This is a genomic window from Amycolatopsis sp. CA-161197, from assembly GCF_050942255.1.
Classification (GTDB): Bacteria; Actinomycetota; Actinomycetes; order Mycobacteriales; family Pseudonocardiaceae; genus Amycolatopsis.
In genome coordinates this window covers 1011844-1125878 of the sequence record NZ_CP192059.1, presented here as the reverse complement: position 1 = coordinate 1125878, position 114035 = coordinate 1011844, and the positions used below count along the sequence as shown (strand labels likewise).

The window sequence follows — 114035 nt, the reverse complement described above, 5'->3', positions numbered from 1 at the left end:
CATTCTCGCGCACGTCGACGCCGGTAAAACCAGCCTGACCGAGCGCCTGCTCTTCGAGACCGGCGTGATCGGCCGGCTCGGCAGCGTCGACTCCGGCGACACCCAGACCGATTCCCTGGAGCTCGAACGCCGCCGCGGCATCACCATCAAGTCGGCCGTGGTCGCCGTGACCACGGGCGAGCACCGGCTCACGCTCGTCGACACCCCCGGTCACTCCGACTTCATCGCGGAGGTGGAACGTGCCCTCGGCGTGCTCGACGCCGCCGTGCTCGTCGTGTCCGCAGTGGAGGGTGTGCAGGCGCAGACCCGCGTGCTCATGCGGACTCTCACCCGCCTCGGCATTCCCGTGCTCGTGTTCGTAAACAAGATCGACCGGTTGGGCGCGCAGGAATCCACTCTGCTCGACGCGCTGCGCACCCGCCTTTCCCCGCGTTGCGTCGCCCTCGACACGGTGACCGGGCTCGGGACGCCGCAGGCGAAACCCGTGCCGCTGCCGCCCGGCGAGCACCTGGCCGAAGCCCTGGCGGACGACGACGAGTTCCTCGCGTCCTATGTAGCGGGACGGGAACCGGACTACCACGCGGCCCTCGTCCGCCAGGTCGCACGCGGTGCCGTGCACCCGGTGGTCTTCGGCTCGGCGATCACCGGCGCGGGCGTGGCCGCGCTCTTCTCGCGCGTCCGGGACCTGTTTCCGGCACGGGAACGCACCGACGCCGGAGAGCTGGCCGCCACCGTGTTCAAGATCGAACGTGGGCGCGCCGGCGAGAAGATCGTGTACGTCCGAGTGCGGTCGGGCTCGCTGAGCCCACGCACGCCGTTTCCCTTCCACCGCCGCGAAACCGACGGCACGTTCACCGAGCTGACCGGCCGCGCGTCCGCCGTGCGCGTCTACGAACACGGCGCCACCCCGGTCGACGACTCGGCGTGCGCCGGCGACGTCGCCCGCGTCTGGGGACTTAAGGACATGCGGATCGGCGACCACCTGGGTCTCGCCGGCCCCCTGGCCGAGCGCGGATTCTTCGCCCCGCCCAGCCTGGAGACGGTGGTGCGGCCCGTCGACCCGGACGACGCCGTGGCCCTGTACTCGGTGCTGGAACGAATGTCCGAACAGGACCCGCTGATCAGCGTCCGCCGCCACGAACACGAAGTCTCCGTACGGCTCTACGGCGAAGTCCAGAAGGAGGTGATCCGCTCGACGCTGGCCGAGGACTTCGGCCTGGCCGCCGAGTTCGAGGAGTCCCGCATCCTGCTCGTCGAACGCCTCTGCCGTGCGGGCCACGCCGTGGGCCACCGCGCACCTGACGAACGCGTGTACTTCTTCGCCACCGTCGGCCTGCGCGTGGAACCCGGCCCGCCGGCCTCCGGCGTCGCGTACCGGCTGGGCGTGGAGCTCGGCTCGCTGCCGCTGGCGTTCCACAAGGCCATCGAGGAGACCGTGCGCGCTCAGCTGAGCCACCGCCCGCGCCCGGTGATCGACTGCGTGGTGACCCTGACCGACGCCGCGTTCTTCCCGCCGCTCACCACAGCCGGCGACTTCCGCGGCATGACCGCGCTCGTGGTCGCCGACGCCTTGCGCGCCGCCGGCACCCGCGTGCACGAACCCGTGCACAGCTTCGAAGTCGAGGCCCCGGCGAACGCGGTGAGCGGCGTGCTCCGCAAGCTCGTGGAGCTGCGCGCCGTGCCCGACGAGCCCGCGGTCACGGCCACCGGCTGCACCGTCAACGGAACGATCCCGGCCGCGTCCGTGCACGAGTTCGAACAGGCGTTGCCCGCACTCACACAGGGCGAGGGGGTGTTCTTCAGTGAGTTCGCCGAATACCGGCCGCGCTGAGCGTCACCGCTTGTGCGCCCACGCCGCCCCGAAACAGTACGCACCGAAAGCCGCGAGTCCTAACGCGACAATCGTGAGCAGCACCGCGCCGAACGGCTGCCCGGCCAACGTCCGCAGCGCCGCGTCGAGACCGCCGGCCTCCCGAGCGTCGGACTGCAGACCGGCATACCCGAGCAGCACGGCCACCAGGGCGAGCACCACGCCTTTCGCCACGTACCCACCCGTGCCGAGGCGGGCCACCCAGCGCCGCGTGCCCCGCGGCAGCTCTGAGGTGTCGAGGTCCTCCAGGAACGACTGCCGCACACCCTTCACGCCACATGCGACGGCGACCGCGGCCACGCAGCACGCCGCGACCACCACGAGGGCAGGCCCGGCAGGCAACGCGAGCACCTTCCCTGTGGCCTCCTGCTGGCGCTGGTTGCCCGCGGACGAACCGGCACCGACCGCGATCCGGATCGCGCTGTACCCCAGCGCGAACACCACGATCGCGCGGCCGCCCGAGCCGAGGCGCTTGCGCACCCGTTTGCCGCCGGACACCCACTCGTACCCGGTCGCGGCCATGAGCACCTGCCACAAGCCGAACGCGATCAGCCCGACCGCGAGCACCCACAGCACCGCGGAGCCGAACGCGTTGGAGCCGATCTCTTGCAGCGCACCGTTCTGGTCCGCAGCTTGACCGGTGCCACCGCCGAAGGCGATGCGCAGCGCGAGGTAGGCGATGATCAGGTGTACCAAGCCGTAACACGCCATTCCTGCGCGGCCGAGCGTTTGCGCGACCTTGCTGCGGCGCGGGTTTTCGACGTGCGATCTCGCCGCGACTGCGGCGGACTGGGGAGCGGTCATCGGGCACCTCCGTTCCCGGAGGCTTACCCGCCGATGACCGCCGCTACCCGCCTGGACAGGATTAGCCCGGCGATTGGGCCGTTCGGCTCAATCGACTGTCGCGTGTGGACTCAGGCCGGGCCGCGGCGGACGGAGTCGAGGGCGGCCCAGCCGCCGTGGGTGGCCAGGAGCGTCAGGACCTGTTCGGCGTGCGCGGCGAAGCGCTGCAGGTCTTCGTGGAGCTTGGGCGCGCGGTCGGAGTCCAGGGGCGCGAAGTCGTCCCACCACAGGCCGATCACGGCGCTCGCGCAAAGGGCCAGGGCCTGGATCACGTGCACGAACTCCTCCGACGGGTCGGCGGAAGACTCGCGGTACACGGTCTCGATGTCGTCCAAGGCGTCGAGCAGTTCGCGCAGCTGTTTGACCGCGTCGGCGGGGGTGCCGTCCCACGCGGCCGTGGGCCAGGCGCGGTCGCTCAGCTCGAGCCACAAGCGCCAGCCGGCGACCAGCTCGGCATCGTCGCTCGGCTTCCAGGTGTCAGGGACCGGCCAGAACATGTCGACGACTGTGACACTCTGCCGCGGGCCTGCACAACCGGAATGGCACAACGGGACGAAAAGAGTTCGCGTTTGTACCTACTTCTGGAATCCTCGTTACGTGCTCATCCGCGACGCGACGGGCGAAGACTGGCCCGCCATCTGGCCGTTCCTGCACACCATCGTCGCCGCCGGTGAGACCTACGCGCTGCCCCGTGACCTGGGAGAACAGGCCGCCCGCGACTACTGGCTGGCATCCCCGCCATCGCGCACAGCCGTGATTGTGAACAATTTCGGTGACATTCTCGGCTCCGCGAAGATGGGGCCGAACCGCGAAGGACCGGGCTCGCACATCGCGACCGCAAGCTTTATGGTGGCGCCCGCTTCCGCCGGGCGAGGCGCCGGCCGCGCCCTCGGCGAGAACATGCTGGAGTGGGCGCGCGCCGAGGGCTACCGCGGGGTGCAGTTCAACGCCGTCGTCGAGACCAACACCCGAGCGGTCGCCCTGTGGAAATCATTCGGCTTCACCGTGATCGGCACGGTGCCCGGGGCCTTCCACCACCCGACGCACGGGTACGTCGGGCTGCACGTGATGTACCAGTCGCTCAGCTGATCACCGGAGGCACGAACACGCATTTCGGGGTCTGCGCGTGCGCCGGGTCGAGCGCGTTGAGCACCTCGCGCTCGGCGATCGGGTCGTACGGGATGCCGAGGTGGTCGGTGAAGTCCGCCGAGCAGACGTCCTGCAGCACGATGTTCTCGACGTTCGGCGCCGGCTTGAGGAACGCGTTGGTGTAGGGCGTGACCACGTCGTCGTACTTCGTCTGGATCACGGTGTAGTCGATGCCGGGCACGGTGTCGCCGCCGGCGTTGAGGTCGGTCAGGAAGGCCGAGCCGGTGGACTGCTCGTTGCACGACGCGCACGCGAGGCCCACGAGGTCACGCACCGGCGGGATGGCCTGCAGCGTGCTGAGCAGGCCGAACAGGCTCGTGCCGTAGTTCGACGGCGAGAGGCCGATGAGCTTGCCGATCTTCGAGGCACCGCCGAGGTACTTGATCCAGTAGCGCGGGTTCATGCCGCCCTGCGAGTGCCCGACGATGTCCAGTTTCGCCGCGCCCGTGGCCGCGAGGACCTTGTCGCCGAACTGCGCGAGCTGCGCGGCCGTGCCCGCGACCGGGCCGACGGTCTGCAGGAAGCTGCCCGGCGAGCCGCCGAAGTTGCCGGCGAACACGCAGTAGCCGTGGTCGGCGAGCACCTTCGAGAGATTGGCCCAGTTCTCGTACGCGTTGGCCGTGGTGCCGTTGGACAGCAGGACCGGGTTGGGGTGCTCGGCGGAAGGCTTGCAGTTCCAGTCGTTGGCGCCCGGTGGCGCGATGGTCGGCTGCACCACGGAGTACAGCGCCGCCGAGATGATGTTCGGCTGGACCGGGCCGGTCGGCTCCTTCACCGCCGCGTCCGCGGTGCCGGTACTCAGGGCGACCGCTCCCAGTGCCGCCACGAGAACCACTACCCGACGCCCGAACGCGCGCACGCCCATCCGCTCCACCTCTCTGTGAACCGATGGTGACCCCAGTCACCTGATCAGTTAACGCGTTGAGAGAGGAACGGAAACTCCTCCAAGTGGGTTACTTGCCCGCAGCGTGGGCTTCGAGGAACTTCTTCAGGTGGGGCTGCACGTCCGACGCGTGGGTGAGGCTGAGGAAGTGCGCGCCGCTCACGACCGTGACCAGCGGTTCGGCGTTGGGGAGCGCCGCCACGAGCGACTCGGCGCGGGCCATCGGGTACTCGTTGTCGCCGCTGCCGTGCAGCACGAGCGCCGGCGCCTGGATCTCGCCCACGCGTTCGAGCACGCTGTCGCGGCTGACGAGGGTCTCCATGATCCGCTGGAACTTCTCCCCGGGGACCTTGAGCCACTTCGTCTTCCAGTCGGACGCTTCGAAGTCGCCCAGGCAGAACGTGGCGATGCCGTCGACCAGCGGCTCCGGCCCGGCTTCGAGCCAAGCGGCAATCAGGTGCCGGTAGACCGTGGCGGTGCCTTCGGCCTCCCTCTCCGCGGACGTGCCGAGCACGGCCAGCGCGGTCACGCGCTCAGGCTGGAGCAACGCCATGCGCAGGGCGATGAACCCGCCCTGGCTGGTGCCGATCACGGCGGCGCGCTCGATGCCGAGGTGGTCCAGCACGCCGAACGCGTCGCGGGCGACGTCCCAGTAGTCGAAGTCCGCGTCGGCCGGGGTGGCGCCGTGGCCGCGTTCGTCGATCGCGATGAGCCGGTAGTCCGTGCCGAAGGACTCGACCTGTGGCTGCCACATGTCGATGTCCATCAGGAAGCTGTGCAGCAGCAGGACAGCGGGGCCGTCACCGCCGTAGTCGACGAAGTGGACCTGCTGCCCACCGTTGACGGTCACCGTGGCCATCCGACACCTCCGCGTTCGGGATCAGCATGGCACATGTCTCACCTGCGCCCGGGTCGGGCAAGAGGCTGGGAAATCCTCACCCGAATGCCTGGTCTCCGCCGCGGTTTTCGCCGGTGCGGCGCGGGTCAGCGCGCGGCGGCGTGCGCGGCGAGGAAACCCTTGAGGTGCGGGTTGACCTCGGCGGCGTGGGTGAGGCTGAGGAAGTGCGCGCCGTCCGCGATCGTGACCAGCGGTTTCGCGTTCGGCAGACCGTTGACGAGCTCTTCGGCCTTCTCGAGGGGGTAGGCGCGGTCGGCCGTGCCGTGCAGGACCAGCACCGGGGTCTGGACCTCACCGAGGCGGTCGAGGAGGCTGTCGCGGCCGGCGAGGGCGCCGATCAGCAGGCGGGCTTGCTCACCCTGGTAGTGCTCGCGCCACTTGGCCTTCCACGCCGTGGCGTCGAAGCTGTCGCCGAAGCAGATGGCGGCGACGCCGTCGATCACGCCGTCGGGGCCGTCCTGCGCCCACACGTCGCCGAGCTGCCGGTAGACGGCCGCGACCTCGGCGGGCTCGGCGTCGGCCGACGTGCCGAGCACGGCCAGCGCGGTCACGCGCTCGGGGGCGAGCAGCGCCATGCGCAGGCCGACGAACCCGCCCTGGCTGGTGCCGATCACGGCGGCGCGGTCGAAGCCGAGGTGGTCGAGCACCGCGAGCGCGTCGCGGGCGATGTCCCAGTAGTCGAACGGTCCGTCCGCGGAGGTCTCGCCGTGGCCGCGCTCGTCGATCGCGATCAGGCGGTGGTCACCGCGGAACGCCTCGGCCTGCGGGAGCCACATGTCGACGTCCATCAGGAAGCTGTGCAGCAGGACGACGGCCGGGCCGTCGCCACCGTGGTCGACGTAGTGGACCTGTTGCCCACCGTTCACGGTCACCGTGGCCACACCGCACCTCCGCATTGAGACAGACAGACGTTTTGTCTCACGTTCGAGGTGTTTTGGCAAGCGGACTCGGCCATACTGCGCGGATGGCCGGCCCACCCTCCACCGACGACGTCGTCCGCGCGGCGACCGAGGCGTACCTGCGCGGCCGGCCGATCGACATGTCGGCACTGGCGGCCGAACTCGGCCTGAGCCGCGCGACGCTGTACCGCCGCGTCGGCAACCACGAGCAGCTGCTCGGGCGCGTGCTCGCCGACAGCACCGAACGGACCTACCTCGCGATCGAGTCCGGCGTGACCGGTCCCCCGGGCCTCACGCGGACGCTCGTGGTGGTCGAGCGGTTCATGCGCACCGTCGTCACGCTCGCGCCCCTGAAGGACCTCGCCCGCCGCGACCCCGTGCTGTTCGCGAAGGTGATCATGTCACCCGGCGAGGTCGAGTCCCGCGCGGCGCGCCTGTTCACCGAACTGCTCGACCGCAACGGCCTCCACTTCGACGCCCCGACCGAGGCCGTCGCCCAGGCCGTGATCCGCATCGGCGACTCGTTCATGTACTCCCAGCTCCTCGGCGGCGAACCCCGGCTCGACGACGCCGTTCAGGTCATCGGCCTGCTGCTCGCCACCGCGAAGTAGCCCGCGGCCGGGTGGTTCAGCGCCGGCCGCAAGCGCTTCGCGAAGTGACCGCCGCGGCCGGTGGTTCAGCGCCGGCGCAAGCGCTTGTCGAGGATCGCCGGTGTGGGGTTGATGTAGAAGTCGCCCGAGTGCACGTCGACGCCCGGCGGCACGATCTCGTCGATGCGGTCGAGCACGTCGTCGCTCAGCTCCACGTCGGCGCCGGCCAGCAGGTCGGCGAGGTGCTCTGGCCGGCGCGGGCCGATCAGCACCGACGTGACCGCCGGGTGCGCGCGCACGAACGCGATCGCCAGGTGCGGCACGGAGATCCCCGCGTCGGCGGCGAGCTTGGTCAGCTCGGCCACGGCGTCGGCCTTCGCCTGCACGCCCGGCCGCGAGAGGTCGAACATCTGCGCGCCACGGCCGGCGTTGCGATGCCCGGCGGTCGGGTCCGCGCGGCCGGACAGCCAGCCCGAGTTGAGCGGGCCGAACGTGAGGACGCCCATGCCGTAGCGCTGCGCGGTCGGCAGCACGCGCTGCTCGACGCCGCGCGTGAGGATCGAGTACGGCGGCTGCTCGGTGCGGAAGCGGTGGTGGCCGCGGCGTTCGGCCGTCCACTGCGCTTCCACGGTCTCCTCCGGCGAGAAGAACGAGCTGCCGATCGCCCGCACCTTGCCCTCGCGCACGAGGTCCGACAGCGCGCCGAGCGTCTCGTCGATGTCGGTGTCCGGGTCGGGACGGTGCAGTTGGTACAGGTCCACGTAGTCGGTGTCGAGCCGGCGCAGGCTGTTCTCCAGCGCCCGCTTGACCCAGCGCGGTGAGCCGCCGCGCTGGTTCGGATCCTCGCCCATGGGGAGGCCGAACTTGGTCGCCAGCACCACCGCGTCGCGCCGCCCCGCGAGCGCCTTGCCGACGATCTCCTCCGACTCCCCGGCCGAGTACACGTCGGCCGTGTCGAGGAAGTTGATGCCGGCGTCGATCGCCGCGTGGATCATGCGGACCGACTCGTCGTGGTCGGTGTTGCCCATGGCGCCGAACATCATCGTGCCGAGCGCGTATTCGCTCACGGAGATGCCGGTGCCGCCGAGAATGCGTCGTTTCATGGTTCCCACGCAACCACCGTTCGCTCCCGAGGTGAGAGGACTCCCTCCACCGGGGGTCCAGCAGACCCCCTCTCGCGGCGGCGATCGGCCCTACGCTGGATCGCATGAGCGAGCAACTCCGGGACTTCCTGCGCTCGCGCCGAGCGAAGATCACCCCCGCCGACGCGGGCCTCACCCCGCACCCCGGCCCCCGGCGCGTGCCCGGCCTCCGCCGTGAGGAGGTCGCGCAGCTCGCGGGCGTGAGCGTGGACTACTACGTCCGCCTCGAACGCGGCCGCAACCTCAACGTCTCCGAGTCCGTCCTCGACGCCATCTCCCGAGCCCTGCAGCTCAACGACCTCGAGCGCACCCACCTCTTCACCCTCGCCAAGCCCACGCGCTCACGGCCGCGGCCCCTGCCGCCCCAGCGCGTGCGCCCGGGCCTGCAGCTCGTGCTCGACAGCCTCCACCACGTGCCGGCCATCGTGCTCGGCCGCCGCATGGACGTGCTCGCCGCCAACCGCCTCGCCTGCGCCCTCTACGCCGACTTCGACGCCCTCCCTCCTCGCTCCCGCAACATGGCCCGGCTCATCTTCCTCGACGACACCGTCCGCGGCCTCTACACCGACTGGGAGGGCGCCGCCCGCGGCGTCGTCGCCACCCTCCAGCTGTACGCCGGCCGCTACCCACACGACCCCGCCCTCGCGGAGCTCATCGGCGAACTCTCCGTGCGCGACCAGGACTTCCGCCACTGGTGGGCCGACCACGACGTCTTCCAACGCACCCACGGCGTCAAGCACTACCACCACCCGCTCGTCGGCGAGCTGACCCTCGGCTACGAAGCCATGACCCCCGTCGACGACCCCGAGCAGACCCTCGGCATCACGACCGTCGAGCCGGGCTCCCCTTCCGAGGAACGCCTGCGCCTCCTGGCGAGCTGGACGTCACCGGCCAAAGTGGACGGTTAGCTTTCCTTCGAACACCCCTCCTCTCCCAGTGTCGTGACCAGCCGCGCTCGCAACGCCTCCCGCACCTCGGCGTCGTCAGGATCGAGCACCTGGCCCCGCTCCCGCAACGCCCGGTCCACTTCCGCCAGCAACCGCACGGCCTCAGCGGCGTCGCCATCCCTCTCCGCCAGCACGGCACTCGCGAGTTCGCCGTACGGCACCAGGTCGCCGACGTCGTGTTCCCTCGCGTACCGCCGAACTCCCTCGAACAACTCCCGCGCCCGCCCGACATCGCCGGACTCCAGCTCGACGTACCCGAGGTTCAGCTGCTCCCAGACCACGAGATCAGCCAGCCCGGCCTCCTCCCGCAACGCGATGCTCCGCGCGAACAACTCCCTCGCTTCCTCCAGCTCTCCCGTCATCCGCGCCACCGCCGCCAGCACATGCACCGGCCCCCGCTCCAACGCCGAGTCACCACTGCGGCGTGCGACCTCGAGCGCCGCCACGGCCAGCTCCCGGCACCCGGCCAATTCCCCACCCCGCACGGCAACCCGGGCCAACATGCACAACGCAACGACCTCGCCGGCCGCGTCGCCCGCGGCCTTCGCCCGCGCGAGCTCCGTGCGACTCATCCGCTCGACAGCGTCGGTCTCCCCTCGCCTGAACGCGGCGAACGCCTCTTCCGCAAACGCCATCCCACTCCCTTCCTGTCGAGCGCCCGGCCCAGCGATCGACCCACCGGAAGCCACCCGGCGGCCGCAGCTCGGCCCTCATTTCTCCACCCCTCACCTCGATTCTTCTGCCTCCGCCGGGAATCGCGCGAAGGACCGCCGAGTCCTCTTCGTCACGCCACTCCCCGCAACGGCACCTCGATCCCCCTCGACGGCACCTCGATCAACTCCGCCGCGGCAACCAGCTGCACGGCAAGCTCGCGCGCCCCGGCGCCGTCGACCTCGACGTCGGCCCAGCAGTCCCGGTTTGACGTGCACCAGCACCGTCTGCCGCTCGGTGGACCACGTCTTCGCCATCAACACTCCTCATCCACTGCTCCTCGTGCAGCGCAGTGCTCCATCAGCACCACTGTCACCCAGCGTGCCTTAGGCGACGCTGCGCGTCAAGCACTACACTGCTCCTCGTGCAGGATCTCCCGGAACCACCGCGCGAAGCGCCCGGCGACGCCATCGGCGCCCAAGCCGAGCGCACCTTCGCCCTCAACATGCGTGCGCTGCGAGAAGAGCTGGGCGTGTCCCAGGCTGGGCTCGCGAAGAAGCTGGAACGAGTGGGAATCCAACTCGACAGCACGGCCATCACCCGCATCGAGAAACACGCCGACGGCACCACCGGCCGGACAATTCGCCTCAGTGAAGCGGTCGCCATCGCGAAGGTCCTCGACACTTCGCTCGCGAACATGGTCCTGCCCGCGCGGTCAAGCCTGTTCGAACAACTGTCCCAAGCGACGGAAGAATTGGAATCCGCGACCGACGCCGCCGACACCGCCAACCGCCACCGCGACGACGCCGAGGAAAAAGTCCGCACGCTGCAAAGCCGTTTCGTCGAACGCGAAGTGCCCAGCCTGCAAGAGATCCTGCGCTACACCGCCCGAGACCTGCACCGTCTGGCCGGCACCTGGAGCGAGCAGCGGGAATCGTTCAAACAACAGCGCATCAATCTGGCGAAGAACGCCGACGCGACCGACCCCGAAACCGAGTCAAGGCTGCTGCAACTGGAAGAAAAAGAACTGATCTGCCTCGACGTCCTCTACCGGATCGAAGACGCCGCCAAGATCCGCGCCGGCTGGCGGAGGCAATGAAAAAGCCCGCGCACCCGGAAACGGTGCGCGGGCCGAAAAGCCGAGAACCTCAGCCCTTGAGCAGAGCCCGGGCCATCACCATGCGCTGGATCTGGTTCGTGCCTTCGTAGATCTGCGTGATCTTCGCGTCGCGCATCATGCGCTCGACCGGGAAGTCGCGGGTGTAGCCGGCGCCGCCGAAGAGCTGCACGGCGTCGGTGGTCACGGACATCGCGATGTCGGACGCGTAGGCCTTCGCGGCGGAGGCCATGAAGCCCGCGCGCTTGTCGCCGCGCTCGGAGGCGGCGGCGGAGGCGTAGACGAGGTGGCGGGCCGCCTCGATCTTCGTGCCCATGTCGGCGAGCATGAACTGCACGCCCTGGAACTCGGAGATCGACTTGCCGAACTGCTTGCGGTCCTTGACGTACGCGATCGCGGCGTCCAGCGCACCCTGCGCGATGCCCAGCGCCTGCGCGCCGATGGTCGGGCGGGTGTGGTCGAGCGTCTTCAGCGCCGTCTTCAGCCCCGTGCCCGGCTCGCCGATGATGCGCTCGGCCGGGATCGTGCAGTTCTCGAAGTAGATCTCGCGCGTCGGAGAGCCCTTGATGCCGAGCTTCTTCTCCTTCGGCCCCACCGAGAAGCCCGGGTCGTCCTTGTGCACGACGAACGCGGAAATGCCGTTGGACTTCTTCTCCGCGTCCGGATCGCTCACGGCCATCACCGTGTACCACGAAGATTCACCCGCGTTGGTGATCCACGCCTTGGTGCCGTTGAGCACCCAGTGATCACCGTCGAGCTTCGCCCGCGCACGCATCGAGGCGGTGTCCGAGCCGGCTTCGCGCTCCGACAGCGCGTACGACGCCATCGCCTCGCCCCGCGCGATCGACGGCAGCACGATCTTCTTCAGCTCTTCCGAGGCCGACAGAATGATCGGCTGCGTGCCGAGCTTGTTCACCGCCGGGATCAGCGACGCCGACGCGTCGACCCGCGCGACCTCCTCGATCACGATGCAGGCGCCCACGGCGTCGGCACCCTGGCCGTCGTACTCCTCGCCGATGTGCACGGCGTTGAAGCCCGACTTGTTCAGCGCCTCCAGCGCCTCGGTCGGGAACCGCTCGTTCTCGTCGACGTCGGCCGCGTAGGGCGCGATCTCCTTCTCGGCCAGAGCCCGGACCGCGGCCCGCAGCTCCTCGTGCTCCTCGGCAAGCTGGTACAGGCCCTCGGCCACTTCCGTCACCTTCTCTGCAGCAATGGGGAGAGTTTTGTCGATGTTAGCGCTCGTTCACGCCGGGCGCGCCGCTCGATCTTGTGTCCTTGGCCGCACTCTTCGTAAGGTCGGGTGATGGCCATCACCGCGTCGACGCCGCCGCCCGGATTGCCCGCTTCCCTCACCTACCCCGAGGTTCCGGTGGGTTCGATACTCGCCGGCGCCGCCGCCCGCTTCGGTGATCGCACCGCGTTCGCCATGGGCGACGACAGCCTCTCCTTCACCGAAACCTACGCAGGTGCGTGCAAGTTCGCCAACTCCCTGCTCGCCCGCGGCATCGGCCACGGCGACGTGGTCGCGATCCACCTGCCCAACTGCCTCGCCTACCCCATCGCCTACTACGGCACCCTGCTCGCCGGCGCGACCTTCAGCCCCACGAACCCGCTGCTTCCGCCCGACGACCTGGCCTTCCAGCTCACCGACTGCGAAGCCGCCGCCGTGGTCACGTTCGGGCCGGTCGCGGGCACCGTCGCGGCGGTCGCGGACCGGATCCCGGCCCGGCTGACGATCGTCGTCGCGCCGAGCGCGCCCGCCTGGTCCGACGACGTCGTGGAGTTCAAACAATTCTTCACCGAAGCGCCCGCCACCCGGCCCGACGTGGCCATCGACGTCCACCGCGACCTCGCCCACCTCGCCTACACCGGCGGCACGACCGGCCGGTCGAAAGGCGTGGAGCTCACGCACCGCAACATCGTGGCCAACACGCTCCAGAGCGCGTGCTGGAGCAGCGGGTCCGTCCCGACGCTGGACACGCACGGTGACGTCATTCTCGACCAGATCGGCAGCGAGGACGAGTGGCCCGGGCGCCTCGGCACCGGCGTCGCGATCAACCTGACACCGTGGTTCCACGCGATGGGCGTGATCGCCGGCCTCAACGCCCTGCTGCTCAGCGGCACCCAGACCGTGCTGCACGCGCGCTTCGATCCGGCCGCGTACGTCGCCGACGCCGAACGCCTGCGCGTCACCTCACTCGGCGGCGCGCCCGCGCTGTTCGCCGCGCTGCTGGCGACGCCCGCGTTCCACACGGCCGACCTGTCGTCCGTGCGCAGCATCGGCTCCGGCGCGGCGCCGATGAACCACGAGATGATCCGCGCACTCCACGAGCGCTTCCCCGGCGTCGTGATCGCCGAGGGCTACGGGCTGACCGAGATGACGATGGGCGCGGTGATCTCGCCGTCGTACCGCTCAGGTGTGCGCAAGGTGGGCTCCGTCGGCGGGCCGATCTTCGACACGGAGGTGAAGATCGTCGGCCTCGACGAGACCCCGCTGCCCGCCGGCGCCGAGGGCGAGGTGTGCCTGCGCGGGCCGCAGATGATGCGCGGCTACCGCAACCGGCCGGACGAAACGGCCGCCGCGCTCGTCGACGGCTGGCTGCACACGGGCGACATCGGCGTGCTCGACGACGACGGTTACCTGTCCATTGTGGACCGCAAGAAGGACATGCTGCTGTACAAGGGGTACAACGTCTTCCCACGCGAGCTGGAGGAGCTGCTCATCGCGTTGCCGGGCGTCGCGACGGCCGCGGTGGTCGGCCGCCCGCAGGCCGACGTCGGCGAGCTGCCCGTCGCGTTCGTGGTGCGGCAGCCGGATGCCGACCTCGATGCCGCCGGGCTGATCGCCGCCGTGAACGAGAAGGTGGTGCCGTACAAGCGGATCCGGGAGCTGCACTTCGTCGACGAGATCCCGGTGTCGGCGGCGGGGAAGGTGCTGAAGCGGGAACTTCGCAAGCAGCTGCCCTGACCTACTGGCCGGCCTTCTCGCGCAGCGCCGCGTCCTTTTCCAGCACCAGCGTCTCCAGGCTCGACTGGAACTCGGCCAGCTTCGACTGCAGCTGCAGGTCCGAAGCCGCCAGGATGCGCACGGCGAGGAAGCCGGCGTTGCGCGCGCCGCCGACGGAGACCGTGGCGACGGGGATGCCGGCGGGCATCTGGACGATGGACAGCAGCGAGTCGAGGCCGTCGAGGTACTTCAGCGGCACCGGGACGCCGATGACGGGCAGCACGGTGGCGGAGGCGACCATGCCGGGCAGGTGGGCGGCACCGCCGGCGCCGGCGATGATGGCGCGCAGGCCGCGGGAGGCGGCGGACGTGGCGTAGTCCAGCATGCGCTGCGGGGTGCGGTGGGCGGAGTAGACGCCGACCTCGTACTCCACGCCGAACTCCGCCAGGGCCTGGCCGGCGGCCTCCATGACGGGCCAGTCGGAGTCACTGCCCATGATCACGCCCACCTGCGGCGCCATATGTGTTCCCTTCAGTGGATCTCGGTGGATCTCAGTGGATCTCGTAGCCGTCGAGCCAGACTGCGTGGGACAGCCAGTGGGCCGACAGCAGCGCGCGGTTGCGCAGGTCGTCCATGTTGTCGCCGACGAAGTTGACGTGGCCGAGCTTGCGGCCGGGGCGGTCCTGCTTGCCGTAGAGGTGGATCTTCACCTCGGGGTAGCGCGCGAACAGGTGGTGCACGCGCTCGTCCGGGCTCATCTGCGGCGCGACGTCGGCGCCGAGCACGTTGGCCATCACGCACGCGGGCGCGACGAGGTCGGTGCGGCCCAGCGGGTAGTCGAGCACGCCGCGCAGGTGCTGCTCGAACTGCGACGTGCGCGCGCCGTCCATCGTCCAGTGGCCGGAGTTGTGGGGGCGCATGGCCAGCTCGTTGACGAGCAGGCCCCGCTCGGTCTCGAACAGCTCGACCGCCAGCAGCCCCGTGACGTCCAGCATCGACGCGATGCGCAACGCGAGGTCCTGCGCTTCGTGCACGCGCTCCTCGGACAGGCCGGGCGCGGGGGCGAGGACCTCGGTGTTGATGCCGCCGGTCTGCACCGTCTCGACCACGGGGTACGCGGCCCCCTGGCCGAACGGCGAGCGGGCGACCAGCGCCGCCAGCTCGCGCTTCATGTCGACCTTCTCCTCGACCAGCAGCGCCGTGCTCGCGTCGAGCAGCTTCGGCACCACCTCGCGCGCGTGCTGCGCCGTGTCGAGCATCCAGACGCCGCGGCCGTCGTACCCGCCGCGGGCGGCCTTGAGGACCACCGGCCACCGGTGGGCTGCGCCGAAGGCGATCACGTCGTCCACAGTGGACACTTCGGCGAAGTCCGGCCCCGGCACCTCCATCCCGGCCATCATCTCGCGCATCACGAGCTTGTTCTGCGCGAACCCGAGCGCCGACGGCGCCGGCCGCACCACGACGCCCTCCATCACGAGCGTCAGCAGGTGCTCGCCGGGCACGTGCTCGTGGTCGAACGTGAGCACGTCGACACCCTGCGCGAACTTCCGCAGCGCCTCGAGATCCGTGTGGTGCCCGATGACCACGTCGGACGCGACCAGCGCGGCCGAATCGTCGGCGCTCGCCGACAGGACCCTCAGCGACTGACCGAGGGCGATCGCCGCCTGGTGCGTCATGCGGGCCAGCTGCCCACCGCCCACCATGCCCACCACGGGAAGACCGGTTCGTTTGTCCATAGCGCCGCTCAGGTTACTTGGCGAGACCTGGCGGAGCTGCGGGTACCGGCTCAGTGACCGGCGCCACCGGCACCCGCGCCCAGGCGTGTACGGCCGGTTCGGGGCCGGGCCGCCGCGTCGGTGCGCGCGGTCAGGTGCTTCACGACGTACTCGGCGTCGCGGCCGGCGCCGCCGACGAGCATCGACGAGAAGGCCCACTGGAAGGACAGCCCCATGAAGTACAGGCCCGGGGCCGTGGTCGCCACGCCGTGGTCCTCGCGCGGCCAGCCGGAGTCGTCCGTGACGGGTGGGTCGATCCAGGAAAAGTCCTGGCGGAAGCCGGTGCACCACACGACGTTGGCGACGTCGAGCACCCGGCCGTCGGCGAGGACGGGGGCACCGGCGCGGACGCCGGTCGTGCGGTCGGCGACGTGCTCGACACCCTCGCGGGTCAGGTCGGCGCGCTTCACGCGGATCAACGGGCCGCCGTGTGCCCGGATTTCGGACCGCAGCGCGCGGCCCAGCGGCGTCCGCAGCGTCAGCACGTGTTTGGCCGCGAAGAACAGCACCGGGAACAGGACGCGCGCCGGGCGCCGGTTGATGTCGAACGGCAGTTCGCCGCGGATCGGCCCGCTGAGCACCACCGGATGGCCCGCCCGGGCGGCCTCGAAGGCGATGTCGCCGCCCGAGTGCGAAGCGCCGACGACCAGCACCGGCCCCGGCTTCAGCTGCGAAGGGTTGCGGTACTCGCTGGAGTGCAGCTGCCGGATCCCGGGATCGAGCCGGTCGGCGAACTCGGGAACGCGCGTCGCGCGGCCGAACGTGCCCGTCGCGACCACCACGTTGTCGCAGGTGAACGTCGTCGTCTCCGTGGTCACCTCGAAACCGGCCCCGTCGTGCGACACCCGCGCCACGCGCTGCCCACCCCGCACGGGCAGCGCGAACCGGCGCGCGTAGGTCTCCAGGTAGTCGGCCATTTCGTCCTTGGTCGCGTAGTGCATCGGCGGACCCGGGGAACGCCATGCCGGGCAGCCCGGCTGCCAGGGCCGGCGTGAACAACCGCAGCGTGTCCCAGTGGCAGCGCCAGTTGTCCCCGATCCGGTCGTTGCCGTCGAGGATCACGAAGTCGCGGCCGCGCCGCGCGAGGTGGTGCCCCGCCGACAGCCCCGCTTGCCCCGCTCCGATGACCACGGTCTCGGTGTGCTCGTTCATCAGTCCTACCTCCTGACCAGCACGTTAGGAGCCGGTGACGCCTGCGGCATCGAACAGCCGTACCACTTCGCCCGAAGTGGGATGGTCCGTCCGTACCACGGGTCAGATGAGGTGCTGCTGCACCGCGTGGGTGGCCGCGGCGGCGCGCGAAGGCACGCCGAGCTTCGCGAACACGTTCTGCAGGTGGCGCCGCACGGTGTGTTCGCTGATCACCAGCCGCGCCGCGATCTGCCGGTTCGACAGCCCCTCGGCCACCAGTGCCAGCACCTGCAGTTCCCGCTCGGTGAGCGAGGTCTGCGAAGTCGGCGGGGTACTGACCTCCGCGCCGAGTCGCTGCAGGACCTCGCGCGCGGTGGCGAAGTCCACTTCGGCCGCGTCCTCCTCGCCCGTCAGCTGCCGGGCCCGGCCGATGAGCAGGCGTGTGCGCGCTCCCTCGTACGGCGCGTCCAGCTCGGCCCACCCCTCGCACGCGGCGCGCAGCTCACCGAGCGCGGCCGAAGGATCGCCCTCCGCCAGCAGGACCGAGCCTCGCGCGTGCGCGGCCGTCGCCCACAGCAGTGGCATGCCGATCTCGGCGGCGATCGCCGACAGCTCGTCGGCCGCGCCGCGGGCGGCAGCCGGTTCTCCGGCGGCCAGCACGATCTCCACCTGCGCCGCGAGCATCCGGGCGCGCACGAGGTGGTCGTCCACCGCCTCGACCACGGCGTGGCCGATCGCCGAGACCGCCGCGGCTGTCCGGCCCTGGGCCAGGCGCAGCAACGCGCAGCCGGGCTGGGTGGGATGGCCGTACTCGCCGGCTCTCCGGTAGCCGTCGTCGGCCGCGGCGAGCTCGCCGCGCAGCCGGTGCAGCTCGGCTTCCTGGTACAGCGCCATGCCGAGCGCCGGCTGGCGGCGTGGACCGGAAAGCCGCTCACCGGCTCGGCGGGCCTCCACCAGGGCTTCCGGCCACGCGCCGAGCGCCTGCAGCACCTGCGAACGGTGCACCAGGCACTGGCCGCGGAAGAGCACCAGGTCCGGCTGCGCCGCGCACCACGCGCTCAGCGACGCCGTCCACTCCTGTGCGCGAACGACGTCGAAAACCTCGTGGCAGCCTTCGATCGCGCTGCAGTAGACGACTCCCGCGGGGATCGGCGACACCTCGCCCGAGGTCACCGAGACCATCGCCTCGTCGAGCAGAGCCAGTCCTTCGGCGGTGCGGTGCAGCTTGATCAGGGCGCGGCCCTGCGCGTGCCGGCCCAGCGCCAGGAGGTCCGCGTCCCCGAAGCGGGCGGCGATCTCCACCGCGGAGGTGAACGCGTCGTGCGCGCCCCGGGTGTCCCCGCCGTGGATGCGCTGCAGACCGACGGGGACCAGGAGGTAACCCCGTTCGACGCAGTCCAGCCCGTGCTCGTCGAGCAGCCGCCGCGCCCGGGCCAGCCAGCCGTTCGCGCGCGCCGGCTCACCCCGCAACAGCAGGGGCAGGGCCAGGAAGAACGCGCACCGGGCAGCCTCGGCCGGGCAGGCGTCCCGCACGTACTCGAGATACGCGCGCTCCCGCGATTCGAAACTCTCGTCGTCGTGCCCGAGCAGGTAAGCCGCCGTCGAAAGGCGTACGAGATCGTCCGCGGTCAGTGCCGCACGACCTCCGGTGAGCCCCGCGTACACCTCTCGCCACGCCTGTCCGGCGAAGGCCCGCTCGGCCGCCTCGCCGTTCACCACCGCCATGCACCTCCCGGCAGTCGTTCCACTGTACGACGTGGATCCGACGCTGGGGAGCGGTGCTATTTCGCCAGCCTCGCCACCGGAGAGCTCATCCGCACCTCGCGGACCGCCAGGCCGAGGATCGTGCCGGCCGCCACGATGACGTACGCGTTGCCCAGGATCGACCAGCCCAGGCCCCACCTGAGCTCGATGTCGGCGCCGTTCGGGACGAGCATGACGATGTGCGAGGCGAACAACGCGGTGGCGGCGAGGGCCCACCAGCGGCGGCCCGTGGTGACGAGCAGGGCGATGAGCGCCACGGCCCACACCCAGTGGTGCGACCAGGAAACGGGGGAAAGCAGCAGCCCGTAGAACGCCGTCACGAGCAGGGCGGCCACCGGTTCACCGCGGCGGTGCAGGCGGATCACGAGCCACACGGCGGGCACGGCGAGCACCGCGCCGACCGCGACGGCCACCGTGAACGACCACGGGGCGAGGGCAGAGGCGCGGTTGACGAGACCGTTGAGCGACTGGTTGAAGATCCACGTTACCGAGCCGACGCGGCTGGGGTCGGTGGCGGACTTCGTCCAGAAGAACCACGCGTCGTGCGGGATGACGGCGAACATGATCGCCTCGAGGCCGACGAAGGTGCCCAGGGCGCGCAGGCCGTCTTTCCAGCGGCCGGTGAAGAACAGGTGCGGTACGAAGATCAGGGGCGTCAGCTTGATGGCCGCGGCGACGCCGATCAGCACGCCGGCCCAGCGTGAGCCGCGCAGCGAGAGCACCAGGACGTCGACGACGACGAACGCCATCAGGATCAGGTTGATCTGGCCCAGGAACAGCGTTTTCCACACCGGCTCCAGGCCTAAGGCCAGCACCGTGCCGCCGAGCAGCCACCAGCGCGAGGGGTGCGCGACGACCGCGATCACCACCGTCAGTGACACCACCGACAACACCGCCACCACGCCCCACACCAGCCCGGCCGGCACGAGGACGAGCGGCACGAACAGCGCGGCCGCGGCGGGCGTGTAGGTGAACGGCAGCCGGACCCAGTCGGGCAGCGTCGTGAGGTCGCCGGTGGTGTAGAGCGGCTCGCCCTTGAGCAGGGTCAGCGCCCCGGCCCGGTAGACGGCGCTGTCGGCACCGAGGTGCCGATGCGTGAGCCAGACGACGACTCCGAGGACAAGTGCGAGGAACGGCAGCGCCAGCAGGCGCGGGTCAGTGAGCCGGCGTGGCGTCGGCACGGTCCGCGGCCTCCCCCGAACCCGAACCGGAACCCGGCGCGGAACCGGAACCCGGTCCCGTGTCCGGCCCCGCATCCGGCGAGGAACCGCGATTACGCGCCCGCCGCTGCAGCCCCCACCGCAGGATCAAGGCAACCCCCAGCACCACCGGCATCAGGATGTACGCGTCACCGAGGACGTTCTGCCACACCTTCCAGTGCAGCTCCACATTGCGCCCGTTCGGCAGGATCAGCAGCACGCAGCTGACGAACACGAACGCCACGAGCCCCGTACCCAGCCAGCGTTTCCACGCCGTGGCGGGTGTCGTCTTCGGCAGGCGCGACACGAGCAGCACGATCAGCGGCGCGACCCACACCCAGTGGTGCGACCACGAGATCGGCGACATCAGGAGCGTCCAGAACGCCGTCACCAGCAGCGCGGCCAATGCCTGACCCTTGCGGTGGAAGCGGATCAGCAGCCACAGCGCCGGAATCGCCAGCAGCAGGCCGATGCCCATCGCGGCCTTCGACGCCCACGGCGCGAGGTCGGTGGCGCGGTTCATCAGCGCGTTGAGCGATTGGTTGCCGGCCCAGTGCACGGGCCCGATGCGGCCGGTGTCGGGCAGCGTCGCGGTCCAGTAGCGCCACGCGTCGTGCGAGTTGATCAGGAACATCAGGCCCTGCAACACCACGAACGTCGCCAGCCCGCGCAACGCGTCCTTGCGGCGGCCGGTGATGAACAGGTGGCCCAGGAACACCAGTGGCGTCAGCTTGATCGCCGCCGCGACGCCCACCAGCACGCCGCCCCACCGGCTGCCGCGCGCGCCGAGCACGAGCATGTCCAGCAGGATCATGGCCATCAGGATCAGGTTGATCTGGCCCAGGAAGATCGTGCGCCACACGGGTTCCAGACCGAGGAACACGACGAAGAACACGATCGTCGACCGCGCGGGCGAGGCCCACCACCGCGGCCCGTCCTCGTCGGGACGCGGCAACGCACCGATCGAGATCCGCACCGACAACGCGAGGGCACCCAGCGACACGGCTGTCAGGAACCCCCACGCCACCTGCGTCGGCACGAGCGCGAGCGGCACGAAGAACAACGCGGCCGTCGGCGGGTACGTGAACGGCAGCAGCGCCCACCACGGTTCGGTGGACAGCGTGTTGGTGTCGTAGAGCGAGTCCCCGTGCAGCAGGGTGAGCGCGCCGCCGCGGTAGACCGCGCTGTCGACGCCCAGCCCCCACTCGTGCGTCCAGCCCCAGATCCCGACGCCGATCGCGACCAGCGGGATCACCGAGAGGATCAGGATCGACCGCGGCCGCATCGACAGCCTGGCGAGTGACCTGCGCAGGGCCAGGCGAGGCTGGGCAGCGCTCACCGGAACTTCGCCGTCGAAGGCGGAGGGAACGGTCCTGGTCACCACACCAGGAAATCATGAACGCGCCGCAGCAGGCCCGATGGGTCGGGCCGCGAGCCTTCACCGGGCCAAGATCAGAACCACATCCGGCGCACCTCCGGACAACGTCAGCCGCGGGCCAGGTCGGACAGCAAGTCGCACGCGCTGTCGTGCGAACCCGGCAGGCGGACCGCCGAGACGCGCGGCCGGTTGACCTCGCGAAGCTGCGCGTCGACCGACAGCCGGTCGTTCAGGGCCCGGCGCAGGGCCACGCCTCGCGAAGCCAGGCGGCCGTCCCGGCGACACAGCACCGCGACCACCGACGGCCCCAGCGTCGCGTGGCTCTCGCCGGTGTCGAAGACCGCGCGCAACGCGTCGGCCACCAAGATCATCCCCGTGAGCCGGGGCCAGCCGGACACGGTGGTCAAGTCCATCGCGACTACGAGCAGTACGTGTTCGTCCGCGGCGCTCGCCCGGTAGACCTCTGCCAGCCGCGTCCGCAGATACGAGGCGGAAGGCAAGCCGGTCAACGGATCCGTCACCTCGGTGTGCACCAGCTGATCCGTGGCGACGTCCGCCCAAGCCAGTGCGGTCACGCGCAATAACCGGGCGGGGGTGGCGTCGACGTCCGGTGAGACGAAGCCGTCGACCGCGTCCGGGTCCTCGAGCACGGCGTGCAGCGCGGCCAGGTCGGACAGCGTCTCCGCGAGGTTCGCGCCCGCGGCGGCCCGGGCGCGGCCGAGGCCGGCCAGCGCCGTCTCGGCGCCCGTCGCGCCGTGGCGGACCACCGCGGCGCACACGGCGTCCACTTCGGGCAGTGCCCAGTCGCTCGGGAAACGCCACCCCGCGGCGAGACTGGCGGTGCGCCATCTGGCCCGCAGGGCGCGCAGGTTCCGGTCCCGGTCGAACCGGGCACGGGACTCCTGCTCGCCGGCGGGACCGGACAGTGCCCCGGTCGCCGGTACGTCCACTGGCCACCGCTCCTTCCCGGTCGATGTCGATCTTGTCCTGCTCCACTCAGGGGACGTGACACCGCCGTCCGCGTGACGGCGTTCCGGGGTCTTTTCGCAGGACCGCCGCAGCGACACACCCCAGACCCGGGTGAACTTGTTGCGCCGACGGAGTCAACACACCGACCACGAGGTGACGCGTATCGCCGCGTCCGTCACACTTGTGCTCGCGTTGGAGAGGTAGATCGTGGCTGGCCAAGGCCGCGTGTGCCAGATGAAGGAGCCCCGTGTCCACCGTTCCCGCCGATCTGTCCGGTAAGAGCGACGCCGAGCTGATCGCCGAGGTCCGCTCAGGGAACATCGCCAGCTACGGGCCCCTGTACGAGCGCCACAGCGGCGCCGCCCACAACCTCGCCCGCCAGCTCGCGCGCTCGAGCTCCGAGGCCGACGACCTCGTGTCCGAGGCCTTCTCGAAGGTCCTCGAGACGCTGCGCGGCGGCAAAGGTCCGGACACCGCGTTCCGCGCGTACCTCCTCACCGCGCTTCGCCACACCGCGTACGACAAGACCCGACGCGACCGCCGCGTCGACCTCAACGAGGACATGAGCGACGTCGGCGGGGCCGTCGGCGAGGCGCTGACCGTGCCGTTCTCCGACACCGCCGTGGCCGGGCTCGAGCGCACGCTGGCCGCGAAAGCGTTCGCGCGGCTGCCCGAACGCTGGCAGGCCGTGCTCTGGCACACCGAGATCGAGCAGCAGAGCCCGGCGGAGGTCGCGCCGCTGCTGGGCCTGACCGCGAACGGCGTGTCCGCCCTCGCCTACCGCGCCCGCGAGGGCCTGCGCCAGGCGTACTTGCAGGTCCACCTGCAGGAAACCGCCGCCGAACGCTGTCACGCCACCGCGGAGCGGCTCGGCGCGTGGACTCGCGACGGGCTGTCCAAACGCGAGCGAGCCCAGGTCGAGAGCCACCTCGACGAGTGCGAGGACTGCCGCGGTCTGGCCGCCGAGCTCGCCGACGTCAACGGCGGCCTGCGCGCGATCATCGCCCCGATCGTGCTGGGCGGCGCCGCGCTGGGTTACCTCGCGACGATCGGCGCCGCGAAGGCGGGCGCGGCCACGGCGGGTGCCGCCGTGGGTGCGGGCGCCGCCGCGGCGGGTGGCGCCAAGGCCGGTGCCGCGGCCGCCGCTTCCGCGCCCCGTCAGTTCGTGGGTGTCGCGGCTTCGGGCGCCGCCATCGTGGCGACGGTGGCGGTCGCGCTGGCCGCGGCCGGCTCGCCGCAGGAGATCCCCGTGGCCGCGCAGGTTCCGCCGCCGGCCGCCGCGCCCGCGGTGCCGCCGGCCAAGCCCGCGCCTCCCGCGCCGCCGGCCCCGCCCGCACCTCCGCAGGCGCCGCCGCCGGCGGTCCCGGCACCCCCGCCGGTCCAGCCGCCGCCCGCCGCTCCGCCCGCGGCACCGCCTCCCCCGGCGGCACCCGCGGCGGCGAAGATGTCCGCGACCACACCTTCGGGTGATCTCGAACTCCAGCCCGGCGCCGGGCCGGTGAACCTGCCGATCACGGTCCGCAACGACGGCGGCAGCCCGTCCGACCCCGTCCAGGTCGCGTTGAACCTGCCGCCCGGCGTGTCCGCCGTGCCCGCGGGTGGCGGCGGCGGTGCCGTGAGCGGGTTCTCGCGCCAGGCCGACACCCCGGCGACGACCCAGCTCAGCATCGACTGCCCCGGCGGCACCGGCACCGTGACGTGCAAAACGGGCTCCGGCCTGCAGCCCGGTCAGACGGCCGTGCTCACGTTCCGCCTTCAGGCCGACGACTCCGCGCAGGGCGGCACCGTCACGGGTTCGGTCACGGCGGGCGCGACGATCAAGGTCGCCGTGAGCGTGAAGGTCACCGTGAAGTCGCCACCCGACCTGCTCGCGCTGCAGGCCGACACCGACGGGCTCTCGGCGTTCCCGTGGACGCGCAACCCGCTCGTCTACGTCCGCGTCCGCAACACCGGCGACACCACCAAGCCGGTCACCGTCACCTTCGACCACGCGCTGTACCAGTCGTGGAGCCTCAGCGGCTTCCCGTGCCACTCCACCGACACGGGCGCCACGTGCACCACGCGGGGCGCGCTCGCGCCGGGCCAGCACGTGAACCTGTGGGTGCGCCTCAAGGGCCGCCCGGCGCACAACGCGGCCGTGACCGTGAACGCCACACTCGGCAAGGCGGCGCAGCAGGCCAAGGTGTCGTTCGGCTGCTGGCTCGGGATCTGCGACGTGCCGTACCCGACGACCGGAGTCCCGCCGACGCCGACTTCTTCCCCTTCTTCCTCGCCGACGACCTCGGACACCCCCGAGTCGGCCAGCTCGTCGAAGAAGCCGCCGCACCGGAAGCCGACGCCGTCGAGCACCCCGCCGGCGAAGCCCACGGACCCGGTCACCACCACCCCGCCGAGCACGCCGTCGACCACCACGAGCGCGCCCCCGACCCCGGGAAGCGGCAACTCCGGCAAACCCGGCGAGACCCCGCCGTCGATCGAGCCCCGCGGCTTTTTCGACTGGCTGAGGGGGTAGCGTCGCCCGGGTGCGAGGGTTCCTGGCGAAGCACCGCGAGCTGCTGCGGTTCGCCGTGGTCGGCGGGATCAGCTTCCTGATCACCACGGCGATCACCTACGTCCTGAAGTTCACCGTGCTGCGGAGCAATCCCGTCACGGCACTCATCATCGGCGTGCTGATCGCCACGATCTTCTCCTACGTCGCCAACCGCGAGTGGTCCTTCCGCACCCGCGGTGGCCGCGAGCGCACGCACGAGGCCGCGTTGTTCTTCCTCATCAGCGGCATCGCGCTGGGGCTCAACGCGCTGCCGCAGTGGATCTCGCGCTACGTGCTCGACCTGCAGCAGCCGCACCTCACGTTGCTCGGGCAGGAAGTGGCCGACTTCGTGAGCGGCATGATCCTCGGGACGCTGCTGGGCACGCTGTTCCGCTGGTGGGCGTTCAAGAAGTGGGTGTTCCCCACGGAGGGTGCTCGCCTGCGTGCGGTGAGGTCATCGGACGATGCGGACATTTCCGACAGGAAGGCCGCCTGAGACCCGCGGTGACCTCGGGTTCTCTAAACTGGCGGGCGTGACCGTTGTCGAGACCGTGCTGGCCCGCACACCGGACCCATTGCGCTCGGTGCTCATCAAGCACCGGGAGATGCTGAAGTTCGCGATCGTCGGCGGCACGACCTTCGTGGTCGACAACGGCGTCTGGTACCTGCTCAAGCTCAGCGTCCTCGAGTCGAAGCCGACGACCGCGAAGGCCATCGCCATCATCGTGGCCACGATCGTGTCGTACGTGCTCAACCGCGAGTGGTCCTTCCGCACCCGCGGCGGGCGCGAGCGGACCCACGAGGCCGCGCTGTTCTTCGTGATCAGCGGCGTGGCGGTGGTGGTGAACCTGATCCCGCTGTACGTCTCGCGGTACGTGCTGCACCTCGAAGAGCCGTTCGTCTCGAGGTTCGTGCAGGAGTTCGCCGACTTCGCGAGCGGCTCGATCATCGGCATGCTGCTGGCGATGGTGTTCCGGTACTGGGGCTTCAAGAAGTGGGTCTTCCCGGCCGAACTGGGCGAACGCCGGCGTGAACAGGTCACGCGGCTGCCGCGGTAACTCGGTTGTGCGCGGACCTGTGTTTGCCTAGCGTCCTGTTCGTCGTTGTTCCTTCTTGAGACACCGCCCGGGGTCGACCGGGCCGGTGGGACGAATCCGAGGTGGTCGCCGAGCGCGAAGAGGACCGCACCCGATCGCGGGTGACGGTTGGACCCTTTTCCCGTCTCGTGCCCTCGCACGCCCTCGTGCGTTTTCGTTCTGTCTCAAGGAGTTCTTTTCGTGATCCTCGTTCTCGGCGCCACCGGCAAGGTCGGCCGCGCCCTCGTTCCCGCCCTGCTCGACGCCGGCTCCCCCGTCCGCGCCCTCACGCGCGACCCCGCCCGCGCCCGCATCGACCCGCGTGCCGAAGTGGTGCGCGGCGACCTGGACGACGTCGACTCTGTGCCGCTGTCCGGCGTCTCCCGGGTGTTCGTGCTGACCTCCGGCCACGGCGGTGACCTGGCCGCGCGGGAAACCGCGTTGGCCGGCGCTGCCGCGCGGGCCGGCGTCACACACCTCGTGAAGCTGTCCACCGCGGGCGTCCACTTCGGACAGACGGACCCGATCACCCGCGCCCACGCCCGCGCGGAGCGGGCGATCCGCGAAGCCGGTCCGGCGTGGACGATCCTGCGCCCCGGCGCGTTCATGGACAACCGCCGCTTCTGGCTCCATACCGCCCGCACGGACGGCGCCGTGTACGTCCCCGAAGGCGACCCCGCGTCGGCGCTGGTGCACGTCCGCGACATCGCCGCCGTCGCCACGCTCGCACTCACCACCGCCGGCCACGAGCGCGCCACCTACGAACTCACCGGCGGCGAAGCCCTCACGCCCGCCCAGCAGGTCGCCATCCTCGGCGCCGCGCTGGGCCGTCCGGTGCGCTACGTCGAAGAGCCCGAACCCGCCGCCCGCGCGCGCCTGCTCGCCCTGGGCTGGCCCGCGGACGCGGTCGACGGTGCGTTCGAGCTCAAGCGCCAGTCAGCCGGCCGCGAGGACGTCGTGTTCGACACGGTGGAACGGCTGCTGGGCCGCAAACCGCTGACGTTCGCCGAGTGGGCCCGGGAAGCCGCCGGGCCGGGGACCGGTCCCCGCCCGCGGCCTTAACCTCGGCCGCCGGAAGGGGGCGTGAGGTGGACGCGGAACCGGCGGTGCCCGAGGTCGTGCTCGTGATCGGCGCGATCTGGCTGGTGGGCATGACCTGGTACACCATCGCGAAGATCCGCTCGTCCAGGGCGTTTCGGCGACAGCAGGTGCGCCAGATCGCCCGGGTCCGGGAAACCAAGCCGGGTCCCGCCGAGCTGGGTTCGCTGGTGTCGGTCCACCGCACGGCGGGCCGGCACCGGCGACGCCGGGTCGCGTTGTGGGCCACCGTGATCGGCTTCGCCGGGCTCGCGGCCGTGCTCTGGTTCGCCTTCATCGCCCTCGGCGACGACTCGTCCGACCACGTGGTGCCGATCGGGGGTTACGCGGGGCTGGCCGGGCTCGCGTTCGCCGTGCTGGCGAGTGGCGTGAGCGTCGGTGTCAGCGAGGTGCGGCACGGCGACGAGGAGTTCCGGCTGCACGAAGGCGGTTTCGTTCACACCGACCGCCACGGCACGCGCACGGTCAAGTGGGCCGACGTCGCCTACGTGCACCAGCGCACCGGCGGCACGCGCTGGACGGCCAGCGGCAAGGTCGAGCTGCGCGACGGCGCCCGGATCGTCGTCGCGGGTCTGGTGGAGAACGGCTTCTCGCTGCTCGAACGGGCGAAGCAGGCGGTTCACCTCGGCCGCTACCCGCGTCGGACGCGCTAGCGCGGCACCGGCTCCGCCGGCCAGCGGACCTCGCCGACGTCGTCCGGGCGGGGCACTTTGAGGAACAGGCTGAAGATCGCCGGGCGTTTGTTGGACAGCTCCAGGCGGCCGCCGTCGGCTTCGACGAGGGCGCGGGCCAGGGCGAGGCCGACGCCGGTGGAGCCGCCGCCGGAAAAGCCGCGTTCGAAGATGTGCGGGGCGAGCTCGTCGGGCACGCCGGAGCCGGTGTCGCCGACCTCGATGACCACCGTGGCGTCGGACTCGCCGCGGCGGGCGGCCAGCGTCACGGTGCCGGCGCCGTGGCGCAGGGCGTTGTCCAGGAGGACGCCGATGACCTCGCGCAGGCGGCCCGGCGTCGCGCGGGCCATGAGGCCGTCGGCGACCTTCAGGCGCAGGTTGCGGCCCTCGACCCGCAGCAGCTGACGCCACTCCTCCGCGACCTGGGGCAGCGTCGCGTGCAGGTCGACGGGCTCGGCGTCCACCTCGCGGGCCGCGCGCGCGGCGGCGAGCAGCTCGTCGAGGGCCTCGGCCAGGCGGTCGGCCTGCTCCTGCGCGGCGCGCGACTCCTCGACGACGTCGGGATCGCCGTGCACCGTCAGCGGTTCCAGCCGCAGCTGCAACGCGGTGAGCCGGCTGCGCAACTGGTGCGAGACGTCGCCGACGAGCTGCCGTTCCCGCTGCACGAGCTGCGCCAGCGCCGACGCCGACGTGTCCAGCGCCTCCGCGACCATGTCCAGCTCGGCCACGCGGTAGCGCCCCGGGTCGGGCCGGAAGTCGCCGCCGCCGAGGCGCGAGGCACGGTCCGCGACGTGCCGCAGCGGTTTCGCGAGCCGGCGCGCGGTCACAGTCGCCACCACCGCACCGGTGCCGACGGACAGCACCACCAGCAGCACCACGAGCAGCGTCACCTGCGTCTGCTTCGTGCGCACCGGACCCCGCGGGATCGACAGGACCACCTCGCCGTGGCGTGCCGTCGGCACGCGCTCCACCACCGGGTCGGGCCCGGGGTTCACGCCGAGGTGCTTCTCGATCAGCCCGTCGCCGCGGACCTCCAGGAAGCCGCCGTGCGGCACGCCGACGCGAAACTGCTGGATGTCGATCTCGTCGCCGTTGGCGACCTGCGTGTCGACGGTCGCGGCGATCACGCGCGCGCGTTCGGCCAGGCTCTCGCGATTGAGGTTCTCCACCAGCCGCCAGGCCGTGACGCCGAGCGGGATCCCGAGCACCGCCGCGGTCACGAGCACGGCCAGCAGGATCGCCATCAGGATGCGGCGGCGCATGCTCATCGCGCGGCGCTATTCGACGTTGAAGCGGAAGCCGACGCCGCGGACGGTCGCGATGCGCCGTTCGCCGTCGGAGTGAGTGGACTTGGCCGGGCGCCCGGCGGCTTCGTCCGCCGCGACGGCGAGCTTGCGCCGCAGCCAGGACATGTGCATGTCGAGCGTTTTCGACGTCTTCGACTCCAGGTCGTTCCACACCTCGGCGAGGATCTCGTCGCGGCTCACGACCTGGCCGGCGCGGCTCATCAGCACGCGCAGGAGCTCGAACTCCTTGTTCGCCAGCTGCACCTCGTGCATGTCGACGGTGACGAGCCGCGCGCCGAGGTCCATGCGGACGCCCCCGGACTCGAGCACCTCCGGCACCCGGCGGCGCAGCAGCGCGCGGATGCGGGCCAGCAGCTCCGCCAGGCGGAACGGTTTGGCCACGTAGTCGTCGGCTCCCGCGTCGAGCCCCACGACGAAGTCGACCTCGTCGGTACGGGCCGTGAGCATCAGCACCGGCAGCTCGGTGCCACCGGCGCGCAGTCTGCGGCACACCTCGAGCCCGTCCATGCCGGGCAGGCCCAGGTCGAGCACGAGCAGGTCGACGCGGTGGGCGGAGGTGGCGCCGAGCACCGCCGGTCCGTCGGTGACGACCTCGACCTCGTACCCCTCTCGCTGGAGCGCCCGGGACAGGGGCTCGGCGATGGTGGGGTCGTCTTCGGCAAGTAGGACCATGCTCACCTCGCCAACCTTACGGCGAACACCCGTGAAACCATCGTGACCGTGCCTGGCTACGAGGATGATCTGACCCTTGCCACCCGGCTGGCTGACGCCGCCGACGCGATCACCACAGCGCGTTTCCGCGCGCTCGACCTCTCGGTGTCCCGCAAACCCGACCGCACCCCGGTGACCGACGCCGACACCGCGGTCGAGGACGCCATCCGTGCGATCCTCGCCACAGAGCGCCCCGGCGACGCCGTCGCGGGCGAAGAACGCGGCGGGACGGCCGGCGCGACCGGCCGCGCGTGGGTGCTCGACCCGATCGACGGGACCAAGAACTTCCTGCGCGGCGTGCCGGTCTGGGCGACGCTGATCGCGCTGGTCGAGGACGGTTCGCCCGTCGTCGGCATGATCACCGCGCCGCTGCTGGGCCGCCGCTGGTGGGCTTCGCGCGGCGACGGCGCGTACAGCAGCGACACGGCCGGCGTGCGGCGGCTCTCTGTGTCGGCCGTGGCTTCGCTGGAAGACGCGTACCTCTCCACGACGGACCTCAACACGTGGACCGAGTACCACTCCCGCGAGAAGTACCTCGCCCTGACGGAGGCCTGCTGGGAGAGCCGCGCGTTCGGCGACTTCTGGCAGCACTGCCTCGTCGCGGAGGGCGCGCTGGACCTCGCGGCCGAGTGCATCGTGAACCCGTGGGACGTCGCGGCCGCGCAGGTCCTCGTGACGGAAGCCGGCGGGCGGTTCAGCGACCTCACGGGCGCGGCGACCTGCGAGGGCGGCTCGGCGTTGTCGAGCAACGGCGCGCTGCACGACGCCGCGCTCGGCCTCCTCAAGCGCTAGCCCGGCGGGTGCTGCCCGGCCCCGATCGGTTCAATGGCCGGGCAGCACGCCGACGGCGCCGCGCGCGACCTGCGACCACGCGAGGCGGCCGAAGAGGTAGTGGCAGGCGACCTGCTCGGACGTGAAGCGCGCCCAGTCGTAGCGGTTGCCCTGCTCGCGCCAGAAGACTTCCCAGCCCTCGTCGTCGGCCGGCATCAGGCACCACGCGTTGTCGGCCTCGGTGCCGACGGAGACGACCTCCGCGGGCACGCCCAGCCGGTCGAGCCAGCGCCGGATCGACTGCGTGTTCATCGCGCCTCCCGCGTGACGTCGGCCAGGAACCCCAGGGTGACCAGCTCGTCGGCGGCCAGCACGGCACGGTAGCGGATCCCGCCGCCCGGCTGCCCGAACCACTCCGGTGCGGTCGAGCTCCACATCGGCACCGGCTTCACCACGCGGTAGCGCCGGTAGCCGGCGTGGCGCGCGGACCCGGGCAGCGACCGCTGCGCGAACGGCGTGCCGTCGGCGGCGAAGAGGCGGCCGAGTTCGTCGCCGAAGCGGTCGAGCAGGGTGTTTTCCGGGAGCACCACGGCGTTTTCTTCCGGAACCGGTGGCCACGCGAGGTCCTCGGCGCCCGGCTCGTAGCCCTCGAAGAGCGCGGCGGGCGGCCGCGGGTCGGCCGGCGGGGCGGGCGCGCGACGGAGGCCGCGCGAGACGTATTCGAGCGTGGCGGTGTCGTCGAGCAGCGCGGAGTCCGGGTGGTCGAACGGCCCGGAACCGTTGTCCGGCAACGGCAGTTGCAGCGCGGGCCGGTCCGCGGCCACGGGCAGGTGCCCGATCGGGAACATGTGGACCAGGAACAACGCCAGCACGCTCTCGCGCTCGGTGCGCAGCGCGCCCATCGGCGGAGGTGGCGGCGGAGCCGGGTACGGCACGGGCCCGCGGAAGACCTGGTTGTGCGGCCGGCCGGGAAACGGCAGCCGCGGCGCAGGCTGTGCGGGCGGGAGACGGGTGCCGGTCGGGGGTGTCGGGGCGTCGTCGAACCCGCCGTCGAGCAGGCCGCCGTACTGCGCGGGCAGCCGGATAGGCCCGGTGGCCAAGTCGGTGTCGACCGGTTCGGCGTGTTCGGACACGGACACCCTCTTCTCGGTTGCTCCGGCTTCAGGAAAGACGTCCGCCGCGCCAGCCGGTTCCACACAATTCCCCGATAGGGGGAACTTCCGCGCGGCACCGGACAAGGTGGTGATTCCACCTTATCCGGCGCGGGCGATCTTCCGCCGCACCAACGCCCGCGCCGCTCCGCGTCGTTCGACAACCTCGAAATCCGCGCGCGTGAACAGGCCGAGCGTGCCGTGGTAGAGATCCGCCGGCGGCCGGTCGCCGTCGGCCACGGGGTAGCCCTCGACGACGTCGGCGCCGTGCTCCGCCGCGTACGCGACGGCCGCGTGCAGCAGCTCGGCCGCCAGTCCTCGCCGACGGCCGCGGCGGTCGACGTAGAAACACGTCACGGCCCAGACGTTCCCGGGTTCGGCCGAAGCCGCCACGGGCGAGCGCGCCAGCCGCGGATTGTCCGGCTTCGGCGACACGGCGACCCAGCCGAGCGGCTCGCGGTCGATCACGGCCAGCAGGCCCAGCGGCACGCCGGACCCGGCCGCGCCGCGCACATGCGCCTTGCGTCCGTCGCGGCCCGCGGCCTTGAACTCCGGCCCGGTCAGGCGGAAGAACGCGCACCAGCAGCCGCCCTGCACCCCGCCCGGCCCGAAGAGCCGCTCGAACAGCGGCCACGACGCCGCGTCGAGCGGAACAAACTCGCGCACCTCAGCCGGCGAGCGCGTTCACGACCCGCGACGGAGACGGCCGGCCGAGCCGCCCGGCCATCCACACGCTCGTCTCCACGAGCTTGCCGAGGTCCACGCCGTGCTCCACGCCGAGGCCCTCCAGCAGCCACACCAGGTCCTCGGTGGCGAGGTTGCCCGTGGCCGACTCCGCGTACGGGCAGCCGCCGAGGCCACCGGCTGACGAGTCCACAGTGGACACGCCGGCGCGCAACGCGGCCTCGGTGTTGGCCAGGGCCTGGCCGTAGGTGTCGTGGAAGTGCACAGCCAGCGCCGAGACGTCCACTCCGGACTTCTCGAACTCCTGCACCAGCCGCGTGACCTGGCCCGTGGTCGCGACGCCGATGGTGTCGCCCAGCGACAGCTGCGAGCAGCCGAAGTCGAGCAGCCGCTTGCCCGCGCGCACGACCTGCTCGGCCGGCACCACGCCTTCCCACGGGTCGCCGAAGCACATCGACAGGTAGCCGCGCACGTCCAGGCCCTCGGCGCGCGCCCGCGTGACGACCGGCTCGAACATGGCGAACTGCTCGTCGAGCGTCGAGTTCAGGTTCTTCTGCGCGAACGTCTCGGTGGCGCTGGCGAAGATCGCGATGTCGGAGACGCCGGCGTCGAGCGCGCGGTTGAGGCCGCGTTCGTTGGGCACGAGCACCGGGTAGCGCACGCCTTCGCGGCGGTCGAGGCCGGCGAGGAGCTGTTCGGCGTCGGCGAGCTGCGGCACCCACTTCGGGTGCACGAAGCTGGTGGCCTCGAGCGTGGTGAGGCCGGCGGCGGCCAGTCGGTCGAGGAACTCCAGCTTCACCTCGACGGGGACGACGGAGGACTCGTTCTGCAGGCCGTCGCGCGGACCGACCTCCCAGATCGTCACGCGCTGGGGCAGGCCTTCGGCGGGGACCCGTTCGGGCAGGCCGACTTCGCGGGCGCCCACGTCAGCGCCGCCGTCCGCGCGGCGGGTGGTTCGTCGGCGGCAACGGCTCGGTGTCCTGGGGGCCGGCCTGCCCGGGTGCGCCGCGGTAGTCGTCGTACGGGTTGTCGTTGACCTCGCGGTAGATCACCGTGTGCACGCGCTCGACGTGGGGGATGTCGTCGAACCGCAGCGGCTCGTCCGAGGCCGACTCGATGATCAGCGTGCCGCAGCCGAACACCCGGTCCAGCAGGCCGTGCTCGAACTGGACGCTGTTGATGCGCGACATCGGGATGTCGATGCCGGTGCGCTTCACCACGCCTTCGCGCGCGATCAGGCGGTCGGTGGTCACGATGAAGTGCGTGGTCCGCCAGCGCACGAGCGGCGCGAGGAACAGCCACACCACGAGCACGAGCGCCACCACGCCGATGGCGATCATCCCGACGTTGTTCCACGGGGCCGTCGCGTCCTGCACGAGCAGGATGAGCCAGACGGCGGCCGCGATCGTGATCACGAAGGCGACGAACGGGAAGATCAGCATCTTGAAATGCGGGTGGCTGTGCACCACCACTTCCTCGTTCTGACTGAGCAAATCGTCCGGATAGGCCACGACGGACGCTCCCCTGGTGTGTGTCTGCGCTGGTCGACTCACCGTACCGGCGCGAGGGCGCTCGCGGCGCGCGGACGCCGCGGTTCACCGATCCGACCAAAAGCAGGCCGACCCCCGCGCGGCACCTAACTGTTGCCGCGAAGCCATCCGGCCGTGACTGTGGTCGGATTGGTAACGATCAGCACAGCGGGTCACGCCGGGCGAACGTGCACCACGTCGCCGGCGGACACGGTCACGCGGCGGCCGTCGGTGGCGTCGACGAGCAGCTGGCCCATCGCGTCGAGGTCGACGGCGCGGCCGGTGAGGGCGCGGTCGCCGGGCAGCTCGACGCGCACCTCCTGGCCGAGGGTGGCGCAGTGGGCGCGGTAGTCGTCGAGCAGGCCGGCGGCGGTGAGGTCGCCGGCCGCGGCGCGCCAGCGGCGTTCGAGGTCGTCGAGGCGGCTGAGCAGGGCGAGCGCGACCTCGGTGCGGTCCGGGTCGGGGGCGCCCTGCTCGGCGAGCGACGTCGCGGGCAGGCCGCCGGGGCCGGCCGGCACGTCTTCACCGAGCGGCAGCACGTTGAGGCCGATGCCGAGCACGACCGCCGGCTCGCCGCCGGCGACGGCCTCGGCCAGGATCCCCGCGCACTTGGCGCGGTCGGGTCCGGCGAGCACGTCGTTGGGCCATTTGAGAACGGCGTCGACCCCCAGCTGGGCGGCCACCCCGCGCACGGCGAGGCCCGCCACCACGGACAGTGAGCCGAGTGCCGCGAAGGGCACGCCCGCGGGCCGCAGCGCCACGCTCAAGTACAGCCCGGCGCCCTTCGGCGAGCTCCACGAACGCGCCCGCCGGCCGACGCCCGCGGTCTGCTCCTCGGCGAGCAGCACCGTGCGGTCGACACCCCCGTCTTCCAGGGCTTCTCGCAGGTCGGCGTTGGTGGAGCCGGTGGTCTCCACCACGTCCACCCGGGAGTACCGATCGCCGAGTCCATCCCGCAGTCGCGCTGCGTCCATGCCAGACATGTGCCCAGAATATGAGAGTCCCCCTAACGTGCAAGCGACTCGCTCGTTACGCAGAGGTGCGCTCTTCTAGATTGGACGCCGTGACGCCGCCTGACCCCGAGCACAGCGCTGTGTTCGATTCAAACGCTGTGCCGGATACGAAAGCCGTGCCGGACGAAAAAGCCGCGCCCTCGTCTGCCGCTGCCGGCAAGGGGGCAGGCAAGTCCTGGGCGCGCGGTGCGTTCCACCGTGGACTCGTCGCGCTGCCGCTCGTGGCCGGCCTCGTCACCGCGGGCTGGCTCGTGGCCGACCGCGACCAACCCGCGCCGCAGACTCCCGTCGCGACCGCCGCGACGGCGCAGGCCGGACCGTCGGTGCTCGAGGTGAGCGCGCCCGTCGCGGCACAGGAACCCGGGCAGGGCGCAGCCGGCGGTGGCGGCAAGACGCCGTTGCAGCAGTGGGCCGAGTCGCTCGCCGGCCCCCTCGACATCCCCGCCGACGCGCTGATCGGCTACGCCAACGGCGAGCTCGCGCTGCGCTCCGAAGACCCCGGCTGCCACCTGTCGTGGGTGACGCTCGCGGGCGTCGGCGAGGCCGGCTCCGACCACGGCCGCCACGGCGACAACCCCATGGGCCTCTCGCCGGCGGCGTGGAAGAAGTACGGCGCGAAAATCCCGGGAGTCGACAAGCCGGCTCTCACCGACCCGAGTTCGGCGTCGGTCGCCGCGGGCCGCGCCCTGTGCGCCGGCGGGGCCGACCTGTCCGCGGGCACGGGCTGGTGGAAGTCCATCGCCGCGTACGCGAGCAAGGACAGTGAGCTGTTCCGCCAGCGCGTGCTCGGCAACGCGCAGCTCTACGCCACGCTCTCCCTCGACCCCGCGAAGGCGAACAGCCCGGCCGTGCGCGCCACCCGCTTCGCCCTCGGCCAGCTCGGCCTGCCGTACGTCTGGGGCGGCAACGGCCCCGACGCCGGCGCCGCGGGCTTCGACTGCTCCGGCCTGACGAAGGCGTCCTACGACAGCGCCGGCGTCGCCCTGCCCCGCACGGCCGACAGCCAGTTCCGCGCCCTGCCCCCGGTCACCGGCGAACCCCAGCTCGGCGACCTCGTCTTCTACGGCTCCCCCGCCACGCGCATCCACCACGTCGGCCTGTACCTGGGCAACGGCCTGATGATCAACGCGCCCACCGAGGGCCAGGCCATCCAGATCCACACCTACCACTCCCCCGGCGACGACTACGCGGGTGCGGGCCGCCCGGCCTGATCACCGTTACTTCGGCCGTCTTGGCGACGGCGAGCTCGGATAGCCTTTCGCCGTGCACAGCCAGGAATCCGGTGGGGCGCTGGTCGATCTGCTCGCGCGATACGCGCGGGTGAGCGCGGACCGGACCGGCGTCTCCCTGCCGAAGGTCACGGACGCGACGAAGGGCGACGCGGACGTGCTGGCCGCCGCCGGTCGTGCGCACGACGCACTCCGGCGGACCACCCACGACGAGGCGGTCGCCACGCTCCGGGAGCTCGGGGCAGCGTGGGGCCCAACAGATGCGGCAGCGGTGTGGGTCGCCGGGTTGTGGTCGGCGTCGTGGGCTTGGCGACCCGCGTTGACCGGGGCGCTCCTCGCGCGCGGGCTGCCCGAGCACGAGTCCGTTCCGTATCCAGGGTCGGACGTCTGCCGAGTGTGCGGGACGAAGGCGTTGCCGGTGCTCGCGCCGACGGATGCCTGGTACCGGCGGCACACCGAGGGCGCGCCGATCGACGGTGACGTGCCGGGTCACGTTCTGGCGCTGGAAGAGCTGACCGGGCAGCCGCGGCCGGTTCCGTCCGAGCACGACCGCTGGGTGCTGCGCGCGGTGCTGACCGTGCTTCGCACCTTGCCCGCAGGCAAGGGTTACGGGGTTGCCCGCACGGAACTCAAGCGCCACCGGCTGCTGGGCACGACCGCGGTCCACGCATACGGCGGCCTGCTCGAAGAGCTCGCGCTCGTCGGGGTGGTGGCGACGGCGGACCACCCCGGGTTGGCCCGGCGTTGGTCGGACTACGTCGAGCGGGACCAGCGCCCGAACGACCGGGTCGAGGTCCCGGGACCGCTGGCGTGGTGGCGATCGTCGGACGGGCTGCGCGAGGACGTCGTGCGCGAGGTATTCGCGGACTTCGACACCGGCGACGTGGATCTCGACGCGCCGCGGCCGACACCTGGCCCGACGATCGCGGCCGCCGTCAGGAAACGCGTCCGGGAGCTGGCGAAGCAAACCCGCGCCGCAGCGGTTCCGCGATCCGTCGGCACGGAGCCGGCCGCGGCGGGCGACGTGTACGCCATGCGGATCGCCGCCGACCGGTGGGTGACCTTGTACGTCTGGTCGGTCGACCCCAACGGCGCCCGGCCGTACGCGGAGGTCGAGTTCCTGGCCGGGCTGTTCCCGGAGCTCCCGGCTCCCGCGGCGCTGTCGGGCCGGGTCCAGCCCCGCCGCGCCGAGCGGTGGCGATACCGCGCGCACTCTTTGGAGAAGGCGCCGAACACCCGGCGCGTCGCCCAGGGAGTGCCCGGCCCAGCGGCCGAGGGGCCACCGCCCGACCGATCGCCCGCCGGGAACGCGAAGGACCTGCGCCTGCTCGCCGCCGCGTGTTTCCCCGAACTCGGCTGAGCTTTCCGCTCAGCCGAAGACGAGCCGCTTTCCCGGATTGGCGGGTTCGAGCAGCTCGAACTTCAGGTTCAGACCGGCGCGCTTCAAGAGCTCCACTTGCTGGGTGAACGGCTCACTCGTGGCGTAGGCGGTCTTCGAGAACTTCCACTCGTCCCTGAACCACGTGCGCAGCGCCGCGAGAAGGCGTTCGTCCATGCCCTTCTCCATTTCGGGCAGCCGGGCCCAGAAGAAGACGACCGCGTCGACGTCCGCCCAGGAGTCGTCCGCGACAGGAGTCACTGTGGCCTTCGCGAGAAACGTGGCGCTCGTGGGGAAGACGTAGACGCAGCCCACGCACCGGGTGCCGGCCGGGTCGAGCACGGTGTAGTTGAACGCCCGGTGCGCGGCATGGCGTTCTTCCATGTCGAGAACGTCTTTCCGGTTCTCCTCCACCGTGAACTCGTCCTCGGGCCACGTCGACTGCCGCCACAACCGCAGGGGCTCGCGCGTTTCCATCACGGCGGCGTAGTCCTTCTCCGTGTCACCAACGACGATCGGCCGCAGGAAGAACTCGTCGGTCCTCAGCTCCGGGGGAACCGGTTCGGTCGATTCGGTGAATGGCACGGCCGGCTCCTTCGACGAGTTCCCCTGGTACCGATCACCGTACGACGGCGCTCAACCGAGTTACGGCGACCGGAACCGCGTCACCAGTCCGACGGGACCAGCAGCTCCCGCGGTTTGCGGTCGGCGTGCATGGTCCACAACAACTCCGCCAGGTCGGCCGGATCGGCGGCCGGGAAAGCAGCCTCCGGCCGGCCCGAAGCGCGGTAGTGATCGTCGAACGGCGTGCCGGTGATGCGCGCGCCGATGTGGAGCTGGCCGACGGTCACACCCTGGTCGGCGACCTCCGCGGCCAGCGACTGGAGGTAGTTGCGCTGCGCGGCCAAGAGCGGCCCCCAGCCGCTCATGTGGGGCCGGCCCTTGACGGCGGCGGCGCCCTGCGCGGTGAGGATCGCGCCGTCGCCGCGCGCGAGCATGGCGGGCAGGAACTCCGCGACGACGGCGATCAGGGCGTCGAGGGCCAGTGGCAGCAACGCGTGCAGCCGGGCCGAGGTGAGCGCCGCTGCGGAGGTGAAGTCCGGGTCGCCGGGTGAGGGCGCGTAGTAGACGACGTCGGGGTCTCCGACGAGGGCGCGGATCTGCGTGGCGAGAGCGGGGATCGAAGTGGTTTCGGACAGATCAGCGGTGAGCACGTGGGCGGTGGTGCCGTCGGCCGCCAGCACGGCGGCGAACTCCTCCAGCGGAGCCCGGCGGCGGGCGATGAGGACGACGTCGTAACCCGCCTTCCCGTAGCGGCGGGCGATGGCGCGGCCGACTCCCGGGCCGGCTCCGAACACGACTAGCGACTTGGTCATGGTGACCAGCCAACCCCGCCGCAGCCAGACCATCCATGGTCGACAGTCCAGGATTCCTTTGCGATCGTCTACCGTCGAGGTCATGGACGTGCTCACCGACCTCCTGCACCGCGCCCGCGCGAGGACCGCACTGGTGCGCCGGCTGGTCCAGCGCCCGCCGTGGTCGGTCTCGTACGCGGACGCGCCCGCGCTCACCGTGATGGCCACGCTCGGCGGCCGCGCGTCGATCCGGGCCGGCGGCGAGCCCGTGCGCCTCGAAGCCGGGGACATCGCGCTGGTCACCAGCCGCGACTACACGATCGCCGACGACCCGGGCACGGCCGAGCAGGTCACGATCCGCGGCAACCGCAAGTACCTGCCCAGCGGCGAACCCACGACGGAGCACTGGTTCCTCGCCCCGCGCACATACGGAGACGGGCTGCCCGGCGCGCCGGTGATGCTTCGCGCCGCGTACGAGCTCCACGGCGAGGTCAGCGACCGGCTCCTCGCCCTCCTGCCGGAGCTGGCCGTGGTGCGGGCGGGACCCCGCACCGGCGCGACGCTCGATCTACTCGCCGCCGAGGTCTCCCGCGACGAACCGGGCCAGGACGCCGTGCTCAACCGGCTGCTGGATCTGGTGCTGGTCCAGGCGTTGCGGGCCTGGTGCGCCGAGTCGCCGACCCCGCCGTCGTGGTACCGCGCGCTGGCCGACCCGAGCGTCGGCGAAGCGCTGCGCCTGTTGCACGGCGATCCCGCGCGCCGGTGGACGGTCGCCGAGCTGGCCGCCAAGGTCGGCTTGTCGAGGGCCGCGTTCGCCGCCCGGTTCGCGACGCTCGTCGGCGAGCCGCCGCTGACCTACCTCACCGGCTGGCGCATGACGCTGGCCGCGGATCTGTTGCGGGACACGGAAAAACCCATCGCCCACGTTGCCCGAGAGACCGGGTACACCGACGCGTTCGCGTTCAGCGTCGCGTTCAAGCGCGCCCGTGGCGTCAGCCCGTCGGACTGGCGGCGAACCGTTGCGGGCTAGCTTGCTAGCATGCTAGCTTCAGGAGGTGGGCGACGAGGACGTGAAGCAGTTCAACGTGTACCTGCCGGTCAGCCTGATCAAGCAGGTGAAGATCCGCGCCATCGAGACGGGCTCGTCGCTGTCCGCGCTGGTCGCGGAAGCGCTGCGCGAATACCTCGAGGAGGAGAGCGAATGACCACCGAAGGCATCGAGGCCGTGTTCCTCGAAACGCACAACTGGGGCAAGGCCGCGAAGTTCTTCCAGTCGCTGGGGTTCGAGCTGGAGTTCGAGACCGACCACCACTCGGGACAGTTCCACGGCAAGCAGGGGCCGTCCGTGTTCATCGCCGAGGTGCCGGAAACGCAGGAGACCCGCACGCGGCTCGTACTCAAGGCACCCGGCGCCGCCGAACCAGGCCCGGACGTCGAGGTCGTGACCCCGTACGAAACCACCCACTACGGCACGGAAGAGATGACCGTGCGCGACCCCGACGGTCGCTTGTGGACACTGCAGGCATGAGTGTGGACAACACTGCGCTGCGCACCGCGTTGTGGCGCGCCCTGCACCTCGAAGTGGACGCCGCACCACACGTGTTCCAAGACCGCGTCGGCCTGGAGCTCGCGGCGCCCGACGAGGGCTGGCGCCGGCGCCCGGACATGGATCCCATGACCACCCGAGGGTTCCGGGCGAGCATGGTCGCGCGCGCTCGGTTCGTCGAAGAGCTGGTGCTGGAACGAAACGCGAGCCAGTACGTGATCCTCGGCGCCGGCCTCGACTCGTTCGCCCAGCGTCAGCCCGGGAAGACCACCGTCTTCGAGATCGACCAACCCGGCACCCAGGCCTGGAAACGCGAGCGCCTGCTGGCTCTCGGCTACCCGCTGCCGACGTTGGTGCCCGTCGACTTCGAATCCGGCCAGTCGTGGCCCGCCGAGCTGACGGCCGCCGGCTTCGACCCGGCACAACCCGCGGTGTTCGCGTCCACGGGTGTGAGCATGTACCTGTCGAAGGCCACCACCGCGGAAACCCTGCGCGCCGTCGCCGGCCTGGCGAAAGGCACGACGCTGGCCATGACCTTCCTGCTGCCCCAGGACCTGCTCGACACCACCGACCGCCCGGGCCTGCGGGCCAGCCAAGACGGCGCGAAGGCCGCCGGCACCCCGTTCGTCAGCTTCTACCGGCCCGACGAGGTGCTGGCAACGGCCCGCGACGCGGGGTTCGCCGACGTCCGCCACGTCTCCGGAACCGCCCTGGCCGAGCGGTACTTCGCCGGCCGCGCGGACGGCTTGCGGCCGTCCACCGGAGAGGACTTCCTGGTCGCCACCGTCTGAACCGGCCACAGACCGCGCCAAGCGGACGAATGCGCTACTCCACACCCTTGTTGTTCATTTTCCGACCACGCCCCGGACCCCAACCGGGCACGCCCCGGCCCGCTGGCGTCCCCATCATGAGTCGCCCTTCCCCCCGACCCAGGAGGACTCATGATCCGCAAGCGGATCGTGGCCGCGCTCGCCGCGACGACGCTGGCCGCGGCCGGCGTGGTGACGGCAGCCGTCACGAACACCGGCGAACCGGACGTGGCGCCCGCCGCCGCGGCCGTGCCGGCGTTCGACCACATCGTGCTGGTGATGTTCGAGAACAAGAAGGCCTCGTCCATCACCTCGTCGGCCGCCCCGTACTTCACTTCCCTGGCCAGCCAGGGCGCGAAGTTCACCAGCTCCTTCGCGATCACCCACCCGAGCCAGCCCAACTACGTCGCCCTGTTCTCCGGCGCCACCCAGGGCGTCACGAGCGACTCCTGCCCCGCCAACCTCGGCAGCAAGGCCAACCTCGGCCAGCAGCTGATCGGCGCCGGCAAGACGTTCAAGGGCTACTCGGAGTCCATGCCGTCCGACGGCTACACCGGCTGCGTCAGCGGCAACTACCAGCGCAAGCACAACAGCTGGGTGGACTTCTCGAACGTCCCGGCGGCCAGCAACGTCCGCTACTCCAGCTTCCCCACCGACTACACGCAGCTGCCCACGGTCTCCTTCGTGACGCCGAACATGTGCAGCGACATGCACGACTGCTCGATCGGCACCGGTGACACCTGGCTGAAGAGCCACCTCGACTCGTACGCGCAGTGGGCCAAGACGCACAACAGCCTGCTGATCGTCACGTTCGACGAGGACAGCGGCACCTCGGTCAACCAGATCTACACCACGTTCGTCGGCGCCCACGTGAAGCCGGGCAGCTACTCCGAATCCATCAACCACTACACGGTCCTGCGCACCATCGAGGCCTCCTACGGCCTGCCGGGGATCGCGGGCGCGGCGAGCAAGTCGCCGATCCTCGACGTCTGGCAGTGATCCCTCCGCGGGCGCGTCCACTGTAGACACAGTGGGCGCGCCCGCGGCTCCAGAAGGGCGCGTCCGTGTACCTCTCCACCATCGGCCGCAGTGAGCACAAGGTCTCCAAGGGGAAGATCGCCGCGAACGTGCTCGCGCTCGGCACCGTCAGCCTCGTCACGGACATCTCCTCGGAGATGGTCACGGCGGTGCTGCCCATCTACCTCGTCCTCAGCTTGCACCTGAGCCCCGCGATCTACGGCCTCGTCGACGGCCTCTACACCGGCGCGACGGCGCTGCTGCGGCTCGTCGGCGGCTACCTCGCCGACCGCGTGAGCCGGCGCAAGACCATCGCCGGGATCGGCTACGCGATCTCGGCCCTCGCGAAGCTGGGGCTCGTCGCCGCCGGCGCGTCAGCGGGCGCGATCGGCGCGGTGATCACCGCGGACCGCACTGGAAAGGGCCTGCGCACGGCCCCGCGCGACGCGCTGATCACCTTGTCGGCGCCGCAGGACATGCTCGGGCGGGCGTTCGGCGTGCACCGCGCGATGGACAGCGCCGGTGCGTTCGCCGGACCGCTCGTGGCGCTGGGTGTGCTCGCGCTGGTCGGCGCTTCGAGCACCGACGCGTTCGACGCGGTGTTCGTCACCAGCTTCTGCATCGCGGCGATCGGCGTGCTGCTGCTGATCCTCTTCGTGCGGGACCACCGCACGCCGCGCCCGGCCACCGGCACGGTGTCCCCGCGTGCGGCGGCCGCGTTGCTGAAGTCGGCGTCCGTGCGGCGGCTGCTGATCGCCGCGTGCGTGCTCGGCACGGCGACCATCGGCGACGGCTTCGTCTACCTGCTGCTGCAACGCCGTGAGGACATCGGCACGGGCTGGTTCCCGCTGCTGGCCGTGGGCACGAACCTCGCCTACCTCGTGCTGGCCGCGCCGCTGGGCTCGCTGGCCGACCGGTTCGGGCGGCTGCCGGTGGTGCTCTGCGGATACAGCGCGCTGGTCGTGGTCTACCTGCTGCTGGCCGGGCCCGTGTCGGGCTGGCCGCTGGTGGTGCTGTCGCTCGCGCTCTACGGCGCGTTCTACGCGGCCACCGACGGTGTGCTGATGGCGCTGGCGGGACCGGTCCTACCGGAAGCCCTGCGCACCACGGGCATCTCGCTCATCCAGACCGGCCAGGCCGTGGCGTACTTCGTCTCGTCCGCGCTGTTCGGGCTGGCGTGGCAGGTGTGGGGCATCGGGCCGTCGATGGCCGTGGCGGCGGGCGCGGCCGTGCTCGCGATCGTGGTGACGTTCGGACTCCTTCGGAAGGCGCGATGAAAACGCGGATCTTGGTGGCGGTGGCCGGCGTCGTGGTGCTGGTCGCCGCGGCGGCGGTGTACGTCGGGATGGCGGCGGCGCGCAACCGCGACGTCGCGGCCACCGGCACGGTGTCCCTGGCTCCCGGCCCGCGGCTGCTGGTGCGCAGCACGGCCGACGCTTCGCGCGGCCACGTCGTCACGGTGTCGGCGGCGGATCCGGGCGGCCCGCGCGCGGTGTCGCCCGTGACCTGCGCCCGCGTGTACGCCGCCGCAGGCACCGGCCTGTGCCTGCGCCAGGACGGCGACCTGACCACGTACCAGCTGGCCGTGCTCGACTCCGGGCTCACGTCGAAGCGGGAGATCCCGCTGGTCGGCCTGCCCAACCGCGCGCGTGTCTCGCCGAGCGGCAACCTGGTGGCGTGGACGGTGTTCGTCACCGGCGACTCCTACAACGGCGGCGTGTTCTCCACCCGCGCCGGCATCCTCGACACGCGCACGGGCGAGCTGGCGCCGACGCTGGAGGACTTCGCGGTGACGCTGAACGGCAAGCCGTACCAGGCCGTGGACCTCAACTTCTGGGGCGTCACGTTCACCCGCGACGACCACACCTTCTACGCCACGATGTCCACCGCCGGTCACCGCTACCTGGTCCGCGGCGACTTCCGAGCGCACACGATCGTGTCGATCCGGGAGAACGTGGAGTGCCCCTCGCTGTCGCCGGACAGCACGCGCATCGCGTTCAAGTCGGCCATCGACGACGACCCGGCGAAGGGCTGGCGCCTCTCGGTGCTCGATCTCGCCTCGGGCCACGTGACGCCGTTGGCCGAGACCCGCAGCGTCGACGACCAGGCGGCGTGGCTCGACGACCGCTCCGTCGCGTACGCCATCCCGCGTGGCACGCAGCACTCGGACGTCTGGACGGTGCCGGCCGACGGCAGTGGCGTGCCGCGCGTGCTGGTGCCCGACGCGGAGTCGCCGGCCGCGCTGGGCTGACCGTTCCCCGGGCGCCGGCGAGGCCCCGCCGGGTGTCAGACTTGTCCGGAAGAGCGGATCTGACACCCAGGGAGACCGATGAGCGCGGAGCCGGACCCGGCCGACGTGCTCGCCGCGGAGCTGGCCGCGCTGCGCGCGAGCGCCGGCAACCCGTCGTTCCGCAAGATGGCCGAACGTTCCGGCTGCATCTCCCACACCACCTTGCACGAGGCGGTGAAGGGCACGCGGTTCCCGTCGTGGGAGACCACACGGGAGTTCGTGAAGGCGTGTGGCGCGGACGAAGAGCCGTGGCGGGCGCGGTGGGTGGAGCTCAAGGGCGTGCCGCCGGTGCCGGAACCCGTCGCGGTGGCCCAGGTCAACGAGGCCCAGCTCAGCGGGGCCGAGGCAGGTCCTGCTGAATCGGATGCTGCTGAATCGGATGCTGTCGAGCCGGGTGTCGAAGGCGTCCGCCTCGCCCCGCCGCCGCGCAAGCGCTCGACCCGCCGGAACGCGCTGGTCGTCGGCGCTGCCGTGGTCGCCGTGCTGGCGGCCGTGGCCGCGTTCGTCATCCCCGGCAAGCTGGGCACCCCGGCGGGCGACCCGAGCGCCCGCATCCCGGGCGACAACACCAAGTTCATCGCCGACGTGACGGTGCCCGATGGCACGGCGGTGCACGTCGGCGTGACCGTGCAGAAGGTGTGGGAGCTCGAGAACGCGGGTTCGGTGCGCTGGCACGAGCGCTACCTGCAGCGCATGGACCTGCCGCCCGCGCCGGGCACCTGCCGCACGCCCGACCGCGTGCTGATCGGCGACACCGCGCCCGGCGAGCACGTGATGATCAGCGTGCCGGTGACCGCGTCGGACGCACCGGGCCGTTGCTGGATCGGCTGGAAGATGGTCGACGCGGCGGGCACGGAGTTCTTCACGACGAAGCGTCCGGTGTACGTGCTGGTGACCGTCGTCCCCTGACGCTGTCAGATTCTGTAAGACCTGGTCAGGTTGGTACCGAACACTCCCATTCCGCCCGGAAAATGGGTCGCAGCGAAGACGACCCTCCCACCGTCTTCGGCGGATTCTGGGGGTCGGTCCGTGGGGTGGCCCGGGCGAAGGGTGCCCCACGGACCGCCGATTCACGCGGTGCGGCGGAACGTGCTCCGGTAGGCGCTGGGCGACACCCCGAGCGCGCTCTGCAGGTGCTGGCGCAGCGAAGCCGCCGTGCCGAAGCCGCAGTCGGTCGCGATGCGGTCGATCGGCAAGTCCGTCTCCTCCAGCAGCTGCCGTGCGCGTTCCACGCGCTGCTGCGTGAGCCACTGCAACGCCGAGATCCCGACCTCCTCGCGGAAGCGCCGCGTGAACGTCCGCACGCTCATCGCCTCCTTCGCCGCCAGGTCGCGCAGCGTCAGCGGCCGGCCGAGGTGCTCCAGCGCCCACGCCCGCGCGGCGCCCGTCGACGCGGTCTGCGGCTCGGGCACCGGGCGGCGGATGAACTGCGCCTGCCCACCCTCGCGGTGCGGTGAGACGACGGTGCCGCGCGCGACCTCGTTGGCCACCGCCGCGCCGAAGTCGCGCCGGATCAGGTGCAGGCAGAGGTCGATGCCGGACGCGACGCCGGCGGAGGTGAAGACGTTGCCATCTTCGGTGTAGAGGACGTCGGGGTTGAGTTTCACCCGCGGGTACTCCAGCTGGAACTCGCACGCCGAACGCCAGTGCGTCGTCGCGCGGCGGCCGTCGAGCAGGCCCGCGGCGGCGAGCACGAAGGCGCCGGTGCAGATCGACGCGATACGCGCGTCGGGGCGGATGCGGTCGATGGCGGCGGCCAGCGCCGGCGGGTACTCGCGGCCGGTGGGCTCGTACTCGAGCGACGACGCCGGGATCACCACCGTGTCGGCCTCGGCGATCGCCTCCCGCCCCACCGCGACGGGGATGACCACGTCGGAGTCGGTGCGGACGTCGCCGGGCTCGGGCGTGCACGTGACCACCTCGTACAGCGGCTCGCCCTCGGCCGAGCGCGCCTGGCCGAACAGGCGGTGCACGATGCCGAGCTCCATCACGAGCATGCCGTGGCGCACGAGCACCGCCACGTGGTGCCTGTCAGGGTGCCGGAAAACGGACATGGCCCGATTCTTGCACAGGTTGTCCATCGGGCCACTTTTTCCGGTCCGGCCCGCGAGCGACCCTGGCGGCATGAACGTCCTCTGGCTCTTCGCCCACCCCGACCCGCACTCCCTCGGTGGCGCGCTGCGCGACGAGGGCCTGGCGACGCTGCGCGCCCTCGGCCACGACGTGCGCGAGTCGGACCTGTACGCCATGAAGTGGAACCCGGTCGTCGAGGAGATCGCCGCGGTCCCGGCCGACGTCCGGGCCGAACAGGCCAAGCTGACCTGGGCCGATGCCGTGGTCTTCCAGTTCCCGCTCTGGTGGTACGGCACGCCCGCCATGCTGAAAGGCTGGTTCGACCGCGTCTTCGTGAAGGGCTACGCCTACGACGTCCGCAGCGAAGACGGCCGCACCCTCCGCTACGGCGAAGGCGCACTGGCCGGCAAACGCGCGCTGGTCGTCGTCACCACCGGCTCGCCCGCCCCGGCGCTCGGCCCGCGTGGCGTGAACGGTCCATTGCCGGACCTGCTGTTCGGGCTGCAGCACGGCACGCTCTTCTACACCGGCATGTCGGTGCTGCCACCCTTCGCCGTGTACGACGCGGACCGGATGACGCCGTGCGCCTTCGCCGCGGCCGTCTCCGGGCTGCGTTCGCGGTTGCGTGATCTCGCGTGCACGGAGCCTCTCCCGTTCCGCCACCAGAACGGCGGCGACTACGGCCGTGACCTGGTGCTTCGACCCGAGGTGGCACCCGGACGCTCAGGCCTGGATGCGCACCTGGGCTGACGGCTGCTCGATCACCTCGATCACGCTGGCGACGCCGTGCTTGCCGTGCCCCTTCACGACCGCCTGGCCGAACAGCTCACGCACCCGCCGCCGGCACTCGCGCGTCGAGGCCCCGTGAAGTCTCGAGGAGGTGCGCCAGCCCCCGTGCGTTGATGTCCACACAGGACACTTCCGTGCGGTAGTCGCCCGTCGCCGGCGGCGTGAACCACTCCGGGGTCACGCCTTCGCCGTACTGCGAAGCCCACTTCGCCGTGGCACGGGCTTCGCCTGGCGTGCCTGAGGAGCGCGGCCAGGCGCTCAACACCGCGCTCCTCACCCTCGGCGAATGGGGCGAGACGAACATGCACCACATCGCCACCACCCGAGGCGTCCTGGCTGGCGCGGTGAGCTCAGCCCAGCGCGCGGTTGTACGGCGCGAACCGCCGCGCCGCGTCACCCGGCAGCGGCCGGCCACCGTGGACCAGGCGTGGAGCCGGGCCGATCGGCAGCAGACCGGACGCGCGGCACCAGCCGGAGAGACCCGGGTGGGCGAGGTCCACGTCGACGCGGATCCGGCCCCCGGCCGCACGGGCAATGCCGCGGATCAACGCGCGCGCCTGCTCCTCGTCCGGAGCGACCACCGGGCCGATCACCGTCACGCCGTCCAGCACGGTGCCGAACGCGAACCCGTCGTCCGTCACGTGGACGTGCTCGGCCTCGAACAGCAGCCGGTCCAGCAGCGCTTCTCGCGAGAAGCCCTGCGCGTCGGCGTCGAGCGAGTACACCCGGGCCACGTCGGACGGCGTGATCGGCCGCGAAGCCGGGCCGCCGTCGTCGGCGAGCAGTCCGAGGTGGCCTTCGCAGCCGCCGTCGGCCACGAAGCCGAGGCACTCGTACAGCCGCAGCCCGAAGTCGCTCGCGTGCAGGAACACCGTGGCGTCGCCGGCGGCCGCGACGGCCTCGGACGTCACGCGGCCGCCCAGGCCCTGGCGTGCGTAGCGGGCGGCGACCACGACCATCGAGATCGACGCGACCGGCCCCGTCTCGACCAGGATCGAGGTGGCGGCGAGCCCGCCGTCGGGCGCGTCGATGCCGAAACCGCGCCCGACGTCGAGCAGGATCGACCACTTGCGGTGCTCCCGCGGCCAGTCGCGGTCGGCTCCGAGGTCGAGGCAGGCGGACAGGTCGGCGGGCCCGAGCGGGCGGACGGGAAGCACGCCGCCAGCCTATGCCCGGGGAGGCGTACGCCACACGCGAAGCGACCTGGCGGTAGCTAAGCTCCGCTTCATGAGCAGTGCGACGCAGCCGCTCGGGACTCCGCCCGAGGAAGAACCGGACATCCACACCACGGCCGGCAAGCTCGCGGACCTCTACCGCCGCTACGACGAGGCCGTGCACGCCGGATCCGAGCGCGCCATCGAAAAGCAGCACGCCAAGGGCAAGAAGACGGCCCGCGAGCGCATCGACCTGCTGCTCGACGAGGGGTCGTTCGTCGAGCTCGACGAGCTGGCGCGCCACCGCTCCACGAACTTCGGGCTGGAGAAGAACCGCCCGTACGGCGACGGCGTGGTCTCGGGCTACGGCACCGTCAACGGGCGGCCCGTGTGCGTGTTCTCCCAGGACGTCACGGTCTTCGGCGGCGCGCTCGGCGAGGTGTACGGCGAGAAGATCGTGAAGGTCATGGACCTCGCGATCAAGACCGGTTGCCCGATCATCGGCATGAACGAGGGCGGCGGCGCGCGCATCCAGGAAGGCGTGGTCTCCCTCGGCCTCTACGCCGAGATCTTCCGCCGCAACACCCACGCGTCGGGCGTGATCCCGCAGATCTCGCTGATCATGGGCGCCAACGCCGGCGGCCACGTCTACTCCCCCGCGCTCACCGACTTCGTGGTGATGGTCGACGAGACGTCGCAGATGTTCATCACCGGCCCGGACGTCGTGAAGACCGTGACGGGCGAGGACGTGACCTTCGAGGAGCTCGGCGGCGCGCGCACGCACAACACCAAGTCGGGCGTCGCGCACTACCTGGGCTCCGACGACGAGGACGCGATCGCCTACGTCAAGGAACTGCTGTCGTACCTGCCGCAGAACAACCTGTCCGAGCCGCCGGCCTTCGAGCCGGGTGAGCCTGCCGGGTTCTTCGACGACGTGACCGACACCGACCGCGAGCTCGACACGATCATCCCCGACTCGCCGAACACGCCGTACGACATGCACGAGGTCGTCACCCGCGTGCTCGACGACGGCGAATTCCTCGAGGTCCACGAGCTCTTCGCGCCCAACATTCTCGTGGGCTTCGGCCGCGTCGACGGGCAGAGCGTGGGTGTGGTCGCGAACCAGCCGACGCAGTTCGCCGGCTGCCTCGACATCGCGGCGTCGGAGAAGGCCGCGCGGTTCGTGCGCACGTGCGACGCGTTCAACATCCCCGTGCTCACGTTCGTCGACGTGCCCGGCTTCCTGCCCGGCACCGACCAGGAGTGGAACGGCATCATCCGCCGCGGCGCGAAGCTGATCTACGCGTACGCGGAGGCCACGGTCCCGCTGGTCACGGTGATCACGCGCAAGGCCTACGGCGGCGCGTACGACGTGATGGGCTCCAAGCACCTCGGCGCCGACGTCAACCTGGCCTGGCCGACCGCGCAGGTCGCGGTGATGGGCGCGCAGGGCGCGGCGAACATCGTGCACCGCAAGACGCTCGCGGCCGCCGCGGCCGAGGGCCGCGACGTGGACGCGCTGCGCGCCGAGCTGATCCAGGAGTACGAGGACACGCTGCTGAACCCGTACGCCGCCGCCGAACGCGGGTACGTCGACTCGGTGATCGTTCCGGCGCACACGCGCGGCCACATCACGAAGGCGTTGGCGCTGCTGAAGACCAAGCGCGAAACGCTGCCTCCCAAGAAGCACGGCAACATCCCCCTGTGAGGTCTCCCGTGAGCGATCGCCCCCTGCTCCGCGTCGTCCGCGGCAACCCGGACGACGCCGAACTAGCCGCCCTCACCGCCGTCGTCGCGGCGGTGGCGGCGGCTTCGGGTGGCTCACCCGCGCCTCGGCGGCGAACGTCGTGGTGGAACGACCGCGCGACCCGGCTCGGCACTTCGCCCGCACCGGGCGACGGCGCTTGGCGCGCCTCCGCCCTGCCCCGCTGACCCAAGCACGTCAAACACCCCAATGCGGCGTTCGGTGCGCCGAGCGCACCCAATGCGGCGTTCGGTGCGTTGAGCGCAACCGAAGCCGCATTGGGGCGGTGTGTCAGATGCCGGCGCAGGCGTTCACCACGCGGTCGGCCAGCGCGTCGGTGAACTCGCGCGTGACGGGCGCGCCGGTGACCAGCACGCGGTAGTGGACGGGCCCGATGGCCTGCTCCACCAGGCTGTCGAGCTCCGTGTCGGCCGGGAGTTCGCCGCGGGCGACCGCGCGCTCGAACGGCAGCCGGTCGCGTTCGTGCTGCCCGTGGATCTGCTCCGCGCGCAGCCGCGCGGCCAGCTCCGGGTCGTGCTGCGCCTGGCCGATCAGCGCGCGGAACACGGCGCCGGCGTCGGCCGTGGTCAGGAAGGTCGCGACGGCCGCGAGGTGCTCCCGCAGGTCGCGGCGCAGGTCGCCGTGGTCGGGCGGCACGAGCTCTTCGGCGAGGTCGTCGCCCAGCGCGTCCAGCAGGATGTCCACTTTGGACGGCCACCAGCGGTAGATCGTCTGCTTCGCCACGCCCGCGGCGGCCGCGATGCGCTCGATCGTGAGCCCGGCGAAGCCGTGTTCCACCAGCAGGTCGTCGGCGGCCTCCAGTACGGCGCGGCGTGCGTCCTCGCTGCGGCCGTAGCGGTTCCCGTGGTGCCGGCGCGTGTCCGGTGCGGTGGTGTTTCCCACCTCGGCGAGCCTAATCCGCTTCTAGACAAGACGCAACGTCGCGTCTAGCGTAGGCCGCGGCAAAAGGGGGTCACTCGACATGTGTTCCGCGTGTGGCGTGCCGACGCACGTCCTGGAGGAAGGCGACAGCCCGGTCGCGCCCGCACCGCGCAAGTTCGCCGCGCTGTACAACAAGGACTGCCGCCCGTACCTGTTCGGCGCGGCGCTGGCGATGATGGCTGACAACATCGAGCACGTCATCACGTATTGGGTGCTGTGGGAGAAGTTCCACTCGCCCGCGCTCACCGGCTTCGAGGTGATCAGCCACTGGGTGCCGTTCCTGCTGTTCTCGGTGTACTTCGGCGGGCTGGCCGACCGGCACGACTGCCGGCGGATCATCCAGGCCGCGCAGGCGTTGTTCATGCTCGTGTCGGCGCTGTGGGGGGTGCTGATCCTCACCGACACGCTGCAGGTCTGGAGCGCGTGCGTGCTGCTGATCTTGCACGGCGTCGCGGGCGCCGTGTGGGGTCCGGGCGAACAGCTGATGCTGCACGACTTCGTCGGCCCGGCCGAGCTGCCAAGCGCGGTGCGGCTCAACGCGACCTTCCGCAGCCTGGGGATCCTCTTCGGCCCGGTCGTCGGGTCGGCGCTGCTGCTCGGGCTGGGGCCGGTGGCGGGGATCTTCGTGAACGTCGCGTTCTACCTGCCGCTCACGATCTTCTTGTTCCGCACCAAGTTCACCGGCCACACCCGCGACGGCGGCATCGTGGCGCGCCCGCGCGTGGGGCTGTTCGACTCGGTGCGGGTGCTGCGCGAGGTCGGCGCGAACCCGACGATGGTCGGCATGATCATCCTGGCCGGGCTCGGCGCGTTCTTCGTCGGCGCGTCCCTGCAGAGCTCGATGCCGATCTTCGCCCAGGACCTGGGCGCCGGCAGCGCCGGCAGCGCCGGCACGGCCTACGGCGTGCTCCTGTTCGCCAACGGCGCCGGCGGCGTCCTCGGCGGCATCCTGCTCGAGGCGACGGGCCGCATCAAACCGAGCGTGTTCGCGGCCGTGGTCAGCACGGCGATCTACGGGCTGTCGAGCCTCTTCTTCGCCCTGACCGCGAGCTACCCACTCGCCCTGGTGCTGCTGGTGATCGGCGGCGTGGCGAACCTGGCGTCGATGTCGATCGGGCAGACGGTGGTGCAGCTGCTCGCGAAACCGGCCGAACGGGGCCGTGTGATCGGCGTCTACAACGTTTCCGCCAACGGCCTGCGCGCCGGCAGCGGCTTCACCGTCGGCCTCCTCGGCGCCGCGGTGGGCGTGCACTGGTCCCTGGGCCTGAGCGCAGCCGCACTGACGGTGGGGACGGGGATCTCCGGCTGGTACTCCCTGTGGGGGAAGCGAGCGCGGGAGGCCCGGAAGCAGCTGCAGCACGTGGCTGGCTGACGGGTTGCGTCGTTCCGGGTGCCAGGCAGGCCGCCGAGCCGCTGCGGCCGCCGCCTCCGCGCACCGCAGTACTGCGAACCGCGCCGATCCGCGGCCACCCACCTCGACAGCGCGGCAACCGTGGCCACCGCCGCACCCGGTGGCCACGGCCACCCGCCCCGGCACCGCGAGACGCCGATCCTCCGAGACACCCGGCGCCACCTCCCACCGCAGCACCGCAGCCCGCGCCGATCCGCCGCACCACCCGCCCGTCATCCCTTCTCGGGGGCGGCGGGCGGCGTCGTTTCCGCTGGTCACGCACAGCAACCGCCGTTTTTGTCGGTGCCGCGGATTACCGTGTCGGCATCGGGTCCAAGCCTTGCCATCACCGTGCGCGACAGCGCGCTCACCAGCGCAAATCGCACTGGACCCGCCTCTACTCAACACCGTATAGTCCACACGGAATAACCACGCCGGATCACTCGAAAGGATCAACAGCCATGGTTGCGGCGAAGCTGACCGCTCTGGGGGTGGCCGTGCTGGAGCTGCTGCACGAGAAGCCGATGCACCCCTACGAGATGGCTCAGCTCATGCGCGAGCGGTACGTGGACCAGCGCGTGAAGCTGAAGGCCGGGTCGCTCTACCACACCGTGGAACGGTTGCAGCACAACGGTTTCGTCGAGATCGTCGACACGCAGCGCGACGGCCGGCGGCCCGAACGGACCGTGTACGCGATGACGACGGCCGGCCGGGACGTGTTCGAGCAGCGGGCGCGGGAGATGCTGGGCGACGTCGCCCAGGAGTACCCGGAGTTCCTCAGCGGGCTGGCGGTCATCGACGACCTCGGCCGGGACAAGTCGCTGGTCGAGCTGGAGCACCGCCTCACGCTGCTGCGCGCGAGCGTCGCGGCGGACCAGGTCATGTTCGAGAAGGTGCGGAACAAGGCGGTCCCGGAGATCTACTGGCTCGACTTCCGCTACGCCGCCGCCCACCGGGTTTTCGAGCTCGAGTGGTGCGAACGCCTGTACGCCGACCTTTCCTCAGGGCGCATCCGGTTCCAGGACGAGAAGCCCTCCCTCAGCCTCATCACCAAGGAAGACCATGAACGCAAGACAAGCTAACCCGTGGGCCGCGCTGGGCGCGTTGTGCCTGGGGTTCTTCATGATCCTGCTGGACACCACCATCGTGTCCATCGCCGTGCCGAACATGCTGAGCAAGCTCAACACGGGCTTGAACTCCGTGGTGTGGGTGATCAGCGTCTACCTGCTGACCTACGCCGTGCCGATGTTGTTCACCAGTCGCCTGGGTGACCGCTTCGGGCCGAAGCGGGTGTTCCTCGCCGGCCTGATCGTGTTCACGGGCGCGTCACTGTGGTGCGGCCTGTCCGGCAGCGTCGAGATGCTCATCGCGGCCCGCGCCGTGCAGGGCCTCGGTGCCGCGCTGATGACGCCGCAGACGCTGGCGTTCATCACGCACCTGTTCGCGCCCGCCAAGCGCGGCCCGGCGATGGGCGCGTGGGGCGGCGTCGCCGGCCTGGCCACCATTGCGGGCCCGCTGCTGGGCGGCGTGCTGGTCGACCACCTCGGCTGGGAGTGGATCTTCTTCGTCAACGTACCGATCGGCGTGATCGCCATCGTCCTGACGGTGCTGCTCGTGCCCGACTGGCAGCCGAAACACGCGCACGCGTTCGACTTCATCGGCATCTTCCTGTCGGCGGCGGGCCTGTTCTGCCTGGTGTTCGGTGTGCAGAACGGCCAGCAGTACGACTGGGGCACGGTCTTCGCCGGCATCACGGTGTTCGAGTTCATCGGCGCCGGCGTGGTGCTGCTGGTGGCGTTTGTGCTGTGGCAGAAGTACAACCGCCGCGAACCGCTCGTGCCGCTCGCCGTGTTCGGCAACCGCAACTTCTCCGCGGGCACGCTCACGGCCACCACCGTCGGCTTCACGATGACCGGCATGTTCCTGCCGCTGATCATCTACATCCAGACGGTGCTCGGCCTGAGCCCCACGCTTGCCGGTGTGCTGACCGCGCCGATGTCGCTGCTGTCGGGTGTCATCGCGCCGTTCGTGGGCCGCGCGTCGGACCGCATCAACGGCAAGTACCTCGTGATGGGCGGCCTTTCGCTGCTCGCGCTGGGCATCGGCATCATCGCCGTGCAGGCCGGCCCGGACACCAGCCCGTGGGCGCTGATCCCGGCCCTGCTCGTCTGCGGTCTCGGCATCGGCTGCATCTTCTCGCCGATGAGCAACCTGACCATGGCCTCGGTGCAGCCCCAGCTCGCCGGCACCGCGTCGGGCATCTTCAACACCGCCCGCCAGGTCGGCGGCGTCCTCGGCAGCGCGGCCATCGGCGTGCTCCTGCAGGCCCGCATCAGCGCCTCCATCGCCGACGAGGCCACCACCGCCGCGACCCAGCTGCCCGAGCAGTACCGCCAGCCCTTCGCCGACGGCATCGCCCACGCCGCGGCGTCCACCGGCGAATTCGGCGCCTCCGGCGGCCCCGCGCCCATCCCGGGCCTCCCCGCCGACGTCGCCGCCCAAGCGGGCCGCCTCGCCTCCGAAGCCGTCCACAACGGCCTCACCGACGCCGCCCGCGCCACCCTGATCCTGCCCATCGCCGTGCTGCTCCTGGGCGTCGTCTCGGCCGCGTTCCTGCGCCGCGTCACCCCCCGCCCCGCCCCGACACCCACCACCCCGACCACCTCGGAAACCCCAGTCACCGCCTGACCCGACAGGCACGGCGAGCCTCGTGAGCGCCTGAGCTTCAACTCGCGCTCACGAGGCTCGGCTGGGGTACGGCAAAGCAAGCGCGAGGCCACCCGGCGGCGGGGTTGTCCCTGGCGGCACCACCGCGGACGAGCGTTGGCCGGCAGTAGGCCCCAAGGCGGCGTGGACCGGCGACGCCGGCGGCGGCCGACAGCTGCGGGCCACCGCGCCCGTATCCGGCCGAGCGGGCCAGTCAGTCCGAACAATCCTCCGCGGCCTCGACGTGCAAAGACGTGCTGCCCCTCGGCCGCCGGTGCGGGAGTCGGGGCCGAGGGGCGGCACGTTTACCGCGGGAGAAGAAAGTCGAGGGGCGCGGGCCGGCGGCAGGGTCAGCCGCGAAGGGGTGGGGAGCTCTTCAGGACCTCAGTGCCACCAGCGCGAACAGGGTCGCGGTGTTTCGGCGCGCGCAGGCGCGACCACCACGCGGAGCGCAGCCTGGTCGGCGGCGTGGATTCCGTCACCCGGACCGTCATGCGGCACCGTGGTCCCTTCCCGGCATCTGCCTTGATACCGTCGAGGCGAGCTGAGGTCGATATGTTGCGAGCAACAACAAACTAGCTCCACGGTCGGGTGTTGCAGGTCACAATTCGGCAACGCTCGCTACGCGCGGTAGCTTTCACCCGTGCGTCTCGTACTTGCTTCCCAGTCCCCCGCCCGTCTCGCGTTGTTGCGCGCCGCCGGTCTTGAGCCGAGCGTCGTGGTGTCCGGTGTCGATGAGGACGCCGTGGCGGCGGCGCTCACCGATCCGGCGCCCGACGAGCTGGTGATGGCGCTGGCCGCGGCCAAGGGCAACGCCGTGTTCGCCGAAGTGGCCGGCATCCACGCCGACGCGGTGATCGTGGCGTGCGACTCGATGCTGTCGATCGGTGGCGAGATGGTCGGCAAGCCCGGCACGCCCGAGGTCGCGCGGCGGCGGTGGGAGGTGATGGCCGGCAACTCCGGCGAGCTGCTGACCGGCCACGCGATCATCCGCGTCGAAAACGGCCACCGCACCAAGGAAGCCGCCGGCACGCAGCGCACCACCGTCCACTTCGGACGGCCCAGTGCCGAGGAGCTCGACGCCTACATCGCCACCGGCGAGCCGCTGCAGGTGGCGGGCGCGTTCACGCTCGACGGGCTCGGCGGCTGGTTCGTCGAGGGCATCGAGGGCGACCCGTCGAGTGTCATCGGGCTCAGCCTGCCGCTCGTACGCCGTCTGCTGACCGAGGTCGGCGTGAGTGTCGTGGATCTCTGGACCGCTCCCACATCCTGAGAAGACTTTCACTCCACCGAGTGATCGAAGAAAGTTCATGTTCGGCCCGGTTCGGGCCTGAACGGGAACTTTCGACCTCTGGGGTGGCTTCGTGTCCTTCCTCCGCGCGTACACCAAACCTCGAGTCTTCGCGGCCGCCGTGATCGGTTCGCTCGTCGTCGGCGCCCTGCTGGGCGTTCTCGCCAGGACGACGGGCGCCACCACACTCACCGAAGTGCTGCACCAGATCGGCTCGATCTTCACGACGCTGCTGCAGATCGCGGTGATCCCGCTGGTCTTCACGGCGATCGTGGTCGGCATCACGAGCCTGCGCGGCCTCGGCGGCGGGCGCACGGCCGCGCGGCTCGGCGGCCGCACGGTGCTGTGGTTCGCCATCACGTCGTTCATCGCGTCGCTCATCGGCATCGCGATCGGCAAGCTGTTCAACCCGGGCGCCGGCGGCCTCGGCGCGGGCATCGCGGCCACGGCGAAGAACGCCGACAAGGCCGCGAAGAGCGTGAGCGACTGGGGCTCCTGGGACGCCTTCATCAACGGCCTGCTCCCCCAGAACTTCTTCTCCGCCTTCGCGGAAGGCAACACGCTGCAGGTGCTCTTCCTCGCCGTGCTGATCGGCGCCGCGGCCTACAGCCTCGGCGACAAGGCGAAGCCGTTCGTCGATTTCACCACGAGCGTCTTCGAGATCATCCAGCGCTACCTCGGCTGGATCGTGCGCCTGGCCCCGCTCGGCATCGCCGGCCTGATCGGCGCGGCCGTGTCCAACTACGGCGATGCCCTCTTCCGCCCGCTGCTGTCCACCACGGCCGCGGTCTACGTCGGCTGCCTGCTGGTGCTGTTCGTCGTCTACCCGATCCTGCTGAGGTTCGTCGCCAAGATCAGCCCGGCCACGTTCTTCGCCAAGGCCGGCACGGCGATCCAGTTCGCGTTCGCCTCGCAGTCCTCCGCCGCGACGCTGCCGCTCACCCGTCAGGCCGCGGTGAACCTGGGTGTCGCACCGTCCTACGCCGCCTTCGCCACCCCGCTCGCCAGTGCGACCAAAATGGACGGTTGCGCGGCCGTTTTCCCGGCCATCGGCGCCATCTTCATCGCCAACCTGTCGGGTGTGCAGCTGAGCATCGGGCAGTACGTGGGCATCGTCGTGGTCGCCGTGCTCGGCGCGCTCGCCACCGCGGGCACCACGGGCTGGCTCACGGCGCTCACGCTCACCACGGCGTTCATCGGCCTCGACGCCAAGCAGGTGGCGCTGGGCATCGCCCTCATCTACTCCGTGAACCCGATCATGGACATGATGCGCACGGCCACCAACGTCGCCGGCCAGATCGTGGTCCCGACCATCGTCGCGCGCGCCGAAGGCCTGCTCGACGACACGGTGCGCGACGCCCCGGTCGCCAAGGCCAAGGCCGAACCCGTCAGCGCCTAGTACGAACCCGACGGCGGCTGGGCACCGGCGAAAGCAGCAACAGCCGAGCTCAGCCGCCGTCCGCACACGGCCGCAGCTCCGAGGCCCGCACCTCGACCTGCGGCCACCCCCTCAGATCCGACGGCGACACCACCGTCCGAGTACAGCCCAGCTCGGTACCGCTCAGCTGGTAGACCTCGGCGAGCACCGGTGCGGCCTGGCACTTGGGCGTGCCCGGTGTCGCATCCGGACACTCGTGCCGCACGACGATCACGTCGGGCCGGCCGTCGGTGTTGACGTCGAACAGCGAAAGCGTGCCGGCGTCGGCGAAGTAGGGCTTCCCGAAGTCACGCCACACGCCGCCCGAGCCGATCAGCAGCTCGCCGTACGCCCCACCCGCGCCGTCGCCCCCGCCGACGTCGCCGGTCACGAGGCACGCCGACGTCTCCCCCGCGATGCAGCGCAACGACTGCGCGTTGAGCTTCGCCCCCATCGTGGTGATCGCGAGCTCGAACTCCGTGCCCGGCTGCGGCCCCACCTGCACGCGCCCCCAACCGCCGGACGCGTCGGAGAGCAACACGACCGGGGTACCGCCCACGGTCATCGCGGCCAGCTGGCGGCACGCACCGCTGCCGCAGGTCGCCGTGGTGGGCGCCGCCGGCTCCAGGCTCACGGGCGGAACGCCGGGCGCACCGTCGGGTTTCGGCCGCAGCACGACGACGACCACCAGCGCCGCCACCGTCACCACGGCGGCGAGCACCGCCGTGAGCAGCGCGGACCGTGGGGTCCGGGTCGGCGAAGTCCGCATATCCGAGACTGTAGGCGACCTTGCGGACGGTGTCCGTCTATGTTGTTCCCGTGACGAACCCCAACCTCCCCCCGGCCCTGTACCTGCCGACCGGACCGGTCTCCGGCACCACCGACGGCGGCACCGGTGCCAACATCGAGCTGCGCCGCACCCCCGACGGCCGCGTGGCCCTGGTCGCGTTCACCGCGCTCGACCGGCTGATCGACTGCTGCGGCGAGCACCAGCCGTGGATCATGATCAACACCGAGCACCTGCCGAAGATCCACCAGGTCAACCCCTACGACGTGATCGTGCTCGACTCCGAACTCCCGGTCGAGCTGCGCCACACCGCGCGGGTATAACGAAACCACCGGGTGGTCCAGCTCTCATCCCAGCGGGTAGTGCGGTCCGTAGACTCCGGGACACCAGGCAGTGGAGCTCACGGGAGGTACCGGGTGACCGAGCAGGACGTCGCGAGCACGGGTGGTCCGGTGACCAAGATCCTCGTCGCCAACCGCGGTGAGATCGCGGTCCGCGTGATCAGGGCGGCGAAGGACGCGGGTCTCGAAAGTGTGGCCGTGTACGCCGATCCCGACCGCGACGCACCCCACGTGCGCCTGGCCGACGAAGCGTTCGCGCTGGGCGGCACGACCGCCGCCGAGAGCTACCTCTCCATCGACAAACTCCTCGACGTGGCCAAGCGTTCCGGCGCCGACTCCGTCCACCCGGGATACGGGTTCCTGTCGGAGAACGCCGATTTCGCCCAGGCCGTACTGGATGCCGGGCTCACGTGGATCGGCCCCAGCCCACAGTCCATTCGCGACCTCGGCGACAAGGTGACCGCGCGGCACATCGCGACGCGCGCCGGCGCACCGCTGGTGCCCGGCACCAAGGAGCCGGTGAAGAACGCCGACGAGATCATCGCGTTCGCCGACGAGCACGGTCTGCCCGTGGCGATCAAGGCGGCGTTCGGCGGCGGCGGGCGCGGCCTCAAGGTCGCCCGTACGCGCGAGGAAATCCCCGAGCTGTTCGAATCCGCGACGCGCGAGGCGGTGGCCGCGTTCGGCCGCGGCGAGTGCTTCGTGGAGCGCTATCTCGACAAGCCGCGCCACGTCGAGGCGCAGGTGCTGGCCGACCAGCACGGCACCGCGATCGTGGTCGGCACGCGCGACTGCTCGCTGCAGCGCCGCCACCAGAAGCTCGTCGAGGAGGCGCCCGCGCCGTTCCTCACCGACGACCAGCGCGCCCGGATCCACTCCTCGGCCAAGGCGATCTGCAAGGAGGCCGGTTACTACGGCGCCGGCACCGTCGAGTACCTCGTGGCCACCGACGGCACCATCTCCTTCCTCGAGGTGAACACCCGCCTGCAGGTGGAACACCCCGTTTCCGAGGAGACGACCGGCCTCGACCTCGTGCGCGAGATGTTCCGCATCGCGCGCGGTGAGAAGCTGCGCATCACCGAAGACCCCGAGCCGCGCGGGCACTCGATCGAGTTCCGCATCAACGGCGAGGACGCCGGCCGAGGCTTCCTCCCGGCGCCGGGCACGGTCACGAAGTTCATCTCGCCCAACGGCCCCGGCGTGCGCGTCGACTCCGGCGTGGAGTCCGGCAGCGTGATCGGCGGCCAGTTCGACTCGATGCTCGCGAAGCTGATCGTCACCGGTTCCGACCGCAACAACGCCCTCGAGCGCAGCCGGCGCGCGCTGGCCGAGTTCGTGGTGGAGGGCATGGCGACCGTGCTGCCCTTCGACCGCGTGATCGTGGACGACCCGGCGTTCATCGGCGACGAAAACGGCTTCTCCGTGCACACGCGCTGGATCGAGACCGAGTTCGACAACAAGATCGAGCCGTTCACCGCACCCGACACCGAGGCCGAGGAAGAAGCGCCGCGGCAGAACGTGGTGGTCGAGGTCGGCGGCCGGCGGCTCGAGGTGTCGCTGCCGGGCGGCTTCGCGCTCGAAGGCGCGGGCGGCGGGGCGACGGCCACGAAGGCCAAGCCGCGCAAGCGCTCGGGCGGTGCGAAGGCAGCGGTGAGTGGCGACGCCGTCACGGCGCCGATGCAGGGCACGATCGTTAAGATCGCCGTGGAGGAAGGCCAGCACGTCGAAGCGGGCGAGCTGATCGTGGTCCTCGAGGCGATGAAGATGGAAAACCCGGTCACGGCGCACAAAGCGGGCACCGTCACGGGGCTTTCCGTCGAGGTCGGCGCCGCCGTGACTCAGGGAACGCAACTTCTGGAGCTCAAGGACTGAAGTTGTGCTGAATGTCGTGGGTCCGCAGGCCCGGGGCGGCATACCATCATCGGTGTGACAGAGGTGCCGTCTCCGCAACTGCGGATCAGCGACCAGGAACGGGAATCCGCGCTGAATGCGCTCGGTGAGCACATGAGCGCGGGGCGGATCGACATCGACGAGTACGGCGAGCGCTCGGCGCGCATCACCGCGGCCAAGACGCGGGGTGAGTTGGCGGGGTTGTTCGACGACCTGCCCGCTCCGCACCCGGTGTACGGCGGCGCGGCGCCCGTCGCTGCTCCCGCCGCGCCTCCGGTTCCCGCCCCGGCCCCGCAGACGGCAGTGGCCCGGCCGGACGGCTGGAACGGTGGCCAGCGAGCAGTGGCCGCGCTGGTGCCGCTGGTGTGGATCGCGACCATCGCGCTGATCGCGACCAGCACGCTGCCCGCGTGGCCGCTGGTCATCGCGCCGATCGCGCTCAGCATCATCGGCCGAGCACTGTGGGGCCACGGCGGCGACCGCTACGACCATCGGGACCGCGCGCGCCGCGAACACCGGCTCGACCACCGCGAGGCTCGTCGGGAAATTCGCGACGAGTTCCGCGACCGCCGCCGACGAGACCGCTGGTGAGGCGGCCCCCGTGCCCGACATGCGGCTGAGCGACGAGGAACGCCAGGACGCGCTGGACGTGCTTTCCGAGCACGTCCGCACCGGCCGCCTGGACGTCGACGAATACGGCACCCGTTCGGCCAAGGTCACGGCCGCCAAGCGGGTCAGCGACCTGGAACCCCTCTTCGACGACCTGCCCTCACCCCGGCCGAGCGCGCTGCTGGCGATTCCGCGGGCCGGGGCCACCGCCGTGCCTGCCCCGAGCCCCGCCGGCGACAGCGCGTTGATGCGCTTCGCGCTGCGGTTCGCCGTGCCGATCGCCGTGGTGGTGGCGATCGCGGTGTTCGTGCTCTCGCGCGGGCGGCTCATCCTCGTTTTCGCGCTGCCCTTGGCCATCCTGCTGATCACGGGCTGGCGCCGGCGCTGATCCACCGATCGGTGGAGGCCGGCGTCGAACGGTGGACCCCCGCGGCGGCGTCGAGCTGCGAGAATCGCGCCCATGATGGGTGTGGTGCCGGGTGCCGTGCACCCGCGCGGGGAGCGGCTGGCCGGGCCGCTGTTCGCCGCGATCGGGATCGTGGTGCTCGCGGTGTGCACGATCTGGGCGGCGGGTGACCACGTCGGCACGGTGACGCTCGTCGTCGCGGGCCTGTCGGCGGCGTGGCTGCTGTTGCTCGTGCCGCTGTTCCCGCTACGGGAGCGGCACCCGTGGCTCGCGGTCGGGTTCTTCGCCGGGCTGCTCGCCGGGGCGGCCGCCCTGACGACGCTCGACACCACGTACACCGCCTTCGCGTCGGTTGGTTACCCCATCGCGTTCGTGCTGTTCGCCGCGCGCTGGAGCGTCTTCGCCGTGACCGCGACGGCCGCGATTCCCTTGCTGGCCAAGGAAATCTTGGGCACGGACACGCCGGCGCCGGCGTGGGTGTCCGTGGCTTCGGTCGTCGGGCCGATGCTGTACGCCGCGTGGTTCGTCGGCGCGGAGAACGACAAACGGCGGCGCGCCAACGCGGCCCTTGCCGAGGCCAACGCCCGCCTCGAAACCGCGCTCGAGGAGAACGCCGGGCTCCACGCGCAGCTGCTCACCCAGGCGCGCGAGGCCGGCGTGCACGACGAACGCCAGCGCATGGCCCGCGAAATCCACGACACCCTCGCGCAGGGCCTCACCGGCATCGTCACGCAGCTGCAGGCCGCGGACCGGGCTTCGTCCGCGGACTCCCGGCAGCGGCACCTCAGCCAGGTCCACACGCTCGCCAAGGACAGCCTCACGGAGGCCCGCCGCGCCGTGCAGGCGTTGCGGCCCGAGCCACTCACGGACTCGCGCTTGCCCGACGCACTGGCGGAACTGGCGCGGCGCGCCACCGGCACCTCGGGCGTCGCCGTGACCGCCCACACGAGTGGTGAACCCGTGCCGCTGCTGCCGGAGCTGGAGGTGACGTTGTACCGCGTCGCACAGGAAGCCTTGGCCAACGCGGAAAAACACGCCCGCGCCTCGCGGATCGCCGTTTCCTTGACCTACGCCGGCGAGGTGGTGCTCCTCGACGTCCGTGACGACGGCGCCGGCTTCGACCCCGCCTCACCGGAGCGCGGCGACGGCACCGGCTTCGGCCTGCAGGCGATGCGCCAGCGCGTGCGGCGCGTGGCGGGGACGTTCGCGCTCGAATCGGCGCCGGGCGAAGGCACCGCGGTCAACGTGCAGCTCCCGGCCATCCCGGCGGACCGATGATCCGCCTCCTGCTCACCGACGACCACCCCATCGTCCGCGACGGCCTGCGCGGCGCGTTCGAGGGCTGCGCCGACATCGAGGTGATCGGCGAGGCCGCCACGGGCGTCGAGGCCCTGGCCTTCGTCGCACGCCACCACCCCGACGTCGTCCTCATGGACCTGCGCATGCCCGAACTCGACGGCGTCGGCGCGATCCGCCGGCTCGCCGCCGAGCACCGCGCGGTGCGCGTCCTGGTCCTCACCACCTACGACTCCGAGGCCGACGTCCTGCCCGCCATCGAGGCAGGCGCCACCGGATACCTGCTGAAGGACGCGCCCGTCGCCGATCTGCAGCACGCCGTGCGCGCCGCCGCCCGCGGCGAGTCGGTGCTCGCACCCGCTGTGGCTGCGCGCCTGATGGCGCCGCTTCGACGTCCGGCGCCGGGCGCATTGACTGCCCGCGAACTCGACGTGTTGCGCCTGGTCGCGGCCGGTGCGACCAACCGCGCGGCGGCGAACCAGCTGTTCATCAGCGAGGCCAGCATCAAGACCCACCTGCTGCACGTCTACGCCAAGCTGGGCGTGAACGACCGCGCGGCCGCCGTCGGCGAGGCGTACCGGCGCGGGCTGCTCTGACCGATCCGTCGGTGACGCCGGCCCGAAATCGCGTCCAACCGGCCGCTCGACCAGAGTGGCGCACCCGTCATGCGGAAGCGCTGAGCACCCGACTCTGGTTACCCTCGTGACGTGGAACCCGTGGAGATCAACGCGGGCGCGTACTACCTGCGCCAGCTGCGGGCGGACCGGCACCTCGACGACCGGGCCGCGCTGATGGAGGCGTTCGCCGATCCCGAGCACCGGCGGTACGTGCTGAACTACCGGCTGCGAACGCTCGACGAAGCCACCGAGTACATCGCGCTGCGCACGGCGCAGTGGTCGTGCGACGAGCGGTGCTCGTGGGCGGTCGCGGAGCCGACGACCGGGCGGCTGCTCGGGGAGGTCGGGTTGCGGGACCTGGACCTGACGTTCGACACGGCCGAAGCGTCCGTCTGGACGCATCCCACGGAGCGCGGCAAGGGCGTGGCGAGCACGGCGCTCAGCGCGGCCCTCCGCTACGGCTTCGGCGGGCTCGGGCTGCAGGAGATCAGCTACCGGCACGAGGAGAGCAACGTCGTGTCGGCGTCGGTCGCCGCGAAGTGCGGGTTCACGTACGTGGGGCCGGAGCGGACGCCGGCGCCGACCGGCGAGCCGTTGATCAGGTGGATTCGCAAGGCCTGAACCAGCGGTGAAAATTCAGCGACGGTGAATCGCCGTGGAGGGCACCTCGTGGTGCCCTCCACGGCAACGACGGAACCTCAGCTCACCGGCTCGATGATGCCCGACCGAGCCTCCGGCGCCGCGGCGCGAAGCGCGTCCGCCGACTCGTCCGTCGGCTGCGACTGCGATTCGCGTTCGGCCTGCACGCGGGCCGTGTAGACGTCGACCTCGCGCTTGATCGTCTCCGCGGACCAGCCCAGCACCTCGCCGACGAGGCGCGCGACCTGGTCGGCGCAGTCGGCGCCGCGGTGGGCGTACTCGATGGAGATGCGGGTGCGCCGCGCGAGCACGTCTTCCAGGTGCAGCGCGCCTTCGTGGCTGGCGGCGTAGACGACCTCGACACCCAGGTAGTCGGGCGCGGAGTCGATCGGCTTGAGCAGCTCCGGGCGGCCGTCGGCCAGCGCGAGCACCTCGTGGACCAGCGAGCCGTAGCGGTCGAGCAGGTGCCGCACGCGGTACGGGTGCAGGCCGTGCTGCGCGGCCAGGTGGTCGGCCTGGTTCACGAGCGCGTGGTAGCCGTCGGCACCGACGAGCGGCACCTGGTCCGTGATGGACGACGGCGGCCGGCCCGGCAGGTCCACCACGGCCGCGTCGACGGCGTCGGCCGCCATCACGCGGTACGTCGTGTACTTGCCACCGGCGATGGCGACCAGGCCCGGCGCGACGCGCGCGACGGCGTGCTCACGCGAGAGCTTCGACGTCTCCTCGCTTTCGCCCGCCAGCAGCGGACGGAGGCCGGCGTACACACCCTCGATGTCGTCGTGCGTGAGCGGGGTGGCCAGCACCGTGTTCACGTGGTCGAGGATGTAGTCGATGTCGTGCTTCGTGGCCGCGGGGTGCGCCAGGTCGAGGTGCCAGTCGGTGTCCGTGGTCCCGACGATCCAGTGGTTGCGCCACGGGATGACGAACAGGACAGATTTTTCAGTGCGCAGGATCAGCCCAGACTCCGAGACGATCCGGTCACGCGGCACCACGATGTGCACGCCCTTGCTCGCGCGCACGCGGAACCGCCCGCGCCCGCCCGAGAGGCGCTGCAGCTCGTCGGTCCAGACACCCGTGCAGTTGATGACCGCGCCGGCCTGGATCTCCGTTTCACGCCCGTCCTCGACGTCCCGCACCCGCACGCCCGAGATGCGGTCGGCTTCGCGCAGAAAACCCACCACCTGGGTCGACGTGCGCACCACGGCGCCGTAGTGCGCGGCGGTGCGGGCGACGGTCATGGTGTGGCGGGCGTCGTCGGACTGCGCGTCGTAGTAGCGGATGCCACCGATCAAGGCCGACCTTTTCAACGCAGGAACCATCCGCAAAGCACCCGCGCGGGTGAGGTGCTTCTGCCCCGGAACGGACCGCGCACCGCCCATCGTGTCGTACATCAACAGGCCCGCGGCGGTGTACGGCCGCTCCCACCCGCGGTGGGTCAGCGGGTACAGGAAGCTCACCGGCTTGACCAGGTGCGGGGCCAGCTTGGTCAGCATCAGCTCGCGCTCGTGGAGCGCTTCGCGGACCAATCCGAACTCCAGCTGTTCCAGGTAGCGCAGGCCACCGTGGAAGAGCTTGCTCGACCGGCTGGACGTGCCGGATGCCAGGTCACGGGCCTCTACGAGGGCCACGCGCAGGCCGCGCGTCGCCGCGTCGAGTGCTGTCCCGGCACCCACGACCCCACCGCCGATCACGACCAGGTCGAAGGTCTCCTTGCCGAGGCGCTGCCAGGATTCCTCACGCGCCGCCGGTCCCAGCTTCGCTTCCGTCACAGCGCCTGCCCTCCTTGCAACTTACGGTTGTACACACTCCCAGCATCGCACGAGGACCGAGCGTTCCGCCCAACCGGAAACTTGTCCGTTCCGGCGAGGCAGAGCAGCATGGTAGGTCTCGACGCAAGGAGGCGTCGAATTGAGAGGGGAAGCGATGAGCGAGCAAAACTCTCAGAGGTCAAACGCTTGGAGCCGACTACGCTCGAACATTGGCGGCGAAATGCTCGCCGAGTTTCTCGGGACAGCCGTCATCATCCTGCTCGGCTGTGGCTCGGTCGCGGTCGCGGTGGTCGGTCTCCCCGGATCCGGCCGGCAATCGGTCGACTTCGGTGCGTCCAACTGGCTGATTATCGCGTTCGGCTGGGGCTTCGCGGTGATGTTCGCGGTCTACATGACAGCCGGCGTCAGCGGCGCGCACCTCAACCCGGCGGTGACTCTGGCCTTCGCCGTGCGGCGGAAGTTCGCCTGGGCCAAGGTGGCGCCGTTCTGGTTGGCCCAGGTACTCGGCGCGCTGGCCGGCGCCGCAGTGGTCTACGCCGTCTACCACGACGCCATCGACGCCTTCAACGCAGCGCAAAACCCACCACTGTCGCGACCGGACTCATTGGGCACGTTCTCGATCTTCGCGACTTTCCCGGCCAAGTACTTCGGCGGCGGGGTGTGGGGACCGCTGCTCGACCAGATCGTCGGCACTGCGATCCTCGTCGGGATCATCGCGGCGTTGATCGACAACCGGAACAACGCCCCCGAGAGCAACCTGGGGCCGGCCCTGATCGGCTTCGTAGTCGTAGGGATCGGGCTGTCGTACGGCACGAACGCCGGTTACGCGATCAACCCGGCGCGTGACTTCGGACCGAGGCTGCTGACCTTGTTCGAAGGGTGGGGGAACAAGGCGTTCCCCGGCAACGGTGACTGGTTCAGCAACTACTGGTGGATCCCGATCGTCGGGCCACTCGTCGGTGGCTTGGTCGGCATCCTGATCTACGACCTGCTCATCGGCCAGGTCCTCACGGCGCGGGAGAAGGCTCCCGGTGAGTTCCTGCCTGAGCCGGGACGGGTCCCTGCCGACCAATCGGCGGAAGGCCAGCGGACGGCCGCCGAATGACCGACAAGATCGCCGTTCCGACGGATCTCGCCAGAGCGAGGGAGCAACGATGACTTCGTACGTAGCCGCGATCGACCAGGGCACCACGTCGACTCGCTGCATGATCTTCGACCACTCCGGACGGGTGGTCGCCGTCGACCAGCGCGAGCACGAGCAGATCTTCCCGAAGGCCGGCTGGGTCGAGCACAACGCCGAGGAGATCTGGGAGAACACGCGCGCCGTCGCCGCGGGCGCGCTCGCCAAGGCGGACCTGACCTCGAAGGACATCGCCGCCGTCGGCATCACCAACCAGCGCGAGACCGCGCTGGTGTGGGACCGGACCACCGGCAAGCCGGTGTACAACGCGATCGTCTGGCAGGACACGCGCACGGACAAGATCGTCGGCGAGCTCGGCGCGCTGGGCGGCGGCCAGGAACGCTATCGCCAGAAGGTCGGCCTCCCGCTGGCGACGTACTTCTCCGGCCCGAAGGTCAAGTGGATCCTCGACAACGTCGACGGCGCCCGAGCGAAAGCCGAGGCCGGTGACCTGATCTTCGGCAACATGGACACCTGGGTGCTGTGGAACATGACGGGCGGCGTCGACGGCGGCATCCACGTCACCGACCCGACCAACGCGTCTCGCACGCTGTTGATGGACCTCGAGACGCTGCAGTGGGACGCGGACATCGCCGCTGAGATGGGCATTCCGCTCTCGATGCTGCCGGAGATCCGCTCGTCGTCGGAGGAATACGGCAAGGTCCGCGAAAAGGGCGCGCTCGCGGGTGTGCCGATCGCCGGGATCCTGGGCGACCAGCAGGCCGCGACGTTCGGCCAGGCGTGCCTGTCGCCCGGCGAGGCCAAGAACACCTACGGCACCGGCAACTTCGTGCTGCTCAACACCGGCACTGAAAAAGTCATGTCGGACAACGGCCTGCTCACCACGGTCTGCTACAAGATCGGCTCCAACGACACGGTCTACGCGCTCGAGGGATCGATCGCCGTCACCGGTTCGCTGGTGCAGTGGCTGCGAGACAACCTGGGCATGATCGCCTCGGCCGCCGAGATCGAAGAGCACGCCCGCACGGTCGAGGACAACGGCGGCGCGTACTTCGTGCCGGCGTTCTCCGGCCTGTTCGCGCCGTACTGGCGCTCGGACGCGCGCGGCGCGATCGTCGGCCTCACGCGGTTCGTCAACAAGGGCCACCTCGCGCGGGCCGTGCTCGAGGCGACCGCGTTCCAGTCGCGTGAGGTCATCGATGCGATGAACGCCGACTCCGGCGTGCCGCTGAAGTCGCTGAAGGTCGACGGCGGCATGGTCGTGAACGAGCTGCTCATGCAGTTCCAGGCCGACATCCTCGGCGTGCCCGTGATCCGGCCGGTGGTGGCCGAGACCACCGCGCTGGGCGCGGCCTACGCGGCCGGGCTGGCCGTCGGGTTCTGGGCGTCGGAGGACGACATCCGCACGAACTGGGCGCAGGACAAGCAGTGGGACCCGTCGATGGACGAGTCGCGCCGCGAGTCGGAGTACCGCAACTGGAAGAAGGCCGTGACGAAGACGTTCGACTGGGTCGACTGACCCGCTGCTTCGGCCGGCGAACGGCCCCCGTCCGGGTTCGGGCGGGGGCCGTTCGCGTTCGTGGAAACGGCTGTGCGGCGTCGTCCGGGTCAGGCGCCCCAGCCCTCTTGGGTCCCGGACTGCTCGTTGGGCGCCATGAGCTGGAAGGACGCGCCCTGGTTGTCCTTGGCCATGAGCATCCGCCCGAACGGCGTGTCCACCGGGTTCTCGGTCACGGTGCCGCCCAGCTCGGGGATCTTGGCCGCCGCGGCGTCGACGTCGGCGGACCAGAAGTAGGTCATCCAGCCCGGTTCGTAGTCGCCGTTCGCCTGGCCGAGGCCGCCGGTCGGGCGGCCGTCGATGTCGAGGGTGGCGTAGGTGAACTCGTCGTTGGAGATGTCGTTGAACGAGTAGCCGAAGACGTTGCCGTAGAACGTCTTGGCGGCGGCGAAGTCGCGGGACATGTTCTCGTTCCACGCGAGCGCGCCCGGCGCGAGCGTGACCTCCGTGCCCTTGTGCTGACCGGCCTGCCAGAGGCCGAACACCGAACCCGTCGAGTCCGTCGCGATCGCCATACGGCCCTGGGTCATCACGTCCATCGGCGGGGCGACGACGTGGCCGCCGGCCTCGGTGATGGCGGCCACCGTTTTGTCCACATCGGACACGGCCAGGTAGGTGGTCCACGCGGCCGGCATGCCGGCTTGCTCGGCCGGGATCTCCCCCACCCCGGCGACCGGACGGCCGGCGAGCTGCGCCATGCCGTAGTAGCCGGTTTCGGCGCCGCCGAACTGCACGTCCCAGCCCAGCAGGCTTTGGTAGAACGTCGCGGCGGCGGTTCTGTCGGGCACCATCAGGTCGACCCAGCACGGCGTGCCGTCGGGCCAGCGTTCGTCACGGAACAACATCTGCACTCCCCATGATCCGTTGCGGATTGTGTCTGCGGCCACAGTCTTGCACCGGCGACCGACAAAAACCCGAACCATCACGAACGAGCAGCGATCAGTGACCGTCGGCGACGAGTCGCGCGTAGACGATCACGTTGTCCTCGTAGTTGTGCGCCGCGCGGTCGAACGCGCCGCCGCACGTGATGAGCCGCAGCTGCGCGTCGGGAGTGTCGCCGTACACCGCGTCGCTCGGGAACACGTCCTTCGGCACCTGGTCCACCTTGGTCACTTCGAAGTGCGCCGTGCTGCCGTCTTCGCGCTTGATCGACACCTGGTCCCCGGGCGCCATTTCCTTGAGGTGGAAGAAGATCCCCTCGTGTTTGTTGCCGTCCACGTGCCCGAGCACCACCGCCGGCCCGCGCTCCCCCGGCGTCGGCGAGTACTCGTACCAGCCCGCCTGCAGCGGCGTGCTCACCGGCGGGACCTGCACGGTGTTGTCGGCGTTGAGCCCGAGCGGGACGAGCGTGGAGTGCGCGTCGATCTTCGGGATGTCCAACGACACCGGTCTGGACTTCGGCAGCACCACGGACGTCTCGGGCGCCGGCGGCGTCAGGGAATGCCCCACCGGCGGCGGGGACGAAGCGGACGGGGCGGCGCAGCCACCCAGCACGGCCAGCGCGGCCAGAGCCACCGCGGCGAAAGTCTTCCTGAACATGTCTCCCCCTTCGGGTCCCGAGGGCGCACTGAGCACCCAACCAGGTGACCGAGCGCGGTCGCCGGAGGGGCCGCGACTCCCCTCCGGCGACCGGGATTCGTCAGCCGCGCGAGCGCCGCCGCGCCAGCACCATGCCCGCGCCGCCGACGGCGAGCACGCCCATCGCGCCCGCGGCCACGGCGAGCCCGGAGGACGAGTCGTCGACGGGACCGTCGGTGCCACCGGTCTGCGGCGCCCCCACCGGCACCTTGGTGACCTGCTTCGGCGTCGTCGGCGGGGTCGCCACGGCGTCCTTGGCCGGCAGGACCTTGAAGCTCTCCGTGAGCTTCGCCTTGCCGCACAGGAACGTGACGGTGTAGGTGCCCGGCTTCGCGTTCTTGTTCACGTCCGCGAGTGTCTGGTAGACGGTCGCGGTGTCGAGGTCCACCTCGGTCCCGACGGCTTCGAGCTTCCCGAACGTGATCACCGACGAAGACAGCGTCATGCTCGTCTTCGGCGTGCACACCACGCGCGCCGTGACCGAGTCACCGGCTCTGGCCGCGCGCGGCAGGACCGACACCGACGGCTTGGGCGGCTTGTGGTCGCCCGTCGGTGGCGTGGGCTTGTCCGAGGTGGGCGGGACCGGTGTGCTCGACGTCGGCTGCTCCGGCGTGGTCGGCGTGGTGGCTTCGGCCGCGAAGGCCGGCGCCGCCAGGAGGAAGCCGGCCGCGACAATCGACGAAATTACCGCAATGCGTTTCATGGAATTTCCCCTCAAATGATTTTTCGCAACGGAGAACAGCGGATTCTGCAACCCCGCGTGCGCAGTTCCCCCTGCCGCACGGGTGTGCTCCTCCGACACCATGAAGACGTCTCTGACCTGCACCGGGTTGTCAATCAGGGTAACGATTCGGGCACATCGGGAACTGGGTTCGAAGCACACGAAAAAGCCGCCGGAAATGGTTCCCGGCGGCTTTTTCGTGGGTCTGGCTGCGTTATTCGGCGAGGCTTCCGTCGCCCGCCTTCGCGGCGCCTTCCGGAACTGTCGCCACCTGGCTGGCCGGCACGGTGAACGTGGCGCTGTAGGTCTTTCCGCCGCACGCCACCGTGAGCGGGTAGTCGCCGGCGGCGGTGCCGGACACGAGGTCGGCGTCGGCCGAGACGGTCGCGTTGACGCCGATGAAGGGACCGAAGTCGTAGTTCGCGAACTTCAGCACTGGTGAGCTGAACGTGGTCGAGCCGGCCTTGGCGCCGGGGCAGTCGGCGAGGGCGACGTTGGACTCGCCGCGCTGGAAGTGGTTCACCAGCCCGTGCAGGGCCGCCGTGTCCTGGTTCAGCTGCACGGTCACGGCCGGTGCGGGCGCCGCGGCGAGCGCGGGCCTTCCGGTCGCCGCCACTGCCTGGCCGGCCACGGCGATCGTCCCGATCGCCATCGCCGCAACGAAAACCGCCCTCTTGCGCACCCGCTGACCCCTTGTCGTGCGTCGTCACATCAGCCTGTCACCGCACAAGACGCGGCGAGCCACGTGGGGTTGCGCGGGAACGGAAAAACCTTCGTACCGGATCAGTCGAGATCGTCGTGGCGCATCAGCTGGCGCCCGGCTTCGGTGATCGAACCCGACAGCGACGGGTACACCGAGAACGTCAGGGCCAGGTGGTCCACCGTCAGCTGGTTCTGCACGGCCAGCGCGATCGGAAGGATCAGCTCGCTCGCCGACGGCGCCACGACCACACCGCCGACCACCACACCCGTGGCGGGGCGGCAGAAGAGCTTCACGAAACCGCGGCGCAGACCTTCCATCTTGGCGCGCGCGTTGGTGGCCAGCGGCAGCATGATCGTGCGCGCGGGCACCTCGCCGGAGTCGATGGCGTGCTGGCTGATGCCGACCGTCGCGATCTCCGGGTGCGTGAACACATTGGCGGCCACGGTCTTCAGCTTGATCGGCGCGACGCCCTCGCCCAGCGCGTGCCACATCGCGATGCGGCCCTGCATGCTCGCGACCGACGCGAGCATCAGCAAGCCGGTGCAGTCGCCGGCGGCGTAGATACCGGGGACGCTGGTGCGCGAAACGCGGTCGACGGTGATGAAGCCGCCGGGGCCGGGCTCGATGCCCACGCGGTCGAGGCCGATGTCGGCGGTGTTCGGAATGGACCCGACGGTCATCAGCGCGTGGCTGGCCTCGATCACGCGGCCGTCGGCCAGGTGGACCTCCACGCCCTTCTCCGTGCGCTCCACGCGCTCGGCGCGCGCGTGCTTCGCGACGGTGGTGCCGCGCTGCGAGAAGACTTCTTCGAGCACCGCGGCGGCGTCGGCGTCTTCGTGGGGCAGCACGCGGTCGCGGCTGGACACCACGGTGACCTTCACGCCCATCTCGGTGTAGGCCGACGCGAACTCGGCGCCGGTGACACCCGAACCGATCACGGCGAGGTGCTCGGGCAGCTCGGTGAGGTCGTAGAGCTGGCGCCAGTCGAGGATGCGCTCGCCGTCGGGCACCGCACCGGGCAGCACGCGCGGGGTGGCGCCGGTGGAGATGAGGACGACGTCGGCCTGCAGGGCCTCCGTGGTGCCATCGGCGTGGGTCACGGCGACCTTGTGCGTCGCCAGGCCCGGCTCCTCGTCGCAGAAGCGGGCGGTGCCGTTGACCACCCGCACGCCCTCGCGCTGCACGCGGGCGCGGATGTCGGCCGACTGCGCGAGCGCGAGGCCCTTCACCCGGCCGTGGACGGTCGGCAGGTCGACGCTCGTGTCGGCCAGGTCGGTGTTGATGCCCAGCTCACCGAGGTCGTGCATCTTCGCCAGCGCGCCGGAGGACGCGATGAACGTCTTCGACGGAACGCAGTCGTAGAGGACACAAGCGCCGCCCAGGCCGTCACGCTCGACGATCGTCACGTCGGCGCCGTGCTGGGCGGCGACCAAGGCGGCTTCGTAACCCGCCGGGCCCCCGCCCATGATCACGATCCTGGTCACCTGAGGTCCTCCTCGATACGCGTGTGGCCGGTGGTCCCAACGTTACGCGGAGGGGTCCGCGACCAGCGAAGTGGCCGGACATGGCATGTGCATCCGCTTGTGCGCGGGGCGGGTCGCTAGGCTGTCGCCCGTGCCGTTGTATGCCGCTTACGGATCGAACATGGAGCCCGCCCAGATGCTGGAGCGCGCCCCGCACGCACCGATGGCCGGCACCGGCTGGCTGGAGGGCTGGCGGCTGACCTTCGGGGGCGAGGACCTCGGCTGGGAAGGCGCGCTGGCCACCATCGTCGAGGACCCGGCCTCCCGCGTCTTCGTGGTGCTCTACGACGTGACCTCCCTCGACGAGGCCGGCCTCGACCGCTGGGAAGGCGGCGAGCTCGGCATGCACAACAAGATCCGCCTGCGCGTCCAGACCATGGACGGCTCGGTGCTCGCCTGGCTGTACGTGCTCGACGCCTACGAGGGCGGCCTCCCGTCCGCCCGCTACCTGGGCGTGCTCGCCGACGCCGCCGAGGCCGCCGGAGCCCCCGCGGACTATGTGGATGACCTGCGCACCCGGCCGTGCTCCGGGATCACCGGCTGACCACAGCCCTGTGGACAACTCGGCGGATTCACGCGCTGACCTGGGCATCATGAACGGTGTTCACCATCAGCCGGTAAAGCTCTGACACCCCTTCACGTTTTCTGCTTGCGACGCTTTATTTCGCGGCCGTCGCATGTGTTGTCGAACGTGCTTACAGGTGGCGTGGATTCGTTGGGGGGTAAGTAAAACGCTCGTTTCAAGCATTTTCGCGGAAGTGCTGCGGCGACTGGCGATCACCCGCGGTGAATAGGCCGGGTGGCGGCATGCTGTGCGTTCACGAGACCGGGTGAAATAGGTGTCCACAGGGCTTTGCGTAGAGGCAAAAACCACCCGCTTGAGTTATCCACAGCTCGGCCGAGCTGTGGATAACTCAAGCGGGTGAGCCTGTGGATAACTCAGGCCAGCGCGGCCTGCGGTGGGTGGACCGGCGTTCGGACACCGACCGTCGGCGCCCGCTCGCCGGGGACGCTTCGCTCCTCGGCCGCGGACACGCCCGACCCCGCCGATCTCGTGGCCGCGCCAACCGCAGTCGGCGCCCGAACCTCAGGCCAGATCCGTGTGGCCGAGCGTTCGCACGTCAACCTCAGCGACCCGCTCGCCGCAGCACCTCGCCTGTCGGCCGCGACCCCGCCCCGACGGGTAAGGCCGACCGCGCCGCCGGGCCAACCCGAACCTCAGGCCAGAGCGGCCAGCGCCGTGTGGACCAAGGTGCGAACGTCAACCTCAGCGCCCGCTCGCCCCTCCCACGACCCACCGACTCGGCCCGACGGGACAGGCCGCCGTCGCGGCCGGGGGCCAACGGCGGCCCGAGCCTCAGGCAAGAGCGGCCGGCACCTCGTGGTCGAGCATGCGGACGTCAACCGCAGCGCCCGCCGACCCGCCCCGACGGGGCAAGCTGACCTCTCGGCCAGAGGCCAGCGCCGGCCCGAACCTCGGGCCAAAGCGGCCGGCACCTCGTGGACCAGCGTGCGGACGTCAACCACAGCGCCGCGCTCGCCCTTCCCGCGACCCCGTCGGCCCGTCCCGACGGGGCGGGCCGACCTCATGGCCGGGGCCAACCGTGGCCCGAACCTCAGGCCAGGGCGGCCAGCGCCGTGTGAACCAGTGTGCGGACACCGACCATCAGCGCCCGCTCGTCGAGGGTGAAGGTGGGGCGGTGGATGTCGGCTTGGGGCGCGGGTGGGCCGGGCCACACGCCGAGGCGGGCGAAGGCGCCCTGGACGTGCTCGAGGTACCAGCCGAAGTCCTCGCCGCCGGAGGACTGCTCCGTGCCGGCCAGGCCCTGTTCGCCGAGGGCGGCTTCGACGCCGGCGCGCAGCAGCGCCGTGGACTCCGGGTCGGAGACGACCGGGGGCACGCCGCGGCGGTAGTCGAGCGAGAAGCCGACGCCGGTGGGCGCGAGCAGCGACTCCACGGACGACGCGACGAGCGGTTCGAGCGCCGTCCACACCTCGTGGTCGGCCGTGCGCAGGGTGCCGCGCAGCACGCCGTCCTGCGGGACCGCGTTGGCGGCCTGGCCGGCGTGCACCGCGCCCCACACGAGCACCGTGCCCGAGCGCGGGTCGACCCGGCGGGACAGCACCGACGGCAGCGACGTGATGACCGTGCCCAGCGCGTACACGAGGTCCGCGGTGAGGTGCGGCCGCGACGTGTGGCCGCCGGGCGAGGTCAGGCGCAGCTCGATCAGGTCGGCGGCCGAGGTCAGCGCGCCCACGCGGGTGCCGATCTTGCCGACTTCCAACCGCGGGTCGCAGTGCAGGCCGTAGATCCGTTCGACGCCTTCGAGCGCACCCGCCGCGATCATGTCCAGCGCGCCGCCGGGCATGACCTCCTCGGCGGCCTGGAAGATCAGGCGCACACGGCCGGGCAGCTCGGGCGCGCCGGCCAGCGCGCGGGCCGCGCCCAGCAGGATGGCGGTGTGGGCGTCGTGCCCGCACATGTGGGCCGCGCCCTCCGTGGTGGAGGCGTACGGGAGGCCCGTGTCCTCCGTCAGCGGCAGCGCGTCCATGTCGGCCCGGAGCGCGACGCAGCGTTCGCCCTGGCCGATGTCGCACACCACGCCGGTGCCGCCGGGCAGCACCCACGGCTTGAGACCGACGGCGCGCAGCAGCGACACGACCAGCTCGGTCGTCGCGAACTCGTGCCGCGACAGCTCCGGGTGGGCGTGGATGTGGCGGCGCCACGCGAGCACGTCGGTGACGTTGGCCCGCAGCCAGTCGTCCAGCCAGAACGGGCCGCGACCCGCACCGAGATCCTCCACAGGTGCCATGCTGACGCCGGCTTCGGTGATCAGCGCGGTGGGCGCCTCGATCGGGTTGGCCATGCGACCCTCGGAATCACCTGGAACGTCCGGACGTGAATCAAGCACAGTCACGCCGCACCTCCTCCCGCAACACGGGTGGCGCCTGGGGACCCGCACCGTGCCGTTCGATCTGTCGTACGCATTTGCAGATGATCGTGCACCATGCAGGTGGCAAGCCGCTCGCCGCGGCGGGGGAGCCGAGACGGCCGGTACCGGATCTGCGTTGAACGGCCCGACGAAATTCGGTCTGGGTGAACGGGCCCGTTCAGCCGTTGCCCTTCTTGCGCTTCCGCCGCCCGAAGAACACGATCGCGAGCAGCACGACGGCGATCCCGCCCGCGATCAGCTTGTTCCGCGTCTTCTGCGCGTTGGCCTTGTCGGTCTGCGTCGGGTCGAGCACCGGGCCCGGCGCCGCCTGCTGCGGGGCCGGGAACAGCGCTTCCGCAGGTGCCGCCGTCCGCGCCGGCACCTGCACGTGAGCCTGAGCCGGCGCCACGACGACGGCCGCCTCCGCCGGAGCCGCGCAGTAGAACAACGCGCCCAGCAGGCCGACCAGCAGCAGTCCCCGCACCTTCGCCATGACATCCCTTCTACGGCACTGCGTCGCATTCTGCCCGCCGAACGGCCGCGACGTCAGCCGCCACGCGGTGGAGCCCCTCCGCTCAGCCCGCGCCACCGCCCGCCGACCGCACCTCCACACGGTGACCGGTCGTCACGGAGCGTGGAGCGGTCGTGAGGTCAGACCAAAGTCACTTCGGGGGACCGTTCGTCAGCCGAACGGGGCCGTTGGTCCACCGAGGGTGGGTCTGGTGGGCGTTTCACTGCGTTGGTGTCTCGAACGGGGGTTGGTGGGTGGTGGGTCAGCCGTCCGTCGGGGTTGGTGGGTGGTTGCTCCGCAATCGACCGCGAAGTTGGCGATCGCGGCTCCGCTGGCAGCTGAGTTTCCGGGCGGTGACTGCGCAAACGACTACGACATTGGCGGTGATGGCTCCGCCCTTCACAGGGTTGGCGGGCGGTGGCGCCTCACAACCATCTGCGGAGTTGGCGAAGGTGGCTCCTCCGTCTACGAAGTGTCGCCTTGTTACTCCGCATTCATCCACAAGGCGCTCGCGGCGGGCGGAGTTGTCCACAGATTTCGTTTCGGCAGTTTTCCGAGGTCAGGGGCCGATAGACTGGGATGGGGACGCCCCCCAAGGGAGGGCGGGGGCTGTCTGGCGGGGCGGGGGCTGTCTGGCGGGGCGGGGGCTGTCTGGCGGGGCGGGGGCTGTCTGGCGGGGCGGTGAGGTTCAACTAGCGAGCCTTCGGACGGCGAAAAGTAGCGGCGGCAGCAGCTGCGCGGGTTGCCAAGCCGGCAGTGCCCGCCCGGAGCTTGGCCGAGCGGATCGCCATCGGGAATCCGGAACCGGGGATCGACCTGCGGAGGCGTTGCGGGCGATTGCGGCCGCGCCAAGTCGGCCGGTCTCCACGAAATGAGCAAAGTAGCCAGACGAGACCAGGGCCGCCGCATGCCACCAGCGAGATCGCTGAAGAACGACCGGCAACGCCAGGCGGGAGCTGCATCCATCGGGCGGAGGCCGCCCCGGCACAAAAACCAGCTCAGCCGTCCGTCGGTTCCCCGAACGCCGTCAAGATCCGGTCCGCCGCCAGTGTCGCCGTGAGTTCGCCGGCGCGGACGGCGCGTTCGACGTCGGCGACCTGGGCGCGCACCGAAGGGTGCGAGGTCAGGCGGTCCAGCAACTGCTCGCGGACCATCGACCAAGTCCAGTCGACCTGTTGTTGGCGGCGGCGGTCGGCGAGCTCGCCCGATTCCTGCATCAGCGAGCGGTGCCGGCCGATGGTCGCCCAGACCTCGTCGAGGCCCGAGCCCTCCAGGGCGCTGCAGGTGAGTACCGGCGGCGTCCACGGGGCGTCCTTGCCGTAGATCATCCGCAGGGCGCCGGACAGCTCCCGGGCGGCGCGGGCGGCGTCGCGCGCGTGCGGGCCGTCGGCCTTGTTCACGGCGATGACGTCCGCCAGTTCGAGCACGCCCTTCTTGATGCCCTGCAGCTGGTCGCCCGTGCGGGCCAGAGTCAGGAACAGGAAGGAGTCGACCATGTTGGCCACTGCGACCTCGGACTGGCCGACGCCGACGGTCTCCACCAGCACCACGTCGAAGCCCGCGGCCTCCATCAGCACGATCGTCTCGCGAGTCGCCCGCGCGACCCCGCCCAGAGTTCCCGAGGTCGGCGACGGCCGGATGAAGGCCCGGGGATCCACGGCCAAGCGGGACATCCGGGTCTTGTCACCGAGGATCGAGCCCCCCGTGCGGGTGGACGACGGGTCGACGGCCAGCACGGCGACGCGGTGGCCGGCCGCCGTGAGGTCGGTGCCCAGCTGGTCGATGAAAGTCGACTTGCCGACACCGGGAACGCCCGTGATGCCGACTCGCTGGGCGCCGCCGGCGTGTGGCAGCAGCTCGACGAGCAGCTCCTGCGCCTGGGCCCGGTGGTCCGCCCGGTGCGACTCGACCAGCGTGATCGCCTTGGACAGGGTGCCGCGGTCGCCCGCGAGCACGCCCTTCGCGTAGGCGGCGACGTCGATCCTGCGCGGCAAGGCTCAGGACTCCTGGTGCGCGAGCTGCTCCAGCAGGCCGATCGCCGCGTCGGCGATGACCGTGCCGGGCCCGAAGATGGCGGCGGCACCGGCGGCACGCAGCTCGTCGTAGTCCTGCGGCGGGATGACGCCACCCACGACGACCATGATGTCGGACCGGCCCAGCTCCGCCAGCTCGTGCCGCAGCGCCGGCACCAGCGACAGGTGCCCGGCGGCCAGCGAAGACACGCCGATCACGTGCACGTCCGCCTCCGAAGCCTGCCGCGCGACCTCGCCGGGCGTGGAGAACAGCGGGCCGACGTCGACGTCGAAGCCGAGGTCGGCGAAGCCGGTGGCAATCACCTTCTGGCCGCGGTCGTGGCCGTCCTGGCCCATCTTCGCGATCAGGATGCGCGGCCGGCGCCCCTCGTCCTCGGCGAACTTCTCGACCAGCGCACGGGCCTTCTCGACGTTGTCCGACTTCCCCACCTCTTCCCGGTACACACCGGAGATCGTGCGGATCTGCCCGGAGTGGCGGCCCCAGATCTTCTCCAGCGCGTCGGAGATCTCGCCGACGGTCGCCTTCGCCCGCGCCGCGTCGATGGCCAGCGCGAGCAGGTTCCCGCCGTTCTGCGCGCCCTCGGTCAGCCGCCGCAACGCGTCTTCCGTGGCAGCGGAGTCACGCTCGGCTCGCAGCCGCCGCAGCTTCTCCAGCTGCTGCGTGCGCACGCCGGCGTTGTCGACCTTCAGCACGTCGATGTCGATGTCGTCGGTGACCTGGTACTTGTTCACGCCGATCACGGGCTGGCGGCCGGAGTCGATGCGCGCCTGCGTGCGGGCGGCGGCCTCCTCGATGCGCAGCTTCGGGATGCCCTCGTCGATCGCGCGCGCCATGCCGCCCGCGCTCTCGACCTCCGTGATGTGGCCCCACGCCTTGCGCGCGAGGTCGTAGGTCAGCTTCTCCACGAACGCGCTGCCGCCCCACGGGTCGATCACCCGCGTGGTGCCCGACTCCTGCTGCAGCAGCAGCTGCGTGTTGCGGGCGATGCGCGCGGAGAAGTCGGTGGGCAGCGCAAGCGCCTCGTCGAGGGCGTTGGTGTGCAGCGACTGCGTGTGGCCCTGGGTCGCGGCCATCGCCTCGACGCAGGTGCGCGCGACGTTGTTGTAGACGTCCTGCGCGGTCAGCGACCAGCCCGACGTCTGCGAGTGCGTGCGCAGCGAAAGCGACTTCTCCGAGCGAGGATCGAACTGCTTCACCAGCTTCGCCCACAACAGCCGCGCCGCCCGCAGCTTCGCGACCTCCATGAAGAAGTTCATGCCGATCGCCCAGAAGAACGACAGCCGCGGCGCGAACTTGTCCACGTCCAGCCCCGCGTCGACGCCGGCGCGGATGTACTCGACGCCGTCGGCCAGCGTGTACGCCAGCTCCAGGTCGGCGGTCGCCCCGGCCTCCTGCATGTGGTAGCCGGAGATCGAGATCGAGTTGTACTTCGGCATGTTCTGCGAGGTGAACGCGAAGATGTCGGAGATGACCCGCATCGAGGGCTGCGGCGGGTAGATGTAGGTGTTGCGGACCATGAACTCCTTGAGGATGTCGTTCTGGATCGTCCCCGCGAGCTGCTCCGGCTTCACCCCCTGCTCCTCCGCCGCGACCACGTAGAGCGCGAGCACCGGCAGCACGGCGCCGTTCATCGTCATGGACACCGACATCTTGTCCAGCGGAATGCCGTCGAAGAGCTGGCGCATGTCGTAGATCGAGTCGATCGCCACGCCCGCCATGCCGACGTCCCCGGACACGCGCGGGTGGTCGGAGTCGTAACCGCGGTGGGTGGCCAGGTCGAAGGCGACCGACAGGCCCTTCTGCCCGGCCGCGAGGTTGCGACGGTAGAACGCGTTGGACTCCTGCGCGGTGGAGAACCCGGCGTACTGCCGGATCGTCCACGGCTGGTTCACGTACATCGTGGGGTACGGCCCGCGCAGGAACGGCGCGATGCCGGGGTACGTGCCCAGGAAGTCCACATCGGACAGATCCTCGGCCGTGTACACCGGCTTCACGCCGATGCCCTCGGGCGTCTCCCAGGCCAGTGCGTCGGCGCCCTTGCCGGTGGCGTCCTGCACGGCCTGCGCCCACGCGGCGCGGTCCCCCGGCTCGGGTGTGCCGAGCGGGACGTCGGCGAAGTTCGGGATGCTCATGCGGACACTCCCAGCTTGGCGTGGATGCCGGTCAGGACTTCAAGCGCGTCGCAGCCGGCGAAGACGTTGCCGCTCACGCCCGGGTAGCTCGCCTTGCCCGCGAGCAACACCGTCTCGGCGCCGAGCGACGCGGCGACGTCGGCCGCCTGCTCTTCGTACGCGGCGTCGGTGCCGCAGAGGCACGCGATGCGCGCCCCGCTTTCCCGGAACGCGGCGGGCAGATCGTCGGTGGCGCCCGGGTTCACGGCCTCGAGGCCGCCGGCCTGGAACAGGTTCGCGGCGAACCCGGCACGTGTGGTGTGCGCGGCGACGGGGCCGAGCGTGGCGAGGAAGACCTTCGGCCGTTCCCCGTGCGCGGCCAGGTACGCGTCCGACGCGTCGCGCAGCCGCTCGAACGCTTCGGCGTAGCGGTGCCGCGGCAGGCCACCGTCCACAGTGGAGCCGACCGCTTCCCTGGTCACGGGTTTCTCATCCAAGTTGGGGAACTCGCTCACGCCGGTGATCGGGTCGCGGCGCGTGGCCAGGCGCTTCGCGCGCTTCTCCCACGTCGTGGCCAGGCGCCCGGCCAGCGCTCCCGAGGCCAGCTCGGACTCGACGCCGCCCGCGCCTTCGATCGCGGTGAACTCGGCCCACGCGGCTTTGGCCAGCTCGTCGGTGAGCTGCTCGACGTACCAGGAACCACCGGCCGGGTCGATCACGCTGCCCAGCTTCGACTCCTCCAGCAGCACCGCGTTGGTGTTGCGGGCGATGCGCGCGGAGAACGCGTCGGGCAGGCCGATCGCCGAGTCGAACGGCAGCACGGTCACGGCGTCCGCACCGCCGACGCCCGCGGCGAAGCACGCGACGGTGGTGCGCAGCATGTTCACCCACGGGTCGCGCTGCGTCAGCATCGCGGGCGAGGTCACGGCGTGCTGGTGCATACCACGCGCACCGGCGGGCGCACCCGAAACTTCGAGCACACGGTCCCACAGCCGGCGCGCGGCGCGGAACTTGGCGATGGTGAGGAACTGGTCGGCCGTGGCGGCCAGGCGGAACTCCAGCTGCGCGGCCGCGGCGGAGACGTCCAGACCGGCTTCGGTCAGCGCCCGCAGGTAGGCGACGCCGACGGCGATCGTCGCGCCCAGCTCCTGCGCGTCGGAACCGCCGGCCTCGTGGAACGGCAGGCCGTCGGCCACGAGCGTGCGCACCTTCGGGTACTTCGCCGCGACGCGCGCGGCCAGCTCGGCGGCCGGGGCGACGGGCAGCGCTTCACCCGTGCGCGCGCCGACGCCGATCGGGTCCGCGCCGAGCACCGCGATCGCCTCACTGGGCGGAATTTCGCGCTCGGCCAACACGTCCAGCAGCGCTTCGGCCGCGGCGGCGTGCTCGGCGCCGGCGTCGAGGACCACGGGCGCGAGGTCGAGGTAGACCTCGTTGAGCGCGTCGGCCAGCGCGTCGAGCGGGAGCGCTTCGCCGCCGACGCGCAGCCACACGGACGTGGCGCCGCCTTCGAGGTCGGCGAGGATCGCGGTGTTGGTGGCCTTCGCGTCGGCGCGCAGGTGGCGCACGCGCACGTCCCACCCGGTGCCGATCACGCCTTCGGGCCGCGTGCCGCGGACGAACGGCGGCAGCCCCGGGTTGCCGGGCTCACCGACGGCGTCTTCGCGCGTGTACAGCGGCTGGATGTCGATGCCGTCGTACGTGTGGGTGACGAGTTTGCTCTCCGGCGCCCCCGCGAAGTCCTCCGGCAGGCGGCCGCTCTTGCGCAGCACTCCCGCCACGAGTTCCTGCCACCGGGCCCGGTCGGCGGCCGGAAACTCGGCCGCCAGCGCGAGCTCGGGTTCGGAGATCGGCACCGACTCCGGCCCAGCCACGTTCGTCATACCCAGTGATGGTAGAGGCACGCCAGTGCCGGCACCTGTGACTCTAGTCGCCCCACCAGAGTGTTCAGGGGTATCCGCGGAACGCGGGTGGGCAGGTCTTGCACACTGGGTCGAAGAGTGTCGGTGCCTTACGACACAATCAGGGGGTGTCCTCCTCGAAGGAAGAGCCGACCCCAGCAGAGTCGGGTGCCGCCGAGCCGCAGTCCCGTGTGGTCGCCGGGCGCTACCGGCTGCGATCCGTGCTCGGTTCGGGGTCGATGGGCACGGTGTGGTCGGCCTACGACGAGTTCCTCCACCGGCCGGTGGCCGTCAAGGAGATGAAGCTGCCGCCGGGCGTGCCGGCGTCGCAGGCGGACGAGCTGCGGGAGCGGACGCTGCGCGAGGCGCGCGCGATCGCGGTGCTGTCCCACCCGAACGTGATCATCCTTCACGACGTCGCGCGCGACAACAACGAACCGTTCGTGGTCATGGAGCTGCTGCCTTCGCGCAGCCTCGCGCACATCCTGCGCGACCACGGGCCGTTGAGCGTGGAGCAGGCGGCCGCCGTCGGCATCGCCGTCGCCGCCGCGCTCGAAGCGGCGCACGACGCGGGCATCACGCACCGCGACGTGAAGCCGGGCAACGTCCTCGTGGCCGGCGACGGGCGGATCAAGCTCACCGACTTCGGCATCGCGCGCAACGTTTCCGAAGCCACGATGACGCGCACCGGGATCATGCTCGGCTCGCCCGCGTACATCGCGCCGGAGGTCGCGTCGGGGGGCGCGGTCACGCCGGCGGCCGACCTGTGGGGCCTGGGCGCGACGCTGTTCGCCGCGGTCGAGGGCGCGCCGCCGTACGACGCGGACGGCGATCCACTGGAGACAGTCGGCAAGGTCGTGAACGGCTCGGTGCCCAAGCCGAAGCCGGGCCCGCTGGCCGACGTGATCGCCGCGTTGATGAAAAAGGAGCCGGAGAAGCGGATCTCGCTGCGCGAGGTGCGCCACCGGCTGTACCCGTTGCAGGGCAAGACAGCGCTGGACCTGTTCGGCCCGGAGTTGTTCCGCACGCCGGACGGGAAGAAGACCTCGGCGCAGCTCGACGCGACCGACACGCAGGTGCTGGAGACGGTGGCACCGACCGACAAGAAGTCGGAGGCCAGTGGCGCACTGGCGGCGGACCCGGGCCCGTTGCCGTTCCTGCGTCAGGGCCCGGCACCTGCTGTCGCGGCTCCGGTTGCTTCTGTCTCGCCGCGCCGCAGTCCGCGGGCGTCGGCGTTGCTGGCGGTGGCGGCAGTGGTGCTGTTCCTCATCGCCGGTGTCGGCGGGTTCGCGCTGGCCCGGCTGATCAGCGGGCAGTCGCTGATCCCGCCGGCCGGCAGCGCGGCCTCCGCCGGGGCGCCGAGCACGACCGCGCCGCCGCAGGACGTGAAGCTGGTGGAGCAGCGCGGCAACGCGAGCGAAACGGCCAACGTGTCGCGCGACACCGCGTACGTCGTCTCGGTACCGGAAGGCTGGCTGCGCTTCATCGCCGCACGGACGTCGAACATCGTCGGCTCGTCCACGGTGGTGCAGTACGTCTCGCCGGACGGGCGCGAGTCGCTGCGCATCGAGCGCTTCCCGAACTTTTTCAAGAAGCACGATGTCTCGGACTACGAGGCGAGTGTGCGGGCCGGGACCGACGCCGGCGCGTTCGCCCTCGTCAAGGAAGCCAAGACAGCGACGGGAACCGAGATGGTCTACCGCACCGCGGAGCGCGGCCGCTCCGGGCAGAGCGGCGCCGACTCCTCGGTCACCCGCACGACCTTCGCGGTGCTGAAGTCCTCGGGTGACGCGCTGTGGGCCGTGTCGCTCACGGTGCCGTCGGAGATCGAGCCCGACGGCGTCACCACGTGGGACAAGATCGAGCCGACGCTGTCGTTCCCGGCCGAGCAGTAGGGGTTCAGCCCAGCCCGTTGGGATAACGCCGGCCGGATTCGGCCGCCTGCGCGAGGCGGCGCAGGCCCGCGAACAGCCGGTCGCCCAGCACCGTGCCGACCACGGCCGCCTCCACGATCCGGTCCAGCGACGGCTGCGCGGCGAGCGTGTCGAGGTCGACCTCGGCGATGCGGTCGGCGAGCTTGGCGTAGTCCTCGATGCGGTCGAGCAGCGCGGGGTGACCGAGCGCGCGGATCGTGCACAGCGTGGTGATCAGCCCGGGCGCCGCCGGGTGCTCGGGCGCGAACTTCCAGCCGTGGGCGGCCGTCACCTTTTCCAGCAGGTCCAGCGCCCACGCGCGGGCCTCCTCGTCGACGTCGGTCGCGCCGCCGACGAGGGCGCGCTGGGTGACGCCGAGGACCTCGTTGGTGGGCTCGCCCGCGTCGATCGCCGCGAGCACGCCGCCGACGGTGGCCACCGACAGGCCGCCGACGTCGAGCAACGCGCGGATGAGCTTGAGGCGCTGCACGTGCTCGTCGCCGTAACGCGCCTGGTTGGGGCTGGTGCGCTCGCCCGGGTGGAGCAGGCCTTCGCGCAAGTAGTACTTGATCGTCGCGACCGGCATGCCGGACTCGGCGCTCAGTTCGGCCATCCGCACGGCCGCATCAACTCCCTGGAACTCGGGGGAAAACCCTGAGGACTTCTCAGCTTGGATAGTCTAGCTTCCCATAATGGATACTATGACTATCCATCCTGGGAGGGACGCCATGACCTTGCTTTCGAGGCTTCCGAGCCGAACGAACACCTGGCACCGACCGTCCACGCTCTTCGCGGCGGCGCTCGTCGTCACGGCGCTGGCCTGCGTCATCGCGATGGTGGTGGACCAGCGCACGGTGCTGGGCGCGCCCGTGTGGGCGAAGCTGCTGAAGTTCGCCATTTCGGGTGCGCTGTACTTCTTCACCTGGGGCTGGCTCGTGTCGCTGCTGCCCCGCTTCCGCCGGACCGCGCACGTCGCCACGAACGTGGCCATCGCGGTGTTCACCGCCGAGTACGTGGTGATGGTGTTCCAGGCCGCGCGCGGCCGGCCCAGCCACTTCAACAACGCGACGCCCCTGGACAACACGCTGTTCCAGATCATGGGCGGCATGATCGCCGTCCTCTGGGTCGCGACGCTCGTGCTCACGATCCTGCTGATGTTCACGCGCCTCGAAGACCGCGCCACCCACTGGGCCGTGCGCACCGGCGCGGTCATCTCGCTCATCGGCATCGGCCTCGGCGCCCTCATGACGGGCCCCACGGCCGCCCAGCAGGCGTCGCTCAACGCCACCGGTACGTCGGCGTTGATCGGCGCCCACAGCGTCGGCGTCGCCGACGGCGGCCCCGGCCTGCCGATCCTCGGCTGGAGCACCACCGGCGGTGACCTGCGGATCCCGCACTTCACGGGGATGCACGCCTTGCAGCTACTTCCGCTGGTCGCGCTGGGCCTGGGCCTGCTCGCGTCGCGAGTACCGCGCCTTCGCGACAGCGCGGTCCGCGTCCGGCTGGTGTGGGTCGCGAGCTTCGGCTACGCGGGCCTCGTCGCCCTCGTCACCTGGCAAGCCCTGCGCGGCGAGTCCTTGATCCACCCGACCACCCCGACCCTCGCGGCCTTCGGCGCCCTGCTCGCCGCCGTGGCACTGGCCGGCTTCGCCTCGGTGCACCGCCCGACCCGCGAGCTCGTGCGATGACCGCGCTCAGCCACCCACCTCGTCGGGAGGTCCCGCGATGACCCAGCAGTTGTTCACCTGGACCTTCCCCCTCGCCACGCCCTTCTGGCTGCTCATGATCTTCGCCCCCGGCTGGCGGTGGACGCGGCGGGTCATGGCGTCGCCGTGGGTGCCGTTGTTGCCGTTGGTGTGTTACTTCGCCATCGCGGTCCCGCACTTCGGGGAGCTGTGGCAGGCGGTGAGCCGGCCGGACCTTTCCCTGTTGCAAGCGTTTGCGGGGTCGCCGGCGGGGGCGGCTCTGGTCTGGGCGCAGCTGATCGCGTTCGACTTGTTCCTCGGGCGGTGGATGTTCTTCGAGGGGCGCCGGCTGAAGATGCCGTGGTGGCAGGTCAGCCCAGTGCTGGTGCTGACGATCTTCCTGTCGCCGTTCGGGCTGGTGGTGTTCCTGGCGCTGCGCAGTGCCCGGATACGCTCGGCGCCATGACCAACCACGAGGAAGCGGCCGCGGCCGCCATCGCCGAGCGGACCGGCGTCGAGAAGCACGACATCGCCGTGGTGCTGGGCTCGGGCTGGCGCCCGGCCGCGGACGTGATCGGGACGGCCGAGGCGGAGATCCCGTTCGGAGAGCTGCCCGGTTTCACCACTCCCGGCGCCGTGGGGCACGGCGGGACCGTCCGGTCGCTGAAGATCGGCGACAAGCGCGCGCTGGTGCTGCTCGGCCGCACGCATTTCTACGAGGGCAAGGGCATCGACCCGGTGGTGCACAACGTGCGCACCGCGGCCGCGGCCGGCGCGCGCACCGTGCTGCTCACCAACGCGGCCGGCGGCCTGCGCGAGGGCTTCAGCGTCGGGCAGCCGGTGCTGATCTCCGACCACCTCAACCTCACGGCCCGCTCGCCGATCGTCGGCGCGAATTTCGTGGACCTCACCGACCTCTACTCCGCCCGCCTGCGCGGCCTCGCCAAGGAGATCGACGGTTCGCTGGAGGAAGGCGTCTACGCCGGCCTCACCGGCCCCCACTTCGAGACGCCCGCCGAGATCCGCATGCTGCGCACGATGGGCGCGGACCTCGTCGGCATGTCGACGGTCCTGGAGGCCATCGCGGCCCGCGCCGCCGGGGTCGAGGTGTTCGGGCTGTCGCTCGTCACCAACCTCGCCGCCGGCATGACGGGTGAGCCGCTCAACCACGAAGAGGTCCTCGAAGCCGGCCGCCAGGCGGCCACGCGCATGGGTTCGCTGCTCAAGGAACTCATCGCCCGCGCGTGACACAAGGGCGCCTCGAGGAATCGAGGCGCCCTTCACATCAGACGTAGTCGGGCAGCTGCGCGGCAACCTCGTCCGGCGACGGCATCGCCGCGACTTCGGCCGCCAGCGCCCGCACGGCGTCGGCCACGGCCGAGTCCGCCAGCAGCCGCCGGGCCTTCTCCCGCACGGCTTCCGTCGTCACGGCGTCGCCCACCAGCTGGTCACCCACGCCGGCCGCGGTCACGGCCTCGGCGTTGCTGAACTGGTCCGCCCCCTGCGGCAGCACGAGCTGCGACACCCCCGCGGTGAAGGCACCCATCGTCGTACCGCTGCCGCCGTGGTGCACCACGAGGTCGACGTGCGGCAACAGCTCCGACTGCGGCACCCACGCCTCGAGCCGCACGTTCGCCGGCACCTCACCGAGCGCAGCGACGTCGACCGACGGCCCGGTCGCCACCAGCACGTCGACGTCCAGCGCCGCCAGCCCGCTGATCGCCGAGGTCAGGATGTGGGCCTGGCTCATCGGCGTGGTGCCCAGCGTCAGATAGACGAGCGGCCGCTCGTGATCCACGACGCCCGCGGGCAGGTCACCCGGCTCGCTCCAGCCCACCGGACGCAACGGCAGCCGCCGCGCGCCCGCCAGGAACTCCGGCGACTGCACCGACGGCGGGCAGATGTCCACGAACGGGTTGCCCCAGGAGAACTGCTCGTCGCCGGCGATCCCGAGCTCGACGGCGTGTTCCTGGATCGCCGTGCGGATCCCGTCCGCGATCCCGCCGGTCGCGACCCGGCCGAAGCCGTGGCCCATCGCCGGGATCCCGGCCTTCATCGCCGCGAACGCGCCGCCGGGGTTGCCGATCTCGTAGACCAGCAGGTCGGGTCGCTGCTTCTCGAACACCGCGTCGAGATCCGCGATGAAACGATCGGGCAGCACCCGGCTGAACACGCGGGCGATGGTCGCCTCGAGTTCGGCGGGCGCCACCTCGTTGCGCTTGCTCAGGTCGCCGTCGTACTGCGCCATGAAGGCGTCCTGGATCGTCAGCCCGACGTCGACGGGCTCCAGCCCGGCCTTCTCCACCGTCGGGTGGAAGTCGGCCGCCGTCGCGAACACGACGTCGTGCCCGGCCTTCCGGGCGGCGACGGCGAGCGGGAGCAGCGGGTAGAGGTGGCCATAGGACGCGAGGGAGGTGAAGATCAATCGCACTTTCCCGAGAGTAACGGCTTTTCCCGCCACCTCGAGGCAGTTTCCGACAGAACCTCGGCAGTTCTTCGTTGCTCCGTAACGGATCCTCGGGGCGAAAAGACGAATTCGGTCACTCCGGCGTCACGCAGCCGCCCCAGCTGAGTGGCGACGGAGTCCTCGTCTCCCACCACTGCCACGTCACCCGCCCCGGCCACGCCTTCGCGCTCGAAGACCGCGGCGTACTCCGGCGACGAAGCGGCCAGCGCGAAGTTCGCCGAAATCCGTTACCGGACCGGTTTCCTCGGCGGTGACGCCCGGCGATCACCCGCTTGCCACCCCGGATCGACGGCACGACGTACTCCCCCAACGTCCGCGGCCCGGCCGGCCACGTCACCGTGCCGTCGGCCAGCTCGCCGGCGACCCGCAGCATCGCGGGCCCAAGGCCGCCACGCCCACGGACGGCGGCCGCGCACACGGCACCACCACGGACCCGAACGCCCCGAGCATCTCGCCGGAAAACGCGACGCTTTCCCCACTCAGCAACGGAATCAGCACCTCGTGGCACTCCCGCACCCGCCGACCCACCGGCAGCCCCGCCATCCCGGCGATCCCCACCCCGACGTCAACCAATTCTGCGGAGCAGATCCTGGCGGCGTTCGCGAGGCCGAACCGGTCCCGAAAACCCGGCAGATTCCGACGGGCCGGCCGACCCCGCCGAGACAAAGCCCCCGCCCTCCCTGGGGGGGGCGTCCCCGTCCCAGTCTATCGGCCCCTGACCTAGAAAAACGCCCCAGCCGAATCTGTGGACAACCTCGCCGCGAGCGCGTCGCCTGTGGACAACCGCGACAGGGCCTCGCCATGAAGCTTCACACCACTCGAACGGGGCGCCGACCCATTCAAGGCCAGTCCGACCAGGAGGCCACCCGAGATCCATCCAGATCCACCCCACCTCAGCCAGGTAGGCAGCCCCGATGCGCGCCAACGCCCGCCGCAATTACGAGCGGCTGCTCGCGACCGCCGTCGAGGTCGTCGCGGAGCTGCTCGGTGCCGAGGAAGGCCGCGAGCACCACGCGAAAATCCTCGACGCCGGCCACCGCCTCCTGTCGCGAGCGCAGCAGGCGGGCGAGGCGAACGAAGCCACCGACATCGACGACCTGCTCTTGCTCGTCAACGCGATCTCCCAGGCCACCGAGGACGACGCCGAGCGGGCCGACGCCCTGCTCACCGTCGTCGTGGCCGGGGTTCGGCGGTCCAAACCCGTAGAGTGACCCGGTGCAGAACACGATTACCCCCGAGCTGCGCGACGCCGCCCACCGGTGGATCGCCGAAGACCCCGACCCGTCGACGCGCGAGGAGCTGCGGCAAGTGCTCGACCGCGCGCTCGCGGGTGACGCCACCGCGGCCGGCGACGTCGCCGACCGGATGGCGGGACCCCTGGAGTTCGGCACGGCCGGGCTGCGCGGGCCGGTGCGGGCGGGGCCGAACGGGATGAACGTCGCCGTCGTCACGCGGACCACCGCGGGTGTGGCGCGGTGGCTCGCAGACAAGGGCCTCGCGGGTGGCGTGGTCGTGGTCGGGCGCGACGCGCGGCACGGGTCGGAGGCGTTCGCGCAAGCGGCCGCCGAGGTGCTCGTCGCGGCGGGCTTCGCCGTGAAGACGATGCCGCTGCCGTTGCCGACGCCCCTGCTCGCGTACTCGGTGAAGCACTACGACGCGATCGCCGGGATCCAGATCACCGCGTCGCACAACCCGCCCGCGGACAACGGGTACAAGCTCTACGACAGCACCGGCGGCCAGATCGTGCCGCCGTCCGACGGCGAGATCGAGCACGCCATCCAGGCCGCGCCCGCGGCGGTCGACGTGCCGCGCGCGCCCGGCGCCGAGGTCGTCGACCCGCGCGCCGCGTACCTCGCCGAAGTCGCCAACCTGCCGCAGAGCCCGGAGCGCGAGCTGCGGATCGCCGCCACCGCGCTGCACGGCGTCGGCGCGGCGACGCTGGAAACGGCGCTCACCCAGGCCGGGTTCACCGACGTGCACTTCGTCGCCGAGCAGTCGCGGCCCGACGCCGACTTCCCCACCGTCTCGTTCCCCAACCCCGAGGAACCCGGCGCCACCGACCTGCTGCTGGCGCTCGCGTCCGAAGTGGACGCCGACCTCGCCGTGGCGCTCGACCCGGACGCAGACCGCTGCGCCCTGGGCGTTCGCGGCCGCGACGGCGAGTGGCGCATGCTGCGCGGCGACGAGACAGGCGTGCTGCTCGGCTCGCACCTGCTGTCCACAACGGACAGCCCCGACCCGCTCGTGGCCACCACCATCGTGTCCTCCTCGCTGCTCGGCGAGCTGGCGAAGGCCGCGGGCGCGCGTTATGCGGAGACGCTCACCGGCTTCAAGTGGCTGGTCCGCGCGGGCGAGGGACTGATCTTCGCCTACGAGGAGGCGCTCGGCCTCTGCGTGAACCCGGGCTTCGTGCGGGACAAGGACGGCATCGCCGCGTCGGTGTTCGCCGCCGGGTTCGCCGCTGAGCTCAAGGCCGCGGGCCGGACGCCGCTCGACGTGCTCGACGACATCGCCACCCGCCACGGTGTGCACCTGACGGACCAGGTTTCCTTGCGCGTCACCGACCTCGCCGTGCGCGGCCGGCTGATGGCGGGCCTGCGCGCCGAGCCGCCGGTGACACTCGGCGGCACACCTGTCACGCAGGAAGACCTCCTGCCCGACGCCGACGTGCTGCGGCTGCGCGGCGAAGGCCTGCGCGTGGTGATCCGCCCGTCGGGCACCGAGCCGAAGCTGAAGGCCTACCTGCAGGTGGTCACGCCGGTGACCGGCGACCTCGCGGCGGCGCGCGAAACCGCTTCCGCGCGGCTCAGCGCGGTGCGGGCGGACATAAGCACGCTGCTGAGCTGAGCGGGACCGGGATCCCGGGTTCGACGTCGCGGCCGAGCAGGCTCGGTCCGAGCAGGCCGACGACGTCGACCAGCAGCAGCACCACGAACGCCACGATGAACTCCCGCCGCCGCAAGACGATGGCGAAGATCAGGCCGACCACCGCGGGCACCATCCACGGCCACAGCCGGTCCACCTCGCCGGTCCAGTCGCCGGGCGAGAAGATCGCGTCGGCGAACGCGGAGAAGACCAGTGCGATCGTGCAGACCAGCCCGGCTATGCCGAGCAGTACGAGTGCGGCCACGGAAAGAAGGGGCCGCAGTCTCTCCCCCATCACCGGACCCAGCCTGCCCGCGCGTGGACACGGGCACAAGTGGCAGGCTGCGGTCATGGCCACGCTGTTACTCGTGCACCACACCCCATCGCCGTCGATGCAGGCGATGTTCGAAGCCGTGCTCGCCGGCGCGAAGCACCCGGACATCGAAGGCGTCGACGTCGTCCGCCGCCCCGCGCTCGGCGCGACCGCCGCCGACGTGCTGGCCGCCGACGGTTACCTGCTCGGCACTCCCGCGAACCTCGGCAGCATGAGCGGTGCCCTGAAACACTTCTTCGACACCGTTTATTACCCGTGCCTCGACTCGACGCGCGGCCGGCCGTTCGGCGCGTACGTGCACGGCAACAACGACACGGCCGGCACCGCGCGCCAGCTCGCGTCGATCACCACGGGGCTGGGCTGGACGCAGGTCGCGGACCCCGTGCTGCTCACGGGCGAACCCGACAAGGCGGCGCTGGAAGCGTTGCAGGAGCTGGGTGCGACGGTGGCCGCGACGCTCATGGACTGACCGGCCCGGAGAGACAACCCGGAAATTAAAGGGGCCTGTCACCGGAAGCCCTGGGGGTCGACCTCCGGCAACAGGCCAGATCAAGGGTTCGCTACGAGGCGATCAACCTTGACCACGCAAGCGTACTACAAATGGCTGATCACGGCGAGCCAGGCGCAGGACAAGATCCCGCTCCGGGTTCCGAACACCCCCAGAGTGCGGACGTGTCCGAAGCGGGACGCGGCCACTGTAAACCACTGCATACAGGTGGTGTCAACAGGTGCGTACAGTGGACTCGGCGCTACTATCCGGACAAGGGAGAAGGGGGCGGTGATGCCACGCCAACGCACCTTCGCGGAGAAGCTGAGCACGCTCATCGACTCGTCCCGGGCGGACGGCCGCGCACCGCACAGCTACCGGGAGATGTCGGCGGCGATCGAGCGTGCGGGCGGGCCCGCGATGTCCCCGGCATACCTGCAGCAGCTGGCGACGGGCAAGCGGATCAACCCGAAGATCCACTACGTCGAGGCGCTGGCGAAGCTGTTCGGAGTGCCGGTCACGTACTTCTTCGACGACGAGGACGAGCGCGCTTCCGGAGACGCCCCGGCCGTCGAGGCCAAGCTGATGGCCATGCGGGCGCAAGAGCTGTCTCCGCAGGGCCGGCGGCAGGTGATGGACCTGCTCGACCTCGTCGAGCGCTACGAGCGCGCCGAACGGGAAGGCCACAGCGGACCGTGAAGGAACGCGAACTCCGCAAACGCTGCCGGCGGCTGCTGAAGGACCTCGGTATCAGCCCGCCGCTCGACGTCGGGCAGCTCTGCGCACGCCTCGGCGAGCGCCGCGGCCGCCCGATCCGGCTCATGGCCTACCCGCTCGAGGTGCCCGGCCCGTTCGGCTGCTGGATCGCGACCGCCACCGCCGACTACATCTTCTTCCAGCAGGAAACCACGAAAGCCCACCAGGACCACATCATCCTGCACGAGCTCGGCCACCTGCTCGCCGACCACGAGCCGGGCGGCGACGCGGAGCCGGCCGACTTCCTGCGGGGCCCGGCCGTGGAAAGCCTCGACGGCGACGCCGTGCGCCGCGCGTTGCGCCGCACCTCCTACGACGAGGCCCACGAGTGGGAGGCCGAGACCGTGGCCACGATCATCCTCGAGTGGGCGTCGGTGCTGAACTACACGATCCCGCGCGCTGCGGCCGACCACGACCTGCGGCGCATCCAAGGCACGTTGGGCGACCACCAGGGCTGGCTGTGACCGCTGCGCTTTTCGTCCTCTTCTCCGCCGCGCTCGCCTGGCGCGTCTACCAGCTGGTGCGCTCGCCGCGGCTGCCGAACTGGGCCGTCACGGTCACGATCGCCGCGTTCGCCCTGGCGTTCCTCGCCCAGCAACGTGGGGTCACCACGTGGTTCGACGGCCTGACCGCGCCCGGTGGCGCGCGACTGGCGAACAACGTGCTGCTCTCGTGCGGCGTCTGCTCGCTGCTGATCTTCTTCCTCGGCTCCGCGCTCGGCCCGCGCCAGGCCCGCCGCGTCGCGCTGGAGCTCGTGCCGCTGGCCGCCGCGATCGCCGTGATGACGGTGGCGCTGGCGATCACGCCGGTGCCGCTGCGGGGCGCCGCGCTCGGGCCGGACACCGTGCACGAGCCCGGGATCGCGTTGTTCTACTTCGGTGGTGGCGCGTGCCTGATCTACGCGATCACGGCGTGCGCGGTGTGGATCGGGCGCTACCAGCGCGTGGCCGACCCGCACCTGCGCACAGGCCTGCGCATCGGCGCGGCGAGCCTCGTCGCCGCGGCGGCCGGCAGCGTGTTCCGGGCGCTGTACCTGGTGCTGGCGTGGGTGTTCGACGTGACCGTGCCGGCGTTGCTGTGGCTCGGGGTGCCGCTGGTGATCCTCGGCAGCGTGCTGTTCCTGGCCGGCATCACCTACCCCGGCGTGCGCGCCCGTGTGGCGGCCGTGGTCCGGCGGCGCCGGCACCGGGCCGACCACCACCGGCTCGCTCCACTGTGGACGTTGCTCGTGGCCGCGTACCCGAGCATCGTGCTGCGGACGCCGCCGGGCAGCGGACTGCGCGACCGGTTCGCCGTGCACCGCCGCTACTACCGGCGCGTGATCGAGATCCGCGACGGACTGGTGCAGCTGAGCCCGTACCTGGAGACGGACCTGGCCTCGCTCGCGGCCGACGATCCGTCCGCCGCGGCCGCGGCACTGCGGGCCGCGCTGGCCCGGCAGGCGTCGGGTGAGGTGAGCGACGGGCGGGCCAAGCTCGTGCTGCCGGGCGGTGGCGCGGACCTGGAATCGGACGTGCGGCCGTTGCTGTCGCTGTCGACTTCGTTGGTGGGAAAGGAAAGCTGAACGGTGGACACCCTGATCACGGCGGCCCGGGTGCTGCCCCGGCCCTCGACCCCGATCGACGACGGCGCCGTGCTGGTGCGCGACGGCGAGATCGTCGCGGTCGGCCGGCCCGACGAGGTGGCGGCGGCGGCCGTGAACCCCGTGGTGCACGACTTCCCGGACGCGACGGTGCTGGCGGGGCTGGTCAACTCCCACGTGCACCTGTGCTTCGACGCCAGCCGCGAGATGCTGCCGAACTTCCTGGCCAGTGACGACACCGAGGTCGCGATCGGCGCCGAGGAACGGCTCGGGCAGCTGCTGCGCACCGGCGTCACGACCGTCCGCGACCTCGGCGGCCGCACCGTGTTGAAGCCGGCCGGCGGTCCGCGGGTGCTCGCGGCCGGGCCGCCGCTGACCGTCCCGGAGGGACACTGCCACTTCTTCGGCGGCGTGGTCTCCTCCGACGCCGAGATCCGCGCGCGGATCGACGCCAACGCGGCCGCGGGCGCCGACGTGATCAAGGTGATGGCCGGCGGCGGCCAGATCACGCCCGGTGGCGCGGAAATGTGGGAGTCGCAGTTCGACGCGCGGCAGCTGAGCGTGGTCGTCTCACAGGCCGCGCGCCGCGGTCTGTCGGTCGCCGCGCACGCCCACGGCGCCGACGCGATCGCCGACTGCACCGAGGCCGGCGTCGCGACGATCGAGCACTGCACGTTCATGACCGGGCCGCAGCAGACCGACCTGCGCCCGGAGGTCGCGCGCCGCATGGCCAAGGGCGGCGTCTCGGCGTGCTCCACGAGCAGCCGCAACTGGCGGATGATGGTCGAGCGCATGGGCGAGGACCTCGCACGCCGCGTCTACGGGCGGTTGCCGTGGCTGGAGGAACACGGCGTGCGCCTGCTCTCGGGCACCGACGCGGGCCTGCCCGGCTCCCCGTTCGACGACCCCGTGGGCGCGCTGGAGCTGTACGAATGGCTCGGCTTCTCGCGGCGGCGGATCCTCGAGATCGCCACCGAGGACAGCGCGGCGGGCCTCGGCCTCGGCTCGGTCACGGGCCGGCTGGAGCCCGGGCTGGCGGCCGACCTGCTGGTGGTCGACGGTGATCCGCTGGCCGAGCTGGCGGCGCTGGGCAAGCCGCTGCTGGTCATGGCGCAGGGCGTCGTGGCCGCCTGAATTTCTGAGCAGGGTCGATCTTGACCTTGGTCACGCTCCCTTTCGATACACCGACGTATTGAGTACGCTCGTGTATCGAAAGCGGGAGGCCTGATGATCGAACCGACGGCGGACCGCGTGCCGCGTCGCCGTGCGGAGACCCGCCGGCGTCTGCTCGAAGCCGCTCTCCCGGTGTTCGCCGAGGAGGGCTTCGGACGGTCCACAGTGGAGCAGATCTGCGAGCGCGCGGGCTACACGCGCGGTGCGTTCTACTCGAACTTCGCCTCGCTCGACGAGCTGTTCCTGGCCATGTGGGAAGGGCGGTCGGCGGCGATGATCGCGGCCGTGCGCGCGGCGTTCGACGCGTTCACGCCGGTCGAGCTGCCCGACGTGCGAGCGATCGTGGAGCGCGTGCTGCCCGCGATCCCCGTGGACGACGCGTGGTTCCGCGTGAGCGCCGAGTTCACCGCCCACGCCCTGCGCAACCCAGGCCTGCGGCGCGTGATGACCGCGCGCGAGGAAGCCATCGCCGAAGCGCTCATGCCGCTGATGGTCGAGCTGCTCGCGCGGGCCGGCCGCTCGATCCCCGACCCGGTGGCGCTGGGCCAGGCGCTCGTCGCGATGCACGACGGCACCAGCGTGCAGTGCCTGATGGACCCCGACAACCCGCTCGTGTGGCAGCGGCGCCGCGACCTGTGCGTACAGGTGATCACGGCCTACACCGAGGAGACTTGAGTTGGACTTCGAAGCGGACGCGATCGTGGTCGGCGCCGGCCTCGCCGGTCTCGTCGCGACCCACGAGCTGGTGAAGGCCGGGCGCCGCGTGCTCGTGCTGGACCAGGAGAACCGCGCGAACCTCGGCGGGCAGGCGTTCTGGTCGCTGGGCGGGCTGCTGTTCGTGAACAGCCCCGAGCAGCGCCGGCTGGGGATCAAGGACTCCTACGAGCTGGCGTTGCGCGACTGGCTCGACTCGGCCGGTTTCGACCGCGAGGACGAGGACCTGTGGGCCCGCAAGTGGGCCGAGGCGTACGTCCGCTTCGCCACGTACGAGAAGCGCGATTACCTGCACGAGCTGGGCCTGCGCGTGACGCCGCTGGTCGGCTGGGCGGAGCGTGGCGGCGGCAAGGCCGGCGGGCACGGCAACTCCGTGCCGCGGTTCCACCTGACGTGGGGCACCGGGCCCGAGGTGGTGCGGGTGTTCGCCGAGCCGGTGCTGGCTGCGGAGCAGCGCGGCCAGGTGCGTTTCGCGTTCCGGCATCAGGTCGACGAGCTGGTGGAGACCGACGGCGTGGTCACGGGCGTGCGCGGAACCGTGCTGGAGCCGAGCGATCTGCCGCGGGGCAAGAAGTCTTCGCGCGTCGCGGCCGGCGAGTTCGAGCTGTCGGCGCCGGCGGTGCTGGTGAGCTCCGGCGGCATCGGCCACAACCACGAGCTGGTGCGGCAGAACTGGCCCGTCGACCGGCTGGGCCCGGCGCCGCAGACGATGATCCCGGGCGTTCCGGCCCATGTGGACGGTCGCATGATCGGCATCAGCGAGGCCGCGGGCGCGCGTGTGGTGAACCGCGACCGGATGTGGCACTACGTGGAGGGCATCCACAACTGGGACCCGATCTGGCCGGACCACGCGATCCGGATCATCCCCGGGCCGTCGTCGATGTGGTTCGACGCCAACGGGGTCCGGCTGCCCGCACCGAACTTCCCGGGTTTCGACACGCTGGGGACGCTGAAGACCATCCTCTCGACCGGGTACGACTACTCGTGGTTCGTGCTCACGCAGTCGATCCTCGAGAAGGAGTTCATGCTGTCGGGCTCCGAGCAGAACCCGGACATCACGGGGAAGGACCTGAAGCAGACGTTGCTCAGCCGCGCCGCGAAGGGCGCGCCGGGACCGGTGGACGCGTTCAAGCGGCACGGTGTCGACTTCGTGGTGGCCGACGACCTGGAGACGCTCGTCGACGGGATGAACAAGATCGCGCGCGGGCCGGCGCTGGACGTTGCCGCGTTGGAGCGCCAGATCGTGGCGCGGGACCTGGAGGTCGGCAACCGGTACTCGAAGGACCTGCAGCTGATGGCGGTGGCCAACGCGCGCAAGTTCGTCGGCGACCGCGTGGCGCGCGTGGCGAAGCCGCACCGGATCCTCGACCCGGCGCACGGGCCGTTGATCGCCGTGCGGCTGAACATCCTCACGCGCAAGACCTTGGGCGGCGTGCAGACCGACCTCGACTCGCGCGTGCTGCGGGCCGACGGTGAGCCGCTGCCCGGCCTGTACGCGGCGGGCGAGGTCGCGGGCTTCGGCGGTGGTGGCGTGCACGGCTACAACGCGCTGGAGGGCACCTTCCTCGGCGGCTGCATCTTCTCCGGCCGCGCCGCCGGGCGCGCCATGGCCCGGGCGGTGGAGTGACGCGGCGGACGACGGGCACGGTCCTGGACGTCGACGGGATCGCCCTGCACCTGCGTGAGGACGGACCCGCCGACGCCCCGGCCGTGCTGCTCGTACACGGCTTCAGCGGCTCGCTGCACTCCTACGACCGGCTGGCGCCCCTGCTGTCCGACCGCTTCCGAGTGCTGCGCCCCGACCTGCGCGGCCACGGCTGTACCGGCGGCCACACCGGCCTCGACGCGGTTTCCCAGGCCACGACCCTGGCCGGCGCGTTGAAGATCGTGGGCGCCGAAGGGCTGACCGCCGTCGGGCACTCCTTCGGCGCCGACGTGGTCCTGGCGCTCGCTGCGCTTTCGGGGGCCGTGACCCGGACCGTCCTCATCGGACAGGCACCGGACTACAGCCACGCCACTTTCCCGCCGGGCAACGGTTTGCTCGCGGCACCGTTCATCGGGCGTTCGCTGCACCGGCTGGTTTCACTGGCCCCGCTCGGTTTCGTGCTGCGCCCCACCCCGTTGCGCCAGGCCCACGCCGACTTCTCCGCCACCAGCCCGGCGATGGCCCACGCCGTCCTCACCGAACGGCGCCGCCTCCTGGCCGCCACTCCGCTCGACGCGCAGGTCTCCGCGCTCGGCCTGCCCACCCTCGCCGTCCTCGGCCGCCGCGACCGCCTCTACGATCACACCGGCAGCGCCACCCGCTACCGCGCGGCCGGCGCCGACGTCGCCTTCCTCGACGCCGGCCACACCCCGTTCACCGACCAGCCGGCCGAAGTGGCCGCCTTGGTCGCCTCCTTCTCCCTCGCGCCCTGACCCGGCCCCGCCGAGGGGGCGGGACCGCCGCAGTGGCAACGGGAGGCACGAAACAGCCCCGCCGGCATCGCGCCGGCGGGGCTGTTTTCGATTGATCTACCAGCAAAAACTCAAGCCGGCGTAACCATCCCGCCCACGATCGCGGCGACATCCGCCAGCGCGACCTGCTGCTGTTCCCGCGTGGCCAGGCTGCGAACGGTCACGTTCCCACCGTCCCAGTCCTCCTGGCCCACGATCACCACGGCGGCGGCGCCGGCCTTGTCGGCGCGCGTCAGCTCCTTGCCCAGCTTGCGGTGCTCGATCGGGGTCGACGTGCGGAGGCCGGCGCGGCGCAGGGAGGTCGCGACCTGGCGGGCGGCGTCGGCGAGGTCCTCCGTGACCGGGATGACCATCACGTCCACCTCGTTGCGCGGGGCGGGCGTAAGGCCGTGGGTGTCGAGGAAGTCGATGAGCGTGACGTCGCCCATGCCGAAGCCGATGCCGGGGATGCGTTCCTTGGTGAAGAGCGACGCGAGGTCGCCGTAGCGGCCGCCGCCGAAGAGGGCGCGGCGGTTCTTCGGCGAGGTGTCGAAGACCTCGAACACCGTGGACGTGTAGTAGGCCAGCCCGCGCACGATCATCGGCTCGAACTTCACCAGGCTCGCGGCCGAGCTGGACAGCACGCGCACCAGGTTGGACCGCTCCTTGACCTCCGCGGGCAGCTCGTCGAGCAGCGCGGCGCCGGAGCCCAGGGCCTCGGTGAGCTTCTCGAACTGCTTGTCCGTGAGCCCGATCTCCTCGGCGGACGTGGCGTGCTCCTCCGCCGACGTCTTCTCCCAGCGGTCCACCAGGCCGAACACGGCCGGCAGGTGCTCCGGGGAGACGCCCACGACGTCGGTGAGCGCCGACGTCAGCAGGTTCCGGTCGTTCACGCGCACGGCGAACATGTCCGAAGACGCGCCCACCGACTGCATGAGGTCGTGGATGAGCTCGAACATCTCGATCTCGCAGTTCGCGCTCTCGGAACCGAAGATGTCCGCGTTGATCTGCCAGTGCTCGCGCACGCGGCCGCGCTGCGGGCGCTCGTAGCGGAAGCAGTTCGGGTGGCTGTACCAGCGCACGGGGAACGACAGCGACTTCGCGTTGCCGGCGATCATCCGGGCCACCGACGGCGTCATCTCCGGGCGCAGCGCGAGGCGCTCGCCACCCTTCGTCGTCAGCGTGTAGAGCTGCTGGTCGGCGATCTCCTGGCCCGACTTCCGCTCGTAGATCTCGGCGGGCTCCAGCACGGGACCGTCGTAGCGGAGGAAGCCGTAGCGCTCCAGCACTTCGTAGAGATGGCCGAACACCTGCGTGCGAACGGACATTTCGGCGGGGAGGAAGTCTCGGGTCCCCTTGACAGGCGCGGTCGACAGGTATTCAGGCACGTCATCAAGCTTAACGACCGCGCCCAACCGTTAGAGGAACGCCACCCCATACGCCGTGAGCAGCATCGCCGCACCCAGCAGCACGGCGCCGACCGTGGTGATCGACATGCCGACCCGCGTGCGCAGCATCGCCAGGAAGAACCCACCCGACTGCGCCAGTACGCCGAACAGCAGCAGGAAGCAGGCAACCCACCGCCCGGTATCGCACAGCCCGCTGCGGTCGAGCACCTGCAACGCCACCAGCGCGAGCACCAGCAGCACCCCCGCGTGCGCGTGGCCGGCGCGGAAGAAGCTCTTCTGCTGGTCGTTGAGCACCCCGCGCTTGAGCAGCCCCATCAGCGCGTAACCCCCGTACATCACGGTGGGCAGCGACACGAGGGCGATGACGGTGAACAGCTGGACCGGTCCGTGCATGGCTTTCTCCTCCCAGAGCGTTCCCCGGGAGCGTAACACTGTTTTAAAACACTGTCACGGTTAATGCCGCGCCCATCGTTGACCTCGGGATCGAGCACTCAGGCCCGCGTGAACCTCAACGTGAACGTCGCCCCGACACCCGGAACCCCCGCCGCCGCGATGGTGCCGCCGTGGCCTGTCACGACTTCGTGCACCAGGGCCAAGCCCAGGCCGAACCGGCGGCCCTCGCCCTGGCCGCCGTGGGCGAAGCGCTCGAACAGCCGCTCCGCGTCCCGTTGCGCGAAGCCGACTCCGGTGTCGGCGACGCGGATCTCGACGTGGCGATCGTCGGGGTTCTCCAGCGTCACCTCGATCGAGCCGCCCGGCGGGGTGTGGCCGATCGCGTTGTCCAGCAACGCCGACAGCACCCGCCGCAGTGCCGCGGGAACCCCTGGCACCACGTCGAGCAGCCCCGGCGAACGGCGCACCTCGATCCGCACACGCCGGTCCCCCGCGCGCACGGCTTCGGCTTCCACCGCCTGTTCGGCCAGCAGACCCAGCTCCACCGGCTCCAGCAGTGGCCGCTCGTTGCACGCCTGCGTCGACAGCAGCAGGTCCTCCACGACCTCACCCAGCTCGCGCGTGCCCGACACCAGCAGGTCCAGGTCGTCCGACGGCACCGGCGCTACCCGCGCCCGGCGCGCCAGCAGCTGCGCGCGCGTGTGCAGGCGGGTGAGGGGCGCGCGCAGCTCGTGCGACGCGTCGGCGACGAAGGTGCGCTGGCGCCGCAACGCCTCGCCCAGCGGCCGGATCGCGCGCGCGGCCAGGACGTAGCCGCTGAAGACGGAAACCAGCAGCACCACCAGTTCCGCGATCACCAGGCCCATCAGCAGCTGCTGCCGGTCGGCGGCCTGGTAGCGCTGGTCGACGAAGACCTGCCACACCTGGCCGCCGTGGTCCACCGCGCGGACCGTGAACGTCGAGCCGGCCAGCTCCTGCTCCGTGGTCACGGAACCGCCGGGCGGCACGGCGGGCGCGGGCGGCGGCACGAACGGCAACGCGGCGGGCACGTGCCCGGCCGGCGTCACCAGGAACACGCAGCCCGGCGGCGTCGCCGACAGGCCCTGGGCCAGCGTGTAGTCGATCTGCCGGTCGACCTCCTCGCGCTGGCCGTGCACCAGCACCCAGTACGCGATGGCGCCGGCGGCGAGCACGACCAGCGTGATCACCACGGCGATCTGGCTCGCGATCGTCCGCCGCGCGCGCCGCAGCGCCCGCTCGTCGGGATCGACGATCACCGTCACATGGCCCCGATCTGGTACCCCAGGCCATGGACGGTCTTCACCACCTCGCGCCCCAGCTTGCGCCTCAGGTAGTACACGTAGGTGTCCACAATGGATTCCCCCGTCGAGTCGGCGAACACGTGGGTGCGCAGCGCCTCCCGCGGGTGGATGGCCTTCGGCCGCTGCGCGAGCGTGCGCAGCAGCTCGAACTCACGGCCCGACAGCGTCACGCGCTCGCCGCGGGACAGCACGACCTCGTGGCGCAGCAGGTCGAGCGCCGCCGTGCCCAGCGGCAGGCACTCGGCGCCGTCGAGATCCCGCCGGCACAACGCGCGCAGCCGGGCCAGCAGCTCGTCGGTCTCGAACGGTTTCACCAGGTAGTCGTCGGCGCCCGCGTCGAGACCGTGGACGCGGTCGGCCAGCTCGCCCAGCGCCGAAAGCACCAGCACGCGCGCGGTCACGGCCCGGCGCCGCAGCCCGGCGAGCACCTCCAGCCCGTCCATCACCGGCAGCCGCCGGTCGAGGATGATCACGTCGTGGTGGCCGGTGAGGCCGCGGTGCAGGCCGCGCTGGCCGTCGTGGGCGAGCTCGACCTCGTAGCCCTCGTCGGTGAGCAGCTCGGACAGCATTCCGGCCAGTTCACGATCGTCCTCCACGAGGAGCACTCGGGCTGCGGTTCCTGCCTCTTCGTGCACGTGTCCATACTCGCAGTCAGAGCGTCGATTGAACCCTCAACTTTCGTAGGGAATCGATCATTTACCCGCCGGTTGGGCCGAAAGGAGGAACTCCGGCAGCTGATCGGAGGAGTACTTCCGCCGATCCCGCCGGTCGAGCCAGCCGAGCACGGGCGAGGTCATGATCGTCGTCACCAGAGCCACCAGCACGAGCACGGTGAACAACGCCGGCGACACGATCCCCGCGGCCAGCCCGACGTTCAGCGCGATCAGCTGCATCAGCCCGCGCGCGTTCACGAGCACCCCGACGCGCACGGCGATCGGCTGCGGCTCCCCCGCCAGCCGCGCCGCGCCCCATGAAGCGCCGAGCTTCCCGATCACCGCGACTACCACGCAGACCACCGCGAACAGCAACAGGTTCGGGTCGGCCAGCAGCGCGAACCGCGTGTTGAGGCCCGAATAGGTGAAGAACAGCGGCAGGAACACGATCTGCCCGAGCGGCATCATCTTCGCGAGCACCTTGTCCGCCGCCTCGCCGCGCGGGAACGCGATGCCGATCACGAACGCGCCGAACACCGCGTAGAGCCCGATGGTGTCGGTGAACCACGCCGCCGCGAACAGGATCATCGCCGTCACGAGGATGCGCTGGCTTTCGCTCACCCGCGGGCTCGCCATGGTCTTCACGAGCACCCGCCGCACCACGAGCCACACGAGCAGCGCGAACAGCACCCCGCCACCCATCGCGGTCACGACCGGCCCCGCCGAGCCGGCGTGCATGCCGAGCACGACCGCCAGCAGGATCCACGCCAGCACGTCGTCGAGCGCGCCGCACGCCAGCGCGAGCGAGCCGAACCGCGTGCTGCCGAGGCCGCGTTCGGTGATGATCCGCGCGAGCATCGGAAACGCCGTGATCGCGATGGCCACCCCGACGAACGCCGCCGACACCACGGGCGAGACCCCGGGTTTGAGGATCCCGACCCAGCTCGCGCCGAGCACACTGACGCCGACTCCGAGCGCGAGCGGCACCACCGTGCCCGCGGCCGAGACCGCCGCCACCGACCGGGCCGAATCCTTGATGGAGCCCACGCGGAACTCGTAACCGGCCCCGAACATGTAGATCACGAGCCCGATCTGCCCGCCCAGGTACAGCAACGTGCGGACCGTGTCGGGGAACAGCGCCGCCTGCACGCCGGGCAGCACCAGCCCGAGCAGCGACGGTCCCAGCAGCACTCCGGAGATCATCTCGCCCACCACCGGCGGCTGGCCCACCCTCACCACGAGCGCGCTCACCAGCCGCACCACGGCGAGGATCACCACCACCGCCAGGAAGAACGCCGGCGCGGCCTCGGTCGGGGTCATCATTCGCCTCCGTGGTTCGCGAAGTAGTTCACGCACAAACGCTTCTGCCGCGCGTCGAGCACCATGTAGGTGCCGAACACGAGCTGGGCAAGGCTGCGCCACACGTCTTCCCAGCGGTCACGCACGGCGAGGTACGCCAGCGGGCCGCGGGTCGAGCGCGCCCAGCCACGCGGGGTGAGGAACACCGGGCCGCGGTTGGGGATCGAGCGCGTGTGGGCCGCGCTCGACGCGACGGAGTAGCGGCGCAGGAACTCCCGCGTCACCACGCGCATGGTGATCGGCGCGAGCCCGCGGGCCGGGCACGCGCGGTTCTGCGCGACGCCGAAGGGCAGGAAGTTCGCGTCCTTCTTCGACAATCCCGCGTGCGCCGGGCAACCGGCCGGCGGCTCCCAGCGCGACGGATCGAACTCCTCGGGCCGTTCGAAGCCCGCGTGGTGGAAGTCGGGGTAGCTGAACAGGAGCACGGTGCCGGCGTCGATCGTCGTGTCGTCGAGCTCGATGTCGCCGGTGGTGATGCGGTGGGCGATGCCGAAGAGCGGGTAGGTGCGCAGGCCTTCGTCGATCACGCGGTCGAGGTACTCGTCGTCGTCCGGGTTGGCGACCAGCCGACGCTGCACGTCCGGGTGCTGCGCGATGATCATCAGCAGGTGCGCCATCGCCTCCGACATCTGCACCACGGCGGTGTTGAAGAACGTGCCTTGCAGGTAGAAGACCTGCTCGTCGCGTGTGAGCCGGGACGGCAGCGCGTGCGGGATGTCGCCGAGGCGGCGCCGCAGGTAGTTCGTGAGCTTCGCGCGGCGGCGCATGTTGCGGGGCCGCACGCACTTCAGCGCGGAGACGACGTCGTCGGCGTGGCCCACGATGAGGTCGCGCGCCTCGGGCGGGCACGGTTCGCCGAACACCAGCTCGTAGTACAGCTCGGCCCAGATCGGCATCATCTCGTCGCGCAACCGGATCAGCCGGCCGTCACCGACGTCCAGGCCGTCGAGCACGTGCTCGGTCACGCGGCGCGTGAGCTCCTCCGACTCCGCGCGCGTCTTCACGAGGATGTGGCGCGTGGTCTTGGCGACCTCGTCGTAACGCGGTCCCGCTTCCAGGTGCTCCTGGTGGACCTCGGGTCCGGGCGCGAGCCAGTACCAGAACAGGTCCGACAGCGCCGCGCCCTTGCTGCGCCCATTGGCCGCCGGATCGGCGTACACCCGGCGAAAGTTCTCGACGCCCACGCGGTCGCCGGGGATCGGCAGGCCTTCCTCGCCGTTGACCAGTGCGAAGATCTTCACCCGCAACGCGACCACGCGGCCGGGCAGCCACTTCGGCAGCGAACCGACGAGCCCGGCCGCCAGCGCCGCCGTGAGCAGGCGCCTCATCGGACGAGGTCCGCGGTCAGGTCGCCGAGTGCGGCGGCCCCGCACAGCGCGAGCGTGTGGTCGGTCTCTTCCCGGAGGCGTTCCAGCACTTCCGTCACCCCTTCCTCACCCGCCGCGGCGAGGCCCCACACCACGGGCCGGCCGACGCCGACGGCGGTGGCGCCCAGCGCGAGCGCCTTCACCACGTCGGTGCCCCGCCGCACACCGCCGTCGAGCACGAGCGGGATCGCGCCCGCGACGGCCTCGGCCAGCGCGGGCAGAGCGTCCACAGTAGACACGGCGGTGTCGAGCTGACGGCCGCCGTGGTTCGACACCACGAGCCCGTCGACGCCCGCCTCCACCGCGAGGCGGGCGTCGTCCGGGTGCAGCACTCCCTTGAGCAGCACGGGAAGCGCCGTCGTCCGCTTGAGCCAGGCGACGTGCTCCCATGTGAACTCGGCCGACATCTCGATGTCGCGCACGCGACCCGAGCCGTCGCGCAGGTTCTCCACGACCAGTCCGGGCGGCAGGTCGTGGAACCCGTTGCGGTGGTCGCGTTCGCGCCGGCCGAACACCGGCGAGTCGACCGTGACCACGAACGCCCGCACGCCCGCGCGTTCGGCCCGGCGCACCACGGACTCCGTGAACTCCAGGTCCGGCTGCAGGTACAGCTGGAACCACAGCGCCGGGTCGGCCGCGGCCTGGCGCGCGGCGGCGGCGATGTCCTCCACGGCCGTGGTCGCGGCCATGCTCACCACCAGCACCGTGCCGGCCTTAGCCACCGCGCGAGCCGTCGCCAGCTCGCCTTCGGGGTGCGCGAGCCGGTGGAACGCCGTCGGCGACACCAGCACCGGTATCGACAGCGGCGAGCCCACCAGCTCCGTCGCCAAGTCGCGCTTGGCCGCGCCCCGCAGCACACGGGGCACGAGCACGCGCCGGGAAAACGCCTCTTCGTTGGCCCGCAGCGTCAGCTCGTCGCCGGCGGCACCCGCGTAGAAGTCGTAGTGCACCGGGTCGAGCCGCTCGCGCGCCGCGGCCTCGAGCTCCGCGATCGTGCGCACGGCTCAGGCCAGCTGGCCGGTGAAGAACTTCGTGAGCGCCTCCACGTGCACGGGCCGGTCCCACTCGTTGTCGAGGTTCTCCGTCACGTGGTGGGTGGCCACGAGCTCGCCGCGCCGGTAGTGGCGGACGATCGGGTGCAGGTAGTGGCCCTCGCCGCTGTCGTTGGCGACGTCCTGGCTCGCCCGCTTCACGGTGAAGTCGAACGGGTCGACCTTGTCGTGGTCCGGGCCGTAGTCGAGCGTGATGAGGAACGCGTTCTCGGCTTCGCCGAGCGGAGTGTCGGCGAAGCGGGCCACCGGCATCTCTTCGAGGTAACGCGCCTGGCCGCCCTCGACGACGAGGACGTCGGCGAGGAACCCGAACTGCTGGAACAGCCCCGACGTGCGGCTGATCCGCTTGAGCACGGCGTCCACCAGCTCACCGGTCTCGGCCTTGAGCACGGTCTGCGGCCACTCGTTGTCGTGGTAGCGCTCTTCGAGCACCTTCGACAGCGCGCGCACGCCGTAGCGGAAGCCGTGGATGAAGGCGCTGGTGGCCTTCTTGAAGTCGCGGACCTGCGTGATCGTGCCGGCGAAGTAGAGGCCGGGCACGTTCACCGACTCCCACGACGACGTCTGCGCCGGGAAGCGGCCGTTGATCGTGAGCTCGGGGCGGCAGTCCTCGTCGAACATCGAGGCGTCGAAGCGGAAGCCGGTGGCGGCGATCACGCGGTCGTAGCGGATCTCCTTCACCACCTCGTCGGCGCGGGCGAAGGCGAACTTCACGTGGTAGCCGTCTTCGTCCTTGCGGATCTCGCGCACGTCGCCGTCGAGGATCGCGTGCTGCAGCTTGAGCTGGTACATGTCGAGCACGCCGGCGTTGAACGCGCGCAGGTGGCCGACGAAGTGCGTGCGCCAGGCCAGCTTCACCGGGCGCGGACCGGCGACGTGCAGCACGGCCGCGTACGCGTTCACGCTGTCGGCGGTCTCGAAGGCCGAGTTGCCCTTGCCGAGGATGAGCACGCGCTTGTTGGTGAACTGCGCGGGGTCGGTGTCGAAGTCGGCGTACTGGTCGACCAGCTCCATGCCCGGAACGTCGGGGATGTACGGCTTCGGCACGCCCGTCGCCATGATCAGGCGCTTCGTGGTGTAGGTGTTTCCGTCGCCGTCAGTGAGCGTGAAGAGAGCGCTTTCCGCGTCACGGCTGATCCGCGTCACCCGGGTGCCGTAGCGGATGGCGATCTTGTGCTTCGCCGCGTAGTCGGCGGTGTAACGCAGGAACGTCTCGGCCGGCGGGAAGAGTTCGGCGCTGTAGTCGGTGAACAGCAGGGGGTCGGGACCGTCGTCGAGGAGTGAATTCCAGTCGACGCGCAGGTTGAGCTCGGGGTCGGTCCAGCCGGTGTGCTTCTTGTTCACCGAGATCAGCGTGCGGTGGCGCGGGAACCTCGTGAAGAACGTGGCGGGCGTGCTGCCCGCTTCGAGGACGAGGTAGCGGTGGCCTGCCTGTTCGAGCTGCCGGCCGAGCTGCAGGCCCGCGGGCCCCGCGCCGACCACCAGATAGTCCAGAACGTCGTCCACCACACCGGCCTCCAGCCTCGATCTTCGCCTGACGGCCGACAGCCTGATCCGGAGATCTCAGAAAAGGCTCAGAGATCCCGATCAGCGGGCGGGCGAAAATCCGGGAAGGGCACCTCGCGGGAATCACTGTCCCTCGAGGTGCCCTTCACCGTTGGTGGCTCAGCGTGACAGCAGCTTCATCGCCGTCTCGGAGTAGCGCGGGCCGGCCACTTCGGCGGCGGGCACGGCGGTCTCGATCTCCCGGATGTCCTCTTCGGACAGTTCGAGCGCCACGGCACCGACGTTCTCTTCGAGGTACTTGCGCCGCTTCGTCCCCGGGATCGGCACCACGTCCTCGCCGCGGGCCTGTACCCAGGCGAGCGCGAGCTGCCCCACGGTCACACCCTTCTCCTTGGCCAGCGCCCGCAGCGCCTCGACCATCGCGAGGTTCTTCGCCAGGTTCTCGTCCGCGAAGCGCGGCTGCGTCTGGCGGCGGAAGTCGTCCTCGCCGAAGTCCGCGGCGGAGGTGAACTTGCCGGTCAGGAACCCGCGGCCCAGCGGCGAGTACGGCACCAGGCCGATGCCGAGCTCGCGGCACGCCGGCACCACGGCGTCCTCGATGTCGCGCGACCACAGCGACCACTCCGTCTGCACGGCCGAGATCGGGTGCACGGCGTGGGCGCGGCGGATCGTCTCGGCGCCGGCCTCGGACAGGCCGAGGTGGCGCACCTTGCCCTGCTGCACCAGCTCGGCCATGGCCCCGACCGTCTCCTCGATGGGCACGTTCGGGTCCACGCGGTGCTGGTAGTAGAGATCGATGTGGTCGATCCCCAGGCGCCGCAACGAGTTCTCCACGGCCTCGCGCACGTACGCCGCGTCGCCGCGCACCCCGCGCTTGCTCGGGTCCTCCGGGTCGCGTACGAAGCCGAACTTCGTCGCGAGCACGACCTGGTCGCGCCGGTCGGCGATCGCGCGGCCGACGAGCTCTTCGTTGGCCCCCATGCCGTACATGTCGGCGGTGTCGAGCAGGGTCACGCCCAGCTCCAGCGCGCGGTGGATGGTGGCGATCGACTCGGTGTCGTCACCCTCGCCGTAGAACTCGCTCATCCCCATGCAGCCGAGGCCCTGCGCGCTCACTTCGAGCGTGCCGAGGCGGCGGGCGGGCAGCGTCATGTCGTCTCCCGATTCGTGAAGTGGCGGTTGCTCATTTGCCGGCGGCCCGCGCGAGCCGCTCGGGGTAGCGAGCCCCGGCCACGGCGTCGGCCGGAGCCGCCTGCGCGATCGCGGCGATGTCCTCTTCGGACAGTTCCAGCTGCGCCGCGGCGACGTTCTCTTCCAGGTACTTGCGCCGCTTCGTCCCCGGGATCGGCACCACGTCGTTGCCCTGGGCCTGCACCCACGCGAGCGCGAGCTGCCCGGCGGTCACGCCCTTCTGCTCGGCCAGCGCGCGCAGAGCGTCCACAATGGCCATGTTCCGCTCGAAGTTGCCGTCGGCGAAGCGCGGCATCCCACGGCGCATGTCGTCTTCGGGCAGGTCCTTCACCGACGTCACGGCGCCGGTCAGGAAACCGCGGCCCAGCGGCGAGAACGGCACCACACCGATGCCCAGCTCACGGCAGGTCGCGAGGATCTCGTCCTCGATGCCACGGGTCCACAGCGACCACTCGCTCTGCAGTGCCGTGACCGGGTGCACCGCGTGGGCGCGGCGGATCGTGTCGGCGTTCGCCTCGGAAATCCCGGCGTAGCGGATCTTTCCGGCGGCCACCAGCTCGGCCAGCGCGCCCCACGTCTCCTCGACGGGCGTGTCCGGGTCCACGCGGTGCTGGTAGTAGAGGTCGATGTGGTCGACGCCCAGGCGCTGCAGCGACTCGTCGCAGCACTGCTTCACGTACGCGGCGTCGCCGCGCGCGCTCATGCCGCCGTCCTTCCAGACGATGCCGAACTTGGTGGCGAGCACCACCTGGTCGCGCCGGTCCGCGATCGCGCGGCCGACCAGCTTCTCGTTCTCCCCCGCGCCGTACACGTTGGCCGTGTCCAGCAGCGTCACGCCCAGCTCCAGCGCGCGGTGCACGGTGGCGATCGACTCACCCTCGTCGTCGCGCACCCCGTACGCCTGGCTCATCCCCATGCAGCCCAGCCCCTGGGCGCTTACTTCCAGCTCACCGAGTTTCCTCGTAGCGATCACGCGGAGATCTCCTCCATGGCGGACACGTGGCCGAGGACCTTGCGTTCCACCTGGTCGTAGTTGCTGATCTTGTAGTCCAGAATGTCCAGGCAACCCTGGAGCTCGGCGATCCGGTCGGCGACCGACTGGCGTTGCTCCACGAGGATCGCCTTGCGGCGTCCGGCGCTCGCGACGCCGTGGCGCCGCAGTGACGCGTACTCGCGCATGCTCTTGATGGGCATGCCGGTGAGCCGCAGCTTGGTGAGGAACCCGAGCCAGTTCAGATCGTCGTCCGAATACGCGCGCCGCCCCGCCGCGTCGCGGGCCGGCGGGTCCAGGAGCTTGATCCGCTCGTAGTACCGAAGGGTGTCGATCGACAGGCCGCTACGTCGTGCGGCTTCCGCTATCGAGTAGCTCATGCGCTCGACAGTACGACCTGGAGTGCGCTCCAGGTCAAATCCCGACCGGGTGGGGTGATGCCTGGATTGTGCAGGTCAGCAGGCGACCGGCGCCACAATGTCGGCCCCGCGGAGCGGATCGGCCGAGGCGGAACCGGTTCCCGCACCCAAGATCACCCCGCGAAGGGTCGCGTACCGTAACACCGTTGCGTTACCCTGAGCACATGCCCCGTCCCCGTACGCACGACGAAGCCCTCCGGCTGAAGCTGCTGGACCGGGCCGGCGAGCTGATCTCCGCCGACGGCCCCAAGGCCCTGTCCCTGCGCAAGCTTGCCGCCGACGCCGGGACGTCGACCACGGCCGTGTACTCGCTGTTCGGCAGCAAGCCCGACCTGGTCAACGCGCTGTACGTCGAGGGCTTCCGCCGCTTCGGCGCGCGGCTGAACGCCGTGGCGCGGACCGGCGACGCCGTCGCGGACCTGGTGCGCCTCGGCGTCGCCTACCGCGCGAGTGCGCAGGCGGATCCGCACCTGTACGCGATCATGTTCACCCGCTCCGTGCCCGGCTTCGAGCCCAACGCCGAGGCCGACCGCCAGGCCCGCGCGACCCTCGAGCCACTCGAGGACGCCGTGCGGCGGGGCATCGCGTCGGGGCAGCTCGTCGACGTCGCGCCCGAGGTGATCGTCGTCAGCTCGTGGGGCATCGCCCACGGGCTGGTGTCTCTGGAGCTGTCGGGGAACCTGCCGCCGGAGTTCAGCGTGGGCGGCGCGTATGAGGAAGCGTTGCGCGCCAACGCTTCCGGCTGGCTGAAGTGACCGAACCCGGGGTGAGCGCCACGGCGCTGATGATCGCCGCGGCGCGCGCCGTCGAGACGAACCGCCCCGACGGCCTCATCCGTAACGAGTGGGCCGAACGCTTCGTCCGCGCGGGCGCGGTGGATCTGCCCACCCGCATCGAGGACGTCGAACAGGGTGACGCCGACCCGCTCTGGGGCCGCGGCGGCGCCTACTCCGGCCTGCGCACCCGCGTCTTCGACGACTTCCTCCTGACCGCGAGCAAAACCGTCACCCAGGCCGTGCTGCTCGGCTCCGGTCTCGACAGCCGCGCCTGGCGCCTCGACCTGCCCGCCGGCCTGCGGTTCTTCGAGCTCGACCGAGCCGACCTCCTCGGTTTCAAACGCCGCGTCCTCGCCGACGCGGCGCCGCGGGTTCGCCACGAGTTCCTGGTCGCCGACCTCACCGACGACTGGGCCGCCGTGCTCACCGACGCCGGCTTCGAGCCCGGCGAGCCCACCGCGTGGCTCGTCGAAGGCGTGCTGCCCTACCTCTCCGGCGCCGCCGAGGCCCGGCTGATGGCCACCGTCGACTGCCTTTCCGCGCCCGACAGACAGATCGGCTACGAAATCGTGCTCGGCCAGGAAGCCGAGTCCCTGCGCTCCCACGACCTCTACGCCGCCACCGAGGCCGGCACTGGCACCAACATCGGCCGCCTCTTCGACGACGGCACCCGCCCCGACTCGGCCGCCTCCCTGCGCGCCGCCGGCTGGACGGTCACCAGCTCCCCCGTCGCCGACTTCACCACCCGCCACGGCCGCGGCCCCGACCCCGCCGTCGTCGACCCGATCACCCAAATCCGCTGGGTGTTCGGGTCGAAGCCGGTCAGAACAGCTTGAGCGACGCCTCGATCACCAAGTTGCCCGCGGCGTCGTAGGCCTTCACATTGGTCCTGGCGTCCACTGTGGACGAATTGTCGGCGTCGGTGTGCCAGATCGCGAACGTCCCGTGCGCCACCGTCGCATCCCTCGGCGTCCCTCCCGGGTAGGTGACCGAAACCCTCGTCACGTTGTCCGGCACGCCCCCGGCGAGCACGAGCCGCTCCGGCTCGCCCGTGTCCTTCACCGGCGCTGACACGGGGATAAGCGCAGCGCCGCCGGCGCCCACCTTCAGCTCCTGTACCGAGGAAGGGTCGATCGCGTAGTAGGTCGCTCCGGCCCGTCCCGGATACGGTTGCGCCGAGCAGGCCAGCATGTGCTGCCCCAGCCGGGCGACGACCAGCTTGCGGTCGTTCCAGGTCAGGTACGGCCCGGCGACGTAGGCGCCTCGGTCGGGCACCTGCTGTGGAGCGGACGCGAGGCATTCGTCGAGGAACCTGCCGGCCTCGGACCGGCGATCCGCCGACGCCGGCCGGTCGACCCTGATGGTGAGCGCGGCCGGGGCCGAGACGAGGGCGGACGGGTCCACCTCACTGCCATCCGGCCCCAGGGCGAGCCGCACCGCCGGGCCCGCGCCCGTGAACACCGCGAACTGGTGCGACAGCGGCGAGACCCACTCTGCCGTCGGCCCGTCCGGCTGCAGCGTCACGTCGGGCGTGGCGGCCCGCACGCCCTGCCACGCCGGGTCCGCCATCCCCGCCACCAGGCCGTCGGCCGTGCGCAGGTACACCTTGGCCTGGGACCCGGGCACGGGCGAAGGAACCGCGTCGGGGTCCGAGACGGTCACCGTCGTCGCGGTCGTCTCGCAGAACAGCGGCCGGCCGCCGATCATCGCCGCGGTCAGGGTCGCGGCGCCGTGGCTCAGGACGAACGGGATGTCCCAGGCGCTCGGATCGGCGATGGTCGGGTAGTAGGGCTTCATCGCGTTCCAGCAGCGGTCGAACGTGTCGTGGCCCGGGTCGCGCGGTCTGGCGGGAGCGAGCGGTCCCGCTGAGTCGTCACGCGGTACGCCGGCCGCGAACACGACACCGGTGGCCACCACCACGACGGCCGCCGCCACGAGCCACACGGAACGCCGCCGGTGAGCGGGCCTCTTCTCCTCGGCGAGCCCGGCCCGTACCCGCAGCCGGATGCGGTCGCGCACCTCGGGCGGGAGTTCGCGGCGCGGCGGGAGGTTGTCGATCATTTGTCCTCCAGAGTCTTGTCGTCGAGGAGGGCACGCAGGTGGGCTCGCGCCCGGGACAGGTGCGAGCGGACGGTGACCTCGGCGACTTCGAGCAGCGCCGCCGCGTCGGCGGTCGGCAGGTCGCCCAGCAGGCACAGCTCCACGACCTGGCGCTGCGCCTTCGGCAATCCGGAGACGGCCTCGATGATTTCTTTCAGGCGTGCTTCGCCGTCGAGCTGGGCCGCGACTTC

General features: G+C 71.1%; 114 protein-coding genes and 1 pseudogene (2 of these 115 only partly in view). 57 read left to right on the top strand and 58 right to left on the bottom strand.

Annotated elements, in window-relative coordinates; all coding sequences use genetic code 11:
• Nucleotides 1-1831 carry the 3' portion of a GTP-binding protein gene (locus ACQPXB_RS05610; RefSeq protein ID WP_432849898.1) on the top strand. 20 nt of this gene lie to the left of the window's left edge, so only the last 1831 of its 1851 coding nucleotides appear in the window; the start codon falls outside the window, past its left edge; the stop codon is at nt 1829-1831.
• Between the two features lie 3 nt (nt 1832-1834).
• Here the strand turns inward: ACQPXB_RS05610 and ACQPXB_RS05605 are convergent, their stop codons facing one another.
• Nucleotides 1835-2674: a DUF1206 domain-containing protein gene (locus ACQPXB_RS05605; RefSeq protein ID WP_432849896.1), complete on the bottom strand. Its 840-nt coding sequence runs from the start codon at nt 2672-2674 to the stop codon at nt 1835-1837.
• A gap of 110 nt (nt 2675-2784) precedes the next feature.
• Nucleotides 2785-3210 carry a hypothetical protein gene (locus tag ACQPXB_RS05600; RefSeq protein WP_366575343.1) on the bottom strand — a complete coding sequence of 142 codons (426 nt, stop codon included), beginning with the start codon at nt 3208-3210 and terminating at the stop codon, nt 2785-2787.
• Between the two features lie 100 nt (nt 3211-3310).
• Here ACQPXB_RS05600 and ACQPXB_RS05595 point away from each other — a divergent pair, with 100 nt between their 5' ends.
• A complete protein-coding gene (locus ACQPXB_RS05595) occupies nt 3311-3802 on the top strand; it encodes an N-acetyltransferase family protein (RefSeq protein ID WP_432849894.1) in 492 nt (163 codons plus the stop codon).
• On the opposite strand, the gene ACQPXB_RS05590 is transcribed toward ACQPXB_RS05595, so the two are convergent.
• The 3 genes from ACQPXB_RS05590 to ACQPXB_RS05580 all read right to left on the bottom strand — a co-directional run bounded on the left by ACQPXB_RS05590 (nt 3795) and on the right by ACQPXB_RS05580 (nt 6524).
• Nucleotides 3795-4727, bottom strand: a complete 933-nt coding sequence (locus ACQPXB_RS05590; RefSeq protein WP_432849891.1) for an esterase/lipase family protein — start codon at nt 4725-4727, stop codon at nt 3795-3797. The two genes, ACQPXB_RS05595 and ACQPXB_RS05590, sit on opposite strands and share 8 nt — an antisense overlap.
• 88 nt (nt 4728-4815) lie before the next feature.
• Nucleotides 4816-5604 (bottom strand): alpha/beta fold hydrolase, encoded by a 789-nt coding sequence (locus ACQPXB_RS05585; RefSeq protein ID WP_432849889.1) that lies wholly within the window; start codon nt 5602-5604, stop codon nt 4816-4818.
• A gap of 125 nt (nt 5605-5729) precedes the next feature.
• Nucleotides 5730-6524, bottom strand: coding sequence for an alpha/beta fold hydrolase (locus tag ACQPXB_RS05580; protein ID WP_432849887.1), 795 nt, complete (start codon nt 6522-6524; stop codon nt 5730-5732).
• Nucleotides 6525-6607: 83 nt separating this feature from the next.
• Here ACQPXB_RS05580 and ACQPXB_RS05575 point away from each other — a divergent pair, with 83 nt between their 5' ends.
• Nucleotides 6608-7153: a QsdR family transcriptional regulator gene (locus ACQPXB_RS05575; protein ID WP_366575353.1), complete on the top strand. Its 546-nt coding sequence runs from the start codon at nt 6608-6610 to the stop codon at nt 7151-7153.
• 65 nt (nt 7154-7218) lie between these two features.
• Here the strand turns inward: ACQPXB_RS05575 and ACQPXB_RS05570 are convergent, their stop codons facing one another.
• On the bottom strand, nt 7219-8235 hold the full coding sequence (locus tag ACQPXB_RS05570) for an aldo/keto reductase (protein WP_432849885.1): 1017 nt from the start codon (nt 8233-8235) through the stop codon (nt 7219-7221).
• A gap of 104 nt (nt 8236-8339) precedes the next feature.
• On the opposite strand from ACQPXB_RS05570, the gene ACQPXB_RS05565 reads away from it, so the two are divergent.
• Nucleotides 8340-9182: a helix-turn-helix domain-containing protein gene (locus ACQPXB_RS05565; RefSeq protein ID WP_366575357.1), complete on the top strand. Its 843-nt coding sequence runs from the start codon at nt 8340-8342 to the stop codon at nt 9180-9182.
• On the opposite strand, the gene ACQPXB_RS05560 is transcribed toward ACQPXB_RS05565, so the two are convergent.
• On the bottom strand, nt 9179-9856 hold the full coding sequence (locus tag ACQPXB_RS05560) for a tetratricopeptide repeat protein (RefSeq protein ID WP_432849883.1): 678 nt from the start codon (nt 9854-9856) through the stop codon (nt 9179-9181). The genes ACQPXB_RS05565 and ACQPXB_RS05560 overlap by 4 nt on opposite strands.
• Before the next feature lie 440 nt (nt 9857-10296).
• On the opposite strand from ACQPXB_RS05560, the gene ACQPXB_RS05555 reads away from it, so the two are divergent.
• The gene (locus ACQPXB_RS05555; RefSeq protein WP_386946629.1) at nt 10297-10971 is read left to right on the top strand and encodes a hypothetical protein; all 675 of its coding nucleotides are present in this window, start codon (nt 10297-10299) and stop codon (nt 10969-10971) included.
• Between the two features lie 49 nt (nt 10972-11020).
• On the opposite strand, the gene ACQPXB_RS05550 is transcribed toward ACQPXB_RS05555, so the two are convergent.
• Nucleotides 11021-12178, bottom strand: coding sequence for an acyl-CoA dehydrogenase family protein (locus tag ACQPXB_RS05550; protein ID WP_386946627.1), 1158 nt, complete (start codon nt 12176-12178; stop codon nt 11021-11023).
• Nucleotides 12179-12292: 114 nt separating this feature from the next.
• Between ACQPXB_RS05550 and ACQPXB_RS05545 the strand changes: the two genes are divergently transcribed.
• Nucleotides 12293-13957: a class I adenylate-forming enzyme family protein gene (locus tag ACQPXB_RS05545; RefSeq protein WP_432849880.1), complete on the top strand. Its 1665-nt coding sequence runs from the start codon at nt 12293-12295 to the stop codon at nt 13955-13957.
• A 1-nt stretch (nt 13958) separates the two neighbouring features.
• Here the strand turns inward: ACQPXB_RS05545 and purE are convergent, their stop codons facing one another.
• The 8 genes and pseudogenes from purE to ACQPXB_RS05505 all read right to left on the bottom strand — a co-directional run bounded on the left by purE (nt 13959) and on the right by ACQPXB_RS05505 (nt 22133).
• Nucleotides 13959-14456 (bottom strand): 5-(carboxyamino)imidazole ribonucleotide mutase, encoded by a 498-nt coding sequence (purE, locus tag ACQPXB_RS05540; protein ID WP_432849878.1) that lies wholly within the window; start codon nt 14454-14456, stop codon nt 13959-13961.
• Between the two features lie 31 nt (nt 14457-14487).
• A complete protein-coding gene (locus ACQPXB_RS05535) occupies nt 14488-15672 on the bottom strand; it encodes a 5-(carboxyamino)imidazole ribonucleotide synthase (protein ID WP_432857315.1) in 1185 nt (394 codons plus the stop codon).
• Between the two features lie 50 nt (nt 15673-15722).
• Nucleotides 15723-16652, bottom strand: a complete 930-nt coding sequence (locus ACQPXB_RS05530; protein ID WP_432849876.1) for a flavin-containing monooxygenase — start codon at nt 16650-16652, stop codon at nt 15723-15725.
• 127 nt (nt 16653-16779) lie between these two features.
• A pseudogene (locus ACQPXB_RS05525) lies at nt 16780-16863 on the bottom strand (hypothetical protein); the annotation flags it as partial.
• Between the two features lie 102 nt (nt 16864-16965).
• Nucleotides 16966-18567, bottom strand: a complete 1602-nt coding sequence (locus tag ACQPXB_RS05520; RefSeq protein WP_432849874.1) for a LuxR C-terminal-related transcriptional regulator — start codon at nt 18565-18567, stop codon at nt 16966-16968.
• Between the two features lie 56 nt (nt 18568-18623).
• The gene (locus ACQPXB_RS05515) at nt 18624-19787 is read right to left on the bottom strand and encodes a glycosyltransferase 87 family protein (RefSeq protein WP_432849872.1); all 1164 of its coding nucleotides are present in this window, start codon (nt 19785-19787) and stop codon (nt 18624-18626) included.
• Nucleotides 19762-21186: a glycosyltransferase 87 family protein gene (locus ACQPXB_RS05510; RefSeq protein WP_386946616.1), complete on the bottom strand. Its 1425-nt coding sequence runs from the start codon at nt 21184-21186 to the stop codon at nt 19762-19764. The genes ACQPXB_RS05515 and ACQPXB_RS05510 overlap by 26 nt, the downstream gene beginning before the upstream one ends.
• Before the next feature lie 104 nt (nt 21187-21290).
• On the bottom strand, nt 21291-22133 hold the full coding sequence (locus tag ACQPXB_RS05505; RefSeq protein ID WP_432849869.1) for a GGDEF domain-containing protein: 843 nt from the start codon (nt 22131-22133) through the stop codon (nt 21291-21293).
• Between the two features lie 266 nt (nt 22134-22399).
• On the opposite strand from ACQPXB_RS05505, the gene ACQPXB_RS05500 reads away from it, so the two are divergent.
• The 5 genes from ACQPXB_RS05500 to ACQPXB_RS05480 all read left to right on the top strand — a co-directional run bounded on the left by ACQPXB_RS05500 (nt 22400) and on the right by ACQPXB_RS05480 (nt 27509).
• Nucleotides 22400-24664 carry a sigma-70 family RNA polymerase sigma factor gene (locus ACQPXB_RS05500; RefSeq protein WP_432849867.1) on the top strand — a complete coding sequence of 755 codons (2265 nt, stop codon included), beginning with the start codon at nt 22400-22402 and terminating at the stop codon, nt 24662-24664.
• Nucleotides 24665-24674: 10 nt separating this feature from the next.
• The gene (locus ACQPXB_RS05495; RefSeq protein WP_366575378.1) at nt 24675-25178 is read left to right on the top strand and encodes a GtrA family protein; all 504 of its coding nucleotides are present in this window, start codon (nt 24675-24677) and stop codon (nt 25176-25178) included.
• Nucleotides 25179-25215: 37 nt separating this feature from the next.
• Nucleotides 25216-25740: a GtrA family protein gene (locus ACQPXB_RS05490; RefSeq protein WP_432849864.1), complete on the top strand. Its 525-nt coding sequence runs from the start codon at nt 25216-25218 to the stop codon at nt 25738-25740.
• Nucleotides 25741-25959: 219 nt separating this feature from the next.
• Nucleotides 25960-26820: an NAD(P)H-binding protein gene (locus ACQPXB_RS05485; RefSeq protein ID WP_432849862.1), complete on the top strand. Its 861-nt coding sequence runs from the start codon at nt 25960-25962 to the stop codon at nt 26818-26820.
• A 26-nt stretch (nt 26821-26846) separates the two neighbouring features.
• Entirely contained in the window at nt 26847-27509 is a 663-nt protein-coding gene (locus ACQPXB_RS05480; protein ID WP_366575384.1) for a hypothetical protein, read from the top strand.
• On the opposite strand, the gene ACQPXB_RS05475 is transcribed toward ACQPXB_RS05480, so the two are convergent.
• The gene (locus ACQPXB_RS05475; protein ID WP_366575936.1) at nt 27506-28789 is read right to left on the bottom strand and encodes an ATP-binding protein; all 1284 of its coding nucleotides are present in this window, start codon (nt 28787-28789) and stop codon (nt 27506-27508) included. The two genes, ACQPXB_RS05480 and ACQPXB_RS05475, sit on opposite strands and share 4 nt — an antisense overlap.
• 15 nt (nt 28790-28804) lie before the next feature.
• Nucleotides 28805-29506: a response regulator transcription factor gene (locus ACQPXB_RS05470; protein WP_366575938.1), complete on the bottom strand. Its 702-nt coding sequence runs from the start codon at nt 29504-29506 to the stop codon at nt 28805-28807.
• A 42-nt stretch (nt 29507-29548) separates the two neighbouring features.
• Between ACQPXB_RS05470 and hisN the strand changes: the two genes are divergently transcribed.
• A complete protein-coding gene (hisN, locus tag ACQPXB_RS05465) occupies nt 29549-30337 on the top strand; it encodes a histidinol-phosphatase (protein ID WP_432849859.1) in 789 nt (262 codons plus the stop codon).
• Nucleotides 30338-30367: 30 nt separating this feature from the next.
• Here the strand turns inward: hisN and ACQPXB_RS05460 are convergent, their stop codons facing one another.
• From ACQPXB_RS05460 to ACQPXB_RS05435, 6 genes are all read right to left on the bottom strand, one after another.
• Entirely contained in the window at nt 30368-30628 is a 261-nt protein-coding gene (locus ACQPXB_RS05460; protein ID WP_220246333.1) for a hypothetical protein, read from the bottom strand.
• A complete protein-coding gene (locus ACQPXB_RS05455) occupies nt 30625-31449 on the bottom strand; it encodes a TNT domain-containing protein (protein ID WP_432849856.1) in 825 nt (274 codons plus the stop codon). The genes ACQPXB_RS05460 and ACQPXB_RS05455 overlap by 4 nt, the downstream gene beginning before the upstream one ends.
• 120 nt (nt 31450-31569) lie before the next feature.
• Nucleotides 31570-32133, bottom strand: a complete 564-nt coding sequence (locus ACQPXB_RS05450) for a GNAT family N-acetyltransferase (protein WP_432849854.1) — start codon at nt 32131-32133, stop codon at nt 31570-31572.
• 1 nt (nt 32134) lies between these two features.
• Nucleotides 32135-33076 carry a hydroxymethylglutaryl-CoA lyase gene (locus tag ACQPXB_RS05445; protein ID WP_366575390.1) on the bottom strand — a complete coding sequence of 314 codons (942 nt, stop codon included), beginning with the start codon at nt 33074-33076 and terminating at the stop codon, nt 32135-32137.
• A 1-nt stretch (nt 33077) separates the two neighbouring features.
• A complete protein-coding gene (locus tag ACQPXB_RS05440) occupies nt 33078-33662 on the bottom strand; it encodes a PH domain-containing protein (RefSeq protein ID WP_366575391.1) in 585 nt (194 codons plus the stop codon).
• 191 nt (nt 33663-33853) lie between these two features.
• Nucleotides 33854-34663 (bottom strand): biotin--[acetyl-CoA-carboxylase] ligase, encoded by an 810-nt coding sequence (locus ACQPXB_RS05435; protein ID WP_432849851.1) that lies wholly within the window; start codon nt 34661-34663, stop codon nt 33854-33856.
• A 146-nt stretch (nt 34664-34809) separates the two neighbouring features.
• Between ACQPXB_RS05435 and ACQPXB_RS05430 the strand changes: the two genes are divergently transcribed.
• Nucleotides 34810-35904 (top strand): C40 family peptidase, encoded by a 1095-nt coding sequence (locus tag ACQPXB_RS05430; RefSeq protein WP_366575939.1) that lies wholly within the window; start codon nt 34810-34812, stop codon nt 35902-35904.
• A 52-nt stretch (nt 35905-35956) separates the two neighbouring features.
• The gene (locus ACQPXB_RS05425; RefSeq protein WP_432849848.1) at nt 35957-37282 is read left to right on the top strand and encodes a hypothetical protein; all 1326 of its coding nucleotides are present in this window, start codon (nt 35957-35959) and stop codon (nt 37280-37282) included.
• A 9-nt stretch (nt 37283-37291) separates the two neighbouring features.
• Here the strand turns inward: ACQPXB_RS05425 and ACQPXB_RS05420 are convergent, their stop codons facing one another.
• A complete protein-coding gene (locus tag ACQPXB_RS05420; protein WP_432849846.1) occupies nt 37292-37885 on the bottom strand; it encodes a hypothetical protein in 594 nt (197 codons plus the stop codon).
• An 80-nt stretch (nt 37886-37965) separates the two neighbouring features.
• Nucleotides 37966-38676, bottom strand: a complete 711-nt coding sequence (locus ACQPXB_RS05415) for an SDR family NAD(P)-dependent oxidoreductase (protein WP_432849844.1) — start codon at nt 38674-38676, stop codon at nt 37966-37968.
• 82 nt (nt 38677-38758) lie between these two features.
• On the opposite strand from ACQPXB_RS05415, the gene ACQPXB_RS05410 reads away from it, so the two are divergent.
• From ACQPXB_RS05410 to ACQPXB_RS05375, 8 genes are all read left to right on the top strand, one after another.
• On the top strand, nt 38759-39685 hold the full coding sequence (locus tag ACQPXB_RS05410; RefSeq protein WP_432849842.1) for an AraC family transcriptional regulator: 927 nt from the start codon (nt 38759-38761) through the stop codon (nt 39683-39685).
• A gap of 25 nt (nt 39686-39710) precedes the next feature.
• On the top strand, nt 39711-39860 hold the full coding sequence (locus ACQPXB_RS05405; RefSeq protein WP_366575401.1) for a CopG family transcriptional regulator: 150 nt from the start codon (nt 39711-39713) through the stop codon (nt 39858-39860).
• The gene (locus ACQPXB_RS05400; RefSeq protein WP_432849839.1) at nt 39857-40183 is read left to right on the top strand and encodes a VOC family protein; all 327 of its coding nucleotides are present in this window, start codon (nt 39857-39859) and stop codon (nt 40181-40183) included. The genes ACQPXB_RS05405 and ACQPXB_RS05400 overlap by 4 nt, the downstream gene beginning before the upstream one ends.
• Entirely contained in the window at nt 40180-40992 is an 813-nt protein-coding gene (locus ACQPXB_RS05395; RefSeq protein WP_432849837.1) for a class I SAM-dependent methyltransferase, read from the top strand. Before ACQPXB_RS05400 ends, ACQPXB_RS05395 begins: the two co-directional genes overlap by 4 nt.
• 150 nt (nt 40993-41142) lie before the next feature.
• On the top strand, nt 41143-42009 hold the full coding sequence (locus ACQPXB_RS05390; protein ID WP_432849835.1) for an alkaline phosphatase family protein: 867 nt from the start codon (nt 41143-41145) through the stop codon (nt 42007-42009).
• A 65-nt stretch (nt 42010-42074) separates the two neighbouring features.
• Nucleotides 42075-43304, top strand: coding sequence for an MFS transporter (locus ACQPXB_RS05385; RefSeq protein ID WP_432849832.1), 1230 nt, complete (start codon nt 42075-42077; stop codon nt 43302-43304).
• The gene (locus ACQPXB_RS05380; protein ID WP_366575409.1) at nt 43301-44278 is read left to right on the top strand and encodes a TolB family protein; all 978 of its coding nucleotides are present in this window, start codon (nt 43301-43303) and stop codon (nt 44276-44278) included. Before ACQPXB_RS05385 ends, ACQPXB_RS05380 begins: the two co-directional genes overlap by 4 nt.
• 78 nt (nt 44279-44356) lie before the next feature.
• Nucleotides 44357-45226: an NBR1-Ig-like domain-containing protein gene (locus tag ACQPXB_RS05375; protein WP_432849830.1), complete on the top strand. Its 870-nt coding sequence runs from the start codon at nt 44357-44359 to the stop codon at nt 45224-45226.
• 161 nt (nt 45227-45387) lie between these two features.
• On the opposite strand, the gene ACQPXB_RS05370 is transcribed toward ACQPXB_RS05375, so the two are convergent.
• On the bottom strand, nt 45388-46371 hold the full coding sequence (locus ACQPXB_RS05370) for a GlxA family transcriptional regulator (protein ID WP_366575413.1): 984 nt from the start codon (nt 46369-46371) through the stop codon (nt 45388-45390).
• Nucleotides 46372-46441: 70 nt separating this feature from the next.
• On the opposite strand from ACQPXB_RS05370, the gene ACQPXB_RS05365 reads away from it, so the two are divergent.
• On the top strand, nt 46442-47140 hold the full coding sequence (locus ACQPXB_RS05365) for an NAD(P)H-dependent oxidoreductase (RefSeq protein ID WP_432849827.1): 699 nt from the start codon (nt 46442-46444) through the stop codon (nt 47138-47140).
• 76 nt (nt 47141-47216) lie between these two features.
• Here ACQPXB_RS05365 and ACQPXB_RS05360 read toward each other — a convergent pair whose 3' ends face one another.
• Entirely contained in the window at nt 47217-47441 is a 225-nt protein-coding gene (locus tag ACQPXB_RS05360) for a hypothetical protein (protein WP_432849825.1), read from the bottom strand.
• Between the two features lie 88 nt (nt 47442-47529).
• Nucleotides 47530-48336: a GNAT family N-acetyltransferase gene (locus tag ACQPXB_RS05355; RefSeq protein ID WP_432849823.1), complete on the bottom strand. Its 807-nt coding sequence runs from the start codon at nt 48334-48336 to the stop codon at nt 47530-47532.
• Between the two features lie 70 nt (nt 48337-48406).
• Here ACQPXB_RS05355 and ACQPXB_RS05350 point away from each other — a divergent pair, with 70 nt between their 5' ends.
• Nucleotides 48407-50041, top strand: coding sequence for an acyl-CoA carboxylase subunit beta (locus tag ACQPXB_RS05350; RefSeq protein ID WP_220246313.1), 1635 nt, complete (start codon nt 48407-48409; stop codon nt 50039-50041).
• Between the two features lie 8 nt (nt 50042-50049).
• Nucleotides 50050-50265, top strand: a complete 216-nt coding sequence (locus ACQPXB_RS05345; protein ID WP_366575421.1) for an acyl-CoA carboxylase subunit epsilon — start codon at nt 50050-50052, stop codon at nt 50263-50265.
• Between the two features lie 103 nt (nt 50266-50368).
• On the opposite strand, the gene ACQPXB_RS05340 is transcribed toward ACQPXB_RS05345, so the two are convergent.
• Nucleotides 50369-50980, bottom strand: a complete 612-nt coding sequence (locus ACQPXB_RS05340; protein WP_285970429.1) for a TetR/AcrR family transcriptional regulator — start codon at nt 50978-50980, stop codon at nt 50369-50371.
• 97 nt (nt 50981-51077) lie between these two features.
• On the opposite strand from ACQPXB_RS05340, the gene ACQPXB_RS05335 reads away from it, so the two are divergent.
• From ACQPXB_RS05335 to ACQPXB_RS05315, 5 genes are all read left to right on the top strand, one after another.
• On the top strand, nt 51078-52391 hold the full coding sequence (locus ACQPXB_RS05335) for an MFS transporter (RefSeq protein ID WP_432849820.1): 1314 nt from the start codon (nt 51078-51080) through the stop codon (nt 52389-52391).
• A 479-nt stretch (nt 52392-52870) separates the two neighbouring features.
• Nucleotides 52871-53491 carry a PadR family transcriptional regulator gene (locus ACQPXB_RS05330; RefSeq protein WP_366575425.1) on the top strand — a complete coding sequence of 207 codons (621 nt, stop codon included), beginning with the start codon at nt 52871-52873 and terminating at the stop codon, nt 53489-53491.
• A complete protein-coding gene (locus ACQPXB_RS05325) occupies nt 53472-55097 on the top strand; it encodes a DHA2 family efflux MFS transporter permease subunit (RefSeq protein ID WP_386946582.1) in 1626 nt (541 codons plus the stop codon). The genes ACQPXB_RS05330 and ACQPXB_RS05325 overlap by 20 nt, the downstream gene beginning before the upstream one ends.
• A gap of 661 nt (nt 55098-55758) precedes the next feature.
• The gene (locus ACQPXB_RS05320) at nt 55759-56388 is read left to right on the top strand and encodes a Maf family protein (protein WP_366575429.1); all 630 of its coding nucleotides are present in this window, start codon (nt 55759-55761) and stop codon (nt 56386-56388) included.
• 91 nt (nt 56389-56479) lie between these two features.
• Entirely contained in the window at nt 56480-57805 is a 1326-nt protein-coding gene (locus tag ACQPXB_RS05315; RefSeq protein ID WP_432849816.1) for a dicarboxylate/amino acid:cation symporter, read from the top strand.
• Nucleotides 57806-57854: 49 nt separating this feature from the next.
• On the opposite strand, the gene ACQPXB_RS05310 is transcribed toward ACQPXB_RS05315, so the two are convergent.
• On the bottom strand, nt 57855-58592 hold the full coding sequence (locus tag ACQPXB_RS05310; protein WP_386946578.1) for a hypothetical protein: 738 nt from the start codon (nt 58590-58592) through the stop codon (nt 57855-57857).
• A 50-nt stretch (nt 58593-58642) separates the two neighbouring features.
• Between ACQPXB_RS05310 and ACQPXB_RS05305 the strand changes: the two genes are divergently transcribed.
• From ACQPXB_RS05305 to ACQPXB_RS05275, 7 genes are all read left to right on the top strand, one after another.
• Nucleotides 58643-58933 carry an SAV_915 family protein gene (locus ACQPXB_RS05305; protein WP_285970436.1) on the top strand — a complete coding sequence of 97 codons (291 nt, stop codon included), beginning with the start codon at nt 58643-58645 and terminating at the stop codon, nt 58931-58933.
• Between the two features lie 93 nt (nt 58934-59026).
• A complete protein-coding gene (locus ACQPXB_RS05300; protein ID WP_366575435.1) occupies nt 59027-60823 on the top strand; it encodes an acetyl/propionyl/methylcrotonyl-CoA carboxylase subunit alpha in 1797 nt (598 codons plus the stop codon).
• A 54-nt stretch (nt 60824-60877) separates the two neighbouring features.
• Nucleotides 60878-61432: a DUF1707 SHOCT-like domain-containing protein gene (locus tag ACQPXB_RS05295; protein ID WP_366575437.1), complete on the top strand. Its 555-nt coding sequence runs from the start codon at nt 60878-60880 to the stop codon at nt 61430-61432.
• Nucleotides 61433-61451: 19 nt separating this feature from the next.
• Nucleotides 61452-61838, top strand: a complete 387-nt coding sequence (locus tag ACQPXB_RS05290; protein WP_366575941.1) for a DUF1707 SHOCT-like domain-containing protein — start codon at nt 61452-61454, stop codon at nt 61836-61838.
• Between the two features lie 72 nt (nt 61839-61910).
• Nucleotides 61911-63134, top strand: a complete 1224-nt coding sequence (locus tag ACQPXB_RS05285; protein WP_432849812.1) for a sensor histidine kinase — start codon at nt 61911-61913, stop codon at nt 63132-63134.
• A complete protein-coding gene (locus tag ACQPXB_RS05280) occupies nt 63131-63748 on the top strand; it encodes a response regulator (protein WP_432849810.1) in 618 nt (205 codons plus the stop codon). Before ACQPXB_RS05285 ends, ACQPXB_RS05280 begins: the two co-directional genes overlap by 4 nt.
• Nucleotides 63749-63859: 111 nt before the next feature.
• Nucleotides 63860-64390, top strand: coding sequence for a GNAT family N-acetyltransferase (locus ACQPXB_RS05275; protein ID WP_364053326.1), 531 nt, complete (start codon nt 63860-63862; stop codon nt 64388-64390).
• 77 nt (nt 64391-64467) lie between these two features.
• On the opposite strand, the gene ACQPXB_RS05270 is transcribed toward ACQPXB_RS05275, so the two are convergent.
• Entirely contained in the window at nt 64468-66180 is a 1713-nt protein-coding gene (locus ACQPXB_RS05270; protein ID WP_366575445.1) for a glycerol-3-phosphate dehydrogenase/oxidase, read from the bottom strand.
• A 154-nt stretch (nt 66181-66334) separates the two neighbouring features.
• Between ACQPXB_RS05270 and ACQPXB_RS05265 the strand changes: the two genes are divergently transcribed.
• Entirely contained in the window at nt 66335-67285 is a 951-nt protein-coding gene (locus tag ACQPXB_RS05265) for an MIP/aquaporin family protein (RefSeq protein WP_366575447.1), read from the top strand.
• A gap of 49 nt (nt 67286-67334) precedes the next feature.
• Nucleotides 67335-68840: a glycerol kinase GlpK gene (glpK, locus tag ACQPXB_RS05260; protein ID WP_366575449.1), complete on the top strand. Its 1506-nt coding sequence runs from the start codon at nt 67335-67337 to the stop codon at nt 68838-68840.
• An 89-nt stretch (nt 68841-68929) separates the two neighbouring features.
• Here glpK and ACQPXB_RS05255 read toward each other — a convergent pair whose 3' ends face one another.
• The 3 genes from ACQPXB_RS05255 to ACQPXB_RS05245 all read right to left on the bottom strand — a co-directional run bounded on the left by ACQPXB_RS05255 (nt 68930) and on the right by ACQPXB_RS05245 (nt 70884).
• Nucleotides 68930-69724 carry a VOC family protein gene (locus ACQPXB_RS05255; protein ID WP_432849806.1) on the bottom strand — a complete coding sequence of 265 codons (795 nt, stop codon included), beginning with the start codon at nt 69722-69724 and terminating at the stop codon, nt 68930-68932.
• 94 nt (nt 69725-69818) lie between these two features.
• Entirely contained in the window at nt 69819-70418 is a 600-nt protein-coding gene (locus tag ACQPXB_RS05250; protein WP_432849804.1) for a class F sortase, read from the bottom strand.
• Nucleotides 70419-70518: 100 nt separating this feature from the next.
• Entirely contained in the window at nt 70519-70884 is a 366-nt protein-coding gene (locus tag ACQPXB_RS05245) for a hypothetical protein (RefSeq protein WP_432849802.1), read from the bottom strand.
• Here ACQPXB_RS05245 and ACQPXB_RS05240 point away from each other — a divergent pair.
• Complete coding sequence (locus tag ACQPXB_RS05240) at nt 70877-71179, top strand: hypothetical protein (protein ID WP_432849800.1); 303 nt, start codon at nt 70877-70879, stop codon at nt 71177-71179. The genes ACQPXB_RS05245 and ACQPXB_RS05240 overlap by 8 nt on opposite strands.
• Before the next feature lie 213 nt (nt 71180-71392).
• Here the strand turns inward: ACQPXB_RS05240 and ACQPXB_RS05235 are convergent, their stop codons facing one another.
• Both ACQPXB_RS05235 and ACQPXB_RS05230 read right to left on the bottom strand, forming a co-directional pair.
• Entirely contained in the window at nt 71393-71830 is a 438-nt protein-coding gene (locus ACQPXB_RS05235) for a hypothetical protein (RefSeq protein WP_432849798.1), read from the bottom strand.
• A 131-nt stretch (nt 71831-71961) separates the two neighbouring features.
• Nucleotides 71962-73365, bottom strand: a complete 1404-nt coding sequence (locus ACQPXB_RS05230) for an NAD(P)H-quinone dehydrogenase (RefSeq protein WP_386946564.1) — start codon at nt 73363-73365, stop codon at nt 71962-71964.
• Nucleotides 73366-73495: 130 nt separating this feature from the next.
• On the opposite strand from ACQPXB_RS05230, the gene ACQPXB_RS05225 reads away from it, so the two are divergent.
• Complete coding sequence (locus ACQPXB_RS05225) at nt 73496-73948, top strand: gamma-glutamylcyclotransferase (RefSeq protein ID WP_285970451.1); 453 nt, start codon at nt 73496-73498, stop codon at nt 73946-73948.
• Nucleotides 73949-75020: 1072 nt separating this feature from the next.
• Here the strand turns inward: ACQPXB_RS05225 and ACQPXB_RS05220 are convergent.
• From ACQPXB_RS05220 to ACQPXB_RS05200, 5 genes are all read right to left on the bottom strand, one after another.
• Entirely contained in the window at nt 75021-76322 is a 1302-nt protein-coding gene (locus tag ACQPXB_RS05220) for an amidohydrolase (RefSeq protein WP_366575461.1), read from the bottom strand.
• Nucleotides 76323-76515: 193 nt separating this feature from the next.
• Nucleotides 76516-76830: a hypothetical protein gene (locus ACQPXB_RS05215; protein ID WP_432849795.1), complete on the bottom strand. Its 315-nt coding sequence runs from the start codon at nt 76828-76830 to the stop codon at nt 76516-76518.
• A gap of 1016 nt (nt 76831-77846) precedes the next feature.
• Nucleotides 77847-78842, bottom strand: a complete 996-nt coding sequence (gene meaB, locus ACQPXB_RS05210; RefSeq protein ID WP_366575465.1) for a methylmalonyl Co-A mutase-associated GTPase MeaB — start codon at nt 78840-78842, stop codon at nt 77847-77849.
• Nucleotides 78843-78845: 3 nt separating this feature from the next.
• A complete protein-coding gene (gene scpA, locus ACQPXB_RS05205; RefSeq protein WP_386946557.1) occupies nt 78846-81014 on the bottom strand; it encodes a methylmalonyl-CoA mutase in 2169 nt (722 codons plus the stop codon).
• Nucleotides 81011-82876: a methylmalonyl-CoA mutase family protein gene (locus ACQPXB_RS05200; RefSeq protein WP_432849792.1), complete on the bottom strand. Its 1866-nt coding sequence runs from the start codon at nt 82874-82876 to the stop codon at nt 81011-81013. Before ACQPXB_RS05200 ends, scpA begins: the two co-directional genes overlap by 4 nt.
• A 209-nt stretch (nt 82877-83085) precedes the next feature.
• On the opposite strand from ACQPXB_RS05200, the gene ACQPXB_RS05195 reads away from it, so the two are divergent.
• Entirely contained in the window at nt 83086-84789 is a 1704-nt protein-coding gene (locus ACQPXB_RS05195) for a serine/threonine-protein kinase (protein ID WP_432857310.1), read from the top strand.
• A 4-nt stretch (nt 84790-84793) separates the two neighbouring features.
• On the opposite strand, the gene ACQPXB_RS05190 is transcribed toward ACQPXB_RS05195, so the two are convergent.
• A complete protein-coding gene (locus tag ACQPXB_RS05190; protein WP_386946886.1) occupies nt 84794-85420 on the bottom strand; it encodes a MerR family transcriptional regulator in 627 nt (208 codons plus the stop codon).
• Nucleotides 85421-85535: 115 nt separating this feature from the next.
• Here ACQPXB_RS05190 and ACQPXB_RS05185 point away from each other — a divergent pair, with 115 nt between their 5' ends.
• Genes ACQPXB_RS05185 through ACQPXB_RS05175 form a run of 3 tightly spaced genes read left to right on the top strand, consistent with a single transcriptional unit; the run spans nt 85536 to nt 87740 of the window.
• Nucleotides 85536-86495: a hypothetical protein gene (locus ACQPXB_RS05185; RefSeq protein WP_432849790.1), complete on the top strand. Its 960-nt coding sequence runs from the start codon at nt 85536-85538 to the stop codon at nt 86493-86495.
• Nucleotides 86496-86532: 37 nt separating this feature from the next.
• Nucleotides 86533-86958 carry an ABA4-like family protein gene (locus tag ACQPXB_RS05180; RefSeq protein ID WP_366575472.1) on the top strand — a complete coding sequence of 142 codons (426 nt, stop codon included), beginning with the start codon at nt 86533-86535 and terminating at the stop codon, nt 86956-86958.
• A complete protein-coding gene (locus tag ACQPXB_RS05175; RefSeq protein ID WP_366575473.1) occupies nt 86955-87740 on the top strand; it encodes a purine-nucleoside phosphorylase in 786 nt (261 codons plus the stop codon). Before ACQPXB_RS05180 ends, ACQPXB_RS05175 begins: the two co-directional genes overlap by 4 nt.
• Nucleotides 87741-87777: 37 nt before the next feature.
• Here ACQPXB_RS05175 and ACQPXB_RS05170 read toward each other — a convergent pair whose 3' ends face one another.
• The gene (locus tag ACQPXB_RS05170; RefSeq protein ID WP_432849787.1) at nt 87778-88923 is read right to left on the bottom strand and encodes a nucleotide disphospho-sugar-binding domain-containing protein; all 1146 of its coding nucleotides are present in this window, start codon (nt 88921-88923) and stop codon (nt 87778-87780) included.
• A 950-nt stretch (nt 88924-89873) separates the two neighbouring features.
• Here ACQPXB_RS05170 and ACQPXB_RS05165 point away from each other — a divergent pair.
• Together ACQPXB_RS05165 and ACQPXB_RS05160 are read left to right on the top strand one after the other, a co-directional pair.
• Nucleotides 89874-90170 (top strand): hypothetical protein, encoded by a 297-nt coding sequence (locus ACQPXB_RS05165; RefSeq protein WP_366575477.1) that lies wholly within the window; start codon nt 89874-89876, stop codon nt 90168-90170.
• A gap of 4 nt (nt 90171-90174) precedes the next feature.
• Nucleotides 90175-91806 carry a phospho-sugar mutase gene (locus ACQPXB_RS05160; RefSeq protein WP_432849784.1) on the top strand — a complete coding sequence of 544 codons (1632 nt, stop codon included), beginning with the start codon at nt 90175-90177 and terminating at the stop codon, nt 91804-91806.
• Here the strand turns inward: ACQPXB_RS05160 and ACQPXB_RS05155 are convergent.
• A complete protein-coding gene (locus tag ACQPXB_RS05155; protein ID WP_432849782.1) occupies nt 91766-92089 on the bottom strand; it encodes a hypothetical protein in 324 nt (107 codons plus the stop codon). The two genes, ACQPXB_RS05160 and ACQPXB_RS05155, sit on opposite strands and share 41 nt — an antisense overlap.
• An 85-nt stretch (nt 92090-92174) precedes the next feature.
• Between ACQPXB_RS05155 and ACQPXB_RS05150 the strand changes: the two genes are divergently transcribed.
• The 8 genes from ACQPXB_RS05150 (at nt 92175) to ACQPXB_RS05115 (ending at nt 99288) form a co-directional block, all read left to right on the top strand.
• The gene (locus ACQPXB_RS05150) at nt 92175-92627 is read left to right on the top strand and encodes a flavodoxin family protein (protein ID WP_366575482.1); all 453 of its coding nucleotides are present in this window, start codon (nt 92175-92177) and stop codon (nt 92625-92627) included.
• Between the two features lie 312 nt (nt 92628-92939).
• Complete coding sequence (locus tag ACQPXB_RS05145) at nt 92940-93344, top strand: helix-turn-helix domain-containing protein (RefSeq protein WP_386946545.1); 405 nt, start codon at nt 92940-92942, stop codon at nt 93342-93344.
• Nucleotides 93341-93865 (top strand): hypothetical protein, encoded by a 525-nt coding sequence (locus ACQPXB_RS05140; protein ID WP_366575486.1) that lies wholly within the window; start codon nt 93341-93343, stop codon nt 93863-93865. The genes ACQPXB_RS05145 and ACQPXB_RS05140 overlap by 4 nt, the downstream gene beginning before the upstream one ends.
• Entirely contained in the window at nt 93862-94965 is a 1104-nt protein-coding gene (locus ACQPXB_RS05135) for an MAB_1171c family putative transporter (RefSeq protein WP_432849779.1), read from the top strand. Before ACQPXB_RS05140 ends, ACQPXB_RS05135 begins: the two co-directional genes overlap by 4 nt.
• Nucleotides 94966-94968: 3 nt before the next feature.
• Nucleotides 94969-96117: an amidohydrolase family protein gene (locus ACQPXB_RS05130; RefSeq protein WP_432849777.1), complete on the top strand. Its 1149-nt coding sequence runs from the start codon at nt 94969-94971 to the stop codon at nt 96115-96117.
• Nucleotides 96118-96210: 93 nt separating this feature from the next.
• Nucleotides 96211-96831: a TetR/AcrR family transcriptional regulator gene (locus tag ACQPXB_RS05125; RefSeq protein ID WP_386946543.1), complete on the top strand. Its 621-nt coding sequence runs from the start codon at nt 96211-96213 to the stop codon at nt 96829-96831.
• A gap of 1 nt (nt 96832) precedes the next feature.
• On the top strand, nt 96833-98497 hold the full coding sequence (locus ACQPXB_RS05120; protein WP_386946541.1) for an FAD-binding dehydrogenase: 1665 nt from the start codon (nt 96833-96835) through the stop codon (nt 98495-98497).
• Nucleotides 98494-99288 carry an alpha/beta fold hydrolase gene (locus ACQPXB_RS05115; RefSeq protein ID WP_366575493.1) on the top strand — a complete coding sequence of 265 codons (795 nt, stop codon included), beginning with the start codon at nt 98494-98496 and terminating at the stop codon, nt 99286-99288. The genes ACQPXB_RS05120 and ACQPXB_RS05115 overlap by 4 nt, the downstream gene beginning before the upstream one ends.
• A 110-nt stretch (nt 99289-99398) precedes the next feature.
• On the opposite strand, the gene hisS is transcribed toward ACQPXB_RS05115, so the two are convergent.
• The 11 genes from hisS to ACQPXB_RS05060 all read right to left on the bottom strand — a co-directional run bounded on the left by hisS (nt 99399) and on the right by ACQPXB_RS05060 (nt 110929).
• Entirely contained in the window at nt 99399-100694 is a 1296-nt protein-coding gene (gene hisS, locus ACQPXB_RS05110; RefSeq protein WP_366575494.1) for a histidine--tRNA ligase, read from the bottom strand.
• A 30-nt stretch (nt 100695-100724) separates the two neighbouring features.
• On the bottom strand, nt 100725-101108 hold the full coding sequence (locus ACQPXB_RS05105; protein ID WP_366575495.1) for a hypothetical protein: 384 nt from the start codon (nt 101106-101108) through the stop codon (nt 100725-100727).
• A gap of 98 nt (nt 101109-101206) precedes the next feature.
• Nucleotides 101207-102385, bottom strand: coding sequence for a sensor histidine kinase (locus ACQPXB_RS05100; protein ID WP_432849773.1), 1179 nt, complete (start codon nt 102383-102385; stop codon nt 101207-101209).
• 2 nt (nt 102386-102387) lie between these two features.
• A complete protein-coding gene (locus ACQPXB_RS05095) occupies nt 102388-103035 on the bottom strand; it encodes a response regulator transcription factor (protein ID WP_432849771.1) in 648 nt (215 codons plus the stop codon).
• An 87-nt stretch (nt 103036-103122) separates the two neighbouring features.
• Nucleotides 103123-104403 carry a cation:proton antiporter gene (locus ACQPXB_RS05090; protein WP_432849769.1) on the bottom strand — a complete coding sequence of 427 codons (1281 nt, stop codon included), beginning with the start codon at nt 104401-104403 and terminating at the stop codon, nt 103123-103125.
• Complete coding sequence (locus ACQPXB_RS05085; RefSeq protein WP_432857306.1) at nt 104403-105761, bottom strand: cytochrome P450; 1359 nt, start codon at nt 105759-105761, stop codon at nt 104403-104405. The genes ACQPXB_RS05090 and ACQPXB_RS05085 overlap by 1 nt, the downstream gene beginning before the upstream one ends.
• A 5-nt stretch (nt 105762-105766) precedes the next feature.
• Nucleotides 105767-106810 carry an alpha-hydroxy acid oxidase gene (locus ACQPXB_RS05080; protein WP_432849767.1) on the bottom strand — a complete coding sequence of 348 codons (1044 nt, stop codon included), beginning with the start codon at nt 106808-106810 and terminating at the stop codon, nt 105767-105769.
• Nucleotides 106811-106813: 3 nt separating this feature from the next.
• The gene (locus ACQPXB_RS05075) at nt 106814-108370 is read right to left on the bottom strand and encodes an NAD(P)-binding domain-containing protein (protein WP_432849765.1); all 1557 of its coding nucleotides are present in this window, start codon (nt 108368-108370) and stop codon (nt 106814-106816) included.
• Between the two features lie 156 nt (nt 108371-108526).
• On the bottom strand, nt 108527-109519 hold the full coding sequence (locus ACQPXB_RS05070; protein ID WP_432849762.1) for an aldo/keto reductase: 993 nt from the start codon (nt 109517-109519) through the stop codon (nt 108527-108529).
• A gap of 31 nt (nt 109520-109550) precedes the next feature.
• A complete protein-coding gene (locus tag ACQPXB_RS05065; RefSeq protein ID WP_432849760.1) occupies nt 109551-110531 on the bottom strand; it encodes an aldo/keto reductase in 981 nt (326 codons plus the stop codon).
• Entirely contained in the window at nt 110528-110929 is a 402-nt protein-coding gene (locus ACQPXB_RS05060) for a MerR family transcriptional regulator (protein WP_220246259.1), read from the bottom strand. The genes ACQPXB_RS05065 and ACQPXB_RS05060 overlap by 4 nt, the downstream gene beginning before the upstream one ends.
• 203 nt (nt 110930-111132) lie before the next feature.
• On the opposite strand from ACQPXB_RS05060, the gene ACQPXB_RS05055 reads away from it, so the two are divergent.
• A complete protein-coding gene (locus ACQPXB_RS05055) occupies nt 111133-111723 on the top strand; it encodes a TetR/AcrR family transcriptional regulator (RefSeq protein ID WP_432849757.1) in 591 nt (196 codons plus the stop codon).
• Nucleotides 111720-112580: an SAM-dependent methyltransferase gene (locus tag ACQPXB_RS05050; RefSeq protein WP_432849755.1), complete on the top strand. Its 861-nt coding sequence runs from the start codon at nt 111720-111722 to the stop codon at nt 112578-112580. Before ACQPXB_RS05055 ends, ACQPXB_RS05050 begins: the two co-directional genes overlap by 4 nt.
• On the opposite strand, the gene ACQPXB_RS05045 is transcribed toward ACQPXB_RS05050, so the two are convergent.
• Together ACQPXB_RS05045 and ACQPXB_RS05040 are read right to left on the bottom strand one after the other, a co-directional pair.
• Complete coding sequence (locus ACQPXB_RS05045; protein WP_432849753.1) at nt 112567-113805, bottom strand: hypothetical protein; 1239 nt, start codon at nt 113803-113805, stop codon at nt 112567-112569. The genes ACQPXB_RS05050 and ACQPXB_RS05045 overlap by 14 nt on opposite strands.
• Nucleotides 113802-114035 carry the 3' end of an RNA polymerase sigma factor gene (locus ACQPXB_RS05040; RefSeq protein WP_366575512.1) on the bottom strand. It continues 327 nt past the right edge of the window, so the window shows 234 of its 561 coding nt (coding positions 328-561); its start codon lies off the right edge, out of view; the stop codon is at nt 113802-113804. Before ACQPXB_RS05040 ends, ACQPXB_RS05045 begins: the two co-directional genes overlap by 4 nt.

Bases quoted from the DNA above. Each gene is read 5' to 3' on its own strand.
- ACQPXB_RS05605 (WP_432849896.1), bottom strand. From the start codon at position 2,674: ATGACCGCTCCCCAGTCCGCCGCAGTCGCGGCGAGATCGCACGTCGAA.
- ACQPXB_RS05600 (WP_366575343.1), bottom strand. From the start codon at position 3,210: ATGTTCTGGCCGGTCCCTGACACCTGGAAGCCGAGCGACGATGCCGAG.
- ACQPXB_RS05590 (WP_432849891.1), bottom strand. From the start codon at position 4,727: ATGGGCGTGCGCGCGTTCGGGCGTCGGGTAGTGGTTCTCGTGGCGGCA.
- ACQPXB_RS05585 (WP_432849889.1), bottom strand. From the start codon at position 5,604: ATGGCCACGGTGACCGTCAACGGTGGGCAGCAGGTCCACTTCGTCGAC.
- ACQPXB_RS05575 (WP_366575353.1), top strand. From the start codon at position 6,608: ATGGCCGGCCCACCCTCCACCGACGACGTCGTCCGCGCGGCGACCGAG.
- ACQPXB_RS05570 (WP_432849885.1), bottom strand. From the start codon at position 8,235: ATGAAACGACGCATTCTCGGCGGCACCGGCATCTCCGTGAGCGAATAC.
- ACQPXB_RS05565 (WP_366575357.1), top strand. From the start codon at position 8,340: ATGAGCGAGCAACTCCGGGACTTCCTGCGCTCGCGCCGAGCGAAGATC.
- ACQPXB_RS05560 (WP_432849883.1), bottom strand. From the start codon at position 9,856: ATGGCGTTTGCGGAAGAGGCGTTCGCCGCGTTCAGGCGAGGGGAGACC.
- ACQPXB_RS05545 (WP_432849880.1), top strand. From the start codon at position 12,293: ATGGCCATCACCGCGTCGACGCCGCCGCCCGGATTGCCCGCTTCCCTC.
- purE (WP_432849878.1), bottom strand. From the start codon at position 14,456: ATGGCGCCGCAGGTGGGCGTGATCATGGGCAGTGACTCCGACTGGCCC.
- ACQPXB_RS05535 (WP_432857315.1), bottom strand. From the start codon at position 15,672: ATGGACAAACGAACCGGTCTTCCCGTGGTGGGCATGGTGGGCGGTGGG.
- ACQPXB_RS05530 (WP_432849876.1), bottom strand. From the start codon at position 16,652: ATGCACTACGCGACCAAGGACGAAATGGCCGACTACCTGGAGACCTAC.
- ACQPXB_RS05520 (WP_432849874.1), bottom strand. From the start codon at position 18,567: ATGGCGGTGGTGAACGGCGAGGCGGCCGAGCGGGCCTTCGCCGGACAG.
- ACQPXB_RS05475 (WP_366575936.1), bottom strand. From the start codon at position 28,789: ATGCGCCGCCGCATCCTGATGGCGATCCTGCTGGCCGTGCTCGTGACC.
- ACQPXB_RS05470 (WP_366575938.1), bottom strand. From the start codon at position 29,506: ATGGTCCTACTTGCCGAAGACGACCCCACCATCGCCGAGCCCCTGTCC.
- ACQPXB_RS05460 (WP_220246333.1), bottom strand. From the start codon at position 30,628: ATGAACACGCAGTCGATCCGGCGCTGGCTCGACCGGCTGGGCGTGCCC.
- ACQPXB_RS05435 (WP_432849851.1), bottom strand. From the start codon at position 34,663: ATGTCTGGCATGGACGCAGCGCGACTGCGGGATGGACTCGGCGATCGG.
- ACQPXB_RS05415 (WP_432849844.1), bottom strand. From the start codon at position 38,676: ATGACCAAGTCGCTAGTCGTGTTCGGAGCCGGCCCGGGAGTCGGCCGC.
- ACQPXB_RS05410 (WP_432849842.1), top strand. From the start codon at position 38,759: ATGGACGTGCTCACCGACCTCCTGCACCGCGCCCGCGCGAGGACCGCA.
- ACQPXB_RS05400 (WP_432849839.1), top strand. From the start codon at position 39,857: ATGACCACCGAAGGCATCGAGGCCGTGTTCCTCGAAACGCACAACTGG.
- ACQPXB_RS05395 (WP_432849837.1), top strand. From the start codon at position 40,180: ATGAGTGTGGACAACACTGCGCTGCGCACCGCGTTGTGGCGCGCCCTG.
- ACQPXB_RS05390 (WP_432849835.1), top strand. From the start codon at position 41,143: ATGATCCGCAAGCGGATCGTGGCCGCGCTCGCCGCGACGACGCTGGCC.
- ACQPXB_RS05380 (WP_366575409.1), top strand. From the start codon at position 43,301: ATGAAAACGCGGATCTTGGTGGCGGTGGCCGGCGTCGTGGTGCTGGTC.
- ACQPXB_RS05375 (WP_432849830.1), top strand. From the start codon at position 44,357: ATGAGCGCGGAGCCGGACCCGGCCGACGTGCTCGCCGCGGAGCTGGCC.
- ACQPXB_RS05370 (WP_366575413.1), bottom strand. From the start codon at position 46,371: ATGTCCGTTTTCCGGCACCCTGACAGGCACCACGTGGCGGTGCTCGTG.
- ACQPXB_RS05365 (WP_432849827.1), top strand. From the start codon at position 46,442: ATGAACGTCCTCTGGCTCTTCGCCCACCCCGACCCGCACTCCCTCGGT.
- ACQPXB_RS05350 (WP_220246313.1), top strand. From the start codon at position 48,407: ATGAGCAGTGCGACGCAGCCGCTCGGGACTCCGCCCGAGGAAGAACCG.
- ACQPXB_RS05330 (WP_366575425.1), top strand. From the start codon at position 52,871: ATGGTTGCGGCGAAGCTGACCGCTCTGGGGGTGGCCGTGCTGGAGCTG.
- ACQPXB_RS05325 (WP_386946582.1), top strand. From the start codon at position 53,472: ATGAACGCAAGACAAGCTAACCCGTGGGCCGCGCTGGGCGCGTTGTGC.
- ACQPXB_RS05310 (WP_386946578.1), bottom strand. From the start codon at position 58,592: ATGCGGACTTCGCCGACCCGGACCCCACGGTCCGCGCTGCTCACGGCG.
- ACQPXB_RS05290 (WP_366575941.1), top strand. From the start codon at position 61,452: ATGCGGCTGAGCGACGAGGAACGCCAGGACGCGCTGGACGTGCTTTCC.
- ACQPXB_RS05285 (WP_432849812.1), top strand. From the start codon at position 61,911: ATGATGGGTGTGGTGCCGGGTGCCGTGCACCCGCGCGGGGAGCGGCTG.
- ACQPXB_RS05280 (WP_432849810.1), top strand. From the start codon at position 63,131: ATGATCCGCCTCCTGCTCACCGACGACCACCCCATCGTCCGCGACGGC.
- ACQPXB_RS05265 (WP_366575447.1), top strand. From the start codon at position 66,335: ATGAGCGAGCAAAACTCTCAGAGGTCAAACGCTTGGAGCCGACTACGC.
- glpK (WP_366575449.1), top strand. From the start codon at position 67,335: ATGACTTCGTACGTAGCCGCGATCGACCAGGGCACCACGTCGACTCGC.
- ACQPXB_RS05255 (WP_432849806.1), bottom strand. From the start codon at position 69,724: ATGTTGTTCCGTGACGAACGCTGGCCCGACGGCACGCCGTGCTGGGTC.
- ACQPXB_RS05250 (WP_432849804.1), bottom strand. From the start codon at position 70,418: ATGTTCAGGAAGACTTTCGCCGCGGTGGCTCTGGCCGCGCTGGCCGTG.
- ACQPXB_RS05235 (WP_432849798.1), bottom strand. From the start codon at position 71,830: ATGGCGATCGGGACGATCGCCGTGGCCGGCCAGGCAGTGGCGGCGACC.
- ACQPXB_RS05215 (WP_432849795.1), bottom strand. From the start codon at position 76,830: ATGGCGAAGGTGCGGGGACTGCTGCTGGTCGGCCTGCTGGGCGCGTTG.
- scpA (WP_386946557.1), bottom strand. From the start codon at position 81,014: ATGAGCATCCCGAACTTCGCCGACGTCCCGCTCGGCACACCCGAGCCG.
- ACQPXB_RS05200 (WP_432849792.1), bottom strand. From the start codon at position 82,876: ATGACGAACGTGGCTGGGCCGGAGTCGGTGCCGATCTCCGAACCCGAG.
- ACQPXB_RS05190 (WP_386946886.1), bottom strand. From the start codon at position 85,420: ATGGCCGAACTGAGCGCCGAGTCCGGCATGCCGGTCGCGACGATCAAG.
- ACQPXB_RS05185 (WP_432849790.1), top strand. From the start codon at position 85,536: ATGACCTTGCTTTCGAGGCTTCCGAGCCGAACGAACACCTGGCACCGA.
- ACQPXB_RS05180 (WP_366575472.1), top strand. From the start codon at position 86,533: ATGACCCAGCAGTTGTTCACCTGGACCTTCCCCCTCGCCACGCCCTTC.
- ACQPXB_RS05175 (WP_366575473.1), top strand. From the start codon at position 86,955: ATGACCAACCACGAGGAAGCGGCCGCGGCCGCCATCGCCGAGCGGACC.
- ACQPXB_RS05165 (WP_366575477.1), top strand. From the start codon at position 89,874: ATGCGCGCCAACGCCCGCCGCAATTACGAGCGGCTGCTCGCGACCGCC.
- ACQPXB_RS05150 (WP_366575482.1), top strand. From the start codon at position 92,175: ATGGCCACGCTGTTACTCGTGCACCACACCCCATCGCCGTCGATGCAG.
- ACQPXB_RS05145 (WP_386946545.1), top strand. From the start codon at position 92,940: ATGCCACGCCAACGCACCTTCGCGGAGAAGCTGAGCACGCTCATCGAC.
- ACQPXB_RS05125 (WP_386946543.1), top strand. From the start codon at position 96,211: ATGATCGAACCGACGGCGGACCGCGTGCCGCGTCGCCGTGCGGAGACC.
- ACQPXB_RS05105 (WP_366575495.1), bottom strand. From the start codon at position 101,108: ATGCACGGACCGGTCCAGCTGTTCACCGTCATCGCCCTCGTGTCGCTG.
- ACQPXB_RS05090 (WP_432849769.1), bottom strand. From the start codon at position 104,403: ATGACCCCGACCGAGGCCGCGCCGGCGTTCTTCCTGGCGGTGGTGGTG.
- ACQPXB_RS05070 (WP_432849762.1), bottom strand. From the start codon at position 109,519: ATGACGCTGCCCGCCCGCCGCCTCGGCACGCTCGAAGTGAGCGCGCAG.
- ACQPXB_RS05060 (WP_220246259.1), bottom strand. From the start codon at position 110,929: ATGAGCTACTCGATAGCGGAAGCCGCACGACGTAGCGGCCTGTCGATC.
- ACQPXB_RS05055 (WP_432849757.1), top strand. From the start codon at position 111,133: ATGCCCCGTCCCCGTACGCACGACGAAGCCCTCCGGCTGAAGCTGCTG.
- ACQPXB_RS05045 (WP_432849753.1), bottom strand. From the start codon at position 113,805: ATGATCGACAACCTCCCGCCGCGCCGCGAACTCCCGCCCGAGGTGCGC.